At 71.8% G+C, this 113,780-nt stretch carries 110 protein-coding genes and 1 riboswitch (2 of these 111 running past the window's edge); of the genes, 43 read left to right on the top strand and 67 right to left on the bottom strand.

Annotated features, from left to right (window positions below; translation table 11 throughout):
- A protein-coding gene (locus FB453_RS06330; protein WP_145788265.1) for a LamG-like jellyroll fold domain-containing protein crosses the window boundary here: on the bottom strand, positions 1-61 show its 5' portion. Its footprint begins 9,860 nt before the window's first position; the window shows 61 of its 9,921 coding nt (coding positions 1-61); the start codon lies at positions 59-61; its stop codon lies off the left edge, out of view.
- A 667-nt stretch (positions 62-728) separates the two neighbouring features.
- On the opposite strand from FB453_RS06330, the gene FB453_RS06325 reads away from it, so the two are divergent.
- Together FB453_RS06325 and FB453_RS34055 are read left to right on the top strand one after the other, a co-directional pair.
- Entirely contained in the window at positions 729-2,750 is a 2,022-nt protein-coding gene (locus tag FB453_RS06325; RefSeq protein WP_486480178.1) for a tachylectin-related carbohydrate-binding protein, read from the top strand.
- A 146-nt stretch (positions 2,751-2,896) separates the two neighbouring features.
- Positions 2,897-3,598 (top strand): hypothetical protein, encoded by a 702-nt coding sequence (locus FB453_RS34055; protein ID WP_186718090.1) that lies wholly within the window; start codon positions 2,897-2,899, stop codon positions 3,596-3,598.
- Positions 3,599-3,622: 24 nt separating this feature from the next.
- Here the strand turns inward: FB453_RS34055 and FB453_RS06315 are convergent, their stop codons facing one another.
- From FB453_RS06315 to FB453_RS06300, 4 genes are all read right to left on the bottom strand, one after another.
- The gene (locus FB453_RS06315) at positions 3,623-4,141 is read right to left on the bottom strand and encodes a 2'-5' RNA ligase family protein (protein WP_145788262.1); all 519 of its coding nucleotides are present in this window, start codon (positions 4,139-4,141) and stop codon (positions 3,623-3,625) included.
- 60 nt (positions 4,142-4,201) lie between these two features.
- Positions 4,202-5,401: a low temperature requirement protein A gene (locus FB453_RS06310; RefSeq protein WP_145788260.1), complete on the bottom strand. Its 1,200-nt coding sequence runs from the start codon at positions 5,399-5,401 to the stop codon at positions 4,202-4,204.
- 102 nt (positions 5,402-5,503) lie between these two features.
- Positions 5,504-6,109 carry a response regulator transcription factor gene (locus FB453_RS06305; RefSeq protein ID WP_112724805.1) on the bottom strand — a complete coding sequence of 202 codons (606 nt, stop codon included), beginning with the start codon at positions 6,107-6,109 and terminating at the stop codon, positions 5,504-5,506.
- Entirely contained in the window at positions 6,106-7,260 is a 1,155-nt protein-coding gene (locus FB453_RS06300) for a histidine kinase (RefSeq protein WP_145788258.1), read from the bottom strand. Before FB453_RS06300 ends, FB453_RS06305 begins: the two co-directional genes overlap by 4 nt.
- A gap of 132 nt (positions 7,261-7,392) precedes the next feature.
- On the opposite strand from FB453_RS06300, the gene FB453_RS06295 reads away from it, so the two are divergent.
- Positions 7,393-8,319 carry a hypothetical protein gene (locus FB453_RS06295; protein ID WP_186718087.1) on the top strand — a complete coding sequence of 309 codons (927 nt, stop codon included), beginning with the start codon at positions 7,393-7,395 and terminating at the stop codon, positions 8,317-8,319.
- 105 nt (positions 8,320-8,424) lie between these two features.
- The gene (locus tag FB453_RS06290; RefSeq protein ID WP_486480177.1) at positions 8,425-10,170 is read left to right on the top strand and encodes a DEAD/DEAH box helicase; all 1,746 of its coding nucleotides are present in this window, start codon (positions 8,425-8,427) and stop codon (positions 10,168-10,170) included.
- Between the two features lie 95 nt (positions 10,171-10,265).
- Here the strand turns inward: FB453_RS06290 and FB453_RS06285 are convergent, their stop codons facing one another.
- From FB453_RS06285 to FB453_RS06265, 5 genes are all read right to left on the bottom strand, one after another.
- Positions 10,266-11,390 carry a right-handed parallel beta-helix repeat-containing protein gene (locus tag FB453_RS06285; protein ID WP_222431318.1) on the bottom strand — a complete coding sequence of 375 codons (1,125 nt, stop codon included), beginning with the start codon at positions 11,388-11,390 and terminating at the stop codon, positions 10,266-10,268.
- Positions 11,391-11,553: 163 nt separating this feature from the next.
- The gene (locus tag FB453_RS06280) at positions 11,554-11,958 is read right to left on the bottom strand and encodes a DoxX family protein (RefSeq protein ID WP_145788253.1); all 405 of its coding nucleotides are present in this window, start codon (positions 11,956-11,958) and stop codon (positions 11,554-11,556) included.
- Positions 11,959-12,091: 133 nt separating this feature from the next.
- Positions 12,092-14,422, bottom strand: coding sequence for an endopeptidase La (gene lon / locus FB453_RS06275; protein ID WP_112587161.1), 2,331 nt, complete (start codon positions 14,420-14,422; stop codon positions 12,092-12,094).
- Between the two features lie 141 nt (positions 14,423-14,563).
- Positions 14,564-15,433, bottom strand: a complete 870-nt coding sequence (locus tag FB453_RS06270; RefSeq protein ID WP_091397769.1) for a manganese catalase — start codon at positions 15,431-15,433, stop codon at positions 14,564-14,566.
- 83 nt (positions 15,434-15,516) lie between these two features.
- Positions 15,517-16,248, bottom strand: a complete 732-nt coding sequence (locus FB453_RS06265; RefSeq protein WP_145788251.1) for a sensor histidine kinase — start codon at positions 16,246-16,248, stop codon at positions 15,517-15,519.
- Between the two features lie 83 nt (positions 16,249-16,331).
- Between FB453_RS06265 and FB453_RS06260 the strand changes: the two genes are divergently transcribed.
- Positions 16,332-16,955 carry a response regulator gene (locus FB453_RS06260; protein ID WP_486480176.1) on the top strand — a complete coding sequence of 208 codons (624 nt, stop codon included), beginning with the start codon at positions 16,332-16,334 and terminating at the stop codon, positions 16,953-16,955.
- Between the two features lie 144 nt (positions 16,956-17,099).
- A complete protein-coding gene (locus tag FB453_RS06255) occupies positions 17,100-17,447 on the top strand; it encodes a histone-like nucleoid-structuring protein Lsr2 (protein WP_091397759.1) in 348 nt (115 codons plus the stop codon).
- A 126-nt stretch (positions 17,448-17,573) separates the two neighbouring features.
- Here FB453_RS06255 and FB453_RS06250 read toward each other — a convergent pair whose 3' ends face one another.
- Positions 17,574-18,848: a hypothetical protein gene (locus FB453_RS06250; protein ID WP_145788247.1), complete on the bottom strand. Its 1,275-nt coding sequence runs from the start codon at positions 18,846-18,848 to the stop codon at positions 17,574-17,576.
- 295 nt (positions 18,849-19,143) lie between these two features.
- Entirely contained in the window at positions 19,144-20,019 is an 876-nt protein-coding gene (locus tag FB453_RS06245; protein WP_145788244.1) for a PDDEXK family nuclease, read from the bottom strand.
- 164 nt (positions 20,020-20,183) lie between these two features.
- Between FB453_RS06245 and FB453_RS34050 the strand changes: the two genes are divergently transcribed.
- From FB453_RS34050 to FB453_RS06225, 5 genes are read left to right on the top strand one after another with little or no spacing between them, the layout of a single operon-like run.
- A complete protein-coding gene (locus tag FB453_RS34050; protein WP_186718083.1) occupies positions 20,184-20,375 on the top strand; it encodes a hypothetical protein in 192 nt (63 codons plus the stop codon).
- Positions 20,372-20,752 (top strand): Asp23/Gls24 family envelope stress response protein, encoded by a 381-nt coding sequence (locus FB453_RS34045; RefSeq protein WP_186718081.1) that lies wholly within the window; start codon positions 20,372-20,374, stop codon positions 20,750-20,752. The genes FB453_RS34050 and FB453_RS34045 overlap by 4 nt, the downstream gene beginning before the upstream one ends.
- A 1-nt stretch (position 20,753) precedes the next feature.
- A complete protein-coding gene (locus FB453_RS06235; protein WP_145788239.1) occupies positions 20,754-21,275 on the top strand; it encodes a DUF6286 domain-containing protein in 522 nt (173 codons plus the stop codon).
- Positions 21,272-21,832 carry a hypothetical protein gene (locus FB453_RS06230; protein WP_145788237.1) on the top strand — a complete coding sequence of 187 codons (561 nt, stop codon included), beginning with the start codon at positions 21,272-21,274 and terminating at the stop codon, positions 21,830-21,832. The genes FB453_RS06235 and FB453_RS06230 overlap by 4 nt, the downstream gene beginning before the upstream one ends.
- A gap of 55 nt (positions 21,833-21,887) precedes the next feature.
- The gene (locus FB453_RS06225) at positions 21,888-22,613 is read left to right on the top strand and encodes a helical backbone metal receptor (RefSeq protein WP_145788235.1); all 726 of its coding nucleotides are present in this window, start codon (positions 21,888-21,890) and stop codon (positions 22,611-22,613) included.
- A 99-nt stretch (positions 22,614-22,712) separates the two neighbouring features.
- Here FB453_RS06225 and FB453_RS06220 read toward each other — a convergent pair whose 3' ends face one another.
- Together FB453_RS06220 and FB453_RS06215 are read right to left on the bottom strand one after the other, a co-directional pair.
- Positions 22,713-23,669, bottom strand: coding sequence for a TerC/Alx family metal homeostasis membrane protein (locus tag FB453_RS06220; protein WP_091397740.1), 957 nt, complete (start codon positions 23,667-23,669; stop codon positions 22,713-22,715).
- Positions 23,670-23,837: 168 nt separating this feature from the next.
- Complete coding sequence (locus FB453_RS06215) at positions 23,838-24,527, bottom strand: CBS domain-containing protein (RefSeq protein ID WP_145788233.1); 690 nt, start codon at positions 24,525-24,527, stop codon at positions 23,838-23,840.
- Positions 24,528-24,716: 189 nt separating this feature from the next.
- Here FB453_RS06215 and FB453_RS06210 point away from each other — a divergent pair, with 189 nt between their 5' ends.
- A complete protein-coding gene (locus tag FB453_RS06210) occupies positions 24,717-25,274 on the top strand; it encodes a DoxX family membrane protein (RefSeq protein ID WP_145788231.1) in 558 nt (185 codons plus the stop codon).
- Between the two features lie 217 nt (positions 25,275-25,491).
- Positions 25,492-25,884 carry an FKBP-type peptidyl-prolyl cis-trans isomerase gene (locus FB453_RS06205; protein ID WP_091397734.1) on the top strand — a complete coding sequence of 131 codons (393 nt, stop codon included), beginning with the start codon at positions 25,492-25,494 and terminating at the stop codon, positions 25,882-25,884.
- 79 nt (positions 25,885-25,963) lie between these two features.
- Here FB453_RS06205 and FB453_RS06200 read toward each other — a convergent pair whose 3' ends face one another.
- Positions 25,964-26,350 carry an STAS domain-containing protein gene (locus tag FB453_RS06200; RefSeq protein ID WP_145788229.1) on the bottom strand — a complete coding sequence of 129 codons (387 nt, stop codon included), beginning with the start codon at positions 26,348-26,350 and terminating at the stop codon, positions 25,964-25,966.
- Between the two features lie 182 nt (positions 26,351-26,532).
- Between FB453_RS06200 and FB453_RS06195 the strand changes: the two genes are divergently transcribed.
- The gene (locus tag FB453_RS06195) at positions 26,533-27,549 is read left to right on the top strand and encodes an SMP-30/gluconolactonase/LRE family protein (protein ID WP_145788227.1); all 1,017 of its coding nucleotides are present in this window, start codon (positions 26,533-26,535) and stop codon (positions 27,547-27,549) included.
- A gap of 78 nt (positions 27,550-27,627) precedes the next feature.
- Here FB453_RS06195 and FB453_RS06190 read toward each other — a convergent pair whose 3' ends face one another.
- The gene (locus FB453_RS06190) at positions 27,628-28,896 is read right to left on the bottom strand and encodes a L,D-transpeptidase (protein WP_091397725.1); all 1,269 of its coding nucleotides are present in this window, start codon (positions 28,894-28,896) and stop codon (positions 27,628-27,630) included.
- 722 nt (positions 28,897-29,618) lie between these two features.
- On the opposite strand from FB453_RS06190, the gene FB453_RS06185 reads away from it, so the two are divergent.
- Together FB453_RS06185 and FB453_RS06180 are read left to right on the top strand one after the other, a co-directional pair.
- Complete coding sequence (locus FB453_RS06185; protein WP_112587189.1) at positions 29,619-30,584, top strand: sugar phosphate isomerase/epimerase family protein; 966 nt, start codon at positions 29,619-29,621, stop codon at positions 30,582-30,584.
- Between the two features lie 23 nt (positions 30,585-30,607).
- On the top strand, positions 30,608-32,707 hold the full coding sequence (locus tag FB453_RS06180; RefSeq protein WP_145788225.1) for a PQQ-dependent sugar dehydrogenase: 2,100 nt from the start codon (positions 30,608-30,610) through the stop codon (positions 32,705-32,707).
- A 118-nt stretch (positions 32,708-32,825) separates the two neighbouring features.
- Here the strand turns inward: FB453_RS06180 and FB453_RS06175 are convergent, their stop codons facing one another.
- The 4 genes from FB453_RS06175 to pdhA form a co-directional block, all read right to left on the bottom strand.
- Positions 32,826-34,505: a right-handed parallel beta-helix repeat-containing protein gene (locus FB453_RS06175; RefSeq protein WP_112699267.1), complete on the bottom strand. Its 1,680-nt coding sequence runs from the start codon at positions 34,503-34,505 to the stop codon at positions 32,826-32,828.
- 189 nt (positions 34,506-34,694) lie between these two features.
- Positions 34,695-36,065: a dihydrolipoamide acetyltransferase family protein gene (locus FB453_RS06170; RefSeq protein WP_145788932.1), complete on the bottom strand. Its 1,371-nt coding sequence runs from the start codon at positions 36,063-36,065 to the stop codon at positions 34,695-34,697.
- Positions 36,050-37,054 carry an alpha-ketoacid dehydrogenase subunit beta gene (locus tag FB453_RS06165; RefSeq protein ID WP_181539337.1) on the bottom strand — a complete coding sequence of 335 codons (1,005 nt, stop codon included), beginning with the start codon at positions 37,052-37,054 and terminating at the stop codon, positions 36,050-36,052. The genes FB453_RS06170 and FB453_RS06165 overlap by 16 nt, the downstream gene beginning before the upstream one ends.
- Complete coding sequence (gene pdhA, locus FB453_RS06160) at positions 37,051-38,217, bottom strand: thiamine pyrophosphate-dependent dehydrogenase E1 component subunit alpha (protein ID WP_486480175.1); 1,167 nt, start codon at positions 38,215-38,217, stop codon at positions 37,051-37,053. The genes FB453_RS06165 and pdhA overlap by 4 nt, the downstream gene beginning before the upstream one ends.
- 105 nt (positions 38,218-38,322) lie before the next feature.
- On the opposite strand from pdhA, the gene FB453_RS06155 reads away from it, so the two are divergent.
- Entirely contained in the window at positions 38,323-38,829 is a 507-nt protein-coding gene (locus FB453_RS06155) for an Lrp/AsnC family transcriptional regulator (protein ID WP_124854498.1), read from the top strand.
- A 9-nt stretch (positions 38,830-38,838) separates the two neighbouring features.
- On the opposite strand, the gene FB453_RS06150 is transcribed toward FB453_RS06155, so the two are convergent.
- Both FB453_RS06150 and FB453_RS06145 read right to left on the bottom strand, forming a co-directional pair.
- Entirely contained in the window at positions 38,839-39,810 is a 972-nt protein-coding gene (locus FB453_RS06150; protein ID WP_112587884.1) for a DNA polymerase domain-containing protein, read from the bottom strand.
- A 107-nt stretch (positions 39,811-39,917) separates the two neighbouring features.
- Positions 39,918-40,244, bottom strand: a complete 327-nt coding sequence (locus FB453_RS06145; protein WP_112724796.1) for a hypothetical protein — start codon at positions 40,242-40,244, stop codon at positions 39,918-39,920.
- Positions 40,245-40,423: 179 nt separating this feature from the next.
- Here FB453_RS06145 and FB453_RS06140 point away from each other — a divergent pair, with 179 nt between their 5' ends.
- The 3 genes from FB453_RS06140 to FB453_RS06130 all read left to right on the top strand — a co-directional run bounded on the left by FB453_RS06140 (position 40,424) and on the right by FB453_RS06130 (position 42,588).
- On the top strand, positions 40,424-41,155 hold the full coding sequence (locus FB453_RS06140) for a histidine phosphatase family protein (protein ID WP_145788222.1): 732 nt from the start codon (positions 40,424-40,426) through the stop codon (positions 41,153-41,155).
- Positions 41,139-42,008 carry an NAD(P)H-hydrate dehydratase gene (locus FB453_RS06135; protein WP_145788220.1) on the top strand — a complete coding sequence of 290 codons (870 nt, stop codon included), beginning with the start codon at positions 41,139-41,141 and terminating at the stop codon, positions 42,006-42,008. The genes FB453_RS06140 and FB453_RS06135 overlap by 17 nt, the downstream gene beginning before the upstream one ends.
- A 79-nt stretch (positions 42,009-42,087) precedes the next feature.
- The gene (locus tag FB453_RS06130; RefSeq protein WP_145788218.1) at positions 42,088-42,588 is read left to right on the top strand and encodes a hemerythrin domain-containing protein; all 501 of its coding nucleotides are present in this window, start codon (positions 42,088-42,090) and stop codon (positions 42,586-42,588) included.
- A gap of 60 nt (positions 42,589-42,648) precedes the next feature.
- Here the strand turns inward: FB453_RS06130 and FB453_RS06125 are convergent, their stop codons facing one another.
- The gene (locus FB453_RS06125) at positions 42,649-43,455 is read right to left on the bottom strand and encodes an SDR family NAD(P)-dependent oxidoreductase (RefSeq protein WP_145788216.1); all 807 of its coding nucleotides are present in this window, start codon (positions 43,453-43,455) and stop codon (positions 42,649-42,651) included.
- Between the two features lie 149 nt (positions 43,456-43,604).
- A riboswitch (ZMP/ZTP riboswitch) is annotated at positions 43,605-43,694 on the top strand.
- Positions 43,695-43,713: 19 nt separating this feature from the next.
- Between FB453_RS06125 and FB453_RS06120 the strand changes: the two genes are divergently transcribed.
- A complete protein-coding gene (locus tag FB453_RS06120) occupies positions 43,714-45,150 on the top strand; it encodes a glycine hydroxymethyltransferase (RefSeq protein WP_112587203.1) in 1,437 nt (478 codons plus the stop codon).
- A 143-nt stretch (positions 45,151-45,293) separates the two neighbouring features.
- Here the strand turns inward: FB453_RS06120 and FB453_RS06115 are convergent, their stop codons facing one another.
- The 6 genes from FB453_RS06115 to FB453_RS06090 all read right to left on the bottom strand — a co-directional run bounded on the left by FB453_RS06115 (position 45,294) and on the right by FB453_RS06090 (position 51,616).
- Entirely contained in the window at positions 45,294-45,554 is a 261-nt protein-coding gene (locus FB453_RS06115) for a hypothetical protein (RefSeq protein ID WP_091397680.1), read from the bottom strand.
- Positions 45,555-45,621: 67 nt separating this feature from the next.
- Entirely contained in the window at positions 45,622-46,974 is a 1,353-nt protein-coding gene (locus FB453_RS06110) for an aminotransferase-like domain-containing protein (protein ID WP_145788213.1), read from the bottom strand.
- 3 nt (positions 46,975-46,977) lie between these two features.
- Positions 46,978-48,081, bottom strand: a complete 1,104-nt coding sequence (locus FB453_RS06105) for an alpha-hydroxy acid oxidase (protein WP_145788211.1) — start codon at positions 48,079-48,081, stop codon at positions 46,978-46,980.
- Positions 48,074-49,051: an alpha/beta hydrolase gene (locus tag FB453_RS06100; RefSeq protein WP_145788209.1), complete on the bottom strand. Its 978-nt coding sequence runs from the start codon at positions 49,049-49,051 to the stop codon at positions 48,074-48,076. Before FB453_RS06100 ends, FB453_RS06105 begins: the two co-directional genes overlap by 8 nt.
- Before the next feature lie 7 nt (positions 49,052-49,058).
- Entirely contained in the window at positions 49,059-50,270 is a 1,212-nt protein-coding gene (locus FB453_RS06095) for a cytochrome P450 (protein WP_145788206.1), read from the bottom strand.
- 68 nt (positions 50,271-50,338) lie between these two features.
- On the bottom strand, positions 50,339-51,616 hold the full coding sequence (locus FB453_RS06090; protein ID WP_145788929.1) for an SGNH/GDSL hydrolase family protein: 1,278 nt from the start codon (positions 51,614-51,616) through the stop codon (positions 50,339-50,341).
- Positions 51,617-51,929: 313 nt separating this feature from the next.
- Between FB453_RS06090 and FB453_RS06085 the strand changes: the two genes are divergently transcribed.
- From FB453_RS06085 to FB453_RS06075, 3 genes are read left to right on the top strand one after another with little or no spacing between them, the layout of a single operon-like run.
- Entirely contained in the window at positions 51,930-53,489 is a 1,560-nt protein-coding gene (locus FB453_RS06085) for an AMP-binding protein (protein ID WP_145788204.1), read from the top strand.
- Positions 53,486-54,709, top strand: coding sequence for an MFS transporter (locus FB453_RS06080; RefSeq protein ID WP_145788202.1), 1,224 nt, complete (start codon positions 53,486-53,488; stop codon positions 54,707-54,709). Before FB453_RS06085 ends, FB453_RS06080 begins: the two co-directional genes overlap by 4 nt.
- Before the next feature lie 41 nt (positions 54,710-54,750).
- A complete protein-coding gene (locus FB453_RS06075) occupies positions 54,751-55,674 on the top strand; it encodes an aminoglycoside phosphotransferase family protein (RefSeq protein WP_145788200.1) in 924 nt (307 codons plus the stop codon).
- Positions 55,675-55,695: 21 nt separating this feature from the next.
- Here the strand turns inward: FB453_RS06075 and FB453_RS06070 are convergent, their stop codons facing one another.
- A complete protein-coding gene (locus FB453_RS06070; RefSeq protein ID WP_145788198.1) occupies positions 55,696-56,271 on the bottom strand; it encodes a hypothetical protein in 576 nt (191 codons plus the stop codon).
- A 221-nt stretch (positions 56,272-56,492) separates the two neighbouring features.
- On the opposite strand from FB453_RS06070, the gene FB453_RS34790 reads away from it, so the two are divergent.
- The 3 genes from FB453_RS34790 to FB453_RS06060 are packed head-to-tail and all read left to right on the top strand — an operon-like array spanning position 56,493 to position 58,156.
- On the top strand, positions 56,493-56,825 hold the full coding sequence (locus FB453_RS34790) for a hypothetical protein (protein WP_486480174.1): 333 nt from the start codon (positions 56,493-56,495) through the stop codon (positions 56,823-56,825).
- The gene (locus FB453_RS06065; protein WP_486480173.1) at positions 56,822-57,433 is read left to right on the top strand and encodes a hypothetical protein; all 612 of its coding nucleotides are present in this window, start codon (positions 56,822-56,824) and stop codon (positions 57,431-57,433) included. Before FB453_RS34790 ends, FB453_RS06065 begins: the two co-directional genes overlap by 4 nt.
- A 39-nt stretch (positions 57,434-57,472) precedes the next feature.
- On the top strand, positions 57,473-58,156 hold the full coding sequence (locus tag FB453_RS06060) for an SGNH/GDSL hydrolase family protein (RefSeq protein ID WP_145788196.1): 684 nt from the start codon (positions 57,473-57,475) through the stop codon (positions 58,154-58,156).
- Between the two features lie 68 nt (positions 58,157-58,224).
- Here FB453_RS06060 and FB453_RS06055 read toward each other — a convergent pair whose 3' ends face one another.
- The 12 genes from FB453_RS06055 to FB453_RS06000 form a co-directional block, all read right to left on the bottom strand.
- Positions 58,225-59,583, bottom strand: coding sequence for a hypothetical protein (locus FB453_RS06055; RefSeq protein ID WP_186718079.1), 1,359 nt, complete (start codon positions 59,581-59,583; stop codon positions 58,225-58,227).
- Entirely contained in the window at positions 59,580-60,548 is a 969-nt protein-coding gene (locus FB453_RS06050) for a transketolase C-terminal domain-containing protein (RefSeq protein ID WP_145788194.1), read from the bottom strand. The genes FB453_RS06055 and FB453_RS06050 overlap by 4 nt, the downstream gene beginning before the upstream one ends.
- A gap of 1 nt (position 60,549) precedes the next feature.
- The gene (locus tag FB453_RS06045; RefSeq protein WP_145788192.1) at positions 60,550-61,524 is read right to left on the bottom strand and encodes a thiamine pyrophosphate-dependent dehydrogenase E1 component subunit alpha; all 975 of its coding nucleotides are present in this window, start codon (positions 61,522-61,524) and stop codon (positions 60,550-60,552) included.
- A complete protein-coding gene (locus FB453_RS06040; protein WP_145788189.1) occupies positions 61,521-62,312 on the bottom strand; it encodes a DUF3050 domain-containing protein in 792 nt (263 codons plus the stop codon). The genes FB453_RS06045 and FB453_RS06040 overlap by 4 nt, the downstream gene beginning before the upstream one ends.
- 1 nt (position 62,313) lies before the next feature.
- A complete protein-coding gene (locus FB453_RS06035; RefSeq protein WP_145788188.1) occupies positions 62,314-63,243 on the bottom strand; it encodes a phytanoyl-CoA dioxygenase family protein in 930 nt (309 codons plus the stop codon).
- Positions 63,244-63,296: 53 nt separating this feature from the next.
- Positions 63,297-64,388, bottom strand: a complete 1,092-nt coding sequence (gene hppD, locus FB453_RS06030; protein ID WP_145788185.1) for a 4-hydroxyphenylpyruvate dioxygenase — start codon at positions 64,386-64,388, stop codon at positions 63,297-63,299.
- Between the two features lie 75 nt (positions 64,389-64,463).
- A complete protein-coding gene (locus FB453_RS06025) occupies positions 64,464-65,702 on the bottom strand; it encodes a beta-ketoacyl-[acyl-carrier-protein] synthase family protein (RefSeq protein WP_145788183.1) in 1,239 nt (412 codons plus the stop codon).
- Positions 65,699-67,315, bottom strand: coding sequence for a class I adenylate-forming enzyme family protein (locus FB453_RS06020; RefSeq protein WP_145788181.1), 1,617 nt, complete (start codon positions 67,313-67,315; stop codon positions 65,699-65,701). Before FB453_RS06020 ends, FB453_RS06025 begins: the two co-directional genes overlap by 4 nt.
- The gene (locus FB453_RS06015; RefSeq protein WP_244220620.1) at positions 67,312-67,749 is read right to left on the bottom strand and encodes a beta-ketoacyl synthase chain length factor; all 438 of its coding nucleotides are present in this window, start codon (positions 67,747-67,749) and stop codon (positions 67,312-67,314) included. Before FB453_RS06015 ends, FB453_RS06020 begins: the two co-directional genes overlap by 4 nt.
- 149 nt (positions 67,750-67,898) lie before the next feature.
- Positions 67,899-69,002 (bottom strand): beta-ketoacyl synthase N-terminal-like domain-containing protein, encoded by a 1,104-nt coding sequence (locus FB453_RS06010; protein ID WP_145788177.1) that lies wholly within the window; start codon positions 69,000-69,002, stop codon positions 67,899-67,901.
- Positions 68,995-69,240 (bottom strand): acyl carrier protein, encoded by a 246-nt coding sequence (locus FB453_RS06005; RefSeq protein ID WP_112587240.1) that lies wholly within the window; start codon positions 69,238-69,240, stop codon positions 68,995-68,997. The genes FB453_RS06010 and FB453_RS06005 overlap by 8 nt, the downstream gene beginning before the upstream one ends.
- On the bottom strand, positions 69,240-69,506 hold the full coding sequence (locus FB453_RS06000; protein ID WP_091397621.1) for an acyl carrier protein: 267 nt from the start codon (positions 69,504-69,506) through the stop codon (positions 69,240-69,242). The genes FB453_RS06005 and FB453_RS06000 overlap by 1 nt, the downstream gene beginning before the upstream one ends.
- Before the next feature lie 15 nt (positions 69,507-69,521).
- On the opposite strand from FB453_RS06000, the gene FB453_RS05995 reads away from it, so the two are divergent.
- Entirely contained in the window at positions 69,522-70,208 is a 687-nt protein-coding gene (locus tag FB453_RS05995) for a 4'-phosphopantetheinyl transferase family protein (RefSeq protein ID WP_486480172.1), read from the top strand.
- Here FB453_RS05995 and FB453_RS05990 read toward each other — a convergent pair.
- From FB453_RS05990 to FB453_RS05940, 11 genes are all read right to left on the bottom strand, one after another.
- Positions 70,136-71,485: a class I adenylate-forming enzyme family protein gene (locus tag FB453_RS05990; RefSeq protein ID WP_145788174.1), complete on the bottom strand. Its 1,350-nt coding sequence runs from the start codon at positions 71,483-71,485 to the stop codon at positions 70,136-70,138. The two genes, FB453_RS05995 and FB453_RS05990, sit on opposite strands and share 73 nt — an antisense overlap.
- 325 nt (positions 71,486-71,810) lie before the next feature.
- Positions 71,811-72,638 carry a M55 family metallopeptidase gene (locus tag FB453_RS05985; protein ID WP_112587244.1) on the bottom strand — a complete coding sequence of 276 codons (828 nt, stop codon included), beginning with the start codon at positions 72,636-72,638 and terminating at the stop codon, positions 71,811-71,813.
- Between the two features lie 183 nt (positions 72,639-72,821).
- A complete protein-coding gene (locus FB453_RS05980) occupies positions 72,822-73,139 on the bottom strand; it encodes an antibiotic biosynthesis monooxygenase family protein (RefSeq protein WP_145788172.1) in 318 nt (105 codons plus the stop codon).
- Complete coding sequence (locus FB453_RS05975) at positions 73,136-74,392, bottom strand: beta-ketoacyl synthase N-terminal-like domain-containing protein (protein ID WP_145788170.1); 1,257 nt, start codon at positions 74,390-74,392, stop codon at positions 73,136-73,138. Before FB453_RS05975 ends, FB453_RS05980 begins: the two co-directional genes overlap by 4 nt.
- A 76-nt stretch (positions 74,393-74,468) precedes the next feature.
- Positions 74,469-75,743: a beta-ketoacyl-[acyl-carrier-protein] synthase family protein gene (locus tag FB453_RS05970; protein ID WP_112587248.1), complete on the bottom strand. Its 1,275-nt coding sequence runs from the start codon at positions 75,741-75,743 to the stop codon at positions 74,469-74,471.
- Complete coding sequence (locus FB453_RS05965; protein ID WP_112587250.1) at positions 75,740-76,144, bottom strand: cupin domain-containing protein; 405 nt, start codon at positions 76,142-76,144, stop codon at positions 75,740-75,742. The genes FB453_RS05970 and FB453_RS05965 overlap by 4 nt, the downstream gene beginning before the upstream one ends.
- Positions 76,137-76,892: an SRPBCC family protein gene (locus FB453_RS05960; RefSeq protein WP_145788167.1), complete on the bottom strand. Its 756-nt coding sequence runs from the start codon at positions 76,890-76,892 to the stop codon at positions 76,137-76,139. Before FB453_RS05960 ends, FB453_RS05965 begins: the two co-directional genes overlap by 8 nt.
- Positions 76,889-78,319, bottom strand: a complete 1,431-nt coding sequence (locus tag FB453_RS05955) for an acetyl-CoA carboxylase biotin carboxylase subunit (protein WP_145788165.1) — start codon at positions 78,317-78,319, stop codon at positions 76,889-76,891. Before FB453_RS05955 ends, FB453_RS05960 begins: the two co-directional genes overlap by 4 nt.
- A gap of 19 nt (positions 78,320-78,338) precedes the next feature.
- On the bottom strand, positions 78,339-78,869 hold the full coding sequence (locus FB453_RS05950; RefSeq protein WP_145788162.1) for a biotin/lipoyl-containing protein: 531 nt from the start codon (positions 78,867-78,869) through the stop codon (positions 78,339-78,341).
- On the bottom strand, positions 78,866-80,614 hold the full coding sequence (locus FB453_RS05945; protein ID WP_145788160.1) for an acetyl-CoA carboxylase carboxyltransferase subunit alpha: 1,749 nt from the start codon (positions 80,612-80,614) through the stop codon (positions 78,866-78,868). The genes FB453_RS05950 and FB453_RS05945 overlap by 4 nt, the downstream gene beginning before the upstream one ends.
- Positions 80,611-80,949, bottom strand: a complete 339-nt coding sequence (locus tag FB453_RS05940) for a TcmI family type II polyketide cyclase (RefSeq protein WP_091408771.1) — start codon at positions 80,947-80,949, stop codon at positions 80,611-80,613. The genes FB453_RS05945 and FB453_RS05940 overlap by 4 nt, the downstream gene beginning before the upstream one ends.
- 425 nt (positions 80,950-81,374) lie before the next feature.
- Between FB453_RS05940 and FB453_RS05935 the strand changes: the two genes are divergently transcribed.
- From FB453_RS05935 to FB453_RS05920, 4 genes are all read left to right on the top strand, one after another.
- On the top strand, positions 81,375-82,172 hold the full coding sequence (locus tag FB453_RS05935; protein ID WP_112587260.1) for an AfsR/SARP family transcriptional regulator: 798 nt from the start codon (positions 81,375-81,377) through the stop codon (positions 82,170-82,172).
- Positions 82,173-82,301: 129 nt separating this feature from the next.
- Complete coding sequence (locus FB453_RS05930; RefSeq protein ID WP_486480171.1) at positions 82,302-82,712, top strand: TcmI family type II polyketide cyclase; 411 nt, start codon at positions 82,302-82,304, stop codon at positions 82,710-82,712.
- A gap of 1 nt (position 82,713) precedes the next feature.
- The gene (locus FB453_RS05925; protein WP_145788158.1) at positions 82,714-84,063 is read left to right on the top strand and encodes an FAD-dependent monooxygenase; all 1,350 of its coding nucleotides are present in this window, start codon (positions 82,714-82,716) and stop codon (positions 84,061-84,063) included.
- A 308-nt stretch (positions 84,064-84,371) separates the two neighbouring features.
- Positions 84,372-85,469 (top strand): helix-hairpin-helix domain-containing protein, encoded by a 1,098-nt coding sequence (locus FB453_RS05920; RefSeq protein WP_486480170.1) that lies wholly within the window; start codon positions 84,372-84,374, stop codon positions 85,467-85,469.
- Between the two features lie 240 nt (positions 85,470-85,709).
- Here FB453_RS05920 and FB453_RS05915 read toward each other — a convergent pair whose 3' ends face one another.
- Positions 85,710-86,426, bottom strand: a complete 717-nt coding sequence (locus FB453_RS05915; protein ID WP_145788154.1) for an isocitrate lyase/PEP mutase family protein — start codon at positions 86,424-86,426, stop codon at positions 85,710-85,712.
- A 140-nt stretch (positions 86,427-86,566) separates the two neighbouring features.
- Between FB453_RS05915 and FB453_RS05910 the strand changes: the two genes are divergently transcribed.
- The gene (locus tag FB453_RS05910) at positions 86,567-87,157 is read left to right on the top strand and encodes a TetR/AcrR family transcriptional regulator (protein WP_145788152.1); all 591 of its coding nucleotides are present in this window, start codon (positions 86,567-86,569) and stop codon (positions 87,155-87,157) included.
- 22 nt (positions 87,158-87,179) lie between these two features.
- Here the strand turns inward: FB453_RS05910 and FB453_RS05905 are convergent, their stop codons facing one another.
- Positions 87,180-87,482 (bottom strand): GNAT family N-acetyltransferase, encoded by a 303-nt coding sequence (locus FB453_RS05905; protein WP_145788151.1) that lies wholly within the window; start codon positions 87,480-87,482, stop codon positions 87,180-87,182.
- Between the two features lie 131 nt (positions 87,483-87,613).
- On the opposite strand from FB453_RS05905, the gene FB453_RS05900 reads away from it, so the two are divergent.
- From FB453_RS05900 to FB453_RS05890, 3 genes are all read left to right on the top strand, one after another.
- On the top strand, positions 87,614-88,309 hold the full coding sequence (locus FB453_RS05900; RefSeq protein WP_145788149.1) for a DUF1223 domain-containing protein: 696 nt from the start codon (positions 87,614-87,616) through the stop codon (positions 88,307-88,309).
- 40 nt (positions 88,310-88,349) lie between these two features.
- Complete coding sequence (locus FB453_RS05895) at positions 88,350-88,748, top strand: MmcQ/YjbR family DNA-binding protein (protein ID WP_181518380.1); 399 nt, start codon at positions 88,350-88,352, stop codon at positions 88,746-88,748.
- Between the two features lie 155 nt (positions 88,749-88,903).
- The gene (locus FB453_RS05890) at positions 88,904-91,771 is read left to right on the top strand and encodes a glycosyl hydrolase (RefSeq protein WP_145788144.1); all 2,868 of its coding nucleotides are present in this window, start codon (positions 88,904-88,906) and stop codon (positions 91,769-91,771) included.
- A gap of 94 nt (positions 91,772-91,865) precedes the next feature.
- Here FB453_RS05890 and FB453_RS05885 read toward each other — a convergent pair whose 3' ends face one another.
- On the bottom strand, positions 91,866-93,251 hold the full coding sequence (locus FB453_RS05885) for a glycoside hydrolase family 10 protein (protein ID WP_145788143.1): 1,386 nt from the start codon (positions 93,249-93,251) through the stop codon (positions 91,866-91,868).
- 339 nt (positions 93,252-93,590) lie between these two features.
- The gene (locus FB453_RS05880; protein WP_145788141.1) at positions 93,591-95,366 is read right to left on the bottom strand and encodes a family 43 glycosylhydrolase; all 1,776 of its coding nucleotides are present in this window, start codon (positions 95,364-95,366) and stop codon (positions 93,591-93,593) included.
- 691 nt (positions 95,367-96,057) lie between these two features.
- Here FB453_RS05880 and FB453_RS05875 point away from each other — a divergent pair.
- The 3 genes from FB453_RS05875 (at position 96,058) to FB453_RS05865 (ending at position 100,500) form a co-directional block, all read left to right on the top strand.
- Complete coding sequence (locus tag FB453_RS05875; protein WP_145788139.1) at positions 96,058-98,391, top strand: beta-L-arabinofuranosidase domain-containing protein; 2,334 nt, start codon at positions 96,058-96,060, stop codon at positions 98,389-98,391.
- A 160-nt stretch (positions 98,392-98,551) separates the two neighbouring features.
- Positions 98,552-99,490 (top strand): SMP-30/gluconolactonase/LRE family protein, encoded by a 939-nt coding sequence (locus FB453_RS05870; protein ID WP_112601112.1) that lies wholly within the window; start codon positions 98,552-98,554, stop codon positions 99,488-99,490.
- Positions 99,491-99,621: 131 nt separating this feature from the next.
- Positions 99,622-100,500, top strand: coding sequence for an endonuclease/exonuclease/phosphatase family protein (locus FB453_RS05865; RefSeq protein ID WP_486480169.1), 879 nt, complete (start codon positions 99,622-99,624; stop codon positions 100,498-100,500).
- 46 nt (positions 100,501-100,546) lie between these two features.
- On the opposite strand, the gene FB453_RS05860 is transcribed toward FB453_RS05865, so the two are convergent.
- Both FB453_RS05860 and FB453_RS05855 read right to left on the bottom strand, forming a co-directional pair.
- The gene (locus FB453_RS05860) at positions 100,547-101,431 is read right to left on the bottom strand and encodes an MHYT domain-containing protein (protein ID WP_145788134.1); all 885 of its coding nucleotides are present in this window, start codon (positions 101,429-101,431) and stop codon (positions 100,547-100,549) included.
- Positions 101,432-101,595: 164 nt separating this feature from the next.
- Complete coding sequence (locus FB453_RS05855; protein ID WP_112601110.1) at positions 101,596-104,397, bottom strand: DEAD/DEAH box helicase; 2,802 nt, start codon at positions 104,395-104,397, stop codon at positions 101,596-101,598.
- Positions 104,398-104,483: 86 nt separating this feature from the next.
- On the opposite strand from FB453_RS05855, the gene FB453_RS05850 reads away from it, so the two are divergent.
- Both FB453_RS05850 and FB453_RS05845 read left to right on the top strand, forming a co-directional pair.
- Entirely contained in the window at positions 104,484-105,254 is a 771-nt protein-coding gene (locus tag FB453_RS05850; RefSeq protein WP_145788132.1) for an HAD-IA family hydrolase, read from the top strand.
- An 83-nt stretch (positions 105,255-105,337) separates the two neighbouring features.
- Complete coding sequence (locus FB453_RS05845; protein WP_145788129.1) at positions 105,338-106,255, top strand: EamA family transporter; 918 nt, start codon at positions 105,338-105,340, stop codon at positions 106,253-106,255.
- Here the strand turns inward: FB453_RS05845 and FB453_RS05840 are convergent.
- From FB453_RS05840 to FB453_RS05815, 6 genes are all read right to left on the bottom strand, one after another.
- Positions 106,218-107,141 carry a diacylglycerol kinase gene (locus FB453_RS05840; protein WP_145788923.1) on the bottom strand — a complete coding sequence of 308 codons (924 nt, stop codon included), beginning with the start codon at positions 107,139-107,141 and terminating at the stop codon, positions 106,218-106,220. The two genes, FB453_RS05845 and FB453_RS05840, sit on opposite strands and share 38 nt — an antisense overlap.
- Before the next feature lie 145 nt (positions 107,142-107,286).
- Positions 107,287-108,237 (bottom strand): twin-arginine translocase subunit TatC, encoded by a 951-nt coding sequence (tatC, locus tag FB453_RS05835; protein WP_145788127.1) that lies wholly within the window; start codon positions 108,235-108,237, stop codon positions 107,287-107,289.
- A gap of 18 nt (positions 108,238-108,255) precedes the next feature.
- Positions 108,256-108,570: a Sec-independent protein translocase subunit TatA gene (tatA, locus tag FB453_RS05830; RefSeq protein ID WP_112587298.1), complete on the bottom strand. Its 315-nt coding sequence runs from the start codon at positions 108,568-108,570 to the stop codon at positions 108,256-108,258.
- Positions 108,571-108,729: 159 nt separating this feature from the next.
- Positions 108,730-108,975: a hypothetical protein gene (locus tag FB453_RS05825; protein WP_112726421.1), complete on the bottom strand. Its 246-nt coding sequence runs from the start codon at positions 108,973-108,975 to the stop codon at positions 108,730-108,732.
- Between the two features lie 10 nt (positions 108,976-108,985).
- A complete protein-coding gene (locus tag FB453_RS05820; RefSeq protein WP_145788124.1) occupies positions 108,986-110,041 on the bottom strand; it encodes a helix-turn-helix transcriptional regulator in 1,056 nt (351 codons plus the stop codon).
- Complete coding sequence (locus FB453_RS05815; RefSeq protein WP_145788122.1) at positions 110,038-111,036, bottom strand: helix-turn-helix transcriptional regulator; 999 nt, start codon at positions 111,034-111,036, stop codon at positions 110,038-110,040. Before FB453_RS05815 ends, FB453_RS05820 begins: the two co-directional genes overlap by 4 nt.
- 118 nt (positions 111,037-111,154) lie before the next feature.
- Here FB453_RS05815 and FB453_RS05810 point away from each other — a divergent pair, with 118 nt between their 5' ends.
- Both FB453_RS05810 and FB453_RS05805 read left to right on the top strand, forming a co-directional pair.
- Positions 111,155-112,159, top strand: coding sequence for a cation diffusion facilitator family transporter (locus tag FB453_RS05810; RefSeq protein ID WP_112587300.1), 1,005 nt, complete (start codon positions 111,155-111,157; stop codon positions 112,157-112,159).
- A gap of 49 nt (positions 112,160-112,208) precedes the next feature.
- Positions 112,209-113,294: a DUF3866 family protein gene (locus FB453_RS05805; RefSeq protein WP_145788120.1), complete on the top strand. Its 1,086-nt coding sequence runs from the start codon at positions 112,209-112,211 to the stop codon at positions 113,292-113,294.
- Between the two features lie 122 nt (positions 113,295-113,416).
- On the opposite strand, the gene FB453_RS05800 is transcribed toward FB453_RS05805, so the two are convergent.
- Both FB453_RS05800 and pafA read right to left on the bottom strand, forming a co-directional pair.
- Complete coding sequence (locus FB453_RS05800; protein ID WP_091408694.1) at positions 113,417-113,611, bottom strand: hypothetical protein; 195 nt, start codon at positions 113,609-113,611, stop codon at positions 113,417-113,419.
- A 79-nt stretch (positions 113,612-113,690) separates the two neighbouring features.
- A protein-coding gene (gene pafA / locus FB453_RS05795; protein ID WP_088989658.1) for a Pup--protein ligase crosses the window boundary here: on the bottom strand, positions 113,691-113,780 show its end. It continues 1,269 nt past the right edge of the window; 90 of the gene's 1,359 nt are visible here — the last part of the coding sequence; its start codon lies off the right edge, out of view; it ends in the stop codon at positions 113,691-113,693.

Genomic DNA, 113,780 nt, shown 5'->3' with positions numbered 1-113,780 from the left:
GACCACGCAGATCGGTCAGCCGACCGCGCGGGTCGGGCAGACGCCGAATGCTGAAGGACATGGTCACCCCTGAGGAGAGGACGGGCTGAGAGGCGGAGAGAGGCGAGCGAGGGCCGCAGGACCTGCGAAGGCCCCACAAGCCGGGTGTGTGGTCGCCGTTACCTCTGCACGGGCACGGCGTTACGGCGTCGACCCATCGGTCGACGGAAATTCAGGAGATGCGAAGAGGCGACTCGGGTGGACGGAATTCACGCCGGAGCGGATCGCCCAACAGAACCAATATTGCCTCGGCACGGCAGAATGCCGCCAGGTCAGCGGTCACAGCTTCACACCCCCGTGTGCTGCTACTCATCGATATGCCGCTGTAGGTTGCAGCACGCTCGATCGGCTGTCAAGCCACAGTGGCGGCGGGCTTCGTCATCTGCGATACGACCTGGGACGATTACTTTCCGTCAAGAGTTCGGGCATTTGAAGGCTTAAGTCCGTTTGCTACTTCCTCGGATCCGCCCCCGGCCGTCCATCGTGGATGCTCCCGGAGCCCACGAGCCGGACCGAGCTTCGGCGCTTGGCAGGCGACCCACTGTCGTGCATGATGGGCCGCGACCGTGGCGGATGAATCAGACGCCGAGCACCGTAAGTTCATCGTGAATTTGCTGAGATTGCACGGCGAGTAATTCACTACGGTCGTTTTATTATTCTCGGGGGAGGATGACACAAACGTGTCCCAGTTGACCAAAGAATCCACACCACTGACGTCTTCTCGGCGTCGATCGCTGGCGTTGACCGCCGCAGCGCTCATCGGCGCCGCCGGCCTCGTCGCACCGCTGCCGGCGTCTCCCGCACAGGCGGCGAGCGACGCCTTCAGCTGCACCGGAGCGGCGGCGTTCTTCAACTCGACAACGACCGGCACGCTCGTCCGCCGCCAGTACAGCACCCCGGGCCGGGACGGCGGCGTCTTCACCGCCGCCACCACCGTCGGGCCTGCCGGCTGGCAGACGTTCGGCCGCCTGCTGGGTGGGCCGGACGGTCGGGTCTACGGCATCAACTCGACCGGGCTCAACCGCTACCGATGGACGGGCAGCGGCTGGGAGCCCGTCGACGGCAAGCAGAGCTGGATCATCAGTACGAGCTTTACGAACTACGCGACAGCCGCCTACCGCAACAAGATCACTGTGGACCAGATCGGCGACTTCTACGCCGTCGACGCCCAGGGCAAACTGCGCTGGTACCGGTTCGACGAGTCGACGCGGAAATGGACCATCGACGCGCGCGTCATCGACACCGGATGGGACCGGTACAACCTGATCGTGGCCGGGGCCCCCGGCACCCTCTACGGCCGGACGTCCGACGGCAAGCTCTACCGACACCGGTTCGACCCGGCGAGTCAGCGGTGGATTCTCCGTGACAGCCTGGTTGGTCCGAGTGGCTGGCAGACATTCACCAAGGGGATCTTCTCCGCCGGCGGCGATACGCTCTTCGGCATCGACAGCGCCGGCAATCTGCTCCAGTACCGCTTCCGCGAGGACAACGGGTCCTGGTCGCTGGCCGGTGACAAGATCGGCACCGGCTGGGAGGGCTTCCCGAACGTCTTCACCACCACCAACACCTGCCGGCAGGGGGCGATCACCAGCCCCGCGCTGCCCGCCACCCCGGCGCGGCAGAACGCCCCGCTGGCAGTCGTGCAGGCCCCGCCCGCCGGCACCGCGCTCGGCAGTCTGGAGATCGCCTACACCGACACCATCGGTCAACTGCGGCACGGACGCGCGAACCCGGACTCACTGTTTTCGGTCCAGTGGTCACCGGTGCCCGGCACCGAGGCGTACACCGGCAAGCCGTCGCTGGTCTCGGACGCCCAGAGCCGGGTCACCATCGTTGCCCACGAGACCACCAGCAACGTGGGTTCGTTGACCCAGAAGACGCCGGCCATGCCGGACTGGAACCCGTGGCTCGCCCTCGGTGGGGCGATGCGCTCGGAGCCGACGGCCGTCCGGCTCTCCGACGACACCCGCGCGGTCTTCGCGCTGGACGCCGAGGGTGCACTGTGGCACCGCCGGCAGGACGGCACGGCCGGGGATCTGCTTCCGTGGACGCCGCTCGGTGGCACCGGCCTGACCGGTACGCCGGTCGCCGTGCCGGGCGCGGACGGCACGGCCGCACTCCTGGTGGCCAACGCGGCCGGCACCCTGCAGACGGCCACGTACAAGGGTGGCGCGCTGACCTCCGCTTGGACGGGGCTGGGTGGCACGGGCTTCGTGGACACGCCGAGCGTGGTGACACTGCCCGGCCGTCGCCTGATGGTGTTCGCCCGGCACACCGACGGAGTGGTGAAGAGCCAGTTGCAGAACCTCGACGGCACCTGGCCCGGCACCTGGAACGCGGTGGGAGACAGCGGTATCACGCCGGCCGGCTCCCCTACCGCGGTCCTGAGCCCCAACACCGGCCGCGTCTCGGTGTTCACCCGGACGGCCGACGACACCATCCAGCACAGCCGACAGACCGCCGCGGGCTCCACCGCCTGGGGCAACTGGGCGACCGCGACCATTCCGGACGAGACCTATCCGACCGACCCCACGGCATTCGTCTTCCAGAACTCCAGTGGAATCCGACTCGGGTTCGTGAGTCGGACCGCCAACGGTTCGGTTCGGCTCTACGACACGGACGAGTCGGCTGCCTCGCTCGCCACTCGGGCCGCCCCAGCCGCGGGCATCTCGTTCACCAGGCAGGAGATTCCGCAGCCGCGCGACAACTGACCAGGATCGAGCCGGCGGCCGTCGGGGCGACACGCCCCGGCGGCCGCCTCAGCTTGCCCACTGCACCTACTCTGAAGGGGCCGCGACGCCACTTCGGCAAGTCGGGGCCTTAGCGCCCGCACCGCCGGGCGGATAGAAGTAACCGGATGATCTGGACGAAGTTCAGAAGCGACCGCACCCCTCGCCGACTCCGCGCCGTGTCCGACCTGCGGTTTCCTGCCAGCGGACGTCAACACCTACGAAATCGGTATCCCCATCTCAGCGACGACGACCTCGTTCTCGTCGAGACCGCGACCCGGCAGTGGTTCCGGATCATCGCCCGCCAGCCCAGCGCGAAGCTGTCCATGCCCTCGGTGGTCGTGGACGACCTGTGGCAGGAGCTGACCCTCCATGCGCGGGACTACGCCACCTTCTGCGACGCCGCGTTCGGGCGCTCTACGCACCACCGACCGACGTCGGCGAGCGGCGACACGACCGACTCCAATCGCGGGCCTCTCCTGCTCGCCACGCTGGGCCACGGCCGGCGGGACGAGGGGTGCGGCCCAACCGGGCTTCCCCTGTTGTTCCGGGTGGACCAGGAACTGCACATTCACGATGGCAACCGCTACCTGGCCGACTGCGGAGGCCGTGGTGAATGCTTCCCGGTCTCCGGCCGGGTCTGCCTGCAACACCTCGCCGGGCCGGGCAAGCGGCCCAAACCACCCGGCATTCGAGGCGACCTGCCCTTCCTCGACGGCCGCCACGGCTACGCCGGCGGTGCGGGTGGCGGTGGCGGCGGCGATCTCAGCGGCGGGGTCGATGGCGGAGGCGGCGACGGCGGTGGCGGTGGCGGTGGGGGCAGCAACTGAGGTTGCGGAACACGCGTGACCACCTCAGCCGCGGCCGGTCAGCGGGGTCACCGAGCGGTCCGTGCCGTCGTAGCTGCGGGCGGCGTCGAAGTCGCCCGTCGGGCGCTGTCCACCAGCGACGGCACGGGCCAACCGCAGGTCCGCGTTGCGGAACCGCAGGGCCAGGCTCAGGTGCGGCACCCACACCTCGGGCGCATGCCACGGGCGGTGTCCGTCGGCCTCGGCGAGAACGTCCCAGACGGCGGCGTGCAGCGCGGTCAGCGCCGGAGTGGGTCGGACGAGCCAGACCAGTGGGGCGCTGCCGTCGAGGACGACGACCCGGTCGAGCGTCACCGGCACCGGGAGCGCGGCGTCGAACAGGTCGGTCAGGCGGTGCTCGACCCCCGGCGCAAACTCGTCGACGGCGGCGAGAGTGAGGTGCGGCCGGTTGGTCGGGTGGATGTTGCGGGCCAGGCTGGGCAACCCGGCGGCGGCCAGCCGGCCCCAGACCGCCCGGACGGCGACCTCCAGGCCGGGCGAGCAGACCAGTTCAACGGTACGCACGCGCCCACGCTAGCCGGACGGCCCACGCCACCCTCACGGATCGGAACCGAGCCACACCCTTCAGGCCGGGTGGCGGCGGTGAGCGCCCTCGGCCGACGCCGGGTTGACCTCACCCGCGATCCGGGCGCGGTGGGTCAGGTCGAAGATGGCGACGACGGTGATGGTGGCCGCGCCCAGCAGGCCCACCGCCAGCGGCGGGAGTCGCGCCGCGACCGGACTGAGGATCAGGCACGCCACCACGGCCGCGAGGCAGTGCCTCGTCAGGCGGCCGAACACCCAGATCTCGAAGATCATCCGCCCGATGAGGAAGGTCAGCGGCCCGACCAGGATCGCCACGACGTTGCCGGCCGACCGCTGCGCGTCGGGCTCCTTCAGCATCAGTTCGCCTCCGATGCCGGTGAGCAGGATGCCCGCCACCATCACCAGGTGGGTGTAGCTCGCCCGCAGGTTGAGCCGGTACGGGTCCACCGCGGTGTCGATCTTCACGGCGAGGCTGCTCGTGGTGCGATAGAAGTAGGTCCACCAGAGGAAGACCACGGTCCAGAAGGTGAGCAGAAATGCTGTGGTGTCCGCCAGGTCCCGCGTCGACAGCCGGTAGAAGTTGCCGGTGGCCAGAATCGTCTCGCCGAGGGCCAGGATGATGAACTGCCGGTACCGCTCGTTGAGGTGTTCGCCCGAGAGGTGCCACTCGTTGGCCCGCGCCCGGCCGAGCCACGGCACCGGCCATCCCAGGACCGGCCCCGAGTAGTCGATCGCCAGCGCGCATGCCCACAGCAGGACTCGGGCTTCGCCGCCGCTGGCCGCCGCCCCGGCGAACCAGACCGTCGCGGACAGCAGATACCAGACGATTCCCCGTACCGGCCGACGCCAGGCCGGGGTGCCGCGCAGGTAGAGGGCCATGACCAGGGTCCGGCCGAGGTGGATCCCGAGGTACGCGCTCACGAAGACAAAGCCCTGGTCACCGAACGCGTCCGGAACGTTGATGGACATCAGCAGACTGCCGAGCATCACGCAGATGATCAGGATCTGCACTGTGGGTCGTTCGCAGTCGAGGCTGTCGGTGGCCAGATTGGTGTTGTACCAGATCCACCAGAAGGCCAGCAGGAAGATCACGGCCTGCGCGTCGGCGAGCAGGCTGGGCTCCTCGACCAGAGTCGCCGACAAGCGACCGAGGGTGAAGATGAAGACGAGGTCGAAGAACAGCTCGACGGCACTGGACCGCACCGGGTCGATCGGGCCCGCCGCGACTTTCCTGGGCATTTGTCCATCTTCGCAGCCGGCTGGGAGGCGAGGCCTCGACTGCCCTTCTTGATCAGCGTCCGTCCACTCACGCTTCGGGTCGTCAGCGAGGCGCGCCGACGGTCAGAGCCAGCCGTTGTCCCGGGCGGTGCGCACCGCCTCGGCCCGATCGGCGGCACCGAGCTTCTGCACGGCGGCGGAGAGGTGGTTGCGCACGGTTCCGGTGGACAGGTGCACCCGGCGGGCGATCACCGCGACCGGGGCACCGACCTCCACCAGACGTAGCGTCTCCAGTTCCCGAGGGGTCAGCGGGCACGGGGGCAGGGTCAACGCGTCGGCGGCCAGCGACGGGTCGACGTAGCGCCCTCCGGCGTGCACCCGGCGGATCACGTCGGCGAGCGCCCCACCCGGCGAGCCCTTGGGCAGGAACCCCCGGGCGCCGGCGGTCAGCGCCTGGCGCAGGTGCCCGGGACGACCGTGGCCGGTCAGCACGACCACCGCGCAGTCGGGTCGGACCCGGGTCAGCTCGGCGGCTACCGCGATGCCGTCCAGGCCGGGCATCTCCAGGTCCACCACGGCCACGTCCGGGCGGTGTGCCAGCGCCGCGGTGACGGCTGCCTTCCCGTCGGCGGCGTGTGCCACCACCTCGATGTCCGGTTCCAGGGCGAGCAGCGCGGCGACGGCTACCCGGATCAGGTCCTCGTCGTCGGCGAGCAGGACGCGGATCACGACGGCGCCGGCACTGTGGCTTCGAGGGTGAAGATCGCGTCCTCCCGGCGTACCCGCAACTCGCCCCCGGCAGCGGCGAGCCGGTCGGCCAGCCCGCGCAGGCCGTGGCTGTGCGCGTCCGGGCCGTGGTCGTCGGCGCCGTCGTTGGCCACCGTCATCCTGGCCACGTCATCCTCCCGATCAATGCGGATCCGGCACCAGTCGGCCCGGCTGTGCCGCAGCACGTTGGTGCTCGCCTCGCGCAGCACCGCCGCCAGCTCGATGGCGGCGGACTGCGGCAGGTCCGCCGGCAGCGGCAGAACCGTGCACCGCACCCCGCAGGAGCGCAGCACCCCCACCACCGCGGTGAGCTGTTCGTCGAGGTCGACGGCCCGATAGCCGTGCACGGTCTCCCGTACCTCGCTCAGCGCGGAGGCGGCCAGGCGTTGCACCTCGGCGGCCTCCCTCCCGGCCCGTTCCGGGTCGACCGGGGCCAGCCGGGCGGCGAGTTCGGCCTTCAACGCGATCACCGTGAGGCGGTGCCCCAGGACATCGTGCACGTCGCGGGCGAAGCGCAGCCGCTCCTCGGCGGCGGCCAGCCGCGCCTGGGCGGCCTGGCCCTGCCGGGCTTCCACGAGCAGGTCCCAGAACCAGACCTGGAACCCGTTGACGGCGGCCACTGCCGCGCCGATCCCACCGGTCACGGCGAGGTGGCGCGGAACGGAACCGCCGGTCCACCAGGCCACCGCGACCGCCACCGCCAGGACGCCGACCGCGACCGCCAGCCCGGCCCGCCACCGCACCAGCAGCGGCGTCATGCCGATCAGCGCCGCACCGAGCCAGGCCCAGGTCGGCCACCTGCCGGCCGCCACCGGACCCACCAGCGGAACGGTCAGCACCGCCACCCCGACCAGACTCAGCTCGGCCCGACGCCGCCAGCGCGGCTCGAGCCACGGCGTGACGGCCGCGTACAGCACGACGGTCTGGGCGATCACGAAGGCGAGGATGCCGACCGCGCCGAGTGTCACCCGGCCCGGGTCGGGCTCGCGGGTCAGGCCGACCGCTGGTAGCAGGACGCTCGCCCAGACGCCGGTGGCCAGCGACACCAGCGTCGCCCGCCGGGCGCCACGCAGCCGGCGGTCCGCCCGGGGAGTCACCGCCTCGCTCGCCACGCACCGATCCTAGGACCGCCCAGCGCACGGTCCACCCATGCGAACTGTCATGGTCGGGCCGTGCGGTGCGCACCGTTTTCCCGTGACGAACGGGTCTGCCGCCCACACCGGGGTCACCGGCAGGGTCGAGGCATGGAAAACACCCGGATGTACGCGGACAGTCTCACCGCCGTACCGTCGTCCGCGCCCCTGCCCACCGACGAGCCGACCCCCTCGGCCCCGACACCGACCAGCGCGGCACCGACCGCCGCGGCACCGGCCAGCAGCAGACAGCGGCTGCTGTGGCATCTCGGCGAGATGGCAGTGGCGATGGTCGCCGGGATGCTGCTGCTCGGGCCGTTGTGGGAGCTGGCCGGCACCGCTCTGGGCGTCGGCGACGCGCTGGCCCGGCCGGAGGTCGCCGCACTGGTGATGGCCACGAACATGACCGTCGGGATGACGGTGGGGATGCGCTACCGGGCGCACCGCTGGCAGGCGGTCGGCGAGATGGCCGCCGCGATGTACGTCCCGTTTCTGCTGTTGCTCGTGCCGTTCTGGGCCGGCCTGATCGACGCCGACGCGCTGATGCTCGGCGGTCACCTGCTGATGATCCCCGCGATGGTGCTGGTGGCTCTCCGACACCGGCACGAGGCGTCGGCGCCGGTACGCCGAAACCGGGTCGTGGTGGCGCTCGCCCACCGCTGGCCGGCCGGGTTGGCGCTGCTGATGACCGTGGACATGTGGTTCGACCCGGGGGTGCTCAGCCCGTGGACGATGCTGGTGCTGCCCGGCGGCTACCTGGTGATCGGCGTGGCCCGCCGCACGCTGGGCGGGCGGGGCGTGCTCGCCACCCAACTCGCCGGTCTGGCCGGCTGGGTCGCCCTGACGCTGGTCGCGGTGCTGGCCGGCGGGCGGACCGCTGCCTGGCTGGTGGCGTTCGGGTGGTTGGCGCACGCCGGCTGGGACCTGGCGCACCGCGACGGCCGGGTGGTGCCGCGCGGCTACGCCGAGTTCTGCGTGGTGCTCGATGTGGCCCTGGCGGCGGTGATGGTGCTGGCCATCCTGACCACCGACGCCTGATCGAGGCCGCCGTCGGGGTCGCGGGACAGCCGCAGCACGGGCCGGGGGACAGCTCTTGTGGCGGTCGGCGCAGCGGCTCGGACGGCGTAATGAAAGGCTTGGCACATGAGTTCCGCACCTGCACAGCACGACGCACCGATTGACGCACCGATTGACGCCATCCCCGACGGCACCGACGAGGTGAGCGCCTTCACCGAGCTCGGCCTCCGCGCCGAGCTGCTGGGCGCGCTCGCCGCCCTCGGGTACGAGGAGCCGACCCCCATCCAGCGCGAGGCTATCCCACCGCTGCTGGAGGGTCGGGACCTGCTGGGTCAGGCGGCCACCGGCACCGGCAAGACGGCTGCGTTCGCGCTGCCGCTGCTGAACCTCATGGCGGCACACCGCCAGGGCGGCGACCCGGTGGCGCTGGTGCTGGTGCCGACCCGGGAGCTGGCGGTACAGGTCTCCGAGGCGTTCCACCGCTACGGCAAGGACCTGGGCGCGCGGGTGTTGCCGATCTACGGTGGGCAGCCGATCGGGCGACAGTTGCGGGCACTGGACAGCGGTGTCGACGTGGTGGTGGCCACCCCGGGCCGGGCCCTCGATCACATCGCCCGGGGCACCCTGCGCCTCGGTGGGTTGGCCACGGTGGTGCTCGACGAGGCCGACGAGATGCTCGACATGGGCTTCGCCGAGGACATTGAGGCGATCCTGGAGCACGCTCCGGCGCAGCGTCAGACGGTGCTCTTCTCGGCCACCATGCCGTCGCGCATCGACGGGATGGCCCGCCAGCACCTGCGCGAACCGGTGCGGATCGAGATCGGCCGGGAGCAGCAGGTCGCGGGTGAGGCGCCCCGGGTGCGGCAGAGCGCGTACATCGTGACCAGGGCGCACAAGCCGGCCGCGCTGGGTCGGGTGTTGGACGTGGAGTCCCCGACCGCGGCGATCGTGTTCTGCCGCAGCCGGGAAGAGGTCGACCGGTTGACCGAGACGATGAACGGTCGGGGCTACCGCTCCGAGGCGCTGCACGGTGGCATGAGCCAGGAGCAGCGCGACCGGGTCATGGGCCGGCTGCGGGCGGGCACCGCCGACCTGCTGGTGGCCACCGACGTGGCGGCCCGTGGGCTGGACGTCGAGCAGCTGACCCACGTGGTCAACTACGATGTGCCGTCCGCCCCCGAGTCGTACGTGCACCGGATCGGTCGGGTGGGTCGGGCTGGCCGCGAGGGCGTGGCGATCACTCTCGCCGAGCCGCGTGAGCACCGGATGCTCAAGACCATCGAGCGGGTGACCGGCCAGCGGATCACCATCGACAAGATCCCCACCGTGGCCGACATGCGTACCCGGCGGCTGGAGCTGACCCAGGCGGCCCTGCGGGAGAGCCTGCTGGAGGACGACCTCGACCCGTTCCGGGTGATCGTGGAGACGCTGACCGACGAGTTCGACCTGATGGAGGTCGCCCTCGCCGCCGTGAAGCTGGCCCACGAGGTGACGTCGCCGGGCTCCGACGACGAGGAGGAGATCCCGCAGGTTCCGGTCCGTGGACCGCGCGAGGGTCGACCGGAGGCCGGTGGCCGGGGCGGCGACCGGCGGGGCGGGGGCCGGCCACGCTCCGGCGGCGGCAACACCGTCCAGGTCTTCGTCGGCCTGGGCCGACGCGCCGGGGTGCGCCCGCAGGATCTGGTCGGCGCGATCACCGGAGAGACGGGCATCCGCGGCCGGGACATCGGCTCGATCGAGATCGCTGACCGGTTCTCACTGGTGGAGGTGCCGCAGGGGGTCGCCGACGAGGTCATCTCCGGGTTGCGCTCCAGCACGATCAAGGGCCGCAAGGCCACAGTGCGCCGCGACCGCGGCGGCGACGAGCGCTGAGCACGCCGTCGGCGACCGCCGGTGTACGACGGTCGCCGACGCGCCACTGCCCGGCGAGCGGCGGGCGAAACGTGAGCATCGGCCGCCCGCCGGTGCTAGCCGATGTTTCCGTTGACCACGTTGTTGGCCCCGACCAGCGACGCGCCACCGGACCGGTGGTCGAACGCCCGCATCACGTTGTTGGTGACGATCCAGTTGTTGCTGGTGCCGACCGTGATGATAGGTCGGTCCTGGTGGCGGGGCGTCGCGTCGTCGTAGAACTGGTTGCCGATCACCTGGCACATGTCGGCGTCACGGCCGAGGATCCCGTTCGCGCCGTTGTCGTGGATGTCGAGCCCCATGATCCGGGTACGTCCGGCTGAGGAGACCTCGATGCCGTTGGTGGCGTTGCGCCACAGCCGGCCGCCGATGAACTGGGTCCCCCAGACCTGCCGCAGGTCGGCGCCGCTGCCGGTGCCACTCGTGCCGTTCGACTCCAGGTAGACGTTCTGGAAGATGTTTCGATGGGCGGGTTCGCGCAGCTCCACGCCGTTGCCCCGGCATCCCCAGACATGCAGGTTGTCGAAGAAGCAGGCGCTGTCCAGCAGCCGTATCCCGGTCTGGCACTCACCGACCCAGACGTTGAGGAACTCGTTGTCGTACGCGACCTTGTTGACGAGGATGCCGACGCCGAGGCAGTCCTCGATGTTGATATCGGTGATCTTGTTGGCGTGGGCGCTGGTGTCCGCGTCCTTGCCGAGGAACTCGATGGCGTGGCTGCCCGAGTTGCCGAAGTGCAGGTGGTGGAAGGTCGACCGGGGGCCACGGATGGTCAACAGCACGTTGGAGGTCCGCATACCGTAGAAGTGCACGTTGGAGATCTGGTTGTACTTACCGCTCGAGACCAGACGACCGGTGTAGCCCGGGGCCGGCTGGATGATCGCCGCGCCGATGTTCTCGCCGGTCCAGGTCACACTCGTCGGGAAGCGGACCTCCGCTCCGAGACCGAGTGCGCCCACCGGGTGGAAGATCTCGCCGCCACCGGCCGGCAGCAGGTTCAGCGCGGTGGTGACCTTGTCCGACTCGTCACTGCCGTCGAGCCGGCAGCCGACCCGCGGGTCCCGGAGGCTGAGCGGGGCCTCCCGCACGGTCGTGACGGGCGGCGCTCCCGCCTGTTCCGCACCGGCAAGGGTGGCCACCGTCGTCGCCACCGCGGCGCCCGCGCCACCGGCGAAGAGCACCCGACGTCCCAACCGTCGGCCCGTTGGATCTGACCGTTGTGGCACCGCCGGTGGTACCGCACCAGGTGCGCTCACGATCGGTTCCATACCTCTCCCCCGTTGAGTGCCACCTCGAGCGGCGGGCAGACTCTACTGTGCATTGTCGCGTGCTGGCCGACGCGGATCAGAGGGCGTACGGGCCGAAACGGCCCCAGGCCACCACGGCGGCGAGGACGAGCAGCACAGCGCAGGCGACAGCACCCTGAATCTCGGTGCGACGCCCGTCCCGGGTGGTCTGCTGCTCGCGGGCACGCAGGTGCACGAGGATGCCGCCGATCATGACGATGACCAGTCCGACGGCGGCGAGCGGGGTGAGCACTGCGGCGATGCCGGTGGCGGCGGGCAGCACGAGCCCGGCGGCGGCCAGCAACTCGACCGCGCCGAGCGACTTGACCTGCGACGGCGGCACCGGGTCCACCCACCGCATCACGTCGCGCAACTTCTCCTTCGGCTGGCTCAGCTTGGCCAGTCCGACGCCGGCGAAGACGGCGGCGAGCAGGATCTGAATGATCCAGAGCACCACGTTCACGGGGGTTCCTCCAGGGGCCGCCTCATGGCGGAGAGGTGGTTGACGGTGCAGACGAGACAGTAGACCTCCCCCGCGTACCGAAAGGGCCCCCGCCGTCGGAAGACGGCGGGGGCCCGATGGTCGGAGCGGAGCGTCAGACCGCGAAGAGCGCCGGACCGTCCAGCGTCTTCACGTCGGCCGGGCGCAGCGCCAGGGCGAGCACGTCGGCCACGTCGGCCAGGGTGTGCACGGTCAGCGCCTCGCGCACCTCGGTCGGCAGGTCGTCCAGGTCGGGCTCGTTGCGCGCCGGGATGATCACCTCGGTGAGGCCGGCCCGGTGCGCGGCGAGCAGCTTCTGCTTCACCCCACCGATCGGCAGCACCCGGCCGGAGAGCGTCACCTCACCGGTCATCCCGAACTCGGGGCGGACCGGGCGACCGGTGACCAGCGACGCCAGGGCCGTGACCATGGTGATGCCGGCGCTCGGACCGTCCTTGGGCACCGCGCCCGCCGGGAAGTGGACGTGGATCCGACGTCCGGCGAGAGCGTTCGGGTCGATGCCGAACCGCCGCCCGTTGGATCGCAGGTAGGAGAGCGCGATTTGCGCCGACTCCTTCATCACGTCACCGAGCTGGCCGGTCAGGGTCAGCCCCGGCTCGCCCTCCATGCTGGTCGCCTCGATGAAGAGCACGTCCCCACCGGCGCCCGTCACGGCCAGACCGGTGGCCACGCCCGGCACGGCGGTACGCTCGGCCGATTCCGGGGTGAACTTCGGCCGACCCAGGTAACCGGTGAGGTTGTCGGCGCCCACGCGTGCCGGCGTCGGATCCGTCGCCAGCGTCACCGCCACCTTGCGCAGGATCTTGGCCAGGGCGCGCTCGAGCTGCCGGACGCCGGCCTCCCGGGTGTACTCCCCCGCGATCAGCGCGAGAGCCTCATCGGCGACGCTGACCTCGTCGACGGTCAGCCCGGCCCGCTCCCGCTGCCGGGGCAGCAGGTGGTCGCGGGCGATGGCGACCTTCTCGTCCTCGGTGTACCCGTCCAGGGTGACCAGCTCCATCCGGTCCAGCAGGGGGCCGGGGATGGACTCCACCACGTTGGCGGTGGCCAGGAAGAGCACGTCGGACAGGTCGAGGTCGACCTCCAGGTAGTGATCCCGGAAGGTGTGGTTCTGGGCCGGGTCGAGCACCTCCAGCAAGGCGGCGGCCGGGTCACCGGCGTAGCCGGCGGCCAGCTTGTCCACCTCGTCGAGGAGCACGACCGGGTTCATCGAACCGGCCTCGCGCAGCGCGCGGACGATCCGACCGGGCAGCGCCCCCACGTAGGTGCGCCGGTGCCCGCGGATCTCCGCCTCGTCGCGGACGCCGCCGAGCGAGACCCGGACGAAGTTACGCCCGAGCGCCCGCGCCACGGACTCGCCGAGGCTGGTCTTACCCACCCCGGGAGGACCGGCGAGGGCGAGCACCGCGCCGGAGCCACGACCGCCGACCACACCGAGGTTGCGCTCGGCACGCCGGTTGCGCACCGCCAGGTACTCCAGGATGCGGTCCTTCACGTCGGACAGGCCGGCGTGGTCGGCGTCGAGCACCGCCCGGGCCGCGGCCAGGTCGGTGTTGTCCTCGGTACGCGTGCCCCACGGCATCTCGAGCACGGTGTCCAGCCAGGTACGGATCCAGCCCGCCTCCGGGGAGGCGTCGCTGGCCCGCTCCAGCTTGCCGACCTCGCGCATGGCCGCCTCGCGTACCTTCTCCGGCAGCTCGGCGGACTCGACGCGGGACCGGTAGTCGGCGGAGCCGTCGGGCTCGTCCTCGCCCAGTTCCTTGCGGATCGCGGCGAGCTGCTGGCGCAGCAGGAATTCGCGCTGGGACTTCTCCAGCCCCTCGCGGACGTCACTGTTGATCTGCTCGGTGACCTCCTGCTCGGCCAGGTAGTCCTTCACCCAGCCGACCAGCAGCTCCAGCCGGGCGGTGACGTCCGGCGCGGCGAGCAGCTCGGTCTTCTGCTCCAGCGTCAGCCAGGGCGCGTAGCCGGCCGAGTCGGCCAGCTCGGAGAGGTCGGTCATCCGCTCCACCGCGTCGATGACCTGCCAGGCGCCCCGCTGCTGAAGCACGGAGGTCACCAGGGCGCGGTACTCGCGGGCGAGTTCCCGGGCCCGACCGGCGTAGGCGGGTTCGTCGAGCTCGGTCGCCTCGACCCAGAGGGCGGCACCGGGGCCGGGCACGCCGGAGCCGATCCGGGCCCGGGACAGGCCACGGATGACGGCGGCGGGCTCACCCTCGGGCAGCCGGCCGACCTTCTCGATGGTGGCGACCACGCCCACCGGGCCGTACTCGCCGTCGATGCGCGGCACGGCCAGCAGCTTGCGGTCGCCGGTCGCACGCGCCGCGTCGATCGCGGCCTGGGTGGTGGGGTCGAGGGTCACCGGGATGACCATGCCGGGCAGCAGCACGGCGTCGGTCAGGGGAAGTACCGGAAGAGTTGCCATCGAACACCTGCTATCGCGTTGAGTTGAGCGTGTCTCACTCAAGTAACAAAGCGTTCCCCTTGTTCCGGTGTGTGACCCAGACCACTCTTCCACCCGGTCCGTCGGGTCGCCCGGGACCGGCGGACGACCCGACGCGATACCTCAGGTGAGCTTGCTCTTCACCGTGTTCTTCACCGAGCCGGCCACCCCCGGGTTGGTGCCGTACAGGCGAGGGTCACCCGGGGGCAGCACCGGTTCCGGCGCGTTCGCCCGCGGGTTGTCGTCGTACCGGAACTCGCCCTTGCCGTCCGGCGAAGGCCCGGACGCCCAGCGCCCCTGGGCGGCGTCGGTGCCCGAGGAGAAACCCAGGTAGGTGTAGCCGTACTCCTCAGTGAGCTCGCCCGAGTCCGGGAAGGCCTCCGGCACCGGCATCTCCTCCAGCCCGTCCTCCTTGAGCTGCTCGATCGCCGCCAGCCACATGTTCTGGTGCATCGTGTCGCGAGCCAGCAGGAAGCGCAGCATCTGCTTGACGCCCGGATCGTCGGTCATGTGGAACAACCGGGCGACCTGGAGCCGACCCTGCGCCTCGGCGGTGACGTTGAGCTGGAAATCGGCCAACAGGTTGCCGCTGGCGGTGATGAACGCGCCGTTCCAGGGCACCCCGTTGGAGTCGGCGGGCAGGGCGCCGCCACCGCCGTGGATGAAGTGCGCCGGGTTCTCACCGGCGTACGTCGCGGCGCCTCCGGGGTCCTCCGCGATCCCCTCGGTCAGCGACAGCGGCGCGTTGTCCAACAGCCGGGTGATCATCGTGACGATCATCTCGACGTGGCCCATCTCCTCCGTGCCGACGTCGAGCAGCAGGTCCTTGTACTTGCCGGGCAGTCGGCAGTTCCAACCCTGGAAGAGATACTGGTTGGCGACCGTCATCTCGCCCCACTTGCCGCCCAACACCTCCTGCAACCGGCGGGCGAACGCCGCATCCGGGCCGTCCGGCTTGGCTTCGAACTGCAGATCCTTGACGTGGCTGAACATCCAACCTCCTCGGTACCGGAAATAGGTAGCGAGGCCGTTCCCGCCGCGCTGACCCGAGCGGGCCAACCGGTGTCCCGCCCGGGTCAGCGCACCGGGCGAACCATCGGCAGCAGCACCTCCAGCGCCACTCCACGGGGCCGTAGCCGGTGCGCCCGCAACGCTCCCCCGTCCGTCGCGACGAGCTGTCGCGCGATCCACAGGCCCAGACCGGACATCCCGACGGCCGGCGCCGGACGCCGCAGCGCGACCAGCAGCGCATCGTCGACCCGGCCCTCGTCGGTGACCAGGATGCTCAGGCTGGAGCCGCGCAGAGTGGCGTAGAGCCCGACCTGGCCGTCCGGCGGCCCGTGAAGCAACGCGTTCTGCACCAGGTTGACCAGTACCTGTCGGGTTCGTCCGGCCGGCACCGGGCAGGAGGCCGCCACCCGGGTGGCCCGCGCCCGCCGACGGCCCACCGGCACCAACGCGGCGGCCTCCCGCAGGATGCCCGCCAGCGCGACGGCCGGCTCCGGCTGCGCAGTCGACGTCAGCACGCCGGTGCCGGCGGTCGCGTCGCGGAGCAGGCTCTGCAGGTGGGCGGCCTGGTCGCGGGCCAGCTCACTGAGTGCCCGCCGGTCGTCCCCGGTCAGCTCCCGACGCTCGTCGGCCAGCGCGCGGGTCAGTGAGGTCAGTGTGCTGATCGGTGTCCGGAACTCGTGGCACAGCACCCGCAGCAGCAACTCCGAATCGGCCGCCGTCGGTCGTCTCTCGCCGGGTGTCGGCTCAATGGGGCGCAACCCTCGCAGCAGGTCCCGCAAACCATGCCGTACGCGCATCCACCCGACTCCCCTCGTTCGGTGCGAACCCGCATGATCGGTACCCGCTGGGGAACGGCGCAGACATGCCGGGAGCCTCCACCTTGCGACTCGTCGTCGTGGACGATCACCCCCTTTTCGTCCGCGGCCTGGAGTTGCTGCTCCCGATCACCACCAACGGCCGGGCCGAGGTGGTCGCCTCGACCGGCGACGCGGCCGCGGCGGCGGCCCTGGTCAGCAACTACTGCCCCGACCTGGCCCTGGTCGACCTGCACATGCCGCCGCCCGGCGGCATCCGGGCGGTGGCCGCGATCCGGCGGACCACCCCACGGGTACGGGTGGTCGCGATGTCCGGTTCCGCCGAGCCCGGCCCAGCGGTGGAGGCGCTGCGGGCCGGCGCCGAAGGGTTCCTGCCCAAGACCAGCGAACCGGAGGAGCTGCTGCCCCCGCTGCTGGCGATCCTCGACGGCTGGGCGGTGCTGCCGGCCGAACTGCTGCGCGCCATGCTGCGACCCACGCGCTCCGCGTCAGTCGACCTGGACGGCGAGGAACGGCGACTGCTACGAGCGATCGCCGCCGGCCGCAGCACCGTCGACATCGCCGAAGAACTGCACGTCTCCGAACGGACCGTGAAACGGATGACCGCCGCGTTGCTGCGCAAGTTGCGGGTCTCGAACCGGGCCGAGGCGGCTGCCGTCGCCGGCCACAGCGGCATCCTCGGGGAATGAAGCCTCGGCACCGAACCGATTCACGGTTTTGCTCTGCAACGGAATCGCGACGCGCCGAATGAATGGAAGGCATATTGTTGCGGATTACCGGGGTGGTAGGTCAGACTTTGGACACATCCCGCCGCACACAGGGAGTAATCGGCAATGGCGAGAAAAGTAATCACGGTCCTGACCGACGACCTCGACGGTGGGAAGGCCGACCGGACGGTTGAGTTCAGTCTCGACGGCGTGGCCTACACGATCGATGTCTCCGACGAGAATGCCGGCGTCCTGCGCAAGGCGCTCGATCCGTACATCAATGCGGGTCGGCGGATCGGGCGCGGCCCGGTGGAGAGCACCCGTTCAGTCCGGCGACCGGGGCGACCGGCCGGCGCGGGAATGGATCGGGAGCAGAACCGGGCCATCCGGGAATGGGCCGTCAAGAACGGCTACAAGATTTCCGAGCGGGGCCGGATCCCGGTTGAGGTCGTCGAGGCGTACAAGAGCCGCTGACGCGACTCGACGGGGCCCCGCCGGAAACGGCGGGGCCCCGTCGTTTGTCCGGGCGCTGGAAACGAAGCGGCGGCCGGCCACCCCGGGTTGTCGCCCCGGGTGGCCGGCCGCCGTTGGTACGTCAGCTCAGTTGACGTCGATGCGCACCGAGTCGAAGGCGGGGGTCTGGTTGGCCCGCTCCATCATCGGCAGGCGGTGCGAGCCGTCACCGGCCCAGACGGAGCACTGGGCGGTACCGGACTCCGGCAGGCCCGGAATCTGGATCGTCACCTCGTCGGGCTGGGCGCCACCGCGACCGTCCTCGGTCGCGACGAAGAACGCGGGCACCTCCTGCGGCTCCGGCGGAGCGGTCAGGCTGTCCAGCATCCGGCAGGCGGTGTGGAAGTGACCGCGGACCAGGCCCTGGTCGTTGAGGAGCGAGCTCTCCACGTAGTAGCCACCCTGACCGGCGGCCAGGAAACGGTCCCGGACCAGGTTGCGGGTGCTGACCCGCAGGGTGAAGGGCTGGTTCTGCCCGACCTGCTCGGGGAACTGGGTGATCAGCAGCGACGGGTTGTTGGCCGCCGCGCCGACCTCACCGAACTCGGTGCTCACGCAGCGGTTGCCGTTCTGGAAACCGTCGTGCGGCTGGAGGCGGCTCTCGTCGCAGTCGTTGGCGAGCACACCGAGCCCGGCGCCGGGCGCGGTACCACCGCCGTTGTTCCCGCCACCGTTGTTGCCACCGCCGTTGTTGCCGCCACCCGGGGTGGTGGTGGGGGTGGTGCCACCGCCATTGTTGCCGCCCGTGCCGCCGGTGGGCTGCACCTGGCACTCGGCGAGCTGCGCGAGGCCCTGCGGCCGGGGACCGACCCGGTCGATGGCGGTCGTGATCCGGTCCAGCACGGCGCGGCGCTTGCCGGCCAACGGCTGGAGGATCGCGCTGCGGATGAACGCCTCACCCTTGTTGCCCTCGGCGGCGAGCCGGCGGTCCGCCTCGGCGATCTGGGTCTGCAACTGGGCGAGGTTGCGGTCCACCTCGGCTCGCGCCCGGTTCGGCACCTGCGGCAGTTTGGCCGCCACATCCGGACAGGCGACAGCCGTGCCGGTGCCCACCGTGCCGTCCTTGCCGTCCTCGCACTCGGGGACCGACTGCTGTCCGTCACCCCAGTGATTACGCACCCACCGACCGTTCTGCCAGGTCCGGGTGGTCGAGCCGCCGCCGGTCGGCGCGGTAGCGCCCGGGCTCGGCTCCACGCACTGCCCGGCAGCCGGACGTGGCTTATTTGTCCGCCGGTCCTGGGCCGACGAAATCTGAGTCACGGCGACAACTCCGCCGAAGACCGCGAGCGTGCCGACAACTGCCAGCAGACGCTTGCTCCGCGCGTTGCCGGAAGGCCGGCGCGCCCGAGTGGACCTGCGCATCGAATTGCTCTCCTTCTCGATCCGGTAGTGGATTTCTGCCCTCGGCGGACCGACGGATGTGAGGTGGCACGCCGCGGTGGCGACCCACCGTGACCTACCCGGTAATGCGTCGATGGCCGACGATGCCCTTTCCGCACCGTCTCCCGCGCCCGGTGGACGCGGATGGGGAGATCCTGTTCATTCGCGCAGGAGTACGGGGCCGCGGCCGGGAAGGTTCAACAGACGCACAGGAAATTGCCGCGGCCGGACACGGAGCCGGTGCGGAGCTGGGATCAGCAGGTGAAACGGGCGCTGGTCAGTCGGCGCAGAGGTGGTCGAAGCCGAAACCGCCGACCAGTTCGTGGCGGCGCTGGCTCAGCGCGGCGATCCGCGCGGTCCACTCGGCGCGCGGGAGCAGGTCGGCGACGGTGTTCTCCCGCAGTCGTTCCCCCACGGCGACGGTGGCGAGATCCTCGGCCAGCCGGGCCGCGTCGATACCGCAGGAGAAACGGTGTTCGGTCACTGAGACCTGCTCGATGAGGCACGCGTCGGGTCGCACCTGCACCCAGCTCCACCCCTGCGCCGGCCCGTCGACCCAGCGGACGTGCAGCCCTCGCACGATCGGGTCGGCCACCTGCCCGGCCACGTACGCCTCGACCGCCGCAGCGCGGGTCAGCGCGCCGAGGTCGTTGACCGGCCCGGTACGCCCGTCCGGCAGCCGGCCCAGGATGTCCCGGAAGCCAACCGGCGCCGGTTCGGTCCCGGCGGCGGTGGCCCCGCCCGCGGCGTAGGCGCGCGCGTCGATCACGTACTCGACCAGGCGGCGGCCATGCTCGGCGGCGCTCAACGTGGGCGAACCGATCCGCAGAACGGGCAGGCCTGCGGCCGCGCTCACCGCGTCCGTGAGTCGCTCCACGCGTTGCTCCGCAGAGCCGGGAGACGGCAGCGGGCCGATCTGCACGGCGACGACCGGAAGGCCGGTGTCGGCGGCGTGGACCACGAAGTCGAAGCTGGCGCGGCTCGCCGAGGTCCACTGGCTGCCAGTGACACCGGGTGGGCGGCCCTGGACCAGGTCAGTGAGCCGGCGTGCCGCCAGGACCCGATGGCCGGCGCGGCTGAGCAGCGCGTCACGCCCCGCCTCGGCGGGCATCGCCCGCAGCCAACCGCGGTCGTCGCGCCCGATGCTCGTCATCTGCCTGATCCATCCGCCGGTCGGTCGAGCCGGGCCGAGTCTAGGTGGTCGATCATGGGCCACCGACTTCTCATGTGACGCGGATCACAGCAGCGCGGACGTTCCAGCAATGGCCGCCGGGTGTATCCAGCGACCGCCGGTACCGGACCGGCCCGGAGGTGACCATGTCGCGACAGCAGTTCGGCTTCCTCGCCGGGTTCCTCGCCGTGGCGGTCTGGGCGCTCGCCGGCGTCGGCGTGGCCGCCCTCGCCGTGCTCGCCGGCCTACTCGGCTGGCTGGTCGTCCGGGTGCTCGACGGCGACCTCGCGGCGACCGGTCTCGGCGACCGCCGTGCCGACGCTCGGCGGCGCCGATGACCACCCGCCCGTCCACCGGGACGAACCCCGGCACCGGACTGGCCGCCGGGACGACCGGTCCGGAGCGCCGCCCGGGCGACACCTCGGACGTCGCCCGGATCGCGGTGCAGGCTGCCAGCCTCGTGCCGGGCGTGTCCGTCGTCCGCCCGGCGGCTGTCCGCCTGGATGACCGGTCCGTCGGACTCGACCTGCACCTGATCACCTGGTACGGGCACAGCGTGCCGACGATCGCCGAGACGGTCCGGGCGGTGGTCACCGACCGGGTGGCCGCCCAGACCGGGCTCAGCGTGGCGGTGGTGACCGTCACCGTCGATGACCTGCTCGTCCCCGGCGTCGACTCCTCCGGCGTCGGCACCACCACACCGGAGGACGGCTGAGATGCGCACCGCCAACCGGGTCGCCTCGTTGCTGCTGGCCACCGCGCTGCTCCTCGGTGGTGCTGCGGCGGCCGTCCAGGCGTTGCTGCTCACAGTGCACCGACCGACACCGCTCGACACCAGCGGCTGGCTCGACGCGCTGAGCGCCACTCGGTGGCGCGACCCGACCGTCCGGGCCGTGGCCGGCGGGGCTCTCCTGCTGGGCCTGGCCATCCTCGTCGCCCAGCTGAGCCGCTGGACACCGGTCCGCCTTCGCGCCGACGAGGGAGACGGCTGGTACCTGCACCGGCGCTGTGTGGAACGGCGGCTCGCTGACGCCGCCAGCGCGGTGCCGGGCGTCCGCCGCGCCCGAGTCCGGGTCCGACGGCGCGGCGGCCAGTGGCGCCCCCGGGTCCGCGCGACCGGCGACCCGGCGGCGCGGGCGGAGATCGAGCTCGCCGTACACCAGGAGTTGCGCCACCTCACCGCACCCCGCCCCGCCCGGATCGACGTCCGGCTGCTGCCTCGGCGACGACCGGCGTGACCAACGCCGGGCACCGACTGCTGTGGACCATCATCGCGCTGCTGCTGGTAGCGGGCGGCGCGGCGGCGCTGACGGCCAGCCTCGGCACGTTGCCCGGTGCCGACCCGGCGGCGGTGCTGCTCAGCGCCGAACTGGTCGACCGCTGGCGCAGGGCCGCTCCGTGGAGCACCCTGGCCGCCGCCGTCGCCGGAGCGCTGTTCGCACTGGCTGGACAACGCCTGCTGACCCGGGAGCTGCGGGGCCCGGACGGCACGCTGCGCGGCACCCTGAGCCACCCCGGACGTCGGCCGGGCCGGACCCGGCTGGCCACCGACGTTCTCGCCGACGCGCTGGTACGCGACCTGACCGGCAACCCCGGGGTACGCCGGGCCCGGGTGGTGCTCACCGGCGCGCCACCGCACCCCGACGTGTGGATCCGGGTGGACCTCACCGCCGACGCGCCGACCGCCGGCGTACGCGAGCACGTTCGCGCCGCGGTACGCCGCTTCGCGGCGACGACCGACTGCCAGCCCGCGCACCTCGACGTGACCGCGCGCATCGAGCCCGGCCACCCCTGACCCGACGCCGACCCGCAGGGCATGATCGGTGTCGGCGGCGAACGGAGGTACGCGGGTGCGGGTGGTGTCGCTGGTGCCGTCCCTGACCGAGGCGGTGGCGCTGACCCTGCCGGGAGCGCTGGTCGGGGCCACCGACTGGTGCAGCCACCCGGCCGGGCTCGACGTGGCCCGGGTCGGCGGCAGCAAGTACCCCGATCTGGACCGGGTGCGCGCGCTGCGTCCGGACGTGGTGCTGCTGAACGTTGAGGAGAACCGCCGGGCCGACGCGGAGGCGCTGCGGGCGGCCGACGTACCGGTGCGGGTCACCTATCCGCGGACCGTTCCCGGCGCGTTGACCGAGCTGGGCGACCTGCTGACCGAACTGGGTGCGCCGACGGAGCCGGACTGGCTGCGGGCCGCCCGACGGGCGTGGGCCACACCACCCCGGCTGACGACGACCCGCCGCGCGGTGGTGCCGGTCTGGCGTCGGCCGTGGGTGGTGCTCGGCGGCGACACGTTCGCCGGTGACGTGCTGCGCCGCCTCGGCGTGGTCAACGCCTACGACGAGCACCCCGAACGCTATCCGCGCCCGACTCTCACCGAACTACGCGAACGAGAGCCCGACCTGGTGGTGCTGCCCGACGAGCCGTACCGGTTCACCGCTGACGACGGGCCGGAAGCCTTTCCTGGCGTACCGTGCGCCCTGCTCTCCGGGCGGCACCTCACCTGGTACGGCCCGTCCCTGGCCGAGGCGCCCGCGCTGCTCGCCGACCAGCTGTCCCGGCCGCTGCTGGTCGGCTGACCCCGCCCGCCGCCCGCGCTCGGTACGCGGCCCGGCGGCTCAACCAGGGGCCGGCGGCTCAACCAGGGGCCCGGGGGCTCAGCCAACGGCCCGGCGGGCTCAGCCGTCGGTTCGGCGGCGGGCGGCCAGGGTGCTGGCGCCGATGGAGACCGTCAGGGTCAGCAGCACAACGGCCAGGGTCAACCAGACCGGCAGCTTGCCCACCGGCGTCTCGGCGAGAATCAGCTTCAGCCCGGCGAAGGCCAGTAGCAGCGCCAACCCGTACCGCAGGTAGCCGAAGTGGCGCAGCAGACCGGCGAGGCAGAAGTAGAGGCTGCGCAGCCCGAGGACGGCGAACGCGGTGGCCGTCCAGACCAGGAACGTGTTGGTGGTGATGGCAAGGATCGCCGCCACCGAGTCGATGGCGAAGACCACGTCGGTGGCCTCGATGGCGACGAGCGCGACCAGCAGCAACGTCGCCACCCGCCGGCCGGCCACCCGGGCGGTGAACCGGTCGCCGTGGTAGCGGGCGTCGGTGGGCACCAGCCGCCGGAACAGCCGGACCACGACGTTGCGCTCCGGGTCGACGTCCGGCTTCCCGCGTACGGCCAGCCGCCAGCCGGTCCAGATCAGGAACGCGCCCAGCACGAACCCGGCCCAGGCGAGCCGGTCCAGCAGCTCGGCACCGGCGAAGATGAACAGCAGCCGGAAGACGAGTGCCCCCACGACACCCCAGAACAGCACCTTGTGCTGGTAGCCCGGCGGCACCTGGAAGTAGCCGAAGAGCAGCGCGAAGACGAACACGTTGTCCACCGAGAGCGCCTTCTCCAGCAGGTAGCCGGAGAAGTAGGCGATGGCCGGGTCACCGCCGAGGCCCCACCAGACGACCAACCCGAACAGCAGACCCGCGCCGATCCAGACGGCGCTCCACAACAGCGCCTCGCGGAGCTCGATGACATGGTTGTCCCGGTGCAGGAGCACATCCACGGCGAGCAGCACCGCGATCACCGCGCCGACCGCCGCCCATGCCCACAGCGGGACGGCGACCGTCGCCTCAGCCACCGACGCCCTCCGCATCGACCACCGCGCACCGCCCGTCAACCAGGCCGGCCGGCCCCTTTCCGAGCCTAGGTGAACGCCCGACCCGGCATCGGACGGTCCACCGAAGTCGGGTCGGGCACCACTACGGCGACCTGGCGGTCTCCAGGGGCAACGGCTGAGGCTCTGTGCGGGCGCCGCCCCTGCTCACGCGACCGGCATCACCTGGCAGGGGTCGGAGATCGTGTCGTCGGCGTCGTAGGCGATCGCGTTGGTCACCCGCACGACTCCACTGACCTGCCCCGCGAGTCGACCGGCGAGGTCGACGGCGGAGCGGCGGTCCAGCCGACCGGCCAGAGTCACGTCACCGTGGCGGACCTCGACCGTTACCAGTCCATCCCGCACGGCGAGCACCCGGCGAAGCACCTCCTGGACCACGTCCTCCCGAATCTCGGCGTCCGACCGCAGGTGCACCCGCAGCAGGTCGGCACGACTGACGATCCCGACCAGCCGACCCAGGTCGTCCAGCACGGGCAGCCGTTTGACCTGCTCGCGGTCCATCAGCCGGGCAGCGGCGGACAGCATCGCCTCCGGGTCGGTGGTGACCGCCGGCGCGGTCATCAGGTCGCCGGCCAGCAGGGCGGCACTCTTGCCACGGGCACCGCGCCGACGGCGGCTCTCGAAGACCCGTCGCAGCGCCGGATCACCGGCGCGCTCGACCCGGTGCAGCAGATCAGCCTCGGACACCACCCCCAGCACCCGGCGGAAGTCGTCGATCACCGGCACCGCGCTGACACCGCGGCGCAACAGCACATCGACGATCTCCCGGTACGGGGTCTCGGCCACCACGGTCTCGACCTCCCGGGTCATCACGTCACCCACCTGCCAGGTCCTCATCACGGCCTCCCTCTCCTGGTCCATCTCGGACGCTACGACCGAGCGCCGACGGTCGTCAGGGCCGCCGGACCGGACCGGAGGGGGTCGAACGTCCCGAGCAGGTGCGGTCTGTCGGCCCTGCCGTCGAGAACGCCGTGGGCGTCCAATGGAGATGCCACCGGGAAGCGCGGTGCGAAGCTGAGAAGGGACGTGGAGACCATGATCGCGACGATCGAGCGGGTCACCGCCGAGAACACCGCTGCCAAGGCCGGCACCGCTCACGAGCGGGCCGTCCGGTACATCCTGGCCGGCACCCGGCTGGCACTTGGCTGGATCTTCCTCTGGGCCTTCATCGACAAGATGTTCGGCTTCGGGATGGCCACCGAGTCGAAGAACGCCTGGATCAACGGGGGCAGCCCCACCAAGGGATTCCTGACCTTCGGCGTGACCGGCCCGTTCAAGGATCTTTACGCCGGGATCGCCGGTGCCGCCTGGGCGGACTGGCTCTTCATGATCGGCCTGGCCGGGATCGGTGTCGCGCTGCTGCTCGGCATCGGCATGCGGGTCGCCGCCGTTGCCGGTGGGCTGCTGCTGGTCATGATGTGGACCGCCGTCCTGCCTCCGGAGAACAACCCCTTCATGGACGACCACCTGATCTACGCGGCGGTGCTGGCGGTCCTGGCGCTGGTCAACGCCGGCGACACCTGGGGTCTCGGCCGGGTGTGGGCGAGGCTGCCGATCGTCCGGCGGATGCCCTGGCTGCGGTGAACACCGCACACCCCCGCGGCGGGCGTCACCAGCAACGGTGACGCCCGCCGCGTCGTCGTCCCACCGCCCGGGCTCACAGCGCCACCGGGACCGTCGGCGCACGATCGGCGGATGGGGCCGCGGAGCAGGTTGCGGGTCCGCCGCACATCGGTGAGGGGTGATCCGGCAGGATCGACGGTGACCGGACACATCACCCAACACGGCAGGAGATCCCCGCATGACCCAGGCAGCAGGCGCCCAGTCGGGCAAGCCCGAGGTTGGTCCGATCGAGGGTGCACCGCCGGCCGACCTCGTGATCGAGGACATCACCGTGGGCGACGGCCCGCAGGCCGAGCCGGGCCAGTTGGTCAGCGTGCACTACGTCGGCGTGTCGCACTCCACGGGCGGCGAGTTCGACTCGTCGTGGAACCGGGGCGAGGCGTTCGACTTTCCGCTCGGCGGCGGCCAGGTCATCGCCGGCTGGGACCAGGGCGTCGTCGGCATGCGCGTCGGCGGTCGCCGTCGCCTGATCATCCCGCCGCACCTGGGGTACGGCGACCGGGGCGCCGGCGGCGTCATCAAGCCGGGCGAGACGCTGGTCTTCGTCGTGGACCTGCTCGGCGTGAGCTGACCGATTGTGGGGGTCGCCGGCCCACGCCGGCGGCCCCGCGTCCGGGTGTGAGGGTGGGAGTCCGCCTCGTCGACAGGGGTCAGGCGGCCAGTTGCAGGTCGGTGGTCGCGACCACCGGGCGACGCGCGGCCTCGATCGGCGAGGTCAGCTCCAGAATCGGCATCACGCGGTGCAGCCCGCTGACGCGCAGCACCCGCACCACCACCGGGCTCGGGTCGACCAGGACCAACTCGCCACCGCAGGCCCGCACGCGCAGATGCGCCGCGAGCAGCGTGCGAACGCCAGCGGCGGAGAGCAGCCGCAACCCGGACATCTCGAGTTGAAGCACCGGGCGGGCCGGCGCGGACCACAGCGCGGACCGGAACGCGGCCACCGTGGCGATGTCGACCTCGCCGGCCACCCGCACGAGGACCATCTGGTCACCCACGCTGACCTGCACGTCCAGCCGGTCGCTGTGCTCTTCCATGCCCAGAAATCTAGCCGCCACCACCGACACTTTCGCCCCTCCGCGGAGTGATTCCGGGTACGCCCAGGGGCATACCCCGAGGCGCTCCACCTCCCTCTCGGGGTGGAGTCAGGGGCCCGCGCGGCGCGCCGCGCGCGCTCGGAACCCGGGGGTCGGCCGGCATTCGGGTGGAGAATAGGTCGATGCTGATCCCTCGGCCCCGGCCGCCCCGGCTGATCCGCCCCGTCCGCGAGCCGGCGACAAGCCCTCCGGCGCTGGCCGGGGCATGGGCCCCCACCGACCGCCGGCTCGACGAGGCCGAGTTGCTACCCCTCCCCGCGGGCGCCGTCGGCCCCGAGGACGTGCTGGTCGACCGCTCCGGGCGGGTGATCAGTGGCGACGAGGACGGTCGGCTCTGGTGGTGGCCGGTCGACGCGCTGGCCGGCACCCCACCCCGACTGCTGGCCGAGACCGGGGGCCGTCCGCTCGGCATCGAGCTGGACCCGTCCGGCGAGGCCCTGGTGGTCTGCGACGCGTACCGCGGGTTGCTGCGGGTCACCCCGGACGGCGCGGTACGCGAACTGACCGGAACGGCACCCCCGGTGCACCTGGCCAACAACGCGACGGTGGGCCGGGACGGCACCATCTACTTCACCGACAGCTCCGACCGGTTTCCGGTCTCACACTGGAAGCGGGACCTGCTGGAGCACCGTCCCAACGGTCGAGTGCTGGCCCACCATCCGGGCAGCGGCCGCACCGAGGTGGTGACCGACGGGCTGTACTTCCCCAACGGGATCGCGCTGACCCCGGACGAGTCGGCGCTGATGCTGGTGGAGACCAGCACCCACCGGCTGCTGCGGGTCGAGCTCAGCGGCGGCGTGCGGGTCCTCGCCGACCTGCCCGCGTACCCGGACAATCTCGCCTCGGTGGGCGACGGGACCTACTGGATCGCGCTGCCCAGCCCCCGGGTGCCGATCGCCGAACGGCTGCTGCCCCATCCGCGGCTGCGCCAGATCGCCGCCCTGCTGCCCGACGCGATGCAGCCGCAGCCACGCCGCTACGGGCTGGTCGCGCTGGTCGACGACGCGGGAACGGTCCGCCGGACACTGCACGGTCCGAACGGGCACTACTCGATGATCACCGGGGTACGCCAGCACGGCGACCACCTCTGGCTGGGCAGCCTGACCGGGTCCGGGGTGGCCCGCGTACCCCTGGGGTGATGGCGTGATGGCCGCGGGCGGCGACAGGGCCGGTCCGCCGTGGTGGCGGGCCGACCCTGTCCTGCCGTCAGTGGTGTCTCAGCGGCCGCTGACCGAGGGCGCCGGCGCGGGCGATCCGCCGGCCACCGCGCCCGGGTGCGCCGGGGCTACCGGCGCGGGCTTGAGCCCGGGCGGCACCGGCAGGGCGCTGCCCCGGGCGAACTCGTCCCAGCTCACGTTCCACGCGGTCCAGCCGTTGCCCGGCTGTAGCTCCACCTCGGTGCCCTTGACGGTGACCAGGTCGCCAACCTGCGTCACCCCCATCAACCAGTTGGCGGCGGTGGCGGAGACGTTCGCGCAACCGTGCGAGACGTTGGTGTTGCCCTGGTCCCCCTCCGACCAGGGGGCGGAGTGGATGAACTCGCCGCCCCAGGTGTAGCGCTGGGCGTCGTCGACGTCGACCACGTAGCCGCCGTCCGGCTCACCCCGGGTGTCGAAGGTGACCCGCTCGTGCTTCTCCATGATCACCATCTTGCCGCTCGAACTCGGCGTGCTCGGCTTGCCCAGGCTGACCGGGATCCGGCGGACCTGCTTGCCGTCGCGCAGCACGGTCATCTGCTTCGTGGCGTTGTCGATCTCCAGCGAGACCTGCCGTCCGATCTTGGAGGTCGCGGTCCGCTCGGCGTCGCCGACCAGTTTCTTTCCGATCGGCAGACCCTCGAGACCGGCCCGGACACTGATGGTGGTCCCCGGCTTCCAGAAATCGGGAGCCCGGTAATAGACCTGACTTCCATCCTCAAGCCACGACCAGGTGCCCGGTTGCGGTGGATTGGTCTTTACGAACAACCGCCGCTGGACATCCGCCCTGGCCTCTTTCGGAATTCCTGGGTCGAAAGCCACCGTTACCGGCATCGCCGTGCCGTACGTCCGATTGCCGTTGAAATAGAGTGTGCTGGTGATCTGCGGCTTGGTCGATTTGGCCATCGTCGTGAAGGTGGTGGTGCGGGTGGTGGTGGCACCGGAGTCACCGGTCGCGGTCACCTCGGCGGTGTAGGTCCGTCGTGGTTGCAGCGGGGCGCTCGGCACCCAGCCGGAGCCGTCCTCGCGCGGCTCGGCGTTGACCTGCTTGCCCTTGTCGTCGGTGAGGCGTACGCCGGTGACCCGCCCGCCCTTTACCACGGTGCCCACCTCGGCGCTGACCGGGACGTCCCGGGCCTTGTCACCCGGCGTCACAGCGAGTTCCGGTGGGGCGGCGTGCTTCTTGGCCGAGCCGGTCGCCGAACCCCGGTCGGCGGTGCACGCACCCAGGACGAGTGGTGCGGCTGCGATGGTTACCGCCAACAGCGTCAATCGCCGCCTAGACGTCATGTTTCAGTCCCCCCGTTTTCGACTTCCCTCCGCCATATTCTTGCCCGCTTGAGGGGACCATTCGCGGCATTCGGAAATAATCGGCGGCGCATTTATCGACGCACTTTCCGACAATGCTCCGCTTGGCCGGAACAGGGGTTCAACGGACCCTTGTCATGTGTTTTGCTCCGCTTGAGCGACGCAACGTCGACTGTCCGAATGGCGGGTGGTGGCATCTGGGGTGGGCTCGGCGCGCACCGACACAGGGCGTCGGCCGCGTGGGAGGACCCGCTCCATGATCGACTCGACTTCAAGGAAGTCGCGGCATCCGGGTCGCCCTAAAACCGCGACTTCCATGAACCGAGTGGATCACCCCGAGTCGGGCCGGGCGGATCGGGCGGCGTGATGAGGACGGGAAGTAGAAGGTCAGGCCGGGTGGCGCACCTCGTGGGCGGACTTTTGTCAGTTGAAGCGAAACTTCCGGCGAACGCGACAAAGCTTTGCCTTCGTCCGGGGGCAAGGGTAAGGTCTCGATCTAGATAGAGGGTTGCCCATTCGTCGATCAACTTGCCGCCACCTCTGCCGGGTCGCCGCGTTCCGCTCCCGATGGGTCCGGGCCGCACCCGCGCCGTCCCTCACCGTCCAGCCGGAGCCCGCCTCCGGCCGGTTCGGCGCGCCCGGCGGACGGCAGTCAGGTCGACCGCCGCCGACGGCGTACCAGCCGTCAGGAAGGGACCACCACCATGGATCAACAACTCAACCGACCGGAGCCGACGCCGGCGTCCGAGCCGGTCAGCCGGCGTGGAGTGCTGCGCGCCGCGACCGTCTCCGCGGCCGCTGTCGGCGCCGCCGGTCTGCTCGGCGGCACCGCCGTCGCCGCGCCCGCCGCATCCACCGGGCAGGCCCAGGGCCGCCGCCGGGTGCCGGTGGACCGGATCAGCATTCAGCTCTACACGCTGCGCGATCAGCTCGCCGCCGACCTGCCCGGCACCTTGGACGCGCTGCGTCGGATCGGCTACCGGCGAGTGGAGCACGCCGGTTTCGTCGGACGCACCGCCGCGCAGTTCCGGGCCGCGCTCGACGAGGCCGGGCTGCGTTCCACCTCCGGGCACGTCGGCATCCCGCAGCCGTTCGACGCCGCCACCTGGGAGCAGGCTCTCGCCGACGCCAACGTGGTGGGCTGCAAGAAGATCGTCCACCCGTACTTCGGTCGGGACGCGAGCGGCCAGCCGATCCGGGACCCCGCGGTCTACCGGGCCCTGGCTCGGGACCTGAACCGCGCTGGCAGGCTCGCCGAACGCGCGGGGCTCGACTTCGGCTACCACAACCACCAGCTCGAGTTCGTTCCGCTGACCGGCGGTTCGACCGGGTTCGACATCCTCAGCTCGCAGACCGATTCCCGGCTGGTCCACTTCGAGCTCGACCTCTACTGGACCTGGCGGGGCGCCCACGACCCGGTCGACGTGATCCGGGCCAACCGCGGTCGGATCCGCCAGGTGCACGTCAAGGACCTCGACGTCGAGGGTGGGTTCGCCGACCTCGGCGACGGCGTCATCGACTTCGGCCGCATCTTCGCCCACGAGCGGGAGGCCGGCATCGAGGAGTACATCGTGGAGCGTGACGACGCGGGCACTGCGCCGCGCTCCCCCGCCGACGCCCTGGACACCGCTCGCGTCGGCTTCGACTATCTCGCTTCACTTCGGTACTGAAACCACCCCGGGGGACTCACCTGATGAACAGGACCGCATTCGCGTCCGCCCTGCTGCTGGTGACGGCCGGTCTGGCCGTACCACCGTCGGCAGTGTCCGCAGCGCCGGCCGCGCCGCCGGACAGCAGCTTCCAGAAAGTGACACTGAACGACTTCCCGGGCGAGCCGATGAGCCTCGCCGTCCTGCCCGACCTGCGGGTGCTGCACACCTCCCGCACCGGTGAGGTCCGCATCCACGACCCGCGCACCGGGCTGAACACCCTCGCCGCCGACATCCCGGTGTACGAGCACGACGAGGAGGGGTTGCAGGGGGTCGCCATCGACCCGAACTTCGCCCAGAACAAGTGGGTGTACCTCTACTACTCGCCGCCGATGGACACTCCGGTGGACGACCCGGCGACCCCCGGTGTCAACGAGGGGGACGCGCCGGAGACCGGCACCGAGGCGGACTGGCAGCGGTTCAAGGGCGCGCTGCGGCTGTCCCGCTTCAAGCTGGACGGGATGAAGCTCAACCTCGCCAGCGAGCAGCAGATCATCGACGTGCCCACCGACCGGGGCATCTGCTGCCACGTCGGCGGCCAGATCGACTTCGACAGCAAGGGCAACCTGTACCTGTCGACCGGTGACGACACCAACCCGTTCGCCTCCGACGGCTACATCCCCATCGACGAGCGGGCCGACCGCCACCCGGCGTACGACGCCCAGCGCACCTCGGCCAACACCAACGACCTGCGCGGCAAGCTGCTGCGCATCAAGGTGAAGGCCGGTGGTGGTTACACGGTGCCGGCCGGCAACCTGTTCAAGCAGGGCACGGCGCAGACCCGCCCGGAGATCTACGCGATGGGTCTGCGCAACGCGTTCCGGTTCGCCGTCGACAGGCGTACCGACAACGTGTACGTCGGCGACTACTCGCCGGACGCCTCCAGCCCGGACCCGGAGCGCGGCCCGGCTGGTCACGGCCGGTGGATGCTCGTCGACAAGCCAGCGAACTACGGCTGGCCGTACTGCGTGACGCCCACGATCGCCTACCGCGACTACGACTTCGCCACCGGCGAGTCCGGCGCCAAGTTCAACTGCAAGCGCCCGGTCAACGACTCACCGCACAATACCGGCAAGCGCGTGCTGCCGCCGGTCGAGCAGCCGGAGGTCTGGTACGCGGCCGCCCCCTCGGCCGAGTTCCCGCAGCTGGGCACCGGCGGCATCTCTCCGATGGGTGGCCCGGCGTACGACTACGACGGAACCAGCACGTCGCGCACCCGCTGGCCGGCCTACTACGACGGGGTGCCGCTGTTCTACGAGTGGTCCCGCGACTACATCAAGGAGTTCCGCCTCGACGAGGACGGCGACGTGACGGACATCCGTCCGGTGGCGCCGTCGCTGGTGGTGGACAACCCGATGGACATGGAGTTCGGCCCGGACGGCGCGCTCTACGTGCTGGAGTACGGCGACGGCTACTTCGCCGAGAACCCGGACGCGCAACTGTCCCGGATCGACTTTGTCCGGGGCAACCGGACGCCGATTCCGAAGATCAGTGGCACCCCGACCGTCGGGCAGGCCCCACTGACCGTCGCGTTCTCCAGCGCCGGCACGACCGACCCGGACGGTGACAAGCTCAGCTACGCGTGGGACTTCAACGCGGACGGCTCGGTGGACAGCACCGCTCCGAACGCGAGCTGGACGTTCCCGGAGAACGGCTCGTACATGCCGACGCTGAAGGTCACCGACCGCACCGGACGGTCCGCGTCGGCGTCCCTGCCGCTGGTGGTCGGGCCGACCGCGCCGATCGTCGAGTTCGTCGCACCGGAGGCCGGGCAGCCGTTCCAGTTCGGGCAGACGGTCGCGTACGAGGTGAAGGTCACCGACGATCTGCCGGTGGACTGCTCCCGGGTGAAGGTCACCTACGTGCTCGGGCACGATGAGCACGGGCACCCGCTCTCCACCTCGACGGGTTGCTCCGGGACCATTCCCACCTTCCTGGACGGTGGGCACAGCGGCGCGGACAACCTGACCGCGGTGTTCGTCGCGGAGTACACCGACGCCCCGACGGACCCGGGCGTACCCCCGCAGTCCGCTTCGGCGACGGTGGTGCTGGACCCGACCCCGGTGGCCGGTCTGGCCGGCTGATCAGTTCAACCACGACAATGGCGGCGGCCGGATCACTCCGGCCGCCGCCACACCTCGTTGAGCTCCGAGATCTCGCTGGCACCATCGCCCGGGCGTCCAGACGGCGGCCGGCGGCGGGTCAGCTCCAGTCGCTGTCCACGTGGTTGTCCCGCCATCGTCCGCCCACCGGCGGGGTGTCCAGTCGCATCCCCTCGTCGGCGTTGCCGGCCAGGTCGTTGTCCTCGACCCGGCAGTCCACGCAACTGCCCCGCTCGGTGATCCACAGCCCGTGCGTCTGGGTCGGGTTGTCGTGGTTGTCCCAGACCCGATTTCCCCGGATGGTGGCCGAGTCGAACGGCGCGTCGATGGTGATGCCGGCCCGCAGCTTCGGCGCGGCGGCCAGTTCGTACCCGCATCCCGGCGGTGGCACGTCCCCGCTCCACGCGCTGAACGCGTCCGGGCGGACCGGGGCGAGGGTGAGTTCGTCGCCGGTGTTGGAGGCCACCGTGGCCACGGCCTTCCCGACCCGTAGGACCTTTCCCCGGTGCCCGTCGTGCGGCCAGTTGGCCGACCGGTCCACCAGGCACCGCTCGCTGTAGTGGACGGCGTCGCCGGTACCGCCGGTGCCCTCGCCGTACTGTCGTCCGTTGTTGCGGATCCGGTTGTTGAGCAGCACCGCGTCGGTCATCTGGTGGTCGATGCGGATCGCGTCGAGGCCGTTGCCCCAGAACTCGTTGCTCTCGATCACCACGTCCCGGATCGAGCCCCGGTAGCCGCGCCCGAGGTCGTGCGAGTGGTAGCCGTGCCGGCCGTTGCCGCTGATCCGGTTGCCCCGGACGGTGTACGGGCCGGGGCTGTTGCCGATGCTGACCCCGTCGCGCAGGTTGCCGTCGATGACGCAGTCGGTGAGCAGCCCACCCCGGCCGGCCACTGACGAGGTGCCCTGCGACGACACGTCGAAGCCGGCCTCCAGGTTGCCGGTCATCGTGCAGGCCGAGACGATCAGACCGTCGGCGCCCCAGTCGGAGATGCCGAACCGGTTGCCCTGACTGTGGCAGCCGACGATGCGGTAACCACGGGGCGGTTCCCAGTAGTCCTTCTGCAGCTCCAGGAAGATCCCGTTGGTTCCGTTGGCCAGGGCGGTGCAGTTGGCGATGGTCAGCCGCTCCACCGCTCCCCAGCCGCCGATGCCGATCCCGATGCCGGCACCGCCCATCTGCTCACCGTTGTCCAGTCGGCCACAGCCGACCACCACCACGCCGTCGATCAGGGAGTCCTGGAGGAAGTCGCAGCCCAGCCCGGTGGCGGCGGTGTGGTGGATGTAGAGGTTGCGGAAGACTCCCCGCACCACGTACTGGAGGCCGAGGCCCTTGGCCAGGTAGTTGTACTCGGCCATGGCGACGCCGGAGCCGTCGATCTGGAAGTCGGAGAAGGTGCAGTCGGCGATGTGCCGGTCCCGGTCGGCACCGTGCTGCACTGTGGTCCAGAACGCCAACGGGGTGGGGTCGGCCCGGTTGCCCTCGTTGCTGAGCATGAACCGGGTCGCCGCCGGGCCGGCCCCGATCAGCGACACACCGCTGCGCCACACCGTGCCCGCGTCCCGGATCGAGTAGATGCCCGGCGGGCAGTAGATGACCCGGGCCCGTCCGTCCGAGGCGTACCCGGCGCCGAGGCGGTCCACCAGGGCGGCCAGCGCCGGCTGGTCGTTGGTCGCGCCGTCGCCGGTCAGCCCGTACTCCAGCGCGTCGCAGTACAGCGGCGCGCCGGCCGAGGCGGGCCGTCGTACCCGGACCGAGTTCAGTAGCAGCTCGTTCGCCACGGCCACGGGCGGGCTCCCTTCGACGCGTTCGGTGCGCTCCGGCGGGGCCGACTTCCCGGTGAGGCCGCCGGGAAACCCCGGCCCGATGACACCGCGGGGAGCTCCGGCTCGATGACACCGCCGGGAGTCCTTAGACGTGCGCCGGCCCCGGCGCCGCACGGGCGGCGCCGGGGCCGAGGGGGGTACGCGTCAGACGGCGGCGATCAGCAGCGCCGGTCGCTCCACGCAGTCGGCGACGTGCCGCAGGAAGCCGCCGGCCACCCCGCCGTCGCAGACCCGGTGGTCGAAGGTGAGGCTGAGCTGGGTCACCTTGCGGACGGCGAGCTGCCCGTCGACCACCCACGGCTTGTCCACGATCCGCCCGACCCCGAGCAGGGCCGCCTCGGGGTGGTTGATGATCGGCGTGGAACCGTCAACGCCGAACACCCCGTAGTTGTTCAGCGTGAAGGTGCCACCGGTCAGCCGTGCCGGGGGCAGGCTGCCGGCCCGCGCGGCGGCGGTGGTCGCCGCCAGTTCGGCCGCCAGCTCGGCGGTGGTGAGCCGCTGGGCGTCGCGCAGCACCGGCACCAGGAGCCCCCGGTCGGTCTGCGCGGCGATGCCGAGGTGCACCCCGGCCGACTGGACGATGCGCTGCGCCTCGGTGTCGACCCGGGCGTTGAGCTGCGGGAACCGGCGCAGCCCGCTGAGGCAGATCCGGGCCAGCAGGGCCAGGATGCTCACCGGCGCGTCGGGCGTCGCGGCGTTGATCGCGGCGCGGGTCTCCAGCAGCCCGGTGGCGTCCACGTCGACCCAGATGGTCACCTCCGGGATCTCCCGCCGGCTGCGGGAGAGCTTGTCGGCGATCACCTTGCGGACGCCGGTCAGCGGGACGATGACGTCACCGTCACCGTCACCGACCGGGGACGACCCGACCTGCGGGTCCGGCACGGCGGCGAGCCGGGCGGCGGGCGCGGTCAGCGCTGCCTCCACGTCGGCACGTCGGATCACACCCCCCGGTCCGGTGCCCCGCACCGTGTCGAGGTCGACGCCGTGCTCGCGGGCCAGCCGCCGCACGATCGGCGAGATGACGAGGGCGGCGGTAGGCGGTGCCGGGTCGCCGGAGGCGGCACCGGCAGCCGCGCCGGTCGGGCCGTTCGGGCCGGTGTCGGCCGGTTCGGGGGCCACCGCCAGGCGGGGCCGACGCCGCCGGCGGGTGGCGGTGCCGTGGCCGGTGCCGTACCCGATCAGCACGTTGCCGGAGCCGGCGCGTTCCTCCTCGCGGTAGGTGGCGTGCCCGGCGGGCTCGTCGCCCCCGTCCAGCGGCGCGATGGTGATCAGCGGCTGGCCGACCGGGCGTACCTCACCGGCCGCGCCGTGCAGGGTGACCACCCGCCCGGCGTACGGGCAGGGCACGTCGACGACGGCCTTGGCGGTTTCCACCTCGACCACGCTCTGGTCGACGGTGACCACGTCACCCACGGCGACCCGCCACTCGACGATCTCGGCCTCGCTCAGCCCCTCGCCCAGGTCGGGCAGGAGGAAGACCTGCGTCCGTTCGACGGTGGTCATGCCGCCGCCCAACGCGCGTCCGGCTGGTCGTCCCACTGGAGGCGGGCCACCGCGTCGAGCACCCGGTCCACTCCGGGCAGGTGGGTGTGCTCCAGCATCGGCGCCGGGTACGGGATGTCCAGTCCGGCGACCCGCAGCACCGGGGCGTGCAGCGCGTGGAAGCAGCGCTCCTGCACCCGGGCGGCGATCTCCGCGCCGACGCCCGCGAAGCCGGGCGCCTCCTGGATCACCACGCACCGGCCGGTACGCCGGACCGAGGCGGTGATGGTCTCGTCGTCGAACGGCACGATGGTGCGCACGTCGACGACCTCCAGGTCCCACCCCTCCTCCCGGGCGGCCTCGGCGGCCTCCAACGCGACCGGCACCGCCGGCCCGTACGCCACAAGGGTGGCGTCGCGTCCGGGCCGGCGAACGACGGCCCGGCCGAACGGCTCGTTGCGGGTCGGCAGAGACGCCTCGGCGCTGGCGAAGTAGAGCTTCTTGGGCTCCATGAAGACCACCGGGTCGGGGTCCTCGATGGCCTCGCGCAGCAGCGAGTACGCGTCGTCGACGGTCGCCGGGGTGACCACCTTCAGCCCGGGGGTGTGCGCGTAGTACGCCTCGGACGAGTCGCAGTGGTGCTCGACCCCGCCGATCCCGCCCGCGTACGGCACGCGGATGACGATCGGCACGCTCAGCGCGCCCCGGGTGCGGTTGCGCAGCTTCGCCACGTGCGAGGCGATCTGCTCGAACGCCGGGTACGCGAACGCGTCGAACTGCATCTCGACCACCGGGCGCAGGCCGGACATGGCCATGCCGACGGCGAAGCCGACGATGCCGGCTTCGGCGAGGGGGGTGTCGAAGCAGCGGTTCTCGCCGAAGCGGGCCTGGAGGCCGTCGGTGATCCGGAAGACGCCGCCGAGCGCGCCGACGTCCTCACCGAAGACGACGACCCGGTCGTCGGCGGCGAGCGCGTCGGCGAGCGCGGTGTTGAGCGCCTTCGCCATGGTGGTGGCCATCAGGCGTCACCCTCCTCGGCGTGGGCGGCGGCCAGCTCGGCGCGGACCTGCTCACGCTGTTCGATCAGTTGCGGGGTGGGCTCGGCGTAGACGTGGTCGAAGAGGCTCAGCGGGTCGACGGTGGGCTGCTCGTTCATCCGGGTCCGCAGGTCCGCCGCGTACGCCTCGGCCTGCTCGGCGATCTCGGCAATCGCCGCGTCGTCGAGCACACCGCGGGCGCGCAGGTAGGTCTCCAGCCGGGCGACCGGGTCCCGGTCGCGCCAGGCGTCGACCTCGGCGCCGTCGCGGTAGCGAGTGGCGTCGTCGGCGTTGGTGTGCGGCTCCATCCGGTAGGTGTGCGCCTCGACCAGGAAGGGCCCCTTGCCGGCCCGGGCGTGGGCGACCGCGCGGGTGAGCACGGCGAGCACCGCGACCGGGTCGTTGCCGTCGACCTGCTCGCTGGGTACGCCGTAGCCGACGCCCTTGTAGGCCAGCGACGGCGCGGCGGTCTGCCGCGACAGCGGGACGCTGATCGCGTACTTGTTGTTCTGCACGAAGTAGACCACCGGCGCCTTGAACACGGCGGCGAAGTTGATCCCCTCGTGGAAGTCGCCCTCGCTGGTGGCGCCGTCGCCGATGAAGGCCAACGCCACGGTGTCGCGACCCTGGTACGCCTCGCCGTGCGCCAGCCCGGCGGCGTGCACGCACTGGGTGGCGAGGGGCGTGCACTGCGGGGCGGTGTGAACCTCGGTCGGGTCGTAGCCGCAGTGCCAGTCGCCGCGCAGCAGGGTGAGCACCTCGACCGGGTCGATGCCTCGGGCAACCAGCGCCATCGATTCGCGGTACGTGGGGAAGACCCAGTCGGTGTCGCGGACCGCGAGGACCGCGCCGACCTGGCACGCCTCCTGGCCCCGCGAGGACGGGTAGACGGCGAGCCGGCCCTGCTTGGTCAGGGCGGTCGCCTGGGTGTCGAAGCGGCGGCCGAGCACCATCCGGCGGTACAGCTCGCGCAGCACCTCGGCGGGTGGTTCGGGGTAGTCGGAGCGGGCGGGCAGCGGCGTGCCGTTCTCGGCGAGCAGGCGGACCGGCTCGGCGTCTGGCAGCAACGAGCGCGCCGGGTCGGGCGGGGTGACCGTTCGACGGGTGCGCGGGGATGCCCTGCGGACCGCCTGGGGAGTGGTCGTCACGGCGGAACCTCCTGGGACGTGTGGTGAGCCTATGCTTCCGCTTGTGGATGATTGACTCAAGATCGACACAGAAGGCGGGACGGTTGGCATGCGGAGGACCCATCAGTGAGCCAGGAGACCGCCGACGAAGCGAGCCGGGGCGCGGGATCGGGACGATCGGCCCGAGCCCTGGACGAGGTCGACCGGCGGATCCTCGACGAGCTGGTCCGCGACGGTCGGACGTCGGTGCGCACCCTCGCCGAACGGATCCACATCTCCCGCACCAACGCGTACGCGCGGGTGGAGCGGCTGCTGCGCGACGGGGTGATCACCGGGTTCCGGGCCCAGGTGGCGCCCGAGGCGGCCGGGCTGGGCACCTCGGCGTACATCGCCCTGACCATCGAGCAGAACACCTGGCGGGAGGTGTCGGCCGAGCTGGCCCGGGTGCGCTACATCGAGCACGCCGCGCTGCTCGGCGGTGACCACGACGTGCTCGCGCTGGTACGCGCCCCGGACAACGCCGCGCTGCGCGACGTGGTGCTGGGCCGGGTGCAGAGCATTCCCGGGGTGCTGTCCACCCGCACCTGGCTGGTCTTCGAGGAGTTCGACGGGCTTGGCAGCCCCTGGGCGTGACCGCCGGGCTCAGCGCTCCGGCGGGGCCTCCAGCCCGTCGCGGTCGGCCAGCTCCAGCAGCGGCTCCAGCGAGTGCCGGTCACCGTCCAGGCCGGCGTGCGGGTCGCCGCGCTCGGCGAACCGGGCCGGCATGCTGAGCACGTCGAAGTCCTCCGGACGGACCTGGTCCAGCTCCGACCAGTCCAGCGGCGCGGAGACCAGCGCGGCCGGCGTCGGCCGGATCGAGTACGCCGAGGTCACCGTGTGGTCGCGGGCCATCTGGTTGTAGTCGACGAAGACCGGCCGGTCCCGTTGCTCGCGCCACCAGGTGGTGGTGACCAGGTCCGGCAGCCGGCGCTGCATCTCCCGACCCAGCGCGAGCACCGCCCGACGGCATTCACCGAAGCTCCACCGCGGCTCGATCGACAGGTAGACGTGCAGCCCTCGACCGCCGGTGGTCTTCGGATAGCCGGTCATGCCCAGCTCGGCGAGGAACGCCCGCACCTCGTGCGCCACCGGCACCACCTGCTCGAAGCCGACGCCGGGCATCGGGTCCAGGTCGATGCGCAGCTGGTCGGGGCGTTCCACGTCGGCGGCGGTGACCGGCCACGGGTGGAACCGCAGGGTGCCCAGGTTGGCCGCCCAGATGACCACGGCCAACTCACTCGGCGCGACCTCGTCGGCGGTACGGCCACTCGGGAAGGTGATGTGCGCGGTCCGCACCCACTCGGGCGCGCCGGCCGGCAGCCGCTTCTGGTAGAACGCGTCGCCCCGGTTGGTCTGCCGGGTGGCGATCGTCGCGCCCTCGAAGACACCGCGCGGCCAGCGTTCCAGCATGGTCGGCCGATCCCGCAGCGCCCGCAGGATGCCATCGCCCACCGCCAGGAAGTAGCGGACCACGTCCAGCTTGGTCAGCCCACGCTCGGGAAAGTACGGCTTGTCGGGGCTGGAGACGCGGACCAGCCGCTCCCCCACCTGGATCTCCTCCGCCGCCGTGGCCACGCCACCGAGGGTACGACGCGCAGGCGCGCCGCACTGCCACCGAGCGGACACAGGTGTGGCGCGGCGCCGGTGGAGCTGCCTGTCGACGGCGAGACTGCCGCGCTCGATCAATCGATCAGCAGCACGCCGACCACGATCAGTGGCAGCCCGACGAAGAGGAAGATGCCGACCCCGGTTAGCACCCGCCCGCCGCCGGCAGTCTCGCGCTCCGCTGCGGCGCCGAAGATGGCGCGCGGGCCCAGCATGCCGATCCGACTCATCGTCAGGTCACCCGTCACACCGAGGAGCCCGCCTACCACTATCAACGCGATGCCCAGCCGGGTGGTGTACTCGCCGCCGGCGACCGCCACCCAGATCCCTGCCGCGACCGCGACCAGCACCCCGGCGATCACGAACAACAGAAGCGCTTCCCGCAGACCTCGCACGATAGTCATCGTCGACACATCCCCACCAGTCGCCCCGCCCACATTGTTCCGCATCAAACTGTCGTGGCGCTGCCCCGAAGCCGACAACTGTGGCTGGCGATTAGTTGTGTCAATCCCTTCTACGGTGGGGGCGGCGCGACGCCGACCGGACACGGTTACCGTCGGCGGTGCCCGGGTAGGGGGGCCGCATGGCGGAACTGGCAACCCTCTGGATCGTCCGGCACGGCGAGAGCACCGCGAACGTCGCGGCGACGCACGCCGAGGCGTCGGGCGCGGAGCTGATCGACCTCACCCACCGCGACGCCGACGTGCCGCTCTCCGCGACGGGCGAGGAGCAGGCTCGGGCGACCGGCCGTTGGCTGGCCGAGCTGCCGGACGCGAAGCGCCCGGACGTGGCGGTGGTCTCGCCGTACCTGCGCGCGGTGCAGACCTCGCGCCTGGCGCTGGCCGGCACCGACATTCCCGTCCACCGCGACGAGCGGCTGCGCGACCGGGAGCTGGGCATCCTCGACGGGCTGACCGGGCACGGGGTGCGCCGGCGGTACCCGGACGAGGCCGAGCGCCGGGAGCGGTTGGGCAAGTTCTACTACCGGCCGCCGGGTGGGGAGTCCTGGACGGACGTGGCGTTGCGGCTGCGGACGCTGCTGGGCGACCTGCGCCGCGACCACGAGGGTTGCCGGGTGCTGCTCTTCGGCCACGACGCGCTGGTCTTCCTGCTTCGCTATCTGGTGGAGGGGTTGACCGAGGACGAACTGATGGCGCTCACCCGGCAGGACGTCATCGCCAACTGTTCGATCACCGAGTGGTCGGCGGACGGCGACGACCGCCTGGCCCTCACCGCCTTCAACGATGTCGCGCACCTGCGTCAGCAGGGCGCCCAGCCGACCAGGGAGGACGAGATCCATGCCGAGCCGGTCTGAGGTGAAGGTGATCACCCCGGCGTTGCTGCGGGACTGGGCGCTGCCGGTGCCGGTCGGTGGAAAGGAGAGCCGGGGCACCGTGCTGGTGGCCGGCGGTTCCCGCTTCACGCCGGGCGCGGTGCTGCTCGCCGGGGTGGCCGCGTTGCGCGCCGGTGCCGGAGTGCTCCAGCTCGCCGCCGCCGAGTCCACAGCGGCCGCGCTGAGCATCCAGGTGCCCGAGGCGCTGGTGATCGGTCTGCCGGAGACCGCCGACGGCGCGGTGGCCGCCGACCGGGACGGCCAGCTCGGTGACCTGGTCGCGCAGGCCGACGTGGTGGCGGTCGGCCCCGGCCTGAAGGCGATCGACGAGACCAACCGCCTGCTGAGCCTGGTTCTGGAGGCCGCCCGTCCGGACACGTCGCTGGTGCTCGACGCGTACGCCCTCGGTGCGCTCAGCCACGCACCGGACCTGCTGGTCGGCTCGGGTCGGCCCGTGGTGCTCACCCCCAACGTCACCGAGGCCGGGCACCTGCTCGGTCGGGACCCGGGCGACGACCTGGACGCCGAGGCGGCCGAGTTGGCCGCGCGGTACGAGGCGGTCGTGTCGCTGTACGGGCACGTGGCCGCCCCGGACGGTCGGGGTTGGCGGGAGGAGAGCGGCGACGCCGGGCTGGGCACCTCCGGCAGCGGGGACGTGCTCGCCGGGTTGTTGGCGGGGCTGCTGTCCCGGGGTGCCGACCCTGCCCAGGCGGCCTGCTGGGGCTCGTTCGCGCACTCGGTGAGCGGCCAGCGGCTGATCCCCCGCTACGGCCGGATCGGCTTTCTGGCTCGGGAGTTGCTCGACGAGATCCCCCGCACCCTGGCGATGGTCTGAGGCGGTTTCACCTGTTTCCGGATTCGACGTGGGGGTACCGGAACCCCACCAGCCGAGACTTTTCAGGGAGGTCATACCGGTGTCGACCGATGCCATCGTCTTGCTCAAAGAGGACCACAAGGAAATGCGTCGCCTGTTCAAGGCCTTCCAGGACGCCGAGGAGGGGCCGGCGAGCCAGCGGCAGAAGCTGGTGGACCAGATCCTGGAGGCACTGACCGTGCACACCTACCTGGAGAACGAGGTGATGTATCCGGAGATCCGCCGGCTACTGCCCGACCTGGAGGACGACATCCTCGAGTCGTACGAGGAGCACCACGTCGCCGATGTGCTCTGCGCCGAGCTGGCCAGCATGAACGCCGACGACGAGCGGTTCAACGCCAAGACGACGGTGCTGATCGAGAACGTCACCCACCACGTCGAGGAGGAAGAGCAGGAGTGGTTCCCCAAGGTCCGCGACGCGCTGGGCCGCAAGCAGCTCCAGGAGATCGGCGAGAAGATGATCGCGCTGCGCGCGGACGCGCCGCGTACCCCCACCGCGCCGAAGGCGATCAAGAAGGCGCTCGATGCGGTGACGGCCTGAGGCACCCGCTCACACCGAAGGGCCCGGCATCAGGCCGGGCCCTTCGTCGTGCACCACGGGTCAGCTGCCGGATCCCGGCTCGGCCATCCGGCGGTGCTGCTCGGACTTGAGCTTGTCCGGAATGATCTTGCCGGCGGCGGTCTGCACCTTGTTCATCAGCGAGCCGGCGGTGATCGTCTGATCACCCCTCATCATCGCCTCGAAGCCCTGCTCGGCGACCTTCGCCGGGTCGTCCTTCTTTCCCGAGCCCACCCGGGTGTCCTCCATGTCGGCCCGGTCGAAGAACTCCGTGTCGGTCGGCCCGGGCATCAGCGAGGTCACAGTGACGCCGGTGTCCTTCAGCTCGTTGCGCAGCGCCTCGGCGAAGGACTGCACGAACGACTTCGACGCGTTGTAGACCGCCTGGAACGGCCCCGGCATGGTGGAGGCGATCGACGAGGTGAAGAGGACCCGACCCGTGCCCCGCTCGACCATCCCGGGCAGCAGCCGCTTCGCCAGGTGCACCGTCGAGCGCACGTTGAGGTCGACGATCTCCAACTCGTCAGCGAGGTCGGTGCCGCCGACGAAGGCGCCACCGGCGCCCCGACCGGCGTTGAGCGCCAGCGCGTCCAGCGGCCGTCCGGTCGCGGTGACGGCGGCCACCAGTTCCGTCACGCCCTGCTCGCGGGCCAGGTCGACGCGGACCGACCAGATCTGCGGGCCGCCGTCGCGGCGCAGCTTCTGCGCGGCCGCTTCGATGCCGTCGTCCTCGGCCGCGATGACGAGGTCGAAGCCGTGCTCGACGAACTGCGCCGCCAGCTCGTACCCGATCCCGCTGGAGGCCCCAGTCACCAGGGCGAGCGGCCGGTCGGAGGTGGGTGTGGTCATGTTCTCGACTCCTTCTGTGCGAACCCTGGCCGCACCCGTGACGGTGCGGTGGTCACCTACCGTGTGCCCCGCGACGCATCGCCCAATCACGTCGGCGGGGTCGCCTCCCGGAGGGCGGCCCGAACGGCCGGTTCCGGCCCGGTAGGATCCTCCCGGGCCGTTACTGGCGCGTGGGGATGGAGAACCATCGGGGAGCGGCCTCGTCACGTGGACGTTTGCCGAGCGCCTGGGCCTTCCCGCACGTCTGTTGGAGGTCGCATGTCCCGCAACGCCGAATCCACCGCATTCCGGAGTGCCCTTGAGGTGATCCGGGCTGTCGAGCCGCGGGTCGCCGACGCCATCGGCGCCGAACTGACCGACCAGCGGGAGTCGCTCAAGCTGATCGCCAGCGAGAACTACGCCTCCCCGGCGACCCTGCTGGCCATGGGCAACTGGTTCAGCGACAAGTACGCCGAGGGCACCGTCGGGCGCCGCTTCTACGCCGGCTGCCAGAACGTCGACACCGTCGAGGCGCTCGCCGCCGAGCACGCCCGGGAGCTGTTCGGCGCCGCGCACGCGTACGTGCAGCCGCACTCGGGCATCGACGCCAACCTGGTCGCCTTCTGGGCGGTGCTGGCCGACCGGGTGGAGTCCCCCGCCCTGAAGAAGGCCCAGGTCCGCCAGGTCAACGACCTCACCGAGGCCGACTGGTTCGCGCTGCGTCGCGAGCTGGGCAACCAGCGGATGCTCGGCATGTCGCTGGACGCCGGCGGCCACCTCACCCACGGTTTCCGGCCGAACATCTCCGGCAAGATGTTCGACCAGCGCAGCTACGGCACCGACCCGGCGACCGGCCTGATCGACTACGACCGGGTGGCCGAGGCCGCCCGCGAGTTCAAGCCGCTGATCCTGGTGGGCGGCTACTCGGCGTACCCCCGGAAGGTGAACTTCCGGATCCTGCGCGAGATCGCCGACTCGGTCGGCGCCACCTTCATGGTCGACATGGCGCACTTCGCGGGCCTGGTGGCCGGCAAGGTGTTCACCGGCGACTTCGACCCGGTGCCGCACGCGCACATCGTCACGACCACCACGCACAAGTCGTTGCGCGGCCCGCGCGGCGGCATGGTGCTCTGCCAGCCGGAGTTGGCCGACCAGGTGGACCGGGGCTGCCCGATGGTGCTCGGCGGTCCGCTTCCGCACGTGATGGCAGCCAAGGCGGTCGCGCTCGCCGAGGCCCGCCGGCCCGACTTCGCCGACTACGCCCAGCGGATCGTCGACAACGCGCAGGCGCTCGCCGAGGGGCTGCTGAGCCGGGGCGCGACGCTGGTCACCGGCGGCACCGACAACCACCTGGTGCTGATCGACGTGTCCGGCTACGGGCTCACCGGCCGGCAGGCCGAGCAGGCCCTCCTCGACTCGGGCATCGTCACCAACCGCAACTCGGTCCCGCAGGACCCGAACGGCGCCTGGTACACGTCCGGCATCCGGATCGGCACCCCGGCTCTGACCACCCGGGGCCTGGGCACCGCCGAGATGGACCAGACCGCCGAGTTGATCCACACCGTGCTGACCCAGACCACCGCCGGTGCCAACGCCGACGGCACCCCGTCGAAGGCGAAGTACAACCTGGACGCCGGCCTGGCCGACAAGATCGCCCGCCAGGCCACCGATCTGCTGGCCACGTACCCCCTCTACCCCGGCATCGACCTGAGCTGAGCGGCGGCGCCTGCGGCGGCAACGTCGCCCGTGGCACTTGCTCCAACCAGCGATATACCTCTGAGTCACGGTTGTGACCCAGAGGTATATCGCTCGCTGAGGTGAGTGCCACCGGCGGCGGGACCGTCGCAGGCAGGTGGCCCTCAGGCCATCGGGCGCTTCAGGTGGTAGCGGTGGACCTCGGTGCTGCCCTGGACGTTGTTGACGTCCTCGGCGGCGGAGACCAACTCCCACCCCTCCCGGCCGGCGCGGTTGAGGTGCGCGATGGCGGTGTCGCCGTAGGCGGTGATGTCCTTGCGTGACCCGTCCGGCGCGTACCAGACGAACGAGACGTGAAAATTGCGGCCCTGTCCCTGATAGCGACGGACGAGCAGGGCGTACTCCCAGGCAACCATGCGGCTTATTATGACCGTCCAACCAGGACGGCGGTACGCGGGTCGTCGCGCATTGCCATCCCATGAACGCGGTGTGTCAACCCGCCCGGCGCGTCACCTCGTCGGTGATCAGCGCCGCGAGGCGATCCAGCCCGACGTCGATCTGCTCCGGTGTGACAGCGCTGACCGACAACCGCAACGCGTGGACCGGCGCGGTGTCGTCGTAGAAGTGCGCCATCGGCGTCCACAGCACCCCGTAGTCGCGCCCCGAGCGGTCCAGCAACGCGTCGTCGACCGGGAACGGCACTGTCACCACCACGAAGAACCCACCGGCCGGCACTGTCCAACGCACCGCGGGCCGGTCCGACTGACCGGCCTGGTCCAGCTGGTCCGGCAGAGCCGGGAAGCGCCGGGCGAGGCCCGCCACCAGGTGGCGCAGATTCCGGGTGTACGCGGACCGCTCCCGGGTGTTCGCGGCCACCAGGCTGCATCCGTGCTCCAGCAGCCGGCCGCCGATCACCGCCTGCGCGATGGGCGACGTGTTCACAGTGACCATGCTCTTGATCATGGCGAGTTGGTCGGCGAGCGGGCCGACCCGGCCGCCGGGGCCGGCCACCCGCTGGTCGGCGACGACGTACCCGACCCGTGCGCCGGGGAGCACGGTCTTGGCGAACGAGCCGAGGTAGACGACCCGCCGGCCGGTGTCCAACGCCTTCAGGGTGGGCGGTCGCGGCCCGTCGTCGCTGTGGAACAGACCGTACGGGTTGTCCTCCAGCAGCAGCAGATCCTCCCGCGCCGCCAGGTCAAGCAACCGTTGCCGGTGGGCGGTGTCGATGCTGACCCCGGAGGGGTTGGCGAAGTCCGGCATCAGATAGCAGGCGCGTGGCCGCAGCCCCGCAGCCCGGGCCCGGTGCACCTGGGCGGTCAGGTCGGCCAGGTCGACCCCGGCCGACCCACCGGCGACCGGCCACACCGGCAGGTCCACCAGCCGGGCCGCCCCGGTCAGCCCGACGTAGGTCGGGGCGACAGCGAGCAGCACATCCGCCGGCCCGGCCCGCAACGCCCGCAGCACCAGGAACATGGCCTCCTGGCAGCCGACGGTCACCACCACGTCCTCCGGGTCGACGGTGATCCCCTCGTCGACCCGGAGGTTGCGGGCGATCAGATGGTGCACGATGCCCTTGGTCCGGCCGTACTGGAGCAGCAGCCGCCGGGCCTGCTCGGGTCGGTGCCCCAGGTCGTCGACGAGGTGCCGGTGGAAGGTGTCCAGGTGCCGGTGCACCGCCGCGAGGTCGAAGAACTCCTCGTACGGCCGGCCGGCAGCGAGGGACACCGCCGCCGGGTAACGCTCGGACACCTCGTTGAGAAAGTTCATCGAGGTCAGCGCCGGATCGCCCAGCGCGGGGTGCAGGTCGGCGACGAGCAGGTCGACCGGTTCGGCGACGCTCACCCCTCAGCCCACCCCGAGGGTGCGCAGCTCGCCGGCCGACAGCACGTCGGCGCAGCCGGCCAGGGTGAGCGCGTCGGTCAGCTCGGCGACGAGCAGCCCCAACGCGTCCCGGGCGGCCGGTTCGCCACCGGCGGCCAGCGCCCAGAGCAGCGGCCGGCCGACCAGCACCCCGGCCGCACCCAACGCCAGCGCCCGCAGCACGTCGGTGCCGCACCGGATGCCGCTGTCCAGCAGCACCTGGCAGTCGCCCCCGACCGCGTCGACGACCTCCGGCAGCATGGTGACGCTCGCCGGTGAGCCGTCCAGTTGCCGCCCGCCGTGGTTGGAGACGACCACCGCGTCCGCGCCGACCCGTACCGCCTCGGTCGCGTCGCGCGGATCCAGCAGCCCCTTGACCACCAGCGGCAGGTCAACCTGCTCGCGCAGCCACCCCAGGTCCGCCCAGCGCAGCGCCGGCGCGAACGACGCGGCGGTGTGCGCGGCGATCGCGGACACCCCGGGGGCACCGGAGTGCGCCAACGCGTCGCGACCGTCGGGGAGGTTCGCGGCGACCACCTCGGCCGGCAGCCGGAACGCGTTGCGCAGGTCCCGGGGACGTCGGCCGAGCACCGGGACGTCCACGGTGACCACCAGCGCCCGGCACCCGGCCGCGACGACCCGGTCCAGCAGGTCGCGGACGAGCGCCCGGTCGCGCAGCCAGTAGAGCTGGAACCAGACGTCCGCGCCCGCCCCGGTGACCTGTTCGATGGGGGTGCTGCCCAGCGTGCTGGCCAGGTACGGGATTCCGGCCGCGCCGGCTGCCGCCGCCAGACCCAGCTCTCCGTCCGGGTGCACCAGCCGCTGGTACGCCATCGGCGCCACCCCGACCGGCATGGCGTACCGACGGCCGAGCAGGTGGGTGCCGAGATCGACGGTGTCCACCCCGCGCAGCACCCGGGGCAGCACCGCGACCCGGTCCAGCGCGCGACGGTTCGCGGCGAGGGTCACCTCCGACGCGCTGCCGCCGGCCAGGTAGTCCCACACGTCCGGCGGCAGCACGGCCCGGGCCCGCTCGGCGTAGTCGGCGAGCGACACGGCCGGCAGGTCGGCCAACACCCGCTCACCCATCGCCCGACCCCGGGCCCGTCGCGGCATCCGGCTCGGCCGGCTCGTCCGGCAGCCCGAAGCGCTCGCGGAGGAAGGCCGCCGCGCTTTCCTGCGCGCGCCGACCGTCGGTGAAGGTGCCGGGCATGGCGAAGAACCCATGGATCATGCCCGGGTAGTGCTCCAACCGGGTGGACACACCAGCGTCGCGCAGCCGCTCGGCGTACCGCTGCCCCTCGGCGCACAGGGGATCCAGTTCGGCGGTGATCACGAACGCCGGCGGCAACCCGGACAGGTCGTCGGCGAGCAGCGGCGAGGCCAGCGGATCCTTCGCCTGCGCCGGGTCGGCCAGGTAGTGCGTCCGGTACCAGGCGACCGAACGGCGGTTGAACAGCGCCGGGTCGTCGTCCCCGGCCGGTTCGCCGCTCTGGTCGGTGTTCGGGTAAACCAACAGCTGCGCGGCGAGCGGCGGACCGTCCGTACGGCTGAGCACTGTGACCGCGGCGGCCAGGTTCCCGCCGGCGCTGTCCCCACCCACCGCCAGCCGGGTCGGGTCCACACCCAGCTCGTCGGCGTGCCGGGCGATCCACGAGGTGGCGGCGTGGCAGTCGTGCACCGCCGCCGGGAAGGGGTGCTCCGGGGCGAGGCGGTAGCCGACGGTGATCACCTGACAGGGCACAGCGTTGGCCAGGCGCCGGCAGATGCCGTCGGCGGTGTCGATGCTGCCGAGCGTCCAGCCGCCGCCGAAGAAGTACAGCAGTGTGGGCAGCGGATCCGACCCGGTCGGTCGGTACACCCGCAGCGGCAGCTCCCCGGCGGGGCCGGGGATCCGCTCGTCGCGTACCTCGGTCACCGGCTCGACCGCGCCGCTGCCGGCGCGGATCGCGGCCAGGTCCGCGGCGCGCGCCTCGGACAGGGTCTGTGCGTACAGCGGCGGGGTGCCGGCCGCGGCACGGGCCGCCCGGTAGGCCGCCACCTCCGGGTGCACTGCCATGTCGCTCCTATCCACCGGCGCTGACCAGCAACGTGTCGATGCCGCGCAGGAACAGGCTGCCGCTGTACGTCGGCGTCTCGGTGACCGTCAGCGCGGGGAACCGGGCGAACAGCCGGGGCAGTGCGAGGCGACCCTCCAACCGCGACACCGCCGCGCCGAGGCAGAAGTGCGGGCCCACCCCGAAGGCCAGCGACGGGGGGCCGGAACGGGTCGGGTCGAAGGTGTCCGGGGCCGGGAAGCGGGCCGCGTCCCGGTTGGCCGCCCCGATCATGATCAGTACGTTGTCGTCAGTGGCGACCGGCACGCCGTGCAGCACGGTGTCGGCCGGCGCGGCGCGGGCCAGGAAGTGCACGGGGCTCGCCAACCGCAGCACCTCGTCGACGCAGCCCTGCGCCAGCGTGGCGTCGGTGGGCAGCGCCGCGACGGTCTGCGGGTGGGCCAGCAGCAACGGCAGCCCGTTGCTGAACATGTAGACCGTGGTGACGAAGCTGGCGTTGAACAGCACGATCAGGTTGCTGACCAACTCCTCCTCGGTCAGCTCCACCTCCCCGGAGTCGAGCGCCTCGACCAACGCGCTGAGCAGGTCGTCCCCGGGCACACGGCGGCGGTGCCCGAGCAACTCCCGGTAGAAGGCCCGTAACTCCCGCGCGGCGGTGTTGGCCGCGGCCAGCCGCTGCGGGGTCTTCCCCGCCACGTCCAGGAACTCGTCGATCCACTCCACCCGCTCGCGGTACCACGGCAACTCGGCGGCCGGGATGCCGATGAACTCGGCCATCACCAGGGCCGGGATCGGGTACGCGAAGTCGGCCACGAAGTCGACAATGCCCTCCCCGGCGTCCGCCATCCGGTCCAGCAGCTCGTCGACTACCCGCAGGATCACCGGTTCCAGCGCGCCGAGCCGGCGCGGCGTGAAGGTACGGGAGAAGACGTGCCGCATCCGGGTGTGATCGGGCGGGTTCACGAACATCATCGAGGTCTGGAAGGTCCGCAGGATCTCCTGCTCCTCCCAGCCCGGCGGCGGCTGTTTCGTCCACTCCGGATCGCGCAGCAACCCGTCGACGAGGTCGTAGCCGACCGCGACGGCGGCCACCGTCCGGTGCTCGGCGCGCGCCGGCACCGCGCTGATCGGGCCGAGCCGGTGCAGGTCCGCGTACCACGGGTACGGGTCCTGTCTGCCCTCCTCGCTGTACAGGCCGGTGAGTATCTCGTCCACGTCCACGGCCAACTCCTCCCCAGGATGTCGGTGACCCGGGGGCAGCGGGGATCACCCGCCGCCCCCGGCCCATGTCACAGGTCGAGCAGCCGCAGCGGCACGGCGTTTGCCAGTGCCTGGTTGCCGGCGTCGTTCGGGTGGATGTGGTCCCCCGAGTCGTACGCGGGCAGCAGCTGGCTGGGCCGTGCCGGGTCGCGCAGCACCCGGTCGAAGTCGAGCAGCCCGTCGAACTCCCGACTGCCGCGCAGGTACGCGTTCACCGCCTGGCGGGTGGCCTCCTTCTGCGGCGTCCACACGCCCGGCGCGCCGTGCCCCTCGTACGGCGTCAGCGTGGCCACCAGGCTGGTCAGCCCGCGCTGCTGGAGCTGCTGGTTGATCTGCCGCAGCGTGCCGATGATCGCCTCGGGTGTGTCGTTCGACATCCAGATGTCGTTGATGCCCAGGTGGGTGACGACGGTACGCACCCCGGTCTGGCCGAACACGTCCTCGTTGAGCCGGGCCGCCGCGTTCGGGCCGAGCTGGTGGTAGCCCGGGTAGTTGCCGTCGCCCGGCTCGGTGCCCTCGTGGTTGAGCCGGTTTCCGGCCAGGCTCAGGTTGAGCACGCCCGGGGTGCGCCTGTCCGGCCGGTCGGCGAGCAGCCGGTCGGAGAGCAGGTCGGGCCAGCGCCGGTTGGCGTTGACGGTGCTGCCGTTGCCGTCACCGATGGAGTCGCTGAGCACGACCAGCGCGCCGGGGCTGCCCTTGCGCTGCACGTCGACTCCGGAGAGGAAGAACCAGCAGCAGGTCGGACGGATGGTGAACCCGGTGCCCTCGGCCGTCCCGGTCAGATCCCCGGCGCCGATGAAGTTGGCCTGCTGGGACTGCCCGTGGAACGTGGTCGGGCCGGTCGGCGTCGGGAAGTGCACTGTGACCACCAGGTCGCTGTCGTCCGCGACAGGGAAGGCCAACGGGTCGCTGAGCAGTTCGGCGCCCCGGTTCATGGTCACCGTGGTGGCACCGGTGAACGTCAGCGGGCGTACCGACGCGGCGTCGATGTCGGAGAGGTCGTCGGGGGTCGCGGTGTTCGGCCGGGCGACGGTGGCGCGGCCGACACTGACCGCCTGCTCGCCGTAGAGGTTGCTCAGGCGGACCCGCAGCGCCGGGCCACCCACGGACACGTGCACGATCATCCGGACGCTCTGGTCGTTGAGGCCGGTGTTGGTCAACCCGACCGAGTTGCCCCGGGTGACAGCGGCGGCCCAACTGCCCGCCCACTCGGCGCGGTCGGGTCGGCTGGCGGCGGTGCCGGACGGACCGGCGCTGGCGACGACGGCGGGTGCGCCGGCGATCAACAGCGCGGCCGCAGCGGCGATGACAGGCCATCTCTTCGGGGTTGCCGTTGCCATGGAACCTCCATCGTGTGGCAGCCCAGGGCCGTCCGCTGACGGCGCCCGCCTGGACGATGGTCCAGAAACCTAGCCGCCGCCGCTGACGGGCGTCAATCAACCTGATCGACGCGATCAAATGTCCGGCGGGCCGCTCGGACCGCCCGTCGGCACGGTTCCGACCAGCCGTTTCCCGCCTAGGCTTCCAGGCGGCGGCGGTGCGGTCGCCCAAGCGCGCCACCGTCGCGTCGTCACCGGGAGCTGCCCGGGGACCGCCGCTTTCTCGGATGGGGGCTGCCGGATGACTGACGGACCCGGGCACACCACTACCTACGTGCACAGGGTGTTGGACCTGTTCGCCGAATTCGGCGACCGGGAGGCGTTGGTCGGCGCCGATCGGCGACTCACCTACACCGAGGCCGCCGCGCGGGTCCGGGCGATGGCCGCGACGTTGACCCGGCACGGCGTACGGCCCGGGTCGGCGGTGCTGGTGACCGTCGCGAACGCGGTGGAGGGTCCGCTGCTGCAACTCGCCCTGCATCTGCTCGGCTGCCGGACGATGTGGGTCGCCCCGGTGACCGCGCGCCGGGAGGTCGACGAGTTCATCCGGGTGGCCCGTCCGGACGCCCTGGTCTACGACGCCCGGGACCGGGCCAGTCTGGGCCCGGAGCTGGTCGCCTCGCTGCCCGGCACACCGGTCTGCTGTCTGGGCGCGGGTGGCGCCGGCCCCGACCTCACCGCCGACACCGACGTGGCGGAGCTGCCGGCGTCCGTGCCGGCGCCCGAGTCGTTCCTGCAGACCAGCGGCACCACCGGCAGCCCCAAGCTGGTGCACCACCGGGAGAGTTTCTACGCCCAGATCCTCGCCCTGGCCGCCGACTTCCGCGCCGCCGGGTTCCCGTTGCTGCGGCACCTGTCGCACTCTCCGATGTGGCTGGCCAGCGGGCAGATCACCACACTGTTCAACCTGTTCACCGGCGGGGTGCTGTTCCTGCGCGACGACTGGGACCCGGTGGCCTTCGTGGACACCGTGCAACGGGAGCGAATCAACTCGACCTTCGTCACCCCGCCGATGCTCTACGAGGTGTTGGACCACCCGGCGCTGGTCGGCGCGAACTTCTCCGCCATGTTCATGTTCAACGTGGGCGCCGGGCCCGCCGCGCCCGCCCGGCTGCGCCAGGCCATCGCGCGGTTCGGTCCGGTGCTGCGCATCGTGTACGGCCTCAGCGAAGCGGTCGTGATCACCGCGCTGCCCGGGCTGACCGATGATCCGGAGCACCCGGAACGGTTGCGCTCCTGCGGGCGGCCCTACGGCGACGTCCGCGTCGAGATCCGCGACGACGACGGCGCGGTCCTGCCGACGGGCCGCGACGGCGAGGTGTGGGTGCGGACCAGGCTGAGCTTCGCCGGCTACCACGGTCAGCCCGAGCTGACCGCGCAGACGCTCGTCGACGGGTGGGTGCGGACCCGCGACATCGGCCACCTCGACGACGACGGCTACCTCTACCTCGTCGACCGGGCACACGACATGATCGTCACGCATCGCCGGAACTGGGCAATCTTCTGCCGTCCCATCGAGGACGTGCTGGTCGGGCACCCCCAGGTACGGGCCGCCGCCGTGATCGGCGTGCCGGACGAGACGGTCGGCGAGGTGCCGTACGCGTACGTGGTGCTCGGGCCGGGCGCGACGGTCACCGGGGCGGAACTGATCGACCTGGTGACCGCCGAACTCAACGAGATGTGGGCACCGGCCGCTGTGGAGTTCCTCGACCGGCTGCCGGTGAACCGGTCGATGAAGGTGGACAAGCGGGCGCTGCGGGCACGGCACGCGGCCCGTCGGGCGGCGGCGGTCGGGGCGTGACCCCCCGCCGGCAACTGGTCGTCCTGGTCAGCGCGGACCTGATCTCCAACCTCGGCACCCGCATCTCGGTGGTGACCATCCCGTGGCTGGTGCTGGTCACCACCGGCAGCCCCACCAAGATGGGCCTGGTCGCGTTCGCCGAGACCCTGCCGTACCTGCTGTCCAGCGCATTGGGCACGCCCTGGGCGGACCGGATCGGCCTGCGCCGTACCTCGATCCTCTGCGACGCGGGCAGCGCGGTGGTGATGGTCGTCGTGGCGCTGACCCCGTGGTTGGGCTTCGTCCCGCTGGTGGCGCTCGTCGCCGTGGCCGGCGCGCTGCGGGGCATCGGGGACCGGGTGAAGCACGTGATGTTCCGGCCAGCCGCGGAGGCCGCCGGAGTGCCGCTGATCCGGCTGACCTCCGCGTACGACGGGCTCAGCCGGGTGGTGACCTTGTTCGGCGCCGCAGTGGGCGGCCTGCTGATCGCCGTCTTCGGGGTGACCGAGGCGATCCTCATCGACGCGGCCAGCTTCGGGGTCTGCGCGCTGCTCATCGGCGTCCTGGTCCGTCCGCCGGCCGTCCCGACGCAACCCACCCAGCCGGAAAGTTACCTGCGCGCCCTGCGGGGTGGCTTCAGTTACCTGGGCCGGGACCGTCCGCTGCTCGGCATGCTCGCCGTCATCTCGGCGCTGAACATGGTCGCCAACGCCAGCGTGGCCGTCTACATCCCGGTCTGGGTCGCCCGGGAGCTGCCCGGCCCGAGCGGTCTCGGCCTGGTGTTGGCGGCGTTCTCGGCGGGCGCGCTGCTGGGCAACCTGGTGTTCACCGCGCTCGGGCCCCGGCTGCCCCGGGGGCTGACGTTCCTGGTCGGCGCGCTGGTCGCCGGCACGCCCCGGCTGGTGGCGCTGGCGATCAGTGACGAGCTGCCGGTGGTGCTCGTGGTGACGTTCCTGTCCGGAATCGGCATCGCGGCGGTCAACCCGCTGCTCGGGGTGGCGCTCTACGAGCGGGTGCCGCCGGAGTTGCAGACCCGGGTGATCGGCATCGCCGGTTCGTTGGCGTTCGTCGGGTTGCCGGTCGGCGCGCTGCTCGGCGGCTGGTCGGTGGACGCGCTGGGATTCACCCCGGCCCTGCTGACCATGGCCGCGGCGTGCCTGGTGATCACCGCGTACCCGCTGCTGAACCGGACGTCCGGCCCGGAGACACCGGTGCGGCCCGCCCCCGTCGCCACCCGGTAAACCCGTTGCAGGCCCTGCCCGGCTGCCGCAGGCTCGCACGGATGAGCGCGCAACCGCCGCCAGGCGTCCCAGGGGCAAACGATGCCCTGGCCGACCGGATCGACGTGGCACTGGTTCGCCGGCTGGTGGCCGAGCAGTTCCCCCCGTGGGCGGATCTGCCGGTCCGCCCCGTCGAGGTCGACGGCTGGGACAACCGCACGTTCCACCTGGGCGAGGAGATGAGCGTGCGGCTGCCCAGCGGTGCCGGGTACGCCCTCCAGGTCGCCAAGGAGCAGCGCTGGCTGCCGGTGCTCGGGCCACAGTTGCCGGTCGAGGTGCCGACCCCACTCGGCCACGGCCGGCCCGGGGCGGGATACCCGTACCCGTGGTCGGTCTACCGGTGGATCGACGGGCGGACCGCCCACGCTGAGCGAATCGACGACCTGACCCGGTTCGCCACCGACCTCGCCGCCTTCCTGCGCGCCCTACGCGGCGTGGACGCCACCGACGGCCCGGCGGCCGGCCCGCACAGCGCCTGGCGGGGCGGCCCACTGTCCATCTACGACGCGGAGACCCGGGCGGCGATCGGGACGCATCGTGACCGGGTACCCGTCGACGTCGTCACCGGCATCTGGCAGGCCGCCCTCGACGCCACCTGGACCGGGCCGGCGGTCTGGTTCCACGGCGACGTCGCGGACGGCAACCTGCTGGTCCGCGACGGCCGACTCGCCGCCGTCATCGACTTCGGCTGCTCCGGCGTGGGCGACCCCGCATGCGACACCGTGATCGCCTGGACCCTGCTGCACGGCCTTAGCCGGACCGCCTTCCGCACCGCGCTCGGTCTCGACGACGCCGCCTGGGCCCGAGGACGAGGTTGGGTCCTGTGGAAGGCGCTGATCACCCTGGACAATGGGGACCCGGCCAAGGCCGAGTGGGCCGGGCGCGTGCTCGGCGAACTTCTCGCCGAGCACGGCGTGGCCCGCTGAAGCCGTACCGGTTGAGGCCCGTCAGCGCCCGGCGGCAGCCGGGGTGGCGTGTTCGGTACGGCAGCGTGGGCAGCGCAGTCGCGCCCCTGCGGCCGTCCGGGGCACCCGGAGGCGCTGACCGCAACCGCAGGTCACCACCGGGGCCGACGCCCGTAGGTATTCGTCGCGCTCCCGGCGTGGCCAGCGGCCGTGGCAGCGGGCGCACCACTTCGGCGGGTAGCTGTGGTAGTGCGCCAGGCCGAACGCGCCCGCGATCATCAGCGCGGCGGGGATCAACAGGCCGAGCGGCGCGAGCAGCGCTGTCGGCACTCCGCCGACGCCGTCGGAGACCAGCACGGCGACCACAGTGAGCACGACCACCGGCACACCGAGCACTGTGAACCCGAAACCCCAGGCGAAGGCCAGCAGGGACGGCAGGAACATCCACATGCCGCCTGGCGCCCAGCGGCGGACCCCGTACCCGCCGCAGCGCGGGCAGTTCGGCGAGGCGCGGTGTGGCACCGACCGCAGCGCCTTCGGCGCCAGCCACTGAACAAGAAGCTTGAGGATCTCCTCGACCAGTTTCGTCGCGAGGGCCTGAAGGAACGAACCGAGCATGCAGTCACTCCCCTCGCCGATGGATTCTGCCGTCGGCCCACCACCCATCGTGGGCGCTGGGTGCCAACAGCCCATCCCAGCGCGCCGACGCCGCGTCGTCCAGGACGCCAATCCGACAGCGCCCGTGCGTTGTTCGTCGGACGTTCGGTTGATGGTCGCCCGGGCGTCGGCAAGGGCTGGCTAGCGTCGATCGTCGTCATCACACCTGGAGGCCGCCGCGTATGACGTCGTCACCCACCCGCCGCCGCACCGCCGAGGTCACCGCCGTACACCGGATCGGCGACAGCGCGCCGCACAGCGCGTTCACCGACCTCATCCGGTACGCCGGAAGCTGGTTCTGCGCCTTCCGGGAGGCCCGCACCCACCTCAGCGACGACGGCGTGCTCCGGGTGCTGACCTCGACCGACGGTCGGTCCTGGACCTCCGCGACCGTCATCGCGCAGGCCGGCACCGACCTGCGCGACCCGCGCTTCGTGGCGCGCCCCGACGGGCGGCTGCAACACTGCTGGCGGCGGCCGCCACCGGCGCGGCCACCAAGACGTTCCAGACGGTGACCTGGCTCTCCACCGACGGGCACGCCTGGGGCGATCCGACCCCGGTGGGCGAGCCGGGCGTCTGGGTGTGGCGGGCGGCCTGGCACGACAACGCGATGTACGGCGTCGGCTACGCCACCCGGGAGCCGAGGTTCGCCCGGCTCTACCGCAGCACGGACGGTGTGGACCTGCGGCAGTGGGTGCCGACGCTGTTCGAGGACGGGTACCCCAACGAGTCCGGTCTGGTCTTCGCCCCGGACGGCACCGCGCTCTGCCTGCTGCGGCGGGACGCGGCCACCGCGAGCGCCCAGCTCGGCACTGCCGTGCCGCCGTACCGGGACTGGACCTGGACGGATCTGGGTGTCCAGGTGGGCGGGCCGACGCTGCTCCGACTGCCGGACGGGCTGCTGCTGGCCGGGGTGCGGCTGCACGACGGCGAGGTGCGCACCGCGATCTGCGTCGTCGACCCGGACCGGGGCGAGCTGACCGAGCTGGTCGCGCTGCCGTCCGGCGGCGACACCAGCTACCCCGGCCTGGTCTGGCACGACGACCTGCTGCGGGTGAGCTACTACTCGTCGCACGAGGGGCGGACCTGTGTCTACCTGGCCGAGGTCAGCCTGACCGGCTGAGTCTGGCCCGGCAGCCCGACGGTCGGCTAGCGTGCCGGCATGCCATCGACGCTCACCGAATCGACGGACCCGTACTGTCTGCGCCCTGGAGAGGCCACCGAACTGCTGCACGGGCACCAGTGGCGGCGGTTCGTGGCGCTCGGCGACAGCGTCGTGGAGGGCATGTGTGAACCGACACCGGGCTACCCGGACGTGCAGTGGGTCGACCGGGTCGCCGCCGAGCTGACCGCCGCGCGCCCCGAGCTGGCGTACCGGAATCTGGGTCGACGCGGGCTGCGCGCGCACCAGGTGCGGGCCACCCAGCTCGCCCCGGCGCTGGCCTTCGCACCGAACCTGGCGCTGGTCGTCTGCGGCGGCAACGACGCCTTCCACCCGGGGTACGACGCGGAGGCGGTGGACGCCGAGCTGGCCGCGATGATCACCGCGCTGCGCGACGTGGGCGCCGACGTGATCACAGTGGGCATGTTCGACGTCTCGCACAGCCCAGCGGTGCCCGAGCACCTCCGGCCCGGCCTGGGCGAACGAATGCGCCGCCTGTCGGCACACACCGCAAGCCTGGCCGAGCGCCTGGACACGATCCACGTGCACCTGACCGACCATCCCCTGACGGCCGACCCCACCCTCTACAGCACCGACGGCCGCCACGGCAGCGCCCGCAGCGACGCCATAGCAACGGCCCAAACCCTCCGCACCCTCTCCCGCCGACTCCCCCCACCCCGGTGATCAAGAGGTTTGCGTCAGGAAGCTGGCGTGTCCTGACCGAAACCTCTTGATCACCGGGGCGGGCGCGGTCAGTCGGTCAGGAGGATTCCGGTTAGGAGGACACCGTGGGCCAGGTTGAGGACTCCGTCGCAGCCGGGGTAGCCGACCCTCGCCAGACCGCCGGAGGCGTGCCGGCCGAACAGGTACGGGGCCAGGGAGTACGGGACGTCGGCGGTGACCGTCTCACCCGTCTCGATCTGGACGAAGTCCATCGACACCCGGTCGGTCGGCAGGTACTCCTGGAGGATCGCGCCGCCCTGGTCGACTGCGGCCCGCACACCGTCGGCCCAGTCCGCCGCGCTCAGCTCCGGGCCGAGCAGCACACCGTGCCCGGCCGAACCGTCGGCCGGCTTCGCCACCAGCGTGGCCTGCTCGGCGATGGCCCGGTCGAGCACCGCGGCGGTCAACGGCACCGTGTACGGCACGTGCCGGCGGATCAGTGCCTGGTCGTCGGCGGGCAGCCCGTCCACGTCCTCCCACAACCAGCCGAACGTGATCTTGTTGCCGAGCAGCCAGGCCGCCGCCGACACGAACATCGGGAGGGTGCCGGCGGCGAGGGCCACGGCCACCGCGTCCAGACCGGCGGTCGGGGTGACCCGGTTGGGCACGAACAACCGGAACAGCGCGTCGACCGGGGCGCCGTCGACGACCAGGCGGTTGTCGGCGTCCAGAGTGGCGGTGGCGACCGGGGCGATGACCAGGTCGATGCCGAAGTCCCGGGCCCGTACGGCGAGGGGGTCGAGGATCCGAATGAACGTCTGCGGGTCGTCGAGGCCCGGGTAGTCGCCGTCGAAGTCCATCAGCAGCGCCACCCGGGCGCCCTCGGGCAGCCGCAGTTCCTCGCGGATCGCCACGAACCGCTGGTCCAGCAGCGACGGCGCGGCCCGCACCGGCAGGTCGTCGAGGATGCCGTGCTCCCGGTAGAGGCCCGCGTACCGCTGGATGACGGTGTCGGCGTCGAACCCGCCGCCGAGGCTGCTGTCGATGTTGTACTCGACGAACTTCGGCACCCCGGCAGAGAAGATCACGTCCGGGCGGTACGCGGCCAGCAACGCCTCGGTCAGCGGCTCGGCCTCGTCCAGCAGCCGGGTCTCCCCCGCCGGTACGCCGAGCAGCCGGCGCAGCTCACCGGCAGTGCCAGCCCGCCGGCGGCAGGCGTCGAGGTTGAGCTGGGCGAGCCGGTCGCAGACCTCGTTGAGTTCCCGCCAGGCTTCGGCGGTGAGCACCGGGGGGCGGGCCAACCGCCACTGCTTGTTGTAGGTGGCCCGGCCGTGGAAGACCTGCTCCCAGGCCGCCGCCCCACTGGCCACCATGGCCCGACGGGCCGGCTCCGGAAGGTCTGTCCAGGCCCGGTCGGCCGCCGGCCACTGATAGTTCGGGTCGATCATGATCCGTCCTTCATGGTCAGGTGGATGGCGGTGGCGAGCTGGTCCCGGCCGGGCTGGACGGCCCGGTCCAGTGCGGGGGCGAACGGCAGCACCGCCCCGTCCGGTCGGGTGACCCGGCGCGGCGGGGCGAGCAGCCGGACCCGCTCCACCACGCTCGCGATGATCTCGGCGGCCATCCCGCAGGAACGGTTGGCGTCGTCGAGCACCACGAGGCGTCCGGTGCGGGCCACCGACTCGGTCAGACCGTCGATGTCGAACGGGTACAGGGTGCGCGGGTCGAACACCTCCATAGAGACCTGGTCGGCCAACTCCTCGGCGACGGCGAGCGCGTCGTGCACCAGGTGCCCGATCGCGACCACTGTCACGTCGTCGCCGAAGCGGTGGATCCGTCCCCGGCCCAGCGGCACCGGTGCCAGGTCGTCGACGTCGTCGCGTACGTCCATCGCGCCGGCCGGCGCGAACACCACCACCGGGTCGTCGTGGCGGATCGCGGTGACCAGCAGCCCGTACGCGTCGGCCGGGGTGGCCGGCACGACGGTGACCACGCCGACGTGGGCGAAGAGGCTGTACGGGTGGTCGGAGTGCTGCCCGGCCCACCCGGTACGCGAACCGGAGCCGGGCACCAGGTAGGTGACGGGAACGCGGCACTGCCCGCCGGTCATCAACGGGAACTTGTGCGCGTGGTTGACGATCTGCTCGAAGACCAGGAACAGCAGCGACGGGATCTGGAACTCGATCACCGGCCGCAGCCCGGCCAGCGCCGCCCCGGTGGCGAAACTGGTGAACGCCTGCTCGGACAGGGGCGTGTCGCGGACCCGTTCGGTGCCGAACCGCTTGGCCAGGCCGGTGGTCACCAGCGACGCCCCGACCTGGACGTCCTCGCCGAGAAGAAACACCGCATCGTCGCGAGCCAACTCGTCGCCGAGGGCCCGGGTCAGTGCGCGGCGGTACGACAGTCGGGGCACCTCAGCCACCTCCGGTGCGGGCGGCCAGGCCGCTGGCGTACAGGTAGGTCAACGCGTCGGCCGGGTCGGGTTCCGGGCTGTTCAGGGCGAACCGCACCGCCTCGTCGAGGGTCGCCTCGACCTCGGCGTCCACGGCGGCGCGGTCGGTGTCGGTGAGGCGATCGCCCTGGATGCGCACCGGATCTCGGGCCCGACCACGGCTCACCTCGTCGGGTGGGCGGTAGTCGTCGAGGCGTACCGCGTGTTCGAAGGTGTGGTGAACGTCGAAGCGGTAGGTCCGGGCCTCGATCAGCTCAGGACCGCCGCCGGCGCGCATCCGGTCGACGGCGGCGCACGCGGCGACGCGTACCGTCTCGGGGTCCTGGCCGTCGACCTGGACTGCCGGGATGTCGAACGCGGCGGCCCGGCCGGCGATGCTGCCGGCCACCGCGCCGGCGACCGGCATGGTGGTGGCATAACCGTTGTTCTCACAGACGAACAGCACCGGCACCCGCCACAGGGCGGCCAGGTTGAACGCCTCCAGCAGCATCCCCTCGTTGACCGCTCCGTCGCCGAAGAAGCTCACCCCGACGGTGTCGCGGCCCCGGCGGCGGTGGGCCCAGACCGCGCCCGTGATGATCGCCCCGGAGGCGCCGACGATCGCGTTGGCACCGAGCACACCGATGCTCAGGTCGGCGGCGTGCATCGAACCGCCCCGGCCGGCGTTGAGGCCGGTGACCCGGCCGCACAGCTCGGCGAGCATCCGGGCCGGGTCGGCCCCGCGGGCCAGGACGTGCCCGTGACCGCGGTGGGTGCCGGCAAGCACGTCGTCGGCGTCCAGCGCGGCGCAGACGCCGGCGGCGATCCCCTCCTGACCGAGGTACGGGTGGATGCCGCCGACGATCTGCCCGCCGTGGACCAGCTCCACCGCCCGTTCCTCGAACCGGCGGATCAGCCGGACCGTGCGGTAGAGCCGGACCGGGTCGGCGTCGGTCACGCGGGCCCCTTGATGGCGGCCAGGATGTCGTCCCAGAGCCGGGCCCGGGCGGCGAGGGCGGTGTTGACCGTATCGGCACACTCCTGCCACTTGCTGTCGTCGTCGCCGCACAGGTCGGCGAGCATCTGCATGGCCATCGGGGTGTGCTGTTCGCCGTCGACCTCGATGTGCCGGTGCAGGTAGTCGACGAAGGTGTGCAGCCGGTTGCTGTGCTCGTTGACCGTGACGACCTGGGTGAACATGTCCGGGATCAGGTCCTCCCGGCCGAAGGCGAAGGCCGCCGCCTGGCAGTGCACCGGGGTGGACTCGATGATGTGCCAGGTCGTCGCGGCGAACCTCGCCGACGCGGCCGGCACCCCGGCCTCGGCGAGCGCCTCGGTGACCGGTCGGCCGGCGCGCAGCAGGTCGACCAGCGTGTTCACCGCAGTGGTGTCCGCGCCGGCCTCGGCCATGCCCTGCACGTACAGCTCGAAGTGGCTGATGTAGCCGCCGCCCAGCTCGTCGCTCTCCTCGACCATGACGATGTCGTTGATGAGGCGGCGGCTGCCTGTCGGGCCGGTCGGGATCCACGGCACTGTGACGCAGGTCAGTTGCCGTTGCAGCGACTTCAGCAGGGACATGAAGTCCCAGACCGCGAAGACGTGGTGCTGCATGAAGGTGACCAGCGCGTCGTGGGTGTCGAGGTTGGCGTAGAGCGGATGCTTGACCACGGCGTCGCGCCGGTCGGTCACCGCCTGCTCCAACCGTTCGATGCCCGGGTGCGTCTTACCCCAGTCGTACCGTGACATGTCAGCCTCCCTGCTGGGCGCGGTGGCGCCAGATGACCGGGCAGTACTCGGGGTCCGCGTAGTCCGGCCGCCCGTCGTGGGTGCGGCGGACCAGCACGTCGTGGTTGTACGCGGCGAGCGTGCCGTCGGAGAGCGGAAACTCCCGCCAGGCGTTGTCGCCGTCCTGCAGGTGCAGTGAGATCGCCTGTCGGGGGCGACCGCTGACGTTGGGGCCGCTGCCGTGGTAGGTGCGGCAGTGGTGGAAGCTCACGTGTCCCTTGGGGATCACCATCGGGATCTTGCGGATCTCCGCGCCGTTGTACGCGGCGTTCTCGGCCAGCATCTCCTCCAGCTGGCTGCGGTCCCGGTCGGCGAAGTGCCGCACCACTGTGTCGTCGGCGCCGATCTCCTTCCACCGGTGCGAACCGTCGACCATCGTGATGGTGCCCATCTCCTCCCCGCAGTCGTGGAAGGGGATGAACGCGGTGAGCATCTTCTCCGACGACGAGGACGCCCAGTAGTGCTTGTCGAAGTGCCAGGGCACGATGTTGCTGGGCTCGCCGGAGATCGGCGGCTTGTAGATCAGCGTGGACTGGAAGACCCGGATCTCGTCGGCCTGGGCGAGCCGGGCGGCGACCGCGCCGAGCAGCGGCTTGCGCAGGATCGCGCCGAGCCCGTCGTGCTCGTGGTGGACGTAGTCGTTGTGCCGCTGCACCGGGCCCAAGGACTGCTCCCAGTAGGCCAGCTTCGGTGGGCGTACCGGCAGCCGCCGGTCCCGCTCCCCGTCGTAGTAGCGCTGCGTGGCGGCGGCGAGGGCGTCCACCTCGTCGTCGGTGAACACCTTTCCCGACAGGTACCAGCCGTGCTCGGCGTAGTGCCGCACGTCGTCGTCGGACGGCAGCAGCGCCTGCTCCTCGGTGGTCAGCGCGGGTTCGAACTCGGTAGCGGTCACTGTGCCTCTGGTTCGCGACTGCGGGGCTCGCAAATCCGGCTCACTCCTCGCGCTCACGCCCCCACCCCCTGTGGTGTGGCCGCCACGGCGGCCAGTTCCCGTTCCTTGGCCTCGTAGAGCGCCTTGATGTTGCCGCTGCCGAAGCCCCGCGCGCCGCGTCGCTCGATCAGCTCCAGGAAGAGCGTGCGACGCACGTGCATCGACTCGGCGAAGATCTGCAAGAGCTGGCCGTCGTGGTCGGAGTCGACGAGCACACCCAGCTCGCGCAGCCGGTGCAGCGGGGCGTCGATCCGACCGACCCGCGCCTCCAGGGCGTCGTAGTAGCTGGCGGGGGTGCCGGCGAAGCGCACCCCGCGCCGGCCCAGCGCCTCGACCGCGCCGACGATGTCGTCGGTGCGCAGCCCCAGGTGCTGCACTCCCCCGCCGGCGTGCTGGTCGAGGAACGCGTCGATCTGCCCGGGCCGCCGGGTGCGGTCCGGTTCGAGCAGCACCACTGTGACCCGCCCGGACGGACTCTGCACCACCTTGGAGTTCATTCCCTGCCCGTCGACCTCGATGTACTCCTCGAAGATCTGCGCGAAGTCGAACAGCGCCTCGAAGTGCCGGACCGTCTCGTCGAGCTGGCCGGGCGGCACGCAGACCGCCAGGTGGTCGATCTCGGCGAGCACCGGCGGGTGGCCGTCCGTCGTGGACACCGCAGCGGTGATGGCGCCGGGCAGAAACGCGCCCCCCTCGCCGCGGCGCTGCACCAGCCGGTGCCGCACGTCGGCGAAGCCGTCCACCTCGGCGATCACCACCTCGGCGTCCGCGCCGGTGCGGGTGGTCGGCGGCGTCACCCCGGTCGCGCCCCGACCCAGCAACTCGGCGTACGCGGCCGACACGTCGTCGACCTCGACAGCGACGACAGCGATGCCGTCACCGTGGCGTTGCACGTACCGCGACGCCGGATGCTCGGCGCTCAACCCGGAGGTGAGCAGCAACCGGATGTCGCCGTGGCAGAGCAGCAGCGAGCGCTGCCCCGCCAGGCCGGTCTCCGGACCACCCTGGCCACATATCTCGAAGCCGACGGCGGTGCTGAAGTAGAAGGCCGCCTGTCGGGCGTCCCCCACGTAGAGTTCGATGTGGTCGATACCACGGATGTCCATGTCCCCTGAAACCCTTCCCACCCGATTCCCCCTGTGTTGCCGTCCGGGCACACCCCGCCCGGGATGCCGCCTCGATCACCCCCTCGGCTCGGCGACGCGGGCCAGCAGCAGGCTCACGTTCTGGCCGCCGAACCCGAACGAGTTGGTGACCGCGTACTCCAGGTCGGCCTTGCGGGGCGTGCCACGGATGTGGTCCGCCGGGCAGGCCGGATCCGGATCGTCGAGGTGGTACGTCGGCGGCAGCAGGCCCCGACCGAGCGCCAACGCGGTGGCCGCCGCCTCCAGCACCCCGGAGGCACCGAGCAGGTGACCGGTGAGCGCCTTGGTGGAGCTGACCGGCACACCGCCGACGCCGAAGACGTCGGCCAGGGCGGTGGTCTCCGCGATGTCACCGAGCTTCGTGCCGGTGCCGTGCGCGTTGACGTAACCGACCGCCGCCGCCGGCACACCGGCACTGCGCAGCGCCCGGCGGATGCACGCCGCCGCGCCGGCGCCGTCCGGGCGGGGGGCGGTCGGGTGGTAAGCGTCCGTCGTCGCGCCGTGGCCGGCCACCTCGGCGTACCCGGCGACGCCGCGCGCCGCCGCGTGCTCGGCGCGTTCGAGCACCAGCAGCGCGGCACCCTCGGACAGGACGAACCCGCTGCGTGAGGTGTCGAAGGGGCGACTCGCCCGGCCCGGGTCGGTGCCGGCGCGCGCCAACGCCCGCGCGTTGCCGAACGTGTCGGCGAAGGTCGGGAAGAGCGGTGCCTCGCTGGCCCCGCAGAGCACCACGTCGACCTCTCCGGTCGCGATGAGCCGCACCCCGTCGGCGACCGCCTGGGCGCCGGAGGCGCAGGCGGTGCCGACCGACGAGCTGTAGCCGCGGATTCCGTGCGCGATGGCGATCCGCGCCGCCGGCATGTTCGGCAGGATCCCGGTGAGCAGGTACGGGCTGACCGCCGCCCGACCCCGGGCCGCCCGGGCCAGCACCTGCGACTCGAGGGTGGCCATCCCCCCGACCCCACCGACGATCACACCGATCCGATCCGGGTCGATGTCGCGGCCCACCTCGATGCCAGCGTCGGCGAGAGCGTCGGCGGCGGCGAGCAGGGCGAGGACGACGATCCGGTCCAGCACCCGGGTCTCCGGCCCGGACGCGACCGCCCGCGGGTCGATGTCGGGCAGCAGGCCGGCTACGTCCAGCGACTCGCTGACCGGGTGGCCCTCGGGCGGGCGGGTCAGCCCGGACCGGCCCGTGGTCAGCGCGTCGAAGGTCTCCTCGACGCCCCGCCCGACCGGGGTGAGCAGACCCATCCCCGTGATCAACGCGGTCACGAGCTGGCCTCGGTGAGGTAGCGCTCGCGCAGGACCACCTTGCGGACCTTGCCGGTCACGGTGACCGGGATGTCGGCGGAGCGCACCGGCACGACCCGGCGCAGCGTGGCGCCGACGTCCGGGCCGAGGGCGGCGCGGACCCGCTCGGTACGGTCCTCGGCCTCCTCGGCACCGGCGGCCAACTCCAGCAGCACGTCGGTGACGACCGCGCCGGCCTCGGCGACGATCACCACAGTGCAGTCGGTGACGTCCGGGCAGGCGGCGAGGATGCGCTCCTCGGACAGCGCTGTGTAGAAGCGCCGCCCGTCACCGGCGTCGACCGAGTCCACCGCCCGGTCGAGGTGGTAGTAGCGGCCGTCGGTGTCGGCCCGGACCAGGTCACCGGTCAGGTACCAGCCGCGCTGGCGGAAGCGGTAGGTGGTGACCGAGTCGTTCCAGTAACCCCGGAACAGCGACGGCGAGTCGATGCCCAGGAAACCCACCTCGCCGACCGGCACCGGCTCGCCGTCGGCGTCGAGCACCGCGACCTTGGCGAACTGGTACGGGCGGCCGATGCAGCGGCCGTACCGGTCGGTGTCGGCGCGGTGGGTGATGTGGAACATCGAGTGCCCCATCTCGCTGGAGCCCAGCCCGTCGATGAAGACCGAGCCGGGCACCTTTGCCACCCCGTCGCGGGTGATGGTGTCGCGCCAACCGACCGCGACGAGGCGACGGATGTGCGGCTCGTGCGAGGCGTCGCCGGTGTTGAACCACAGCCGCACCGAGTCCAGGTCGTACCCGGACAGGTCGAAGCGGGCCAACTCCGCCCAGGTGACCGAGAAACCGAACACCCCGTCGGGGCGCCAGCGTTGGATGGCGTCGAGCACCCGCTCGCCGGCCTGCTCGGAGAGCAGGAATATCTGCGCGCGGTTGCCCAGCGCCTGGTTGACCATCAGCACCGTTGCGGTGTGCGGTGCGGGCAGCGCGTTGAGGATCCGGGTGGTGCCCTGCGCCTGCGGCATGGTGAGCAGGTGCCGGGTGGCCGCGAAGAGGCTGGCGTGCGAGTGGAGCACCGCCTTGGGCACCCCTGTCGTCCCGGAGGTGTGGGTGATCACGATCGGGTCGTCCGGGTGGTGCCGGTAGTGCGCCGGGGCCGTGGCCGGGTCACCCGTGCCGGCCTGCGCAGGGGTACCGAGCACTGGTACGCCCAGGTCGTGCCCGGCCAGCGACGCGGTGTGCGCGTCGTCGGCCAGCACACCGACACCCCGTAGGCGACGGATGTACTCGGCGGCGATCTCAGGGCGGAGTTTGCCGTTCATCAGCGCCGGGATCGCCCCGAGCCGGGCCAGCGCCAGGAAGCTGAGCACCATGTCGGCGGCGGTGGAGGCCCAGACGGCGACCGGGTCGCGGGGGCGTACCCCCTGCTCGTGCAGCCAGGCGGCGCGGGCAGCGACCCGCTCGTCGAGCCGCCCCAGCGTCAGCGGCGTCTCGGCCGGGTGCCCGTCGACGGCGGTGTCGAAGGTCAGGCCAGGCCCGTCCGGGTCGGCGCCGTGCGCCAGCACCCGGGCCAGGACGTTGCCCGCACCCAGCTCGGTGTCGGCGGCCAGTGCGCCGCGCAGTCCCCGTGTCCTCATGGTCGTGCTCCTCCCCCCAGCAGCACCGCGACCGCCTCGGTCGGCTTCTCGGGTGCCTGTTCGATCAGGATCAGCAACACCTCGTCGGCGTCGCCGTCGTCGCGCAGCAGGTCGGCCTCGGCGACACCGTCGGTGTACGGGTCGCCGGTCGGGCTGAGGCAGACCACCGGGCCACGCAGGCCCCAGCGGGCCGCGAGGTGCCCGGCGACGCTGTTGGGCACGGACTGGAAAAAGAACAGTGGGCCGATCCGCCCGCCGGCCTCGACGGTGGCCCGTACGTGCTGGGCGCTGGCGAGATCACCGCTGGCGCTGACCAGCACGATCCCCGTCCGCACCCCGGCGGGCACTCCCGCCGACCCGTACCCCCGTCGCAGACACCGTTCCGCGACGGCCACCACCACCGGCGCGAAGTCCGAGTGCACGAACCCCGGCACCCCCGCCGCGCTGTCCCCAACGTCCCCACCCTCAGGCCACCAGGCCCGGGCCCTCTCCCCCGGCGATCTTGCGGTTTCGGTCGTCGTTTCGCGTGGTTGGTCAGATTCGTCGGGACAGGAAGTGCAAGATCGCGGGGAGTTGGGGTCGGTCATCCGACGCCGACCAGGAGAGCGGTGTTGGCGCCGCCGAAGGCGGCGTTGAGGGTCAGGGCGTGGGTTGCCGTCGTCCTTCGCGGGCCATCCTTGACGACGTTCAGAGGGCAGGACTCGTCCTGGGCCAGCCAGCCGGCGTTGACCGGCAGTTCGCCGTGGCGCAGCGCGAGCGCGGTGACCACCAGTTCGAGCAACCCGGACGCCTCCAGCGCGTGCCCGTGCACCGACTTCGTGGAGCTGACCGGGACCCGGTCGGCATGCCCGCCGAGGGCCCGGCGCAGGGCTGCCGCCTCGGCGGTGTCGCTCTGCGCGGTACCGGTGGCGTTGGCGTTGACGTAGCCGACGGACTGCGGTGGCAGCCCGGCCCGGCGCAGCGCGCCGCCGACCGCGCGGGCCAACCCGGTGCCGCCGGGCTCCGGCTGGCAGGGATGGAACGCGTCACCGGCCCGCCCCCAACCGACCACTGTGGCCACCGGGTCGACGCCGCGTCGCCGGCCGGTGCTCGATTCCAGCACCACCGCGGCCACGCCGTCGCCCAGCAGCAACCCCCGGCGGCCGGCGCTGAACGGGCGGACCGCCCCGTCGACCGCGAGGGCGCGACCGGCGTCGAAGAGCGCGAACTGGTCCGGCTCCACCAGGTAGCCGGCCGCGACCACCACACGCTCGGCATCACCCCGGGTGATCCGGGCGGCGGCGTCGGCCACCGCCGTGCTCGCGGACACGCAGGCGCTGGTGTAGACCCGGGTGTGACCCGAGAGGCCGCAACGGGCGGCGAGCTGGCCGACGAGCACGGCTGGCGCCGGACCCGGGGTCGGGCCGCCGTGCACGGCGAGCAGCAGCGCGCACCCGGCGCGCTGCGCGCGGTCGAGGCCGGCCGCCCGGCAGGCCCCGTCGATCGCGGCGGCCAACTCGTCGGGGAGGGTAGCGACCTCGGGCAATGTGGCCGCCACTGTGACCCGGCGGGCGGCGGTGTCGAATCGGTCCACCGGGCCGAACGCCGGCACCCCGGCCAGCACACCGGCGAGCTGCGCGTCGGCGCCCCGTCCCAGGGCGCTGACCGCGTACACGCCGGTGAGCTGGGCGACGCGCGCCTCAACCATCTGCGGAGGCGGTCAGCGACGCCCGGAACACCACCAGGGCGTCGTCGACGGTGCGGATGCCGGCCAGTTCGTCGTCGGTGAGGTCCAGCCGGCGTTCGTAGCGCTGCTCGACGAGGTGCACCAGCCAGGCAAGCTCCATCGAGCCGATCCGGTCGGACACCTCGGCAGCCGGTTTCGCGGTGAGTTCGGCGAGCATGGTCATCAGGTCAGCTCGCCCCAGATCGGGCTGACCGCTCATCAGCCTTTGTCGCTCGTCGCCTCGGTGACGCGATTGGCGACCATGGTGGTGAACTCGCCGACCGTCATGAGGGCCAGCTGCTCCGACTCGTCGTCGGCGAACGTCACGCCGTACCGGTCCTCGACCCGCACAGACAGGTCGGCCAGAGCGAGCGACTCCAGGTCGACGCCGGAGGGGCCGAGCGTGGTGTCGTCGTCGAGCCCCTCGACGTCGTAGTTCATGTCGGCGAGCTGCTCGACGACGAAGGCGCGGACCTCGGCTCTCATGGATACCCTCTCTGCGTGGCTCAGCTGACGGTGCCCGGTCGGGACACCGCCTACGTGTGGGTCGGCCGCGACACCGGCGGTCAGCCGGATCCGGCCGCTGTGCTGGTGCGGCGGGCGGGTGCTCTGCTGCTCGGCCGCCCGGAGACCGAGCTGGTGCTGACGCACGACCGCGAGGGACGGCCGGTCGTCCGGGTCGACGAGGTGACCGGGTCGGTCGAGGTGGCGGTCAGCGTCAGCCGCACCGCCGGGCTGGTGGCGGTCGCCGCCCGTCGGGCCGGCGCCGTCGGGTTGGACGTGGAGCGGATCCGCCCGCTGCCGGCGCTCGCGCTGGCCCACCGCTGGTTCCCGCCCGCCGAGCTGGCCTGGTTGGGCGATCGGCCCGAGGCCGGCCGGACGGCGGACTTTCTGCGGCTGTGGACCGCCAAGGAGGCGGTCGGCAAGGCGCTCGGGCGGGGGTTGCGCGACGGCGGGCTGCACCGGTTGATGCCGCCGCCGGGGCTGCCGTTGCGGCCGGTGCCCGGCGACGAACTCCTGCGGGTCGGTCACCCACGGCTGGGCGGGGACCTCGTCCTGGCGGTCGCAGTGCGGGCGAGCGCGCAGGTCGACGTCGAGGTGGTGCAGCGGCCCGGTCAAGGGGTCACCGCCGAGCGCAGCGCGTCGGTCGAGCGGACCAGCTTGCCGGTGGTGGTACGGGGCAACTGATCGAGCAGGTGCAGCGTCCGGGGCCGTTTGTAGCCGGCCAACCGCTCGGCGAGGAGCTTGTCCAGCGTCTCCTCCGACAGCGGGCCGTCGGGTTGGACGTACGCGGTGATGCCGTCGTCCCAGACCACCACCGCGGCGGCAACCCCGGTCAGCTCGGCGACGGTGGCCTCCACCTCGGTCAGGTCGACCTTCATCCCGCCGACGGAGACCTGCGAGTCGAGTCGACCGCGCACCGTGACCAGGCCGGTGTCCTCATCGACGGTGCCGGCGTCGCGGGTGTGCAGCCAGCCGTCGGACCAGCGGGTCGGGTCGCTCAGGCCGACGTACGGCGACGCCGGGCAGGACACCCACAGCTCACCGCCGGACTCGCGGACCTGGATCCCGGGCGCGGGGGCGATCGACGGTCGGTGCGACCCGTACAGGTCGGTGCCGATCACCCCGACCTCGGTCATCCCGTACATGTTGCCCAGCGGCACCCCGTACCGGTCGGTGAACGCCCGGGCGACGGCGGCCGGCACCAGCTCGCCGCCGGTGGTCATCCGCCGCAGCTGCGGCAGTGGCCCGGCCGGACGGGTGGAGGCGAGCAGTCCGATGTGGAACGGGACACCGAGCACGGTGGCCGGTGTGGTGCCGGCGCTGATCGCGGCCAGCACGGCGTCGCCGCTGAGCCGCTCCGGCGGCGCCAGCTCGACCCCGGCGTGCAGCCCGTAGAGCAGGCCGCCGACCAGGCCGAGCACGTGCACCATCGAGGGCAGCAGGATGATCCGCTCGCCGGGCAGCGCCACCCCGTCGATCCGGGTGTAGCGGTGCACCTCGGCGACCAGGTCGGCGGCGGTGCGGCCGATCACCTTGGACGGGCCGGTGGAGCCGGAGCTGAGCTGGATCACGGCATGGCCGCTGACCGCCGGGCGGTCGGCGTACCGGGTGACGCCCTCGGTGACGTCGACGAAGATCTTCAGCGCGCCGCCACCGGTCCGCACCGGAGCGACCACCACCTGCGGGGTCAACCGGGCCAGCGCCCGGTCCACCTCGTGGTCGGTGAGCCGGTGGTCGAGCAGGATCGCCTGCCCCCCGGCGCGCCAGGTGGCGAGCAGGTTCACCACGTACGCCAGCGACGGTGGCAACCGCAGCGCCGCGGCGCCACCGGGGCGCAGTCCGGCGGTGGTCAACCGGTCCTGCGCCTCGGTCATTTGCCGGTGCAGGGTGGCCCGGTCGACGGGCTCGGGCACACGGAGACAAACGTCGGTCGGGTGGCCGGCGAAAAGGACTTCGTCCACCCAGCCGGGGTCGGTCGCCGTAGGATCTTCTGCCGTCACTGCCGTTCACCGCCCAGCATGAAAGAGGGCGAATCCGCCCATCACGTACGCTTGTCGGGGTGCTGCGGGGAACCATACGACGCCCACAAGGCCATTGCTAGATGCGAATGGATGGATCAAAAGCAGCGGCCAGCCGGATTGCCGACAGCCCGTTCGGCGGACAGAATCAGGCGGGCGACTTGGCGGAGCGTCACCGAGGTATGACCCCTCGTACCACCGTCGCGCGGCCCCAGCCGGACGGCCGATGGCGTCGCGCTCACCGGGTGAGCCAGACGATTCGCGCGCGCTAGCTCGGTTTGATGCTGGCGAGTTGCACCAGCAGCTGAACCAGCCGGTACGCCTCGGCGACGTCGGCGGCGTGGAAGGCGACCGTCCGGCCGCCGCCGACGCGGGTCACACCCGGCACCAGAGTTGCGAGGTCGACCATGTACGGGCCGTACAGGTCGACCTCGACGTCCAACGGCCCGGCCATCTTCGGCGGCGGAATCGAGGCGCGCCGGGCGATCGCGTCGGCGGCGGCGCGGCGCAGCCGCTCCCGTGCCTCCTGCGGATGCAGGGCCACCGCGGCGGCCTGCCCCAGGGTCTGCTTGACGGCGACGGTGACTGCCGAGGGCACCAGCTCGCTGAATTCCGTGCAGGCCGTATCGTCTCCGCTGAGCAGGACGACGGGCGCGTCCAGGTGCCCCGCCATGGCGACGTTGAGGCCGATCTCGCCCAGCGATCGTCCGGCCACCCGCACGTCGAGGATGGCGTCACTTATCGTGTGGGCCAGCACGGCTGGCCCGGCACCGGCCCGGGCGTGATAGCCGACGAGCAGAACGGCATCCGTCTGCTCGTCCAGCCCCGCGAGCATGCCCAGCGCGCGGGGTTTGCCCCGCACGAGGTGAGCACGCCGGTCGAGGTCCTCCGGCAGGATGTTCCGAAACGTCCCGTGCGCGTCGGCGACCCACACCACGGCGTCGGGTTCGGCATCGAGGACCCCGGCAATCACCGCGTTCGCCTCGGCCGTCATCAACGCCCGACCGCGCTCGTAGTCGTACCGATCCGGATTCGTCTCGGTGGGATGCACGATCCCCGAGATGCCTTCCAGGTCCACCGAGATCAGTGCCTTCATGGCTCCAGGACCCTACGCCCTCTGACCACAATGTCGACCCCGCCCTCGGAGCGGCGACTGGCGCGCTCCAGGCAACGCCGCGCGCGAGGAGATCGTGCTCGTAGCAGGAAATAGTGGCCTCCACCCGAGGGCAAGGCCACTACATCGTGGATCGAGCGCGATCATCCAGGCCGGCGCGGAGCGTCAGGTCAGCGCCGGCGTCTGGGCGTGGATGTGGAAGCGCAGCGAACGGGCGTCGGTGAAGCACTCCCGCATCGGGCGTACGAGGTCCCGGTGCTCCGGGCTGCGTTCCCACTCTTCGAAGTCGGCCAGGCTCGCCCACTCACTGGTGATCAACCACTGTTCCGGGTCGGTCGACGACCGGCACACCTGGTCGACCAGGTGCCCCTGCACACCGCCGGCGACCAGGTGCCGCACCTCCTCGTACGCGGCGAGGAACTGCTCGGTGCGCGGCACCGGCACCCGTACCAGAAAGACCACTCGGGCCCGTTTGTCGCTCATGACGCCTCTCCCCTCATCGGCGCGGCCCCGCGCAGGACCAGCGCGCTGTTGAACCCGTCGAAGCCCCGCGCGCAGATCAGGGCGAGTCGGCTTCGCGGTCGGCGGTGCTCGCGTAGGAAGTCCAGCTCGCAGCCCTCGGCCACCTCGTCCGGTCCCGCCGACGCCGGCAACGTGTCGTGGGCGAAGGCGAGCAGCGCGGTGGCCACGTCCAACGCCGAGCCGCCCTGGTACGCCCGACCGGTCAGCGGTTTCTGCGTGGTCACCGGGGGTGGCCGGTCGGCGAACACGGCGCGCAGCGCCTCGGCCTCGCTGCGGTCGTAGCGGGGCACACCGAGCGCGTCGGGCAGCACCACGTCGATTCCGGCGGCGGCGACGCCCGCCCGGTCCAGGGCCAGCCGCATCGCCCGCGCGTACTGGGCTGGGTCGCCGCTGCTCTCCGCCGTGGTGTGCGCGGCGTCGTGGGTGGAGCCCCACCCGCTCACCTCGCCGTAGACCCGGGCGCCCCGGGCCAGGGCGTGCCCCAACTCCTCCACCACGAACACCGCTCCGCCCTCGGCCGGCAGGTAGCCGCTGGCCGTGGCGTCGAACGGCCGGTACGCCCGCTCCGGGTCGGCGACGTCACTGAGCAGCCCCGAGCGCAGCTGGCAGGCGAGCGCGTACGGACTCAACGGGCACTCGGTGGCCCCGGCGATCACGACCGGGGTGCCGCGGCGCACCGCGCGGGCGGCGTGCGCCAGGCTGTCCAGCCCGCCGGCCGACTCCGCGACCAGCACCCCGCTCGGGCCCTTGAACTGGTGGTGGATGGAGAGCTGCCCGACGCTGGCCGCGTAGAACCAGGCGATCGACTGGTACGCCCCGACCGTCCGCGACGTGCCGCCCCACAGCCGTTGCAGTTCCCGCTGACCGAACAGGTTTCCCCCGGACGAACTGGCCAGGGTCACCGCGTAGCCGTACGGGTCGGGGGCCCGGTCGGGCAGGTCGGCGTCGGCCAGCGCCAGCCGGGTGGCGGCGAAGCCGAGGTGCGTCCACCTGTCGGTCTGCACCAACTGTCGACTGTCGGCGTAGGAGTCGGCGGTGAAGCCGGGCACCTCCCCGCCGAAGCGGGTCGGATAGCCGGCCGGGTCGAACAACGTGATCGGCCCGGTCCGGCGGGTGCCGGCGAGGACCGTGCGCCAGTGCGCGTCCGCGCCGATGCCGCTCGGTGCGACCACCCCGATGCCGGTCACCACGGCGCGAGCGACCTCCGCGCTCACGCCAGCACTCCGCTTCGCTCCGCGCCGGCGCGAGACGCCGCGCTGCTGTGCCTGATGGTTCGCTCGCTACGCTCGCTCACGCCGCCACCGCGCCGAGCATCCGACGGAAGACCATCGCCGACTGGAAACCACCGAACCCGCTGCCCACCGAGAGGGCCACGTCCACCGGGACCTCCCGCGCCTCATTGGGTACGTAGTCCAGGTCGCACTCCGGATCCCGGGTGCTCCAGTTCGCCGTCGGTGGCACCACACCGAACTCGATGGCGAGGGCGCACGCGGCCATCTCGATCGACCCGATCGCGCCGAGCGAATGCCCGACCATCGACTTGATCGAGCTGATCGGTATCCGGTACGCGGCCTGGCCCAGCGCGCGCTTGAACGCGGCCGTCTCGTGTCGGTCGTTCTGCCGGGTGCCCGAGCCGTGCGCGCTGATGTAGGAGACCTGCTCGGGCAGGATCCGGCCCTGCCGGAGCGCGTCGGTGACGGCGAGGCCCATCTCCAGCCCGTCCGGCCGCAGCCCGGTCATGTGGAAGCCGTTGCTGCGGCTGGCGTAGCCGGCCACCTCGCAGTAGATGTGCGCTCCCCGCCGCCGGGCGTGCCCGGCCTCCTCCAGCACCAGCACCGCCCCGCCCTCGGCCAGCACGAACCCGTGCCGGTCGGCGTCGAACGGGCGGGAGGCGTGTGCCGGGTCGTCGTTGTCCGGGCTGGTCGCCTTGATCGCGTCGAACGAGGCGACGGTGACCGGGGAGATCGGCGAGTCGGACGCGCCGGCCAGCATCACGTCCGCCTCACCGTCCACGATCATCTGGTGGGCGTACCCGATGGCGTCGATGCCCGAGGTGCACCCGGTGGAGACCACCTGCGCCGGGCCGTGCAGCCCGTGCCGGCAGGCCACGTCCGCCGCGAGGCTGCTGGGCACCAACGCCTGATAGAGGTACGGGCCACCGCGCGCCCCGTCCACCAGCCAGCGTCGGCCGTGCTCGCTCACCGTGACGTACTCCTGCTCCAACGCCATCGTGCCGCCCACCGCCGTGCCCAGCACCACCCCGGCCCGGTCCCGTTCCGCGTCGGTGAGCACCAACTGGGCGTCGGCCACCGCCTCGACGGAGCAGGCCAGCGCGAACTGCACGTACCGGTCGGCCCGCCGCAGTTCGGCCTCGCTGAGCCCCGCGGCGACCGGGTCGAAGTCGCACTCCGCCGCGATCTGCGACCGGAACGCCGACGGGTCGAAGAAACTGATCCGCCGGGTGGCGGTCCGCCCCTCGGTGATGGTCTTCCAGAAGCGGTCCCGGCTGGCGCCGCCCGGGGCGACCACCCCAATGCCGGTCACCACCGTGCGGCGCCCGGTCATGACCCGCCCCGCTGTTCGACCAGTTCGGTGTCGACGTGGCCCAGTTCGGGCCGGGGTGCGAGCGGGCCCAGGTGGAAGACCACCTCGGCCGGTTCGACGCCGGTGTTGCGCAGCCGGTGCCGCACGTTCACCGGTACGAACAGCCCCTCACCGGCGGCCAGCAGCGTCGGCTGGTCGTCCAGGTCGACGGTGATCGCGCCCCGCACCAGGTACAGGAACTCCTCGCTGTACGGGTGGTAGTGCTCGGCGATCCGCTCCCCCGGCTCGAGCGTGGCCACCCCGAGAAAACCCGAGGTGCTGCCGACGGTGCGGGGGCCGAGCAGCACCCGAAGCTCACCGCCGCGACGGCGGTCGGCGGGTACGTCCCGGGCGGCGATCGGGCGGGTGCTCAGGTCACTCATCGTCGGCCTCCGTCGGTGTGTCGCTGGCTGTCGGGCTGCCCTGGTCGGCACGCTGCCAGGCGATCCGCTCCACCCGGTCCTTGATCACCCCGAGTTGGATCACGCTGTTGGTGTTGATCCGCTCGGTCATCGCGGCGTTGTCGACCGGCGCGGTCGGTTTCATCGCGAAGTCCTGCGTCCAGGTCATCCGGGTGCCACCGGCCTCCTCGGTGTAGCGCCAGTGGATGCGCATGTACTCGAACGGTCCGGTCTCGACCCGGTGCGCCCGGACCTGCCTGCTCACCGGGTCGGCGGTGCGCTCGCTGACCCAACTCCAGGACACCCCGTTCTCGTCGGGGTACATGGTGAGGCGGAACCGCACCGTGTGCCCCTCGCGGTGCAGGATCTCCACCACGGCGTACTCGGTGAACAGCTCGGTCCAGTTCGCCACGTCGTTGGTGACCTCCCAGACCAGCCCCAGCGGCGCGTCGATGACCACGGTGTTCTCGGTGTGTCCGGGCGGGTCGGTGCGGCGGGCGACCAGGTCGGCCACCGCCGGGATGCTCAACTGTCCGGCCTGCTCGGGGATGGCCACCTGCCAGCGGTCGGCGACGACGGCCGACAGTTCCAGCAGTGCGAGCGAGTCCATGCCCAGCTCCTCCAGCGACGCGGCGGGCGCCCGGGCCGCGGCGTCGGCGTCCAGCCCGCAGTGCGCCACCAGGATGTCGGTGATCTCGGCGGTCATCGGGCGACCATGGGTGACGGTCATCGGGTCCTCCTGTGGGTTGCGTCGGGATCTGCGGCGGGCGCGGTGCGCGGTGCGGGAGTGACCGTCGGCCCCGGCGCGGGCGCGGCGAGCAGACGGTCGACCAGGCCGGTGGTGTAGCGGCCCTTGCGGAATGCGGCGTCGTCGAGCACCCGCCGGACGAACGGGATGGTGGTGTGCACGCCCGGACCGGCGATGTCGAACTCGTCCAGGGCGCGTTCCAGCCGGTTGAGGGCCAACTCCCGGTCGGGCGCCCAGACGATCACCTTGGCGAGCAGCGAGTCGTACCAGGGGCCGACCAGGTAACCGGCGCTGGCGTGGGTGTCCACCCGGGTGAACGGGCCGCCGGGCGGGGTGAACCGCTCCAACCGACCGGGGGTGGGGGCGAAGCCGCGCGCGGGGTCCTCGGTGTTGACCCGACACTCCACAGCGACGCCGTGCAGGCGGATCTCCTCCTGCCGCCACCGCAGTGGCACGCCGGCGGCGATGTGCAGTTGCTCGTGCACCAGGTCGATCCCGGTGACCATCTCGGTGACCGGATGCTCCACCTGGATCCGGCAGTTGATCTCCAGGAAGTGGAACTTCTCCTCGGCGTCGACCAGGAACTCCAGCGTGCCGGCACCGACGAAGCCGACCTGGAGCGCACCCCGCAGGGCGGTCTCGGCGATGGTGTCGAGAACGGCGGCGGGCAGCGCCGGGGCGGGCGCCTCCTCGACCAGCTTCTGGTGCCGGCGCTGCACGGAGCAGTCCCGGGTGCCCAGGTGCACCCCGTTGCCGTGGGCGTCGCAGAGCACCTGCACCTCGACGTGCCGCGCCTCGGTGAGGTAACGCTCGACGTACACCCGGTCGTCGCCGAAGGCGGCCTGCGCGGCGGCCCGGGTCCGGGTGTACGCCCGGCGCAGCTCGCGCGGGCTGTGCACCACTGTCATCCCCCGGCCCCCGCCCCCGGCGGAGGCCTTCACGATCACCGGGTAGCCGACGGCGTCGGCCACCTCGGCCGCCGCGGCGGCGGTCGGCACCGGCGCGACACTGCCCGGCGACAGCGGCAGGCCGGCGCGGCTCATCAGTGCGCGGGCCGAGGACTTGTCTGCCAGCGCGGCCATCACCGCCGGTGGCGGACCGATGAACGTCAGCCCGTTGTCGGCGCAGATCTCGGCGAAGTCGGCGTCCTCGGAGAGGAAGCCGTAGCCGGGGTGCACGGCCTGCGCCCCCACCTGCCGGGCCGCCTCCACGATGGCGGCGGCGTTGAGGTAGCTGCGCCGGCTCGACGCCGGTCCGATCCGGACGGCCTGGTCGGCGAGGCGGACCGCCGCCGAATCGGCGTCGGCGGCGGAGTAGACCACCGCCGTTCGTACGCCGAGCTCCTTGCAGGCACGCAGCACCCGCAGCGCGATCTCGCCCCGGTTGGCGATCAGCACGGTCTCGAACATGGTCAACCACCCCGCGCCGTCATGCCGGATCCAGTTCGACGAGCGGCTGGTCGTACTCGACCGGCTGGCCGTCCTCGACGAGGATCGCGGCCACCCGGCCGGCCCGGTCGGCGATCACCTCGTTCATCAGCTTCATCGCCTCGACGATGGCCACCGGCTGGCCGGGGCGGACCAGGTCTCCCACCGCGACGAACGGCCGCGCGCCGGGTTCCGGCGCCCGGTAGAAGGTGCCGACGATCGGTGCCCGCACCGCGGCGCGCCCAGGCACCGGCGGCCGGAGCACCGCGGGTGCGGCGCCGGGCGCCGGCACGACCGCCGGTGCCGCCTCGGCCCGGGGCAGGGGTACGTCCGGTCGGGTCGCGTCCTCGGGGTGCCACTCGACCTCCAGCACCGCCGGTCCGCTGCGCAGCCGGATCCGGCGCACCGGCCCGGCCAGCTCGGCGATCAGGTGCTGCGCCTGCCTGCGCAGCCCGGCCAGCGCCTCCTCGCCGTTCATCCCGACGTCGTCGGACGCGTCGACTGTCGACAGCGCCCGGTCGGCGGCGGTCATCGCAGGCCCGCCCGGGCGCCGACGCGGTTCGCGCCGAACCGTCGGAAGCGTTGCCGGCGCAGGCGGACCAGCATGGCCGGCGGCACGTCCAGCAGCGGCAGGAGGTTGGCCAGCAGGGCGGCGCGCAACCGTTGGGCGGTCTCCGCGGGGTCGTCGTGCGCGGCAGTCGACGGCTCCGACACGACCTCGTCGACCACTCCGAGCCGGCGCAGGTCGGGCGCGGTCAGTCGCAACGCGCGGGCGGCCTGCGGTGCCGCGGAGCGGTCCGGCCAGAGGATCGCCGCGCACCCCTCGGGGCTGATCACCGAGTAGACGGCGTTTTCGAGCATCAGCACCCGGTCGGCCACCGCCAGCGCCAGCGCGCCGCCGCTGCCGCCCTCACCGGTGATCACCGCGAGCACCGGGGTGGGCAGCACGGTGAGGGTGAGGATGTTCTCGGCGATGGCCGCCGCCTGGCCCTGCTCCTCGGCGCTCACCCCGGGGTCGGCTCCGGGGGTGTCCACCAGGGTGACCACGGGCAGGCCGAGGCGGGCCGCGAGGCGCATGAGCCGCAGTGCCTTGCGGTGCCCGGACGGGCTGGCCATGCCGAAGTTGCGGGCGACCAACTCGGCGGTGGTGTGCCCCTTCTGGTGGCCGATGACCATCACGTGCCGGCCGGCCAACCGCGCCACCCCACCTACGATGGCCGGGCAGTCCGCGCCGAGCCGATCGCCGTGCAGCTCCACGAACCCGTCGAAGACGGAGTCCAGATAGTCCAGTGTGGTGGGCCGCCCGGGGTGCCGCGCCATGCGGACGGTGTCCCACGCGTCGCGTACCGCCGGGGTGCCTGCGTCTCCCTCGGCCGCCGGGCCCGCCGGCCGCGCCAGGACAGTGCCGTCGTCGGCGAGGCGCTCGCGGTGCGACGCCGGCTCCTGCCGGGGTACGGACGAACGCGCCGGACGGCCGGCGCGGGTCGCGGCGAGCAGCGCCATCAGCCGTCCGCGCAGCGACCGGCGCTGCACCACCATGTCGACCTGCCCGTGTCGGAGCAGGAAGTCGGCGGTCTGGAAGCCCTCCGGCAGGGCCCGCCCGGTGATCTGGCGGATCACCCGGGGGCCGGCGAAGCCCATCCGCGCGCCACTCTCGGCGAGCACCAGATCGGTGTTGGTGGCGAACGAGGCGGCCACCCCGCCGTAGGTCGGGTCGGTGAGGACGCTCACGGTGAGCAGCCCCGCCTCGCGCAACGCGGCGATGGCCTGACTGACGGTCGCCATCTGCATCAACGACAGCGCGCCCTCCTGCATCCGCGCCCCGCCGGAGGCGGTGATCACGACGAGCGGGGTGCGGTCGTCCAGCGCCCGTTCGGCCGCCCGGGTGATCAGCTCGCCCACCGCGCAGCCCAGGCTGCCACCGAGGAAGCGGAAGTCCATCACCGCCAGGGCCACCGGGTGCCCACCGATGGTGGCCGTGGCGCAGACGACCCCCTCGGCAAGACCTGTGCTGGCCCGCGCGCCGGTGAGCCGGTGCGGGTACGGCAGCACGTCGACGAAGTCGAGCGGGTCCGCCTCCGGCAGCCGGTCGGAAAGCAGGCGCAGCGAACCCGGGTCGACGAGTTGGCGCAGGCGTTCCGGCGCGCCGAGTCGCGCATGCTCCCCGCACTCCGGGCAGACGTCGAGGTTGCGGCGCAGCCGTTTGCGGTAGAGCAGGCTGGCGCAGCCGGCGCAGCGGGACCAGAGCTGCTCTTCGCGCGGCGCGGTGGCCGTCACGACCGCCGCCCGGTGTCCGGGGCGTCGAACCGGTAGAAGCACCGCGCCATGGCGTCGCGCGGTGAGCGCCAGGTCGACAGGTACGGCGACACGTACGGGCGCAGGCGGTCACTGACCCGGATGAACTCGGGATGGTCACGAGCGGCCTCCACAGCGCCCTCCGCCGGCTGCGCGGTCTCGAGCAGGTGCACATAAAGGTCGTGCAGTCGGTACAGCGAGCGGTGCCGGACACCGACCAGGCGCGGCAGCTCCGTCGCGTCCGACTCAGCGAAGATCTCGGCGACCCGCTCCTCGGCGGTCGGATCCACCTTCGCGACGATCAGCGATCGGTCCATACTGGGCCTCCCCCCACAGCGTCCGGCCGGCGACGGGTGGCCCCCGGACGCGCTGGACGACTGCCGACACGATGCGCCGATCCTCGTCACGGCGGCGTCACCGCGGCGGGTCGGTCAGCGACGGATGGTGGTGACGCTGCGTTGACGCAACCTGTGTATCAGCTATGTGCCGAGCGTGCTCCACGCGCTAATGTTTGTGCAGTTCAGAACCGATCTCGGGTTGGCTGTCGCTAATAGAAGGTCCACACTGGCGTTGACGCAACGTGACCGTTATTGATAATCTTCAGCGTGGTCAGTCCGGCGGCCTCGGCGGGCGGGGCCGCGCCCGACCACGCCGCGATCGGTGGGGTCGACAGTGGCGTCGAGGGCAACCGATCCGGGACACAGCAGACAGTCGGGACGAGCGTTCCGCAGGGGGTGCCGCCGTGGCCGCTGATCCGTCCGTGCCGACCGCCGGAGACCCGCCCGAGGAGGGCGTCTCACTGCACCTGCTCGGAGGCTTCCGACTCCTCCGCGAGGCGGTGCCGGTGGTGGTGCCGCGCGGGCTGCAACGGGTGATCGCGCTGATCGGGCTCCGCCCCGGCGCCACCCGCAGCCAGCTCGCCGGGCTGCTCTGGCCCGACGCGTCGGAGGAACGGGCGCTGTCCTCCCTGCGTACCGCCCTGTGGCGGCTGCGACAGGACCCGTGCTGCCCGATGACAGTGGCCAGCGACACCGTACGCCTCGGCCCGGCGGTCCGGCTCGACGTGGACGACCTGGTGGGCACAGCGGCCCGGGTCCGGGACGGCGACGACCCGCGCACCGCGGCCGGGGCGCTCGCCGCCGGGAGGCACGACCTCCTCCCCGGCTGGTACGACGACTGGGTGCTGCTGGACCGGGAACGCCTGCGCCAACTCCGACTGCACATGCTGGAACAGGTGGCCGGGCACCACCTGGCCGCGGGGCGGCACGGCGAGGCCCTCGAAGCCGCGTTGGAGGCGATGGCCGCCGAGCCGTTACGGGAGACACCACACCGACTGGTGGTTCGCATCCACCTGGCCGAGGGCAACGCCTTCGAAGCCGTGCACGCCTTCTACGTCTATCGGGACCTGTTGCGCCGGGAGCTGCGGCTGGAGCCGAGCCCCGCCATGAGCGCCCTGCTCGACGACACCCTCGCCCCGATCCGCCAGGCCAGCCGCGAGGCCATCACCGACCGCCCGTCACCCGCCGTTCGGCGTACCTGACGGCGGTGCCCGTCACCGCCCGGTCGGCGTACGTGACGGTGATGTGACAGGCGCTGCGGCACGGTGGGCGCACAGAGCACGTGGCACCGATCCCGAGGGGTCGGACAGGCCACCGGCGGAAGGGGTCCCATGAGTCGTCTACTGATCGTCAGCCGGATCATCCCGGGAGCGGAGGGGCGGGTCGCGCAGATCTTCGCCGAGTCCGACGCCACCGAACTGCCCAGCCTGACCGGGGTCACGCACCGATCCCTGTACTGCCTGCACGACCTGTGCGTACACCTGCTGGAGACCTCGGACGACGTCGACCCGGACGCGCTCGCGGCGGCCCGCAACCACCCACTCTTCCGACAGGTCAACGAGCGACTCTCCGCGCACACGTCGCCGTACCTGCCGACCTGGCGTTCCCCCCGGGACGCGATCGCCGGCTGCTTCTACCGGTGGGACGCGGCCGAGGCGCCAGCAGGAGCCTCGGCCAGCACCGAGGCGCCCGCTCCGCGCCCGGCCGTTACCGAGGCGCCCGCCGCGCACCCGGCCGGCTGACATGTCCGCCGCGCCGCCGCACGTCCTGATCATCGGCGCGGGCACGGGCGGGCTGTGCCTGGCGCACGGCCTGCGCCGCGCCGGGATCAGCGTCGCCGTCTACGAACGGCACCGCGACCGCGCCGAAGGGCTGCTCGGCTACCGGGTCGGCATCGGCCCCACCGGTAGCCGGGCGCTGCGGGAGTGTCTGCCCCCGGAACTGTTCGCCACCTTCCTGGCCACCTGCGCCCGGCCGCCGCACTACTTCAACGTCGTCACCCAGGGGCTCCGCCAGACCGCGTCGTTCCCGCTGCGGCCGAGCGCCGACCCGGTACGCACCGAACACTCGGTGGCCCGGATGGTGCTGCGCCAGGTGCTGCTGACCGGCCTGGAGGACGTGGTGCAGTTCGACAAGACCTTCACCCGGTACGAGCAGCGCGACGACGGCACGGTCACCGCGCACTTCGCCGACGGCACCAGCGCCACCGGCGACCTGCTGGTGGCGGCCGACGGCACCCATTCCGCCGTACGCCGCCAGTACCTGCCGCACGCCGTCACCCGCGACGCCGGGACGATAAACATCGCCACCCGGATCCCGCTGACACCGCACACCCGCGGTCTCATTCCGGAGCGGGTCCAGCAGGGCATCTCGCTGATCTTCGGCGTCGGCGGGATGATGGGCGTGCTGCACGTCATGGAGTTCAAGTGGGACCCCGAACGCGCGATCAAGCCCGGCGTCAGCGAGCCCGACGCCGCCCTTCTCCGGGACTGGCCCGGCCTGGCCCACGACACCACCACCGACAACATCAATCTGATCATCTGGAGTGCGGCCAACCGGTTCCCGGCCGACATCATGGAACGCCGCGGCGAGGACCTGGTGCAGGTCGCCCTGGACCTCACCTCGAACTGGCACCCTCACCTACGGGAACTGCTCGCCCACGCGGACCCGGCCAGCGCCCTACCGATCAAAGTGTCCACGTCCGAACCGGTGCCGCCCTGGAAGAGCAGCACCGTCACCATGCTCGGCGACGCCATCCACACCATGACCCCGGGTCGGGGCGTGGGCGCGAACACCGCGCTGCGCGACGCCCGCCTGCTCTGCGCACAGCTCAGCCGCGCCACCGCCGGCGACAAGACGCTGCTCCAGGCGGTCGCCGACTACGAGGCCGTGATGGCGCCGTACGGCTTCGCCCGGGTCGCCGAATCGCTGAACCGCAGCGGCACCAGCGGCGACGACCGGATGTACCGACCGGTGGTGGGTCGGCTCGCGCTGCTCGGCGCGCGCGGCTACTTCGGAGTGACCAGTCGGGTACCACGGCTCCGTCGCCGGTTCGTTGACGACTTCCACACCTACGAGGGCGACCGGGACTGACCCCGGCATCGCCCGACCCGGGCTCGGCGTCCCACGCCGGGCCCGGGTCTCATCGTGTCCGGAGTGCTCGACCCGACCGATCCATGCCCGGCCCGGTCTCGTCTCGTCGGATTTGGCGTGATCGGACGACGCAGTGTTACGCGGCAGGCACCGGCTGAGGTGGCTGGCCCACCGGCAACGCTGACGGCCGATCCTGCCTGTCGTCGGCAATACGCGTGTGCGAAGCTGCGGCGAGTTTTTCTCGTGACTTTTCCAACGAGCTGAGAGGGAGGTTCGCCGTGGCGTGGTCTTTCGGACACTCGCTGATAGTGGTACTGGCACTGTTGCTGGGCCTGGCCGCCGGGTGGCTGCTGCGCGGCCGACGGGGCGTACAGGGCAATTCGATTGTGGATGGTGACCCCGTCGCCGGGCTGGCCGTGATCACCACGCCCACGCCGGCTGCCACCACCGACGAGGGGCGGCCTGTGGCCGCCGTCGACCCGGCACCCACCGCGGTCGCCGACGAACCGGTACCGGTCGACACGGTCAGCGCGCCAGCCGCGCTGACCGAACCGGTCGGTCCCGCCCCGGTGCCCGTGCCGGCGGAGGCTCCGAGCACCGTCGACCCGGCGGACATGGCGCTGACCGAGGACCCGCCGCCCGTACCGGCCACCGAGCAGCCCGACGCCGCTGAGCTGCGGCAGGAGCCAAGCGTGGACTCGGCCGCCGAGCCGATCACTGTCGACGACCAGCCCGCCCCGGCGGCCGTGGTCGCTCCCCGCCAGCCCGCGGACGACCTCCCGCCGGCCGACGCGGCACCGCTCGACACGACGCCGGCCGACGACGCGGCGATCGACGATGCGCCGGTCGCGGCCACCCCCGCCGACAGCGCGCCGGCCGACGACGCGGTGGCCTCCGTCCGCGCATCCGACGATGCGGAGACCAAGGCCACGGCAATCGACCCGGCAGAGGCACAGACGACCGCCGAGCCGATGCACTCCGACCCGGTGAACGCCGACTCGGTGAACGCCGAGCCGGCCCAAGCCGAGTCCGCGGTCGACGCCGCGAAGGCCGAGCGGTCGGCGGTGGCCGCGCCTCCGGTCCGCCCGAGCGCCGCCGCGACCCCTCCGGTCCGTTCGGCCGCCGACACGACGATCAGCAGCGTCGACGCCGACCCGACGGGCCCGGCCGACGACTTCCGCCGGATCCAGGGGATCGGGCCGAAGATGGCGGCCGCGTTGCAGGACGCCGGCGTGCGCACGTACGGCCAGCTCGGCGAGTTGGACGAGCCGGCACTGCGCGACCTGATCCGGGCCGCCGGCCTGCGCGCCGCACCTGGGCTGGCAAGTTGGCCGCAGCAGGCACGCGTGCTCGCCGGCGCCGGCGACGAGATGGCAGCGGTGCTGCCGAGCGGCAACCAGGCCTGACCGCCTGCATCCGAGCCCCCGGCAGCCGTCCACCGCGACGGCACGCCGGGGGCTCGGTCGTAGGTGCCGAAAACTCCTCCGACGCCCACCGCGCCGGGTGATCGACTCGGGATTCAGAAAACCGCGCGATCCACCCGACCCGGACACCCCGACTTCCAGAAACCCGAGTCGATCACCCCGCCAGCGGCCGCCCACCCGCGCCCACGCGCCCGGTCACCGGCGCGGGGGTGACGTCGAGGCTCAGGCGCGCAGCTCGGCCGCGAGGTCGCCGATCGACGCCATCGCGTACCGCTGCATTCCTGGACCGAAGGTGATGCGTGTGGCGCCCTGCCGGCCCAGCTCAACCACGGATTCCCGGTCTGGTCCAGCGGCCATGTTGATCGGCCCGGAGATGCCGTCCCGCAGCTGCGGGAGCACCTGCTGCGGCGCCAGGATCGGGTAGACGCAGTCGGCGCCGGCAGCCACGTACAGGCGGGCTCGTTCCACCGCCTCGGCCGGGTCACCCGTCCCGACCAGGAAGGTGTCGACGCGGGCGTTGATGAAGAGGGCGTCGCCCGCCTCCTCACGTACCTCGGCCAACCAGTCGGCGTGCCGCCGGGGGTCCTTGAGGGTGGCGTCTCCCTCCGAGTCCTCCAGGTTGCAGCCGACAACGCCGGCCTCCAACAGCCGTCCGACCAGCTCGCGGGGGGCGAGGCCGTAACCGCCCTCGACGTCGGCGGACACCGGAACGGACACGGCGCGGACGATGCGCGCGACCGCCGCGAACATCTCGTCCGGTGGGGTCGCGCCGTCCTCGTAGCCGAGCGAGGCGGCGACGCCCGCGCTCGGGGTCGCGAGCGCCGGGTAACCGGCGTCGGCCAGCACCCGGGCGCTGGCCGCGTCCCAGGGGCCCGGCAGAACGAGCGGATCGCCGGCGGCCCGGTCGTGGTGCAGGGCACGGAAGGTGGAGGCTGTCATCGTTGTCGTCTCCCGACGGGCTGCGGAGGGCGGAGCTCAGGCGGTGTATCCGCCGTTGGAGTCAAGCACGGTGCCGGTGACCTGACCGGTCCACCCTACGTTTGGTGGACCGACCGGTCAACAATTGCTACGCTGGTCAGATGGCCAGGCCACGGCAGTTCGACGAGGAGCAGGTGATCCGCGCCGTCCGGGACCAGTTCTGGGACGCCGGCTACGCGGCGACCTCACTGGAAGACCTGGTACGCGTCAGCGGGCTGGGCAAGGGCAGCCTCTACGGCGCCTTTGGCGACAAACACCGGCTGTTCCTGAAGGCGCTGCGGGAATACACCGACACCAGCGGCGGCTACCTGCGCGAGATGCTCACCTCCGCTCCCCGCGCCCTGGACGCGCTACGCGCGTTCGTCATGGCACCGGTGAACGACCCGGGTGGTGCTGCCGCCCGGCGCGGCTGTCTCATGGCCAACAGCACGTACGAACTCGCCACCAGCGACCCGGACGTCCTCGCCGAGGCGCGGCGCACCTACGAGGCGACGACCGTCCTGGTCGCCGAGAGCGTCGGGCGGGCCCAGGACGAGGGCGACCTGCCGCGCGACGTCGACCCGGTCGAGACCGCGCGTGCGCTGCTCGCCGCACAGCAGGGCCTGGTGTTCATGGGGCGGACGGGGCTGGACATCGACACCCTGACCGCCACGGCCCGCACCCTCGCCGCCAAGCTCCTACCGGACGCCTGACACCACCCGACCGGAAGCGCGGTTATTTGATCTTGCGGGTGGACCGGACCACGATGCTCTCGTACTCCGGGTGCTTGACCACCCAGTCGGCGATGAACGGGCAGATCGGCACGACGGTCCGGCCCTTGCTCCGCGCATCGTCCAGCACGGCCCGCGCCAGCGTCGACCCCACGCCCTTGCCCTCGTACGCCGGATCGACCTCGGTGTGGGTGTAGGCGATGATCGAGCCGGTCAGCTGGTAGGTGACGAACCCGACGGCCGCGCCCGCCTCGTCGCGCGCCTCGAAACGCTCCCGCGCCGACGCGTCTGTCACGGTGAACTGCACCCGACCATCCAACCACCCGGCCCGGCGACGCTCGCTGCGAGGCCGGCAGGGGACGCGACCCCACGCGCATTGTCTCGGCCGCAACGGGAACGCAACGCCTCCGGGCACATCGTGGGAGGAGACACGTCACCATGGCGAATCCATCGACGGACGGCGGCTTCGCCGTCGTCGAGATGTTCACGTCCCAGGGCTGCAACAGTTGCCCTCCCGCGGAGGAGTTGCTGAGCGAGATCGAGCGCGACGCACGGGACCGGGGCCAGAACGTCTTCACCCTCGGGTTCCACGTCGACTACTGGGACGACCTGGGTTGGCCCGACCAGTTCGCGGACGCGGCCTACACCGCGCGCCAGGAGTCCTATGCCCGCGCGTTCGGCACCCGGGGTCTGTACACCCCGCAGATGGTCGTGAACGGCACCGTCGAGTTCGTCGGTTCCGATCGCCGGCGGGCGGCCGCCGCGATCATGTCCGCCATGGCCTCGACCGCCACCACACCACTGGCGCTCTCCATTGCCAACCTGGGCAATGACCGGGTGATGGTGGACTACCGGACCGAACAGCCGCCGGAGCGCGCGGTGTTGCAGGTGGCGGTCGTGGAACGGGACCTGACCAGCGAGATCGCCCGGGGGGAGAACGCCGGGCGGACGCTGCGGCAGGACAACGTCGTACGCGCATTCAGGTCGGTGGGCCTCGACGCCGAGCGGGGGCAGGTGGAGCTGGCGACACCACCTGGTCTCGATCCGCGGAGGGCCAGCGTGGTCGGCTATGTCCAGGAGAACGGCGAACGGGCGATCGTCGGCGCCACGGCCATCGAGCTGTCCACCGCGTAATCTCGGCCCATGCGGATGGTGCGGGGTGCGAGGGTTTTCGGTGGCTGACGCGGACGACGTACGTCGGGTGGCGCTGGCCCTGCCGCACACGGTGGAGAACCCCAGTGACGGCTTCGACTTCCGGGTGGCCGACAAGGGCTTCGTCTGGTCCTATCCGGAACGGACACCGGGAAAGCCTCGGGTGATCCGGCTGGACATCGCTGTGCTGTTCGTCGGCGACGAGGCCGAGAAGCAGGCTCTCCTGCTCGGGGAGCCCGAGGTCTTCTTCACCGCGCCCGGTTACGACGGGCTGCCCCTGGTGTTGCTGCGTCTGGCGGCGGTCGACCTGGACCGGTTGACCGAGCTGGTGACCGACGCGTGGCGGATGCGCGTGCCGGACGCGCTGGTGAACGACCGAGAGGGCGAACCGCTGGGCGACCGTGCGGGCGCCGGCAAATAGCGACATCAGCACGCAACGCGTTTGACACATTGACGGGGATCTCGGTACTCCATTACCGTGGCCGAGAGAGCGCTCTCTCACCTGACCTTCCCCCCAATTCAGACGCAAAGCGCTGGACCCGGCAAGGGCCGCACCCGGCGCGCGATGGAGGCACGATGAAACCTCCCGTCCCCCACCGCCGATGGGCCCTGGCCGCCGCCACCGCGCTGGCCCTGGTCGTCGGCGGCCTCGCCGTCCCCGTCACCCGCGCGGCCGAGGCCGCACCCGTCGGCGCCGGCAGCTACACCACCACCCCGGTCGGCCCGCTCCCCAGCGGCTGCGGCGCGATGTCCAGCAATCCCCGACAGTTCGCCACCGCGAACGCGCCCGCCGGGCCGATCCCCACCAACGACTGGTGGTCCTCGCTGCTGTGGAAGCGCACCGACTGCTCGTTCAGTGAGCCGCTGCACGCTCACCCGATCTCGTACGACACCTTCGGCGACGGGCTCGGCTTCTCCGCCAACTCCACGCCCGCCATCAGCGGCACCGCCACCGGTGTCGGTGAGTTCCACTACCCGTACGTGCAGGACATCCGGGTCGGTGTGGCCGGGCTCGCCGCGCCCCTGGTGAAGGTCGACGGCTGGACGGACTGGACGGTCAGCCCGCACTGGAGCGACGGCACGCGCACCATGCGCGCGACCATCGGCCATGGTCTGCCCTTCGCGTACTTCCAGACCACCGGGGGGAACGCGCAGATCAGCACCGCCGGCACCCCGGACGTCTGGTCCAACAGCGGCGCCACCGTCGGCTTCCGGGTCAACGGCCACGACTACGTCGGGTTCGCGCCCAGCGGTGCCAGCTGGACCGTGGCGTCCGGCCGGATCTCGTCCACCCTGGCCGGCCGCGGCTACTTCTCCGTGGCCCTGCTGCCGCCGACGTCCAGCGCGACCGAGCGCGCCGCGCTGGCCGCGACCTACGGTCAGTACGCGCACGCCCACGTGACCGGCACCCAGGTCTCGTACGCCTACAACCCCGCGACCAGCGGCCTGACCACCACGTACGCGTTCACCACGACCGCCCGGGAGGGCAACGCCACGCAGACGGTGGTCAGTCTCTACCCGCACCAGTGGAAGTCGCTGAGCGGTTCCACAGCGATCACGCCGACCTACCCGTCGGCGCGTGGCCGGATGAAGGTGCTCACCGGCGTCAACCAGTTCCGCACCGCCATGAAGTTCCAGGGCATCCTGCCGGAGCTGCCGGCCGTCGGCGACGGCAGCGGTGGTGACCTGTCGACGCTCACCGGGCACCTGGCCGCCACCCGCGCCAACCCGATGGACCAACGCGGCAACGACACCTACTGGACCGGCAAGGGGCTCGGCCGGGCCGCGCGGATCGCCGAGATCGCCGATCAGGTCAACGACACCACGACGCGCGACAGCGCGCTGAACGCGATCCGCAGCACGCTCACCGACTGGTTCACCGCGTCCAGCGGCAAGACCAGCCGGGTCTTCTACTACGACAACAACTGGGGCACCCTGATCGGCTACCCGGCGTCGTACGGGTCCGACCAGGAGCTCAACGACCACCACTTCCACTACGGCTACTACATCGCCGCCGCTGCGACCCTGGCGAAGTTCGACCCGGCCTGGGCGGCCACCAGCCGCTACGGCGGCATGGTCGACCTGCTGATCCGCGACGCCAACAACTACCGCCGCGGCGACACCCAGTTCCCGTACCTGCGCGACTTCGACATCTACGCCGGGCACGACTGGGCGTCCGGGCACGGCTCCTTCGGCTCCGGCAACAACCAGGAGTCCTCGTCGGAGGGGATGAACTTCGCGAGCGCCCTCATCCAGTGGGGGCAGACGACGGGTAACACCGCCATCCGCGACGCCGGCGTCTTCCTCTACACCACGCAGGCCGCCGCCATCCAGGAGTACTGGTTCGACGTCGGCGACCAGAACTTCCCCGCCGCGTTCGGGCACTCGACAGTCGGCATGGTCTGGGGTGACGGCGGGGCGTACGCCACCTGGTTCAGCGGCGAGCCGGAGATGATCCAGGGCATCAACCTGCTGCCGGTCACCGGCGGTCACCTCTACCTGGGCAACAACCCGGCGTACGTGCGGACCAACTATGCCGAGCTCGTCCGCAACAACGGCGGACAACCGACGGTGTGGCAGGACATCCTCTGGCAGTTCCAGGCCCTCGGCGATCCCGACGCGGCGCTGGCGAACCTCCGCGCGAACCCGGGCTACACCCCGGAGGAGGGCGAGAGCCGGGCGCACACGTTCCACTGGATCCGTAACCTCGCCGCCCTCGGCAACGTGGACACGACGGTGACCGGCAACCATCCGTTGTCCGCGGTCTTCTCCCGCAACGGGGCCCGCACCTACGTGGCGTCGAACCCGACGGCGACGCCGATCACCGTGACGTTCTCCAACCGCACCACGCTCACCGTGGGAGCCGGCAAGACGGCCACCACCGGGGCGTACACCTGGAGTGGCGGCAACGCGGCCGGCGGTGTCCCCCCGACGACGCCGACGGACCCCCCACCGACGACCGACCCGCCGACGACCCCGGGCAATCCGACGCGGTACCTGCTGCCCGGGGGCGGGTTGGGCGCCGCCGGCAGCGCGGCCACGACGACTGTCGCGGCGGCAAACGGAAACCACGACGGTACGCCCACCAGCGCCCAGGTCTTCACGGCGACCGGCCTCAACCTCGCCTACGCCGGCGGGCAGACGGCATTCGACCTGTTCGTGGACGCCGGGACGGCGGTCGGCAACGGCGTGCAGGTACGGATCTCCTACGACCTCACCGGCAACGGTAGTTGGGAACGGGTGGAGACGCTGCGCTACTTCGCCACCGACCCGGTCACCGGCTACGAGCACTACACGCAGAACGCCGGCCTGTCCTCGGCCACCGGCACCTTGGGCGCGCTGAGCAACGGCACGGTCCGGGTGGAGGTCTGGTCGGCGATCGGCAACAACCCGACCACGCTGGGCATCGGCAACCAGTCGGTGTTGCGGCTCCCGTACTCCTGATCGACAGGTTCGAACGCGACACGACGTCGGCCGGTGTGGAGGACCAGGATCGGTCCCCCACACCGGCCGGCGCTGTGCGGTCAGTCAGTCGTTCTCAGGAGGCGGTGCAGGTGGGCGTGATGCCGGCCCCACTGCCAGTGCCCTGGAAACCGAACTCGGTGACCTGGCCGGCGCCGAGGCGGCCGTTGTAGTCCACGTTGGCGAACCGCACCGCGCCGGTCGAGCCAGTGGCCGTCGCGCTCCAGGTGTTGGTGACACTCGCACCACTGGCAAGGGTGACGCCGACATTCCACCCGTTGGTTCCGGCGGAGCCGGCGGTCACCTTCACTGTGGCCACGAAGCCACCGGTCCACGAGTTCAGTGACACCGACGCCGAGCAACCACCCGTACCCGGCGGTGGAGTGGTGGGCGGCGGGTCCGTCGGCGGGGGCGTCGTCGGCGGCGGGTCCGTGGGCGGCGGCGTGGTGGGGATGGCAGGGCCGGCGTTGAGGGCGTTCAGAACGTTGGTGTACGCGGCCTTCTTGTTGCCGTTGCAGTCGAACAGCAGGGCGTTGTCCGAGCCACGCCACGAGTCGCAGTCCCGCACACCCCACACCGTGATGCCGGTGCAGCGCGAGACGTTCATGCAGGCGCGGGTGACGGCGCCGTAGATGTTGGCCTGGTTGCCGCCGGTCATCACGTCCAGCTCGGTGATCTGCACATCCACACCGAGATCGGCGAACCGCTGCAGGTTGGCCTGATAGTCACCGGCCAGCGAGGTGCCCAGGTGCGACTGGAAGCCCACACAGTCGATCGGCACGCCACGGGACTTGAAGTCCCGCACCATGTTGTAGATGCCCGTCGACTTCGCGTTGATCCCGTCGGTGTTGTAGTCGTTGTAACACAACTTCGCACCCGGATCCGCTGCCCGCGCCGCCCGGAACGCCGCCTCGATCCAGTCGTTACCGGTGCGCTGAAGGTTCGAGTCACGACGCCCACCACCGCCGCCGTCGGCGAACGCCTCGTTCACCACGTCCCACGAGTGGATCTTCCCTCGGAAATGCGTCGCCACCTGGGTGACGTGGTTGATGGCCGCGTTACGCAACGCGCTGCCGGACATGCCCTGCGCCCAGCCCGGCTGCTGCTGATGCCACAGCAGCGCGTGGCCGCGCACGCTCATACCGTTGGCCTGCGCGTGACTGACCAGACGATCGCCGCCGGTGTAGCTGAACCGACCCTGCTGCGGCTCGGTGGCGTCCCACTTCATCTCGTTCTCGGCCACGACACTGTTGAACTCACGGTTCAGGATGGTCGCGTACACGCTGGTGGAGAGCTTGCCCGTCGCGACGGCCGCGCCGAAGTAACGGCCCTTCTCGGCCGCCGAGGCCCGCAGGGTCGTGCCGGCGCTGGCCGTTGAGGTCAGCGTCATCGTCATGCCGGCGGCGAGGGCGCCGGTAACGGCGATGGTCACCGCCGCTCGCAGGGCTCTTCTGTGATTCATGCGGATTCCTTCTCTGGGGTGGTGCAGCGATGGAGACGCACGCCCGAATCCGCTCCTGCGACATGGGAGACGTCAGCAACGGTCGCCGTCGCGGCAGCGGTGCGGGGAGTCCTGACCCGACGTCCGGCATGCCCTGGGCGGACGTCGCGGGTCGAGGTGCCACAGCAGGTTCGCCCGGTGAACCACAGGTGCGGCTGCCCTCAACCATCGACTGTGAGCGATAACATGCCGTTCGTCAAGTCGTAACCAACCGCGCCGGGCCACGGGGCGCTCCCTCGCGGTGGTGGGGCACGTCGCGTGCTGCCGGAGCCGCGCCGAGCACGGCTCCGGCAGCACCCGTCACTGGAACGTAGCGTCGTCGACGAGGAGGCTGTCGGTGCCCTCGGCCGTCTCGACGTAGAAGGCGGCGCTGGTCAGGGTGCCGCTCCACGACACGGTCGTGGTGCCGGTGAGCAGGGTCCAGCCGTTGACGTTCACCCCCACCGCCGGGGTCAGCTGGAGGTAGTTCGTCGTGCCGTTCGCGGTCACCGACAACGTCGCCTTCGCCGACGGGGTGCCGCTCTGTGCTCGTACCCAGACGTTGGTGGTGTAGCTCTTGCCGTTGGTGAGCTTGGCGGTCACGTCCTGACTGGGGCCGTTCCAGGCGCCGGTCCGGCCGGTGATCGACAGCGATCCGCTGCCGCCGTGCGCGACTGTGGTGTTCCTGGCGAGCGTTCCGCTGCCGTGCACACCCCAGCCCGTCGTGCCGTTCTCCACGTCGCCGTTGGTGAGCAGGTTGGCGGCGCTGCCGCCGGTGCCGCTGAACTGCCACCAGTTGATGTTGAACAGGTTGCCGCTGCCGCCGGCGAAGCGCAGGTAGAGATCATGGGTGCCGGTCGCTCCGCTGACCGCGCAGGTGGTGGTGCTCCAGCTCTGCCAGCCGCCGGCGCCGCCCACGGTGCAGGTGCCCACGGTCGGGCCGTTGACGCTGTCGAGGCGTACCTCGATCCGGCCGCCGCTCGTGGCCGACGCGACCCGGGCGCTGAACGAGGTCGCACCCGCGCCGAACGCCACGCCCTTGACCTTGATGTAGTCGCCGTTCTCGATCCAACCGACGTTCATCCCGCCCTCGCTGGACGCCTCGGTCTCGATCCCCGAGCCCCAGGCGATCGTCTCCGCCTCCTGTCGCACGTACGGGTTCAGCGTGCCCACCTGCGGGGCACCGGTGTTCGTCATCGTGATAGTCGGGAACAGGCCATTGCTGGTGTAACTGAACTTCTCCACCGCGACCGAACGGGTGTAACCACCGCCACCGGGCAACGCCCCGTTGTGATAGAAGAAATACGAACCACCCTGGAAATCAATCACACCCGCGTGATTGGTGAAGCTAGCGCCCTGCCGCGGCATGATCGTTCCCCGATATGTCCACGGCCCCGTCGGCCCGGTCGCCGTGGAGTACGCGATGAACTCGGAGCAGCACTCGGCCGCGAACACGTTGTAGTACAACCCGTTGCGCTTGAACACCCACGGCCCCTCCTCATACAGCGTCGGCCGACTGGCATTACCGTTACGGGTACCGAACCCCGCCGTCGTGAGTGGAATGCGTGTCGCACTGCCGGAGAACGAAATCATGTCCGGGTTCAACTTCACGTACCACAGACCCGGGTTACCCCAGTACAGATACGCCTGCCCGTCATCGTCGATGAACGCGTGCGGGTCGATTTCGTTGTTGCCGACCAGTGGTCGACCGAGCGCGTCGCGGAACGGCCCGGTCGGGCTGTCGGCCACCCCGACGCCGATGACCATCTGCCCGTTGGAGCGCTGGCGCACCGGCACGTACCAGTAGAACTTTCCGTTACGCGGAACGACCTGTCCGGCCCACGCGTTGGCGTCCGCCCACGCGAACGTCGCCAGATTCATCGGCGAGCCGTGATCGGTCCAGTTCACCATGTCGGCGGACGAGTACACCCGCCACTCACGCATTGTGAAATAGGTGGAACCGTCCTCGTCATGTCCGGTGTAGAGGTAGACCCGGCCGTTGTGCACCATCGGCGCCGGGTCGGCGGTGTAGATGTTCTGGACGATCGGATTGTCGGCCTTGGCCGTACCCGGGATCAGTGCGAGGACACAGGCCATGCTTGCCAGCCAGGCGATGGCTCGCCTGGCCCGGCGTGTGGCCCGAGTTGTGGTTCGATCCTTCACTTTCACGATTACTCCCACAGAGAGTGCGCGTGCGGATGTCTGACTGAGCGGGCGCCGCCGTCCCGACGGCCGCCCGAACGGGCTTTGCCGTCCGCGCGCCGGGCAGCACGACAGGCAGTCCTGTTAGCGCTAACAGTCTTATGTGATTGCCCCCTCCCCCATCTGAACTGGATTTTTGTGAGGCACGGGATGACCGTCGTAACCACATCGCAGCATTGAGGTATCGACGTTGACATCGAGGATTTACGATGCACGGTACTGAGCTACCGGACGGGCGTCAACGGAGGGAAGGCCGTCGCCAACCGTCACACACGGTAACGCTCCGAGGATCGCAGGCTCGACGGATGTCCGTTTCGGACCACAGCCGCCACCGGACCCGGTGGCGCCGGGCCAGGTCCTCGCTGGAATGGGTCGGCGAGGCGCCCTGGGGGTTGCGGGCGTGTTAACGACGAACTATGTTAGCGATCACATCGATGTGCCGCGATAAGCGCAGGGGTGGGCACCCGGCGTCCACGGCGACCCACGTCCCACCCACCCCACCGCACCCGGCGTCGGCCCCTTTGCCGCCGACGACCCACCGCCATCGATGGCGGGCCCGACGTACCCGGCCACCTGGAGGTTCCCCATGCCACCCCTGCCCCTCAGCCGCCGCCACCTGCTTCAGGCCGCCGGAGCCACCGTGGTGGTCTCCGCGAGCGGCGTCGCCGTCTCCCCCGGGAGCGCGTCCGCGGCCGTCGTGCCCCCGGCCCGGCCCGACATCGGCGTCTCGGCGTATGCATTCGACCCGGGTCAGGTACGACTCACCTCCGGCCGTTGGATGGACAACCAGACCCGGACGCTCAACTACCTGCGGTTCGTCGACGTCGACCGGATGCTCTACAACTTCCGCGCCAACCACCGGCTGTCCACGAACGGCGCCGCCACCAACGGGGGCTGGGACGCGCCGAACTTCCCGTTCCGGACCCACATGCAGGGCCACTTCCTGAGCGCGTGGGCGTACGCGTACGCGGTGCTGGGCGACACGACCTGCCGGGACAAGGCCAACTACATGGTGGCCGAGTTGGCCAAGTGCCAGGCCAACAACTCCGCCGCCGGGTTCGGCGCGGGCTACCTCTCCGGCTTCCCGGAGTCCGACTTCACCGCGCTCGAGGCACGGACGCTTTCCAACGGCAACGTGCCCTACTACTGCATCCACAAGACCCTCGCCGGTCTGCTCGACGTCTGGCGCTACATCGGCAACACCCAGGCCCGTACGGTGCTGCTGGCCCTCGCCGGCTGGGTCGACACCCGGACCAGCCGGCTGAGCTCCAGCCAGATGCAGTCGATGCTGGGCACCGAGTTCGGGGGCATGAACGACGTGCTCACCGACATCTACCAGCAGACCGGCGACAGTCGATGGCTCACCACCGCGCAGCGGTTCGACCACAACTCCGTGTTCAACCCCCTGGCCTCCGGCCAGGACCAGCTCAACGGCCTGCACGCCAACACGCAGGTGCCCAAGTGGATCGGTGCCGCCCGGGAGTTCAAGGCCACCGGGACCACCCGTTACCGGGACATCGCCAGCAACGCGTGGCGAATCACCGTCGGCGCGCACACCTACATCATCGGCGGCAACAGCCAGGCGGAGCACTTCCGGCCGCCGAACGCCATCGCCGGCTACCTCAGCAACGACACCTGCGAGCAGTGCAACACGTTCAACATGCTCAAGCTGACCCGGGAGCTTTGGCTGCTCGACCCGAACCGGGCGGACTACTTCGACTTCTACGAGCGCGCGCTGATCAACCACCTGATCGGCGGGCAGAACCCGGCCGACAGCCACGGCCACATCACCTACTTCACCCCGCTGCGGCCGGGCGGACGTCGCGGTGTGGGCCCGGCGTGGGGTGGCGGCACCTGGAGCACCGACTACAACTCGTTCTGGTGCTGCCAGGGCACCGGCCTGGAGATCAACACGAGGTTGATGGACTCCATCTACTTCTACAACGGCACCACACTGAGCGTGAACCTGTTCACGCCGTCGGTGCTGAACTGGACGCAGCGCGGCATCACGGTCACCCAGACCACCAGCTTCCCGGTCAGTGACACCACCACGCTGACCCTGTCCGGCTCGATGAGCGGGTCGTGGAGCATCCGGGTGCGGATCCCGTCCTGGACCAGCGGCGCGACGATCGCCGTCAACGGCACCGTGGAGAACGTCACCACCACACCGGGCAGCTACGCCACTGTCACGCGCACCTGGGCCGCCGGCGACACCATCACCGTGCGGCTGCCGATGCAGGTCGCCGTCAAGGCCGCCAACGACAACGCCAACGTCGGCGCGATCACGTACGGCCCCTCGGTGCTGGCCGGCAACTACGGCAACACGGCCCTGAGCACCCTGCCCACCCTCACCGTCTCCTCGATCACCCGGACCAGCACCAACTCGCTCGCGTTCACCGCCAGCGCCAACGGGTCCACTGTGAACCTCGCCCCCTTCTACGACGCCCACGGCTACAACTACACGGTCTACTGGAACACCAGCGGCAGCGGCGGCCCCACCGGCAGCTACCGCCTGGTCAACGTCGGCACCGGGCTGGTCCTCGGTATCCAGAACATGTCCACCGCCGACGGTGGGCTGGCCGTGCAGTGGGCCGACAGCGGCACCGCGGACCACAACTGGGTGGTCATCACCGACGGCAACGCGGTCCGGTTCCGCAACGTCAACAGCGGCAAGGTGCTGGGTGTGGAGAACATGTCCACCGCCGACAACGCCCGGGTCCTGCAGTGGACCGACAACGGCACCGCCGACCACCGGTGGATCCTGGTGGACAACGGCGACGGCACCTACAAGATCCGCAACGTCAACAGCAACAAGCTGCTCGGGATCCTGAACGCGTCGACCGCCTGGGGAGCGCAGGCCGTGCAGGATTCCGACAACGGCAGCGCTGACAACCGGTGGAGGCTGGTCCGCAACGCCTGACCTCCGCCCCGCCAGGCGGGCTCACCGGCGCGGTCACCCGAAGGCCGCGCCGGTGACGCCGGGCGGGCGCCCGCCAGCGGTCGTACAGTGGGGAGGGTCCTGGCCCCAGTGAACGTGGCGGACGTGTCGGCTCGTGCCGCTTCCGCCCGGAAGGAGCACAGTGAACCGCCCCCTCCGCACCACGCTCGGCGGCGCGTTGACCGCCGCCATGCTGGCCACCGTCGCCGTCGCGCCGGCGCAGGCGCACCCCGCCGGGCGGCCGCCGGCCGTCCTCGCCCTCCCCGACGGGTTCCAGCCCGAGGGCATCGCCACCGCCGGCCGGTACGCCTACTTCGGCTCCCGCGCTACCGGTGCCATCCAGCGCGTCGACCTGGTCACCGGCCGGGGCACGACGATTGGCGCGGCCACCGGCACACCGTCGCTCGGCCTCAAGGTCGATCCACGTGGCCGGCTCTTCGTCTCCGGTGGCACGGCTGGCGACGCTCGCGTGCTCGACACCCGCACCGGCGAGGTGCTGGCCCGCTACCAGTTCGCCACCGCCCCGACGTTCGTCAACGACGTCGTGCTGACCCGCGACGCGGCATACTTCACCGACTCGAACCGGCCGGTGCTCTACCGGCTGCCGCTCGGTCGCCGTGGGGCGCTGCCGCCCGCCGACGCCTTCACCACGATCACGCTGACCGGCGCGTACGAGCAGGTCGGTACGGGTGTGAACCTCAACGGCATCGCCACCACACCGGACGGCCGGGCGCTGATCGTCGTCCAGTCCACCACCGGCACCCTGTACCGGGTCGACCCGGCGACCGGGGCGAGCACCGTCGTGGACGTGCCAGGCCACACCTTCACCAACGGCGATGGGCTGTTACTGCTCGGCCGCACCCTCTACGTCGTGCAGAACCGCCTCAACCAGATCGCGGTGGTCCGGCTGAACCACGCCGGCACCGCCGGAGCGCTCACCGGCACCATCACCGATCCGAACTTCGACGTACCCACCACCGTGGCCAAGGCGCTGGGCCGGCTCTACCTGCCCAACGCCCGGTTCACCACACCACCGACCCCCACCACGCCCTACACGGCCGTCGCGGTCCGCGCCCACTGAGTGACCCGAGGGGGTACGCGCCGCGCGGGTGCCCCCTCGGCCCACCGCTCTGGATCTCGATCGCCGATCGGCCGCCAGTAGGATCACTGGCACCCGGCGACGACTGTCGCCTCGTGCCCCCCGGAGTTCGTGTGGCTGCCCGTCCGTACCGGTTCCTGCGCCGAACCCTGGCCGTGGGCTGCCTTCTCGCCGCCGCCGCACTGCCGGCCGCGCGGCCGGCCACACCGTCGGCCACACCGCCGACCACGCCCACCAACGTCATCCCGGAACCCACGGTCCTGCGGATGCTCCAGATGAACCTCTGCAACAGTGGCCTCGCCGGCTGCTACACCGGCCACGCGATGGCCAGGGCCACCGAGGTGATTACCGCCGAGGCGCCCGACCTGGTCACCCTCAACGAGATCTGCGCGGGCGACCTGTCGACCCTGCGCGGGGTGTTCCAAACCGTCCACCCTGGCCAGACCATCGTGGCCGCGTTTCAGGCCGCCGGCGACCGCCCGAGCGGAGACGACACCCGCTGTCGCAACGGCCAACGGTTCGGCATCGGGCTGCTGGCCCACGTGCGGACGCCGGCCGCCCCGAGCAACGTGTACGCCGGAACCCACCCGACGCAGGACCTCGCGGACCCCGAGGAACGAGCCTGGCTCTGCGTCGACGTCGACGGCGCCCTGCTCGCCTGCACCACGCACCTGTCGGCCACCGGCTACCGGGTCGCGCTCACCCAGTGCGACCACCTGCTCGACACCATCCTGCCGACGATCGCCCGCGACGCCGGGTACGAGCCCACCGTGCTGGGCGGCGACCTCAACCTGCGCGCCGGGCACGACCCCGACGTGCGATCCTGCACCCCGCCCGGCCATCAGCGGATCGACGACGGCCGACTGCAACACATCACGGCGACCACCGACATCACGCTCTGCTGTCGCGCCCTGGTGCCCATGCGCGGCGCCACCGACCACCCCGGGCTGTTGGCCACCCTCACCATCGGCCCCAGCCGCCGGCCGGCCTGATCCGCCTCCTCAGCGGGCGCGGACGGCGCCGGCCGACCGCACGGCGTCAGCGCGGCGGCGTGTCCCGACGGGACGGGAACGGAGTACCGGGCTGGCCGAGGGTGGAGCGGGCGCGCAACCCGACCGGGTCGGGAGCAGCGGTGGGCACCGGGGCCGCTGGCTCCGCGAGCCGCCGCCCGTCCAGGTACGCGGAGCCGGCCCGGTCGTCGTCGGTCGGAGCGGCGAGCAGCGCGTAGAGCAGACCGACCACCCCGAAGAGCACCGCCAGCACGATCGGCACCAGCATGGTGCTCACCCCGGCGCCGACCACCTCGCCGGTCCGTTCGTGGCGGTGCACCGACAGGGCGCTCATGCCGGTGAAGTGCATCCCGTTGACGGCGATCCCCATGACCAGCGCGGAGGCGAAGATCGCCAACCCCCGCCGGACGGTCATCGCGAGCCACAGCGCGACGGTGGACGCCACCACGGCGATGACCACCGAGAGCACGACCCGGACCGTGTCGTAGCCGAGGCTGCCGTTGAGGCGCATGGCGGCCATGCCGGTGTAGTGCATGGAGGCCACGCCGGCGCCGGTGAAGATACCGCCGGCGATCAGGCGTACCGGATTCAGCCGGCCGGTGCCCACGATGGCCAGGCCGATACCGACCGCCACCACGGCGATGGCCGTGCTGGCCGCGGTCAGCGGCACGTCGTAGCGGATCCGGGTGTTCTCGACAGCGAAGCCGAGCATGGCCATGAAGTGCATCGCCCAGATGGCGGTGCCGCCCAGCGCCCAGGCCGACAGCAGACCCCACCACGCCCGCTGGCCGCTCGTCCGGGCCGTGCGGATGCGCCCGGCGCAGACCAGACCGAGGATCGAACCGAGCACGGACAACGCGTAGCTCAGCCCGGGCGTGATCCACCCGTACTCAAAGTGATTGATCTCCGCCACGGCGGCTTTCTCCCCATTCGTTACCGACGCGTCAACAAGACGCCTCGGCAATGATCAGGGGTGCCGTGATCAGGCGCAACAGTGCCCCCGGGCGATCCGAGGGGTGCCGTTGCGGTGACCGTCCGCTGCGTCGATTCACCGACGATAATGACTGGGCGTGATTGTCAGGCTGACGTGTGGTACGCGAGAACGCCTCGATTGACGGCCGCTATAGCCTGTCGAGCCGTCGACCGCAGCTCCGTTGTGGCACCGCCGGAGTCGGCAATCTGACCGAGCAGGTCGACGACCTGTCGAGCCCACCGGACGAAGTCACCGGCGGGCATCTCACCATCGATCTCGTGACCGCTGCCGAGCACCTTGGCCAGCGCCTCACCCCGGGCCCACCGGTAGACGGGCCAGGCGAAACCGAGATCCGGCTCCCGGGTCGCCGTCAGCCCCCGCGCCGCCTCGTCGGCCTCGATCTCCCCCCACAGCTTCAGCGTCTCGTCCACCGCGTCGGCCACCGGCCCGCGCGGCAGCGACGCCCGCTCGTCGACATCGCGGCGCGCCTCGAACACCACCACTGACACCGCGGCGGCCAGCTCGGCCGGGGACAACCCGTTCCACACCCCCCGGCGCAGGCACTCGGCGACCAGCAGGTCCGCCTCGGTCCAGATCCGGCCCAGCATCCGACCGGCGTCGGTGACCGCGCCGTCGCGGGCGAGGTAGCCACGCTCGGTGAGCAGCGCCACGATCCGGTCGAACGTTCGAGCGAGGGACCCCGTACGACCACTGACCCGCTCACGCAGCTCCTCGGTGTCGCGCTCCAGCCGCCGACGCCGCTCCGCCCAACGGGCGTGCTCCTCACGCTCGGGGCAGGCGTGGCACGGGTGGTGACGCAGTTCGGTGCGAAGCTGGGTGATCTGGTGGTCCTCGCCGGTCACCTGCCGGGAACGGCCCCCGCGTCGGCCACCGTGCCGATCCAGGCCGGTGCCGCTGACCTCGGCGGCGAGATCCCGCCGGGCGCCCGGCGACCGGTGGTTGAAGTGCTTGGGCACCCGGATCCGGGCCAACACCTCGGCCGGAGTGGTGAAGTCGCCGGGGCTGACCCGCCCGGCCCAACGGTCCTGGGTGAGCACCAGCGGCCGGGGCTCACCGAACCCACCGGTCGCCGGGTCCAGCACCACGGCCAGCCCGGCCCGCCGCCCCGACGGGACCCGGATCACGTCGCCGACCCGCAGCCGCTCCAGCGAGGCCACCGCGGCGGCCTTGCGCTGGGTCTGCCCCTGCCGGGCGATCGCCTTCTCCCGGTCGGCGATCGCCACCCGCAGCGCGAAGTACTCGTCGAAGTCGCCGTGGTGGCAGGCGGCCTCCGCGCCGTACGCCTCGATGGTCTCGGTGTTGCGCTGCACCTGCCGGGCCAGGCCGACCACCGACCGGTCTGCCTGGAACTGGGCGAACGAGGACTCCAGCAGGGCCCGAGCCGGCTCCGCGCCGACAGTGCCGACCAGGTTCACCGCCATGTTGTACGACGGCCGGAAGCTGGAACGCAGCGGGTAGGTGCGGGTGGACGCGAGCCCGGCCACCTGCCGTGGGTCGGTCTCCGGGGACCACACCACGACGGCGTGCCCCTCCACGTCGATGCCCCGACGGCCGGCGCGCCCGGTGAGCTGGGTGTACTCCCCCGGGGTCAGGTCGACGTGCGCCTCGCCGTTGTACTTGACCAGCCGTTCCAGCACCACGCAGCGGGCCGGCATGTTGATGCCCAGCGCGAGGGTCTCGGTGGCGAAGACCGCCTTGACCAGGCCGCGGACGAACAACTCCTCGACGATCTCCTTGAACACCGGCAGCATGCCGGCGTGGTGGGCGGCCAGGCCGCGTTCCAGGCCGTCCAGCCACTCCCAGTAGCCCAGCACCGTCAGGTCCTCGCCGGGAATGGCGGTGACCCGCGACTCGACGACCCGGCGGATCTCGGCCCGCTCCTCCGCCGAGGTGAGCCGCAGCCCGGCGGCGAGACACTGCTGCACTGCTGCGGCGCAACCGGCCCGGCTGAAGATGAACAGGATTGCCGGTAGCAGACCCTCCCGGTCCAGTCGGTCGACGATGTCCGGGCGCGACGGGCCACGCCAGCGCGGGCCACGCCGGCCGGCACCGGGCCCGGCGCTGCGCCCCTCACCCAACTCCAGCCGCCGCGCGGTCTCCCGGGTATAGCGCAGCAGCTCCGGGTGCACGTCGTGCTTGCGGGCGGCGTCGGCGTCGTGGAACAGGTCGAACATCCGCTTGCCGACCAACATGTGCTGCCACAACGGCACCGGCCGGTGCTCGCTGACCACCACGGCGGTCTCACCGCGCACGGTGACCAGCCAGTCGGCGAACTCCTCGGCGTTGGAGACGGTCGCCGACAACGAGACCAGGGTGACGGAGGCGGGCAGGTGAATGATCACCTCTTCCCAGACCCCACCGCGGAACCGGTCGGCCAGGTAGTGCACCTCGTCCATCACCACGTACGCGAGGCCCTGGAGAGTGCTGGAGCCCGCGTAGAGCATGTTGCGCAGCACCTCGGTGGTCATCACCACCACCGGCGCGTCGCCGTTGATCGCGTTGTCGCCGGTCAGCAGGCCGACCTGCTCGGCGCCGTACCGGGCGACCAGGTCGTGGTACTTCTGGTTGGACAGCGCCTTGATCGGGGTGGTGTAGAAGCACTTGCGCCGGGCCGGTGGGGTCGTCGCGTCGGCGGCGGGCACCGGGTCGTCGGGGCGCCCACGCAACGCCAGGTGGACGGCGAACTCCCCGACCACCGTCTTACCGGCGCCGGTGGGAGCGCAGACCAGCACACCGCTGCCCCGCTCCAGCGACTGGCACGCCTCCCGCTGGAAGTCGTCGAGATCGAACCCCAACTCGAGGGCGAACTCGTCCAGCGCCGGAAACTGTGCGGCTTGTGCGGCCTTGCGGCGCGCCGCTGCGTACCGCTCGGCGGGGCTCGACATGGCACCAAGATTAGTGCGTGCCGAGCCATGTCACCCCACAAGGCCGTCCGGAGGCACGGTCGGGGGCGGTCGGTAGGGTGCACGGCGTGCCGGACCATGCCGAACCGCCCCAGACCAGTCCGCCGGGCACCGCCGAGGCGCCCGCCGCCCGCCGGGCGTCCCGACGCCCTGTCAAGGCGGTGCTCTTCGACTTCCACGGCACCCTGGCCCAGGTGGAGGACCCCCAGCGGTGGGTGCTGGAGGCCGCGGCGGCCTGCGGCGTCACCCTGGACCGGGTCCGCGCCACCTCGCTGGCCGACCGACTGCTGACCGCCGGCCGCGCCGGCGGGCCACTGCCGGCACGGGTGCCGCCCCGACTCGCCGAACTGTGGGCCGACCGGGACCTCTACCAACACGCCCACCGGGGCGCGTACACCGGGTTGGCCGAGACCGTCGACGCCGGCATCGACGGCTTCGCCGACGCGCTCTACGAGCGGCTGCTGACCACCGAGGGCTGGCTGCCGTACGCCGACACCGCCCCCACGCTGACCGCGCTGCGCGACGCCGGGGTGCCGGTGGCGGTGGTCAGCAACATCGGCTTCGACCTGCGGCCACACTTCGACGCCTGGAGGCTGACCGACCTGGTCGGCGCGTTCGTGCTCTCCTACGAGGTGGGGCGCTGCAAACCCGACCCGGCGATCTTCTGGCGTGCCTGCGGCATGCTGGGCGTCGACCCGGAGCAGACCCTGATGGTCGGTGACACCCCGGCGGACGCGGGCGCTGTGGCCGCCGGCTGCTCGGTGCTGGTGCTCCCGGCAGCCGAGCCGGGCCGGGAGAACGGGCTGGGCGCGGTGCTCGACCTCGCCCTACCCGGCTGACCGGCGCTGGCCCGACCCGTGCGCACCGTTGGTCACGCCGGTGGACACCGCCGCAGGTTGGCCAGGGCGGACAGCCTACCGTCGTGCCCGTGACCGAGATCCTGCTGCCCACGACGGCGCCGGCCGACACGCCACCAGCCCGGCGCGGTGGCGTCGCCGCCGTGGGGCTGGTGCTCGGCGGGGCCCTGTCGGTGCAGTTCGGCTCCGCCGTGGCCGCGTTGCTCTTCCCGCGTACCGGGGTGGCCGGCGCGGTGACCCTGCGGCTGACCATCTCGGCGGTGCTGCTGCTCGTCGTGTGCCGACCCCGACTGCGCGGACACGACCGGTCGGCCTGGCTCGCGGCCGGCGCGTTCGGGCTGGCGCTGGCCGGCATGAACTCGCTGTTCTACCAGGCCATCGAACGCATCCCGCTGGGCCCGGCGGTGACGCTCGAGGTGCTCGGCCCGTTGGCGCTGTCGGTCTTCTCCGCACGCCGACTGGCCAGCTGGGGCTGGGCGGGTCTCGCACTGGCCGGGGTGGCGCTGCTCGGGCAGGGCGGCTTCGGCCGGCTGGACCCGGTCGGGGTGGCCTTCGCGTTCGGCGCGGGCGCCATGTGGGCCGCGTACATCGTGCTGAGCGCCCGGGTCGGCGGCCGCTTTCCCGGCGCGGACGGGCTGGCCCTGGCGCTGACCCTCGCCGCGCTGGTCACCCTGCCGCTGGGCATCATCGACGGCGGCGCGGTGCTGCTCGACCCGCCGGTGCTGGCGCTCGGCGCCGCCCTCGCGGTGCTCGCCTCCGGGCTGCCCTACACCCTGGAGCTGCTGGCGCTACGGCGGATGCCCACCGCCACCTTCGCGGTGCTGATGAGCCTCGGCCCGGCCGTCGCCACACTCGCCGGGTGGCTGGTGCTACGGCAGGCGCTGACAGTGCTGGAGTGCGCCGCCATCGTGCTGGTCATCACCGCCAGCATCGGCGCGGTACGGGTCAACGCAGCAGCCGCAGGGCGCCCGGAACCGCGCTGATCGTCACCGGCAGCCGCAGGGAGCGTTCCCCGTCGGCGTACGAGGTGATGCCCTCGGCGGCCAACTCCACCGTGCGGGCCCGGAAGCTTCGCACCAGCGGGTGGCTGACGTGGGTGCCCTGGTAGATGCGCGGCTTCACCCGGATCAGGGTCCGCCGGTTGACCCGACCCGCCACCACCACGTCGAGCAGCCCGTCGGTCGGGTCCGCGTCGGGGCAGATCCGCATCCCACCGCCGTACGTGGGGCAGTTGCCCACCGCCACGAGCACCGCGTCCAGGTCGTGCGGCACCCCGTCGAGGCGCAGGGTGTAGCGGCGTGGGCGCAGCCGGGCCAGCTCGACCAGGATCGCCAGGTCGTATCGGCGCGGGCCGCGGGGCCAGCGCATCCGGTTGGCCCGTTCGTTGACGATCGCGTCGAACCCGGCCGCGAGGACCGCCCCGTACCAGCGCTCGACGCCGTCGACCCCGATCATCCGGGCCAGGTCGACCGGTTGACTGCGGCCGTCGCGCACCGCCTCGGCGATCACCGCCGCAGCAGCGAGGGGGTCGGCCGGGAAGCCGGTGTCCAGGGCGAAGTCGTTGCCGGTGCCGGCCGGGATCGGGCCGAACGGCACGGCGGTGCCGGCGACCGCCTGCAACGCCCGGTGCACGGTGCCGTCCCCACCGACCGCCACCAACGCGCCGGCGCCGTCGGCGACGGCGGCCCGGCACGCCGCCTCCGCCTCGGCGGGGCTGGACGCCGGCAGCAACCGGATCGGCCGTCCGGCGGCGGCCAAGCCGTCCAGCAGCCGGGGCAGCAACGCCCTGTGCCGTCCACGACCGGCGGTCGGGTTGGCGAGCACGGCGACCGGGCCGGGCAGGGGATCGTCTGCGGTCACGGGCAGCACCGTACCGGTCGGACACCCGCCGTTCACCAGGGGCGGGTGCCGTCACCATCAGTTCCACCGCCGACGCGGCGGGTGAGGTCACCACACGACGACGCCGCCCCCGGTGAACGGGGACGGCGTCGGCAGAACGGGTGGTGCGCGACCGTCAGGTCATGTCGTCGTAGCGGCGTTCGATCGGCGCCGGTGGGGCGACCGGTTCGGGTACGCCGATCGGCGCGGCCGAGTCGACCCGCTGCCCGGCCACGACCGGGTCCGCGTCGAACTCCAACGGCGACACCTCGTCGTCGTCGATGCCGGCGTAGATCTCCTTGCCCCGCCCACGCCGCTTGTCGTTGAGGAAGGCGATGCCCACCGCGCCGAAGTAGAGCGCGGAGAGGCAGATCGCCAGGGCCGTCATCCCGAACGGGTCCGGGGTTGGGGTGACCACTGCGGAGAAGGCGAAGAACACGAAGATCGCCACGCGCCACCAGCTGAGCAACCGCTTCGCGCTGGCGATGCCCACGAAGTTGAGCATCAGCACGACGAGCGGGAACTCGAAGGCCACACCGAACAACAGGATCAGGTTGGTGACGAAGGAGATGTACTTGGTGATCTCCAGTGTCGTGCTGATCTCGCTGTCCGAGATGCTGAGCAGGAACTCCAGGCCCTTGGCCGTGACGAAGTACGCCAGCACCGCGCCGGCCGCGAACAGCGGCGCGGCGAGAGCGGTGAAGAAGTACGCGTAGCGCCGCTCGTGCCGGTGCAGGCCGGGCGCGATGAACGCCCAGAGCTGGTAGAGCCAGATCGGCGCGGCCACGATCAACCCGACCCAGAGCGCGACCTTCAGGTTGAGCAGGAACAGGTCGGCCGGGCCGAGCTGCACGAACTCACACTTGCCGTTGACAATCCTCGCCTGTGGCAGGTCACAGTAGGGCTGCTGGAGCAGGTGCAGCACCGGCTTCGCCAGCCAGAAACCGAAGCCGAAGCCGATCAGGATCGCCACGGACGCGCGGAAGAGTCGATTGCGCAGCTCGCGGACGTGCTCGATGAGCGTCATCGAGCCGTCGGCGGCCCGCTCGAACGTGCTCGGGCCGCGTTTGCGCAGTGCGAAGGCCACGGTAGTGGGGCCCTTCGGTCAGTTGTCGCGGACGCGGTGCACCGGGTCGACGACCGGCTGCTGCGGCGGCGCCTGCTGGTACGGGGCCTGCTGCGGCTGGCCAGCGAACGGCGCCTGCTGCCCGGCGTGCGGCGGCAGCGGCTGGTAGCCGGCCTGCGCGTCGGCCTTCTCGGCGAGGTCGCGGTCGTCGTCCTGCAGGCTCTTGGTCTCGGCCTTGATGATCCGCAGCGACCGACCCAGCGAGCGGGCCGCGTCGGGGAGCCGCTTCGCACCGAAGAGCAGGATCAGCACAACCACGAGAACAGCGATGTGCCACGGCTTGAGGGCACCCATGAGAAGCTCCAGTCGCTCTGTGTCCGGGAGGTGGTACGCAGCCCATCGTACGTGCGGATCGGCTGCCCGCCACCCGCTGGGTGGTGGTGGTCTGGGCGGGAGGGTGAAGTCTTGACCAACCCGCGATGATCCGTCAACCACCGGCGGGTGCGTACCCGATCAGCCGCGCTTGGCCTTGATCACCGCGAGTCGCCGGGAGGTGGTGTCGAGCCGACGTTGGACTTCCTCGGCGCGCTGTTGCAGCGCCTCGGCGGTGTCCCGCAGCGCCTCGGCCTCGGCGGCCCGCCGCTGCAACGCCACGGCGGCGCGGCGCAGTCGGGGCAGCCGGGCCAGCACCGGGCGCACGGCCAACGCGAGCGCCACGAGGGGTAGCAGCACCACCGCGAGCACGATCCAGATCAGCACGGCGGTCAGCCTACTGGGTGCGGCCGGCCACCGCCGGGTCACCCGACGGCGCGCGCTCCGGGTCGGCCTCGGGCGGCCGGGGCACGGCCGTGGGCGTGGGCACCGCGTACGCGTCCAGCGCTGCGGCCGCCGTCGCCCGCACCTGCTCGGCCAACTCGACCGGGGCGACCACCGTCACCTCCGGGCCGAGGCCCAGCACGAACCGGCGGGCCCACCCCAGGTCGGTGACCCGCAGGGAGACGAGCCACTGGTCGCCGTCGCCGGCCTCCACCCGCTCGCACGGGTAGTACTCGGTGATCCACCGCTCGCCCCGGCCGATGCGCAGGGTGATCAACGGAAGGTTGGCCGAGGGGCGGAACACGCCCTCGGTGAGGTCGTGCGGGACGGCCTGCGGCGGCACCGTGGCCGGCTCGTCCAACTCGGTGACCGCGTCGATCCGGTCGGCACGGAACAGTCGGACGGCCTCCGCGCGCCGACACCACGCCTCCACGTACGCCCGGCCGCCGACCATCAGCATCCGCAGCGGGTCGATGACGCGCTCGGTGGTCTCGTCCCGGGCGGCCGTGTAGTAGGTGATCCGCAAGGCCTTGCCGCCCTCCACGGCGGCGCGCAGCGCCTCGACCCGCGGGGTGTCCCCGGGCAACCGGACCGCCACCGGCGCGCCCACCAGGTCGCCCGCGGCCTCGATCTTGGCGAGGGCCCGTTCGACGGCCTCCCGGTTGGCCACCCCGGGCGTCTCGGCCAACATCCGCAGCGCCACAACGAGGGCCAGGGCCTCGTCCGGGGTCAGTCGCAACGGCCGGTCGATGCCGGCGTCGTAGGTGATGGTCACCCGGTCACCGTCGAACGCCATGTCGATCAGGTCACCGGGGCCGTACCCGGGGAGCCCGCACACCCAGAGCAGCTCCAGGTCCTCCCGGAGCTGGCGCTCGGTGACGCCCAGGTCACCGGCCGCCTCGGCGATCTCGATGCCGGGCCGGGCCAGCAGGTAGGGCACCAGGTTGAGCAGTCGGGCCAGCCGGTCGGCGGACGCGCGGGAACCGTTGCGGGCGGCCGGGCGGGTCACCGGGCACCCCCGCCGACGGCCAGCTCGTCGTGGCGCACGGCGATCTCCTTGAGTCGTTGGATGACCGCCTCGCGGACCTCCGGTGGGTCGAGGACCCGCACGTCCGGGCCGTAGCCGACGAGATGACCAGCCAGCCCGTCCGGGTCGGCGTACGGCAGGACCAGCCGGTCGCCGTCCGGCCCGGCGGTCACCTCCACCGCCCAACGGCGCAGCCCGGCGGCCCGCCCCGGCGCGGCCAGCACGGTGGCCCGACCGGTGCGCTCCACCGGACCCGACCAGCGGGCCACGTGGCTGATCAGGTCGACGTTGGCCGGCGGCTCGTACGCGCCGGGGGCGCCGGTCACCCGGACCGCGCCGACGACCCGGGACAGCCGGAAGCAGCGGGTCGCCTCCCGATCCTGGTCATGGCCGACCACATACCACCGGCCGCGCCAGCAGACCACGCCCCACGGTTGCAGCCGTCGCCGGCTGGGCGCGTCGCGGTCGGGCACCCGGTAGTCGAACCCCACCTCGCGGCGGTCCCGGGCAGCGGCGGTCAGCGGCGCGAACGCCGGGTCGACAGTGACCATCGGCTCCAGGCCGAGGGTCGCCTGCGGGTCCACGTCCACCCCGGCGGCACGCAGCTTGGCCAGCCCCGACGACGCGGCGGCGGCCAACCCGGCGTGCTGCCACAGCCGGGCGGCGATGCCGACCGCTGCGGCCTCGTCCGGTTCGAGGAGGATGTCGGGCAGCGCGTATTCGCGGTGGGCGATCCGGTAGCCGGGCTCGGCGTCGAAGGCGCTCGCCGTGCCGGTCTCCAATGGCACACCCAGCTCACGCAGCTCGGCCTTGTCCCGTTCGAACTTGCGCTGGAACGCCTCGTGGTCGCGCGCGTCGTCCGGATCGTGCTCGTAACCGGGCACGGTCGCGGCGATCTGCGCGGCGGTCAGGAACCGTCGCGTGGACAGCAGGCAGATCACCAGGTTGACCAGGCGTTCGGTGCGGGTCCGCGACACGCGGTAGACGCTAGCAGCCGACCCGCCCACACCGTGCACCCACGGCGGGCGTGCCGCACACTTGTTCGGATCGGGCCTCCCCCGGCGCGTCGCCGTCCGCGGTCTTAGGGTGATCCTCATGTCGCAAGCGGACGCCAGGCCCGAGAGCGAGAGCGTCGGCACCGTCGTCGTCGCCGGCGCCGCCAACCTCGCCATCGCGGTCGCCAAGCTGATCGCCGGGCTGATCTCCGGATCAGCCGCGATGCTCTCCGAGGCGGCGCACTCGGTCGCCGACACCACCACCGAGGTGCTGCTCTTCCAGGCGCTGCGCCGCGGCGCCCGCCCGGCCGACCAGCGACGCCCCTTCGGGTACGGCAAGGAAAGCTACGTCTGGGCGTTCTTCGCGGCCATGTTCACGTTCGTCGCCGGCGCCGGTTTCGCCGTCACCCACGGCGTCACCACGATCCTGGTGCACGAGCACAGCGGCGACTACCTCATCTCGTACATCGTGCTCGGGGTGTCATTCGTCATCGAGTCGATCTCACTGGCCCGGGCGGTGCGGCAGGTCCGCCGCGAGTCGCAGCGCTGGCGGACCACGCCTCGGCGGTTCCTGCGGCTGACCGCCGACACCACCGTCAAGGCCGTCTTCCTGGAGGACAGCGCGGCGCTGATCGGTCTGGTGCTGGCCGGGCTCGGCGTCGGCCTGTCGCACGCCACCGGCGACGAGGTGTGGGACGGCGTCGCGTCGATCCTGATCGGGCTCCTGCTGCTGGCGGTCGCCGGGGTCCTCGCCGCCAACAACCTGTCGCTGCTGGTCGGCCGGGCCGTCCCGGAGCGGCTGCGCCACGAGATCGAGCAGGATCTGGCCGGGCTGCCCGAGGTGGAGCGCATCGACACCCTGTTGACAATGCAGCTGGGCCCGCAGGACATCCTGGTCGCCGCAAAGGTCGACTTCCGCGACGAGGCCACCGGCGCGCAGATCGAGGCCACCGCCGACGAGGCCGAGCGGCGGCTCACGAACCGGTACCCGGAGATCAGGTTCGTCTTCCTCGACCCGACCCGTTCGATGCCGGGCGCCACCGGCACCGCCCGGCACACCCAGGCCGGGCCGAGCCCGGACGCCGGCGGCCCCGAACCGACCTGACCCACACCCGGGCGCGGACCGCCACGCCCGCGCGGCTAGCGTGCCCGTCATGGTGCGATGGCGTACGGGGACGGTGGCGACGCTGCGACGGCAGTGGACCGGAGCGGTGGAGCTGGACGTCGACCTGCCCGACGGCACGCGGATGCGGGCGCTGGCCTACCCGGAGCTGGTCGGCATGCCCGAGCCCGGCGACCGGGTGCTGCTCAACGCCGGCGCGCTGCTGATGGGCCTGGGCACCGGCGGGTACGCCCTGGTGGTCGCCCTGCCCGACCGGCTGCCGCCGGACCCGCCGGACGTCGCCGACACCCGCGACGCCGGGCACCTGGTCAAGGCCCGCTACACGCCGTTGCAGCCGATCCTCCTCGGCGTCGACGAGGAGGCATCTCCGCACCGCGACGTGCTGGCCGACGCGGACGACCTCGGCGGACTGCCGGTGGTCACCGCCGACCTGCACTCGGCGCTCCCGGCGATCCTGGCCGGCATCCGGGCCGACGCCCCGCAGGCGCGGGTGGCGTACCTGCTCACCGACGGCGGGGCGCTGCCCGCCTGGTTCTCCCGCACCCTCGCCGGGCTGCGGGCCGAGCTGGCCGGCACGATCACCGTCGGGCAGGCGTTCGGTGGCGACCTGGAGGCCACCACCCTGCACGGCGGTCTGCTCGCCGCCCGTTACGTGCTGAACGCGGACGTGGCGATCGTGGCTCAGGGACCGGGCAACCTGGGCACCGGCACCCAATGGGGCTTCTCCGGCGTCGCCGTGGGCGAGGCGGTCAACGCGATCGCCACGCTGGGCGGAAAGCCGGTCGGATCGTTGCGCATCTCCGACGCCGACCCCCGCCCCCGACACCGGGGCGTGTCACACCACAGCCTCACCGCGTACGGTCGGGTGGCGCTCGCCCCGGCGGAGCTGGTGGTGCCCGAGGACCTGGCGCCTTCCCTCGCGGCCGAGGTGCACGCCGCACTGGCGCCCCTCGCGGAACGGCACCGGATCGTCCGGGTGCTCACCGACGGTCTGGACGCCGCGCTGCGGGCCAGCGCCGTGCCCCTGTCCACCATGGGCCGTGGCCTCGACGCCGACCGCGCGTACTTCGTGGCGGCAGCCGCCGCCGGCCGCCACGCCGTAACCCTCCTCCCCTGACCCCCCGGCCCCGCACCCGGTTGATCATGAAGTGATTGCCCGTCGCCCCGGCGTGTCATGGCAATAACTTCATGATCAACGCGAGCTGGGGCGGGGGCAGGGGAAGGGGGAGGGATAGGGGGTCAGGCCAGGAAGATCAGGGCTAGCCAGCCGCCCACGATGAGCACCAGCGCCAGGGCCAGCACCCAGGTCGGCACCGTGTATTCACCGCGCCGGTTACGGTCGATCTCGGCGCGGATCTTCTCCCGCCGGCGTTCGATCCAGTTCTGCCGCTCGGTGCCGCGCTCGGGGCGGTCGGAAGGTCCAGAAGTCGTCATGGCGCGCTCAGCTTAACCGCTCAGCGCGCCGGGCTGAGCGGCCCCGTCGGCGCAGCGCACCGACGGGGCCGGCGACCGGTCACATGCTGGCGATCAGCCGCTCCACCCGCTCGTCGTACGCCCGGAACGGGTCCTTGCAGAGCACGGTGCGCTGCGCCTGGTCGTTGAG

The sequence above is a fragment of the Micromonospora sp. CNZ322 genome, assembly GCF_007827755.1.
The sequence above is the reverse complement of the archived record's forward strand: the minus strand, read 5'-3'. Positions and strand labels throughout refer to the sequence as shown.

Excerpts from the sequence above, each read along its gene's own strand:
- FB453_RS34055 (WP_186718090.1), top strand. The coding sequence starts at position 2,897 with ATGATCTGGACGAAGTTCAGAAGCGACCGCACCCCTCGCCGACTCCGC.
- FB453_RS06310 (WP_145788260.1), bottom strand. The coding sequence starts at position 5,401 with ATGCCCAGGAAAGTCGCGGCGGGCCCGATCGACCCGGTGCGGTCCAGT.
- FB453_RS06295 (WP_186718087.1), top strand. The coding sequence starts at position 7,393 with ATGGAAAACACCCGGATGTACGCGGACAGTCTCACCGCCGTACCGTCG.
- FB453_RS06290 (WP_486480177.1), top strand. The coding sequence starts at position 8,425 with ATGAGTTCCGCACCTGCACAGCACGACGCACCGATTGACGCACCGATT.
- lon (WP_112587161.1), bottom strand. The coding sequence starts at position 14,422 with ATGGCAACTCTTCCGGTACTTCCCCTGACCGACGCCGTGCTGCTGCCC.
- FB453_RS06270 (WP_091397769.1), bottom strand. The coding sequence starts at position 15,433 with ATGTTCAGCCACGTCAAGGATCTGCAGTTCGAAGCCAAGCCGGACGGC.
- FB453_RS06265 (WP_145788251.1), bottom strand. The coding sequence starts at position 16,248 with ATGCGCGTACGGCATGGTTTGCGGGACCTGCTGCGAGGGTTGCGCCCC.
- FB453_RS06255 (WP_091397759.1), top strand. The coding sequence starts at position 17,100 with ATGGCGAGAAAAGTAATCACGGTCCTGACCGACGACCTCGACGGTGGG.
- FB453_RS06250 (WP_145788247.1), bottom strand. The coding sequence starts at position 18,848 with ATGCGCAGGTCCACTCGGGCGCGCCGGCCTTCCGGCAACGCGCGGAGC.
- FB453_RS06245 (WP_145788244.1), bottom strand. The coding sequence starts at position 20,019 with ATGACGAGCATCGGGCGCGACGACCGCGGTTGGCTGCGGGCGATGCCC.
- FB453_RS34050 (WP_186718083.1), top strand. The coding sequence starts at position 20,184 with ATGTCGCGACAGCAGTTCGGCTTCCTCGCCGGGTTCCTCGCCGTGGCG.
- FB453_RS34045 (WP_186718081.1), top strand. The coding sequence starts at position 20,372 with ATGACCACCCGCCCGTCCACCGGGACGAACCCCGGCACCGGACTGGCC.
- FB453_RS06235 (WP_145788239.1), top strand. The coding sequence starts at position 20,754 with ATGCGCACCGCCAACCGGGTCGCCTCGTTGCTGCTGGCCACCGCGCTG.
- FB453_RS06220 (WP_091397740.1), bottom strand. The coding sequence starts at position 23,669 with ATGCGGAGGGCGTCGGTGGCTGAGGCGACGGTCGCCGTCCCGCTGTGG.
- FB453_RS06215 (WP_145788233.1), bottom strand. The coding sequence starts at position 24,527 with ATGAGGACCTGGCAGGTGGGTGACGTGATGACCCGGGAGGTCGAGACC.
- FB453_RS06205 (WP_091397734.1), top strand. The coding sequence starts at position 25,492 with ATGACCCAGGCAGCAGGCGCCCAGTCGGGCAAGCCCGAGGTTGGTCCG.
- FB453_RS06200 (WP_145788229.1), bottom strand. The coding sequence starts at position 26,350 with ATGGAAGAGCACAGCGACCGGCTGGACGTGCAGGTCAGCGTGGGTGAC.
- FB453_RS06195 (WP_145788227.1), top strand. The coding sequence starts at position 26,533 with ATGCTGATCCCTCGGCCCCGGCCGCCCCGGCTGATCCGCCCCGTCCGC.
- FB453_RS06190 (WP_091397725.1), bottom strand. The coding sequence starts at position 28,896 with ATGACGTCTAGGCGGCGATTGACGCTGTTGGCGGTAACCATCGCAGCC.
- FB453_RS06185 (WP_112587189.1), top strand. The coding sequence starts at position 29,619 with ATGGATCAACAACTCAACCGACCGGAGCCGACGCCGGCGTCCGAGCCG.
- FB453_RS06180 (WP_145788225.1), top strand. The coding sequence starts at position 30,608 with ATGAACAGGACCGCATTCGCGTCCGCCCTGCTGCTGGTGACGGCCGGT.
- FB453_RS06145 (WP_112724796.1), bottom strand. The coding sequence starts at position 40,244 with ATGACTATCGTGCGAGGTCTGCGGGAAGCGCTTCTGTTGTTCGTGATC.
- FB453_RS06140 (WP_145788222.1), top strand. The coding sequence starts at position 40,424 with ATGGCGGAACTGGCAACCCTCTGGATCGTCCGGCACGGCGAGAGCACC.
- FB453_RS06135 (WP_145788220.1), top strand. The coding sequence starts at position 41,139 with ATGCCGAGCCGGTCTGAGGTGAAGGTGATCACCCCGGCGTTGCTGCGG.
- FB453_RS06125 (WP_145788216.1), bottom strand. The coding sequence starts at position 43,455 with ATGACCACACCCACCTCCGACCGGCCGCTCGCCCTGGTGACTGGGGCC.
- FB453_RS06120 (WP_112587203.1), top strand. The coding sequence starts at position 43,714 with ATGTCCCGCAACGCCGAATCCACCGCATTCCGGAGTGCCCTTGAGGTG.
- FB453_RS06105 (WP_145788211.1), bottom strand. The coding sequence starts at position 48,081 with ATGGGTGAGCGGGTGTTGGCCGACCTGCCGGCCGTGTCGCTCGCCGAC.
- FB453_RS06100 (WP_145788209.1), bottom strand. The coding sequence starts at position 49,051 with ATGGCAGTGCACCCGGAGGTGGCGGCCTACCGGGCGGCCCGTGCCGCG.
- FB453_RS06085 (WP_145788204.1), top strand. The coding sequence starts at position 51,930 with ATGACTGACGGACCCGGGCACACCACTACCTACGTGCACAGGGTGTTG.
- FB453_RS06075 (WP_145788200.1), top strand. The coding sequence starts at position 54,751 with ATGAGCGCGCAACCGCCGCCAGGCGTCCCAGGGGCAAACGATGCCCTG.
- FB453_RS06070 (WP_145788198.1), bottom strand. The coding sequence starts at position 56,271 with ATGCTCGGTTCGTTCCTTCAGGCCCTCGCGACGAAACTGGTCGAGGAG.
- FB453_RS34790 (WP_486480174.1), top strand. The coding sequence starts at position 56,493 with ATGACGTCGTCACCCACCCGCCGCCGCACCGCCGAGGTCACCGCCGTA.
- FB453_RS06060 (WP_145788196.1), top strand. The coding sequence starts at position 57,473 with ATGCCATCGACGCTCACCGAATCGACGGACCCGTACTGTCTGCGCCCT.
- FB453_RS06055 (WP_186718079.1), bottom strand. The coding sequence starts at position 59,583 with ATGATCGACCCGAACTATCAGTGGCCGGCGGCCGACCGGGCCTGGACA.
- FB453_RS06040 (WP_145788189.1), bottom strand. The coding sequence starts at position 62,312 with ATGTCACGGTACGACTGGGGTAAGACGCACCCGGGCATCGAACGGTTG.
- hppD (WP_145788185.1), bottom strand. The coding sequence starts at position 64,388 with ATGGACATCCGTGGTATCGACCACATCGAACTCTACGTGGGGGACGCC.
- FB453_RS06020 (WP_145788181.1), bottom strand. The coding sequence starts at position 67,315 with ATGAGGACACGGGGACTGCGCGGCGCACTGGCCGCCGACACCGAGCTG.
- FB453_RS06010 (WP_145788177.1), bottom strand. The coding sequence starts at position 69,002 with ATGGTTGAGGCGCGCGTCGCCCAGCTCACCGGCGTGTACGCGGTCAGC.
- FB453_RS06005 (WP_112587240.1), bottom strand. The coding sequence starts at position 69,240 with ATGAGCGGTCAGCCCGATCTGGGGCGAGCTGACCTGATGACCATGCTC.
- FB453_RS06000 (WP_091397621.1), bottom strand. The coding sequence starts at position 69,506 with ATGAGAGCCGAGGTCCGCGCCTTCGTCGTCGAGCAGCTCGCCGACATG.
- FB453_RS05985 (WP_112587244.1), bottom strand. The coding sequence starts at position 72,638 with ATGAAGGCACTGATCTCGGTGGACCTGGAAGGCATCTCGGGGATCGTG.
- FB453_RS05980 (WP_145788172.1), bottom strand. The coding sequence starts at position 73,139 with ATGAGCGACAAACGGGCCCGAGTGGTCTTTCTGGTACGGGTGCCGGTG.
- FB453_RS05970 (WP_112587248.1), bottom strand. The coding sequence starts at position 75,743 with ATGACCGGGCGCCGCACGGTGGTGACCGGCATTGGGGTGGTCGCCCCG.
- FB453_RS05965 (WP_112587250.1), bottom strand. The coding sequence starts at position 76,144 with ATGAGTGACCTGAGCACCCGCCCGATCGCCGCCCGGGACGTACCCGCC.
- FB453_RS05960 (WP_145788167.1), bottom strand. The coding sequence starts at position 76,892 with ATGACCGTCACCCATGGTCGCCCGATGACCGCCGAGATCACCGACATC.
- FB453_RS05955 (WP_145788165.1), bottom strand. The coding sequence starts at position 78,319 with ATGTTCGAGACCGTGCTGATCGCCAACCGGGGCGAGATCGCGCTGCGG.
- FB453_RS05950 (WP_145788162.1), bottom strand. The coding sequence starts at position 78,869 with ATGACCGCCGCCGACCGGGCGCTGTCGACAGTCGACGCGTCCGACGAC.
- FB453_RS05940 (WP_091408771.1), bottom strand. The coding sequence starts at position 80,949 with ATGGACCGATCGCTGATCGTCGCGAAGGTGGATCCGACCGCCGAGGAG.
- FB453_RS05930 (WP_486480171.1), top strand. The coding sequence starts at position 82,302 with ATGAGTCGTCTACTGATCGTCAGCCGGATCATCCCGGGAGCGGAGGGG.
- FB453_RS05925 (WP_145788158.1), top strand. The coding sequence starts at position 82,714 with ATGTCCGCCGCGCCGCCGCACGTCCTGATCATCGGCGCGGGCACGGGC.
- FB453_RS05915 (WP_145788154.1), bottom strand. The coding sequence starts at position 86,426 with ATGACAGCCTCCACCTTCCGTGCCCTGCACCACGACCGGGCCGCCGGC.
- FB453_RS05910 (WP_145788152.1), top strand. The coding sequence starts at position 86,567 with ATGGCCAGGCCACGGCAGTTCGACGAGGAGCAGGTGATCCGCGCCGTC.
- FB453_RS05900 (WP_145788149.1), top strand. The coding sequence starts at position 87,614 with ATGGCGAATCCATCGACGGACGGCGGCTTCGCCGTCGTCGAGATGTTC.
- FB453_RS05890 (WP_145788144.1), top strand. The coding sequence starts at position 88,904 with ATGAAACCTCCCGTCCCCCACCGCCGATGGGCCCTGGCCGCCGCCACC.
- FB453_RS05885 (WP_145788143.1), bottom strand. The coding sequence starts at position 93,251 with ATGAATCACAGAAGAGCCCTGCGAGCGGCGGTGACCATCGCCGTTACC.
- FB453_RS05880 (WP_145788141.1), bottom strand. The coding sequence starts at position 95,366 with ATGGCCTGTGTCCTCGCACTGATCCCGGGTACGGCCAAGGCCGACAAT.
- FB453_RS05875 (WP_145788139.1), top strand. The coding sequence starts at position 96,058 with ATGCCACCCCTGCCCCTCAGCCGCCGCCACCTGCTTCAGGCCGCCGGA.
- FB453_RS05855 (WP_112601110.1), bottom strand. The coding sequence starts at position 104,397 with ATGTCGAGCCCCGCCGAGCGGTACGCAGCGGCGCGCCGCAAGGCCGCA.
- tatA (WP_112587298.1), bottom strand. The coding sequence starts at position 108,570 with ATGGGTGCCCTCAAGCCGTGGCACATCGCTGTTCTCGTGGTTGTGCTG.
- FB453_RS05810 (WP_112587300.1), top strand. The coding sequence starts at position 111,155 with ATGTCGCAAGCGGACGCCAGGCCCGAGAGCGAGAGCGTCGGCACCGTC.
- FB453_RS05805 (WP_145788120.1), top strand. The coding sequence starts at position 112,209 with ATGGTGCGATGGCGTACGGGGACGGTGGCGACGCTGCGACGGCAGTGG.
- FB453_RS05800 (WP_091408694.1), bottom strand. The coding sequence starts at position 113,611 with ATGACGACTTCTGGACCTTCCGACCGCCCCGAGCGCGGCACCGAGCGG.